We start from the raw sequence: 113,258 nt of genomic DNA on the forward strand, positions 1-113,258 counted from the left end.
CCCCCCCGGCCCCCGCGCCGCCGGGGGGGGCGGCCCCCCCGCCCCCCCCCCCCCCCCCCCCCTCTGGGGCGGCCCCCCCCCCCCCCCCCCCCCCCCGGCGTGGTTATTCGCAATGAACTATCACCAGTACTACCCCGTCGACATCGTCAACGGACCCGGCACCCGCTGCACCCTTTTCGTGTCAGGCTGCGTCCACGAATGCCCCGGCTGCTACAACAAAAGCACCTGGCGCCTGAATTCCGGCATGCCGTTTACCGGGGAAATGGCAGACCGGATCATTAACGATCTCAACGATACGCGCATCAAACGCCAGGGGATTTCGCTCTCCGGCGGCGATCCGCTGCACCCGCAAAACGTGCAGGAGATCCTGAATCTGGTAAAACGCATTCGTCGCGAGTGCTCGGGAAAGGATATCTGGGTCTGGACGGGATACAGGCTGGATGAACTGAATGCTGCTCAGATGGAAGTGGTGGAGTTGATTAACGTGCTGGTCGACGGCAAGTTCGTGCAGGATTTAAAAGACCCGGCGCTCATCTGGCGCGGCAGCAGTAACCAGGTTGTGCATCATTTGCGTTAATGAAAAGCGGATATTATTTATCCGCCTTTTTCTCAAAACCGACTCAAACTCTCCATCGCCACCGCCTTAAACCCGGCAAAATCCTCGCAGCTACAGAGCCGCGCCATGGCACGCTCGCGCAGGAAGGTGACGAAGATATCGTAAATCGCCATCGCCTCTTCGTATTCGCTCTTGCTGATGGCGAGCAGGAAGATGACGTGCGCGGTTTCGTCGCCCCACTGCACGCCGTGCGGGGCCAGCACGGTGTAGACCACCGTTTTCTGCGCCAGCAGGCCGAGGGAGTGCGGCAGCGCGATGCCGTCGCCGAGCATGGTGCTGACGATCGCTTCACGCTCAATGACCGAGTCCAGAAACTCCGCGCCGACAAACCCCTCGCCTTCAAGCTGCGCGCAAAGTTCCCGGAACAGCGTCTGCTGGTCAACGGGCGTGTTGATGATGCGGAAATGGGCCGCGTCGAAGTATTTATCCAGCATCCACGGGCGGGTGCGGTCCACCAGCACCAGCTTGCCGATCTGCTCCAGCTGATAGTCGGTCGGGAACGGGGCGATCGTCACCACCGGTTTCGACTTTTCGCTGACGCGGGCGGTGGCGATGACAAAGTCCTCGCTCAGCGATTCCACCTGCTCGTACTCGCGCAGGGTGAGCGTGCGCGTGACCTCAATCTGCGGGTATTTACGCTGGAGTACCGCCTCAATCATGCGGACCATGGCATTACCGGCGTCGCAGACCAGCAGCACGCGCGGCTGGCGCTGGTAGCCAATGTTGTAGTGACGCTCCAGCCCGACGCCAATATGCAGCACCAGAAAGCCAATCTCGTTTTCGCTGATCGCATACGGCGTGTATTTGCCCCAGCTCGACACCGCCGCGAGGGTCATGTCCCACGCCATCGGGTAGTGCTGCTTGATGTTATCCAGCAGCGGATTGGGGATCATGATTTGATACCGCACGCGGGTGATCATGGTTTTGATGTGCGTGAGCATGTCCGCGTGCAGCTGCGCGTCGCTGAGCAGGTTGTAGTTATAGTGGGTGTTGATATAGCGCAGGATGTAGTTAACCAGCGCTTCGTCGTCATCCGCGTTAATCGCGCTCGGGGCAATCTCCTGAATCTGCCGCGCCGCAATGTGCACGCACAGCCAGCTCTCCTCCGACGGAGAAAGCGCCTTGCCCGCCAGTCGCTGGATGGTCACCGCGATATCCTTCGCCGCCTCGCGCACGTTCTCTTCCACGTCTTCGGCGTGGAATTCCGGCAGCGGGTAACCTTCGCTGATGCGGCGCACCGACACCGCGCAGTAGAGGCGCAGGAACAGCTCGCCTTCGTCGGTCAGGCGAATATGGTGACGCGTCAGGGCGTCGTGCAGCACGGGCACCATCTGCTCCGCCACGCCCGCGTTGAGCGCTACGTCCGTCACCAGCGGGTTCAGGCTGTCCTGCTGCGCCAGCTCCCAGAGCAGATCGGTCAGGCAGGCGCGGGTCGACATCTCGCTGCCAAACAGCTTCATGCCGTGCCGTGGACGGGTTTCCAGCGTCAGGTTGTAGCGATGAAACCACTCGCGCACCTCCGCCATGTCGCTTTGCAGCGTAGCGCGGCTGACGAACCACTCGTCCGCCAGGTCCTCGAGCTTAAGTGAAAACGCCGAGGTCAGAAAACGCACCACCAGATAATGCACGCGCTCCGCGCCCGTACGGGGAATTCGCAGCGCGCGCGGGTGGGAGGCCTGCAGCTGCTGATAGCGCTCGGCGTCGTCAATTTTAAGCTGATAGCCATTACCACGGCTCAGAACAAACTGCGCCCCGTGGCTTGCCAGCAGCGCGTTCAGGGCGGTGATATCGGCACGGACGGTTCGCGTGGAGACCGACAGCCGCTGCGCCAGCTCGTCCTGCGGCAGCGTCTCGTTTTGCAGCAGGTCGAAAAGTTGCGCTAAACGTTGGTTCGGAAATCGCACGTCGGTGTCCTCTTACGGCTTAGGGTGAAATGACCATCTGGGATGGGCTGCCGACCGGGGTATAGTCTGGCTCAAAGCGCAACTTCCCGTCCTGCGCCACGCGGAAGCGGGTAATGTTGTCGCTGCGCTGGTTCATGACGTACAGCCAGCGTCCCTGCTTATCGAGCGTCAGGGTGCGCGGATAGTCGCCGCGCGTCCACACGTCGTCCTGATGCGTCAGCGTGCCCTCTGCCGTTACGGTAAAGTGCCCGATGCTGTTATGCAAACGGTTAGCCACATACAGCTGCTTGCCGTCGGCGCTTATTGCGAGCCCTGCAGCAAAGCTGGTGCCTTTGTATCCTTCCGGCAGGGCGGAGAGCGTTTTACCCTCTTTCAGCGTGCCGTTTGCCTCCATCGCATAGTAGGTGAGCGTAGACGCCTCTTCGTTAATCAGCCACAGGGCATCGCCCTTCGGCGTAAAGACAAAGTGGCGCGGCCCGGCCCCTTTTGAGGAGGCGCTGATAAACGGCGGATCGTTCGGGGTCAGCTTCCCCGTTCGATCGTCAAAACGGTACTGATAGAGGCGATCCAGCCCCAGATCGGTCGAAAACACGTACTTCCCGCTTGGATCGGCGGCGATCATGTGCGCGTGGGGGCCGTTGTGATCGCTGATGGCAAAGCTGCCCTCCGCTGCCGCTTCCGGCTTCGCCGCGCCCGGTTCGCCCCGATCCTGATGGGTGTCCGTGGCCTCCCCCAGGCTGCCGTCTGCGTTGATCGGCAAAACGGCAATCGATCCGCTGACGTAGTTCGCCACCAGCAGGTGCTGGCCGTTCGGCGTCAGCGAAAGATAGACCGGCCCCGCGCCCCCGGACGCCACCTGATTCAGCTCGCTCAGCTCCCCGTTATCGCCGACGCGCAGCGCCTGCACCACGCCCTGCTCCACTTCGCTTGCCAGATAGAGCGTTTTGCCATCTTTCGCGAGGGTAAGCTGCGCGGCGTTCGGCAGCGTGCTCACCAGCGTTTTGTTGCCGAGCGCGCCGGTTTGCGGGTCGACGGTAAAGCGGTACAGCCCTTCGCCGTTGGGGTTGTAGGTGCCGACCCAGGCATACTGGGTTTGCGCGACGGCGGCGGTAGCAAGCAAAGAGAGTGAAGCGACTAGCAGATTACGGGTGTGCATGGTGGCTCCTTTGGGTGTGTGCGGTGTTTGCCCCTCACCCCGGCCCTCTCCCCAAAGGGGCGAGGGCGTAATCGTCCCCTCTCCCCTTTGGGGAGAGGGTTAGGGTGAGGGGTATTGTTTTTGCTACTTCACCAGCTTCTTCGTCATCGCCAGCAGCGTGCGCACATCTTCCGGGCGCGTGTCGCCGCTGGCTTTGTCGATAATCGAGCTGTAGATATGCGGGATGATTTTGCTCACGCCCGCGTCGAGGGCGATCTGCAGGATCTCCTCATAGTTTTCCAGATCGATACCGCCCGTCGGCTCCAGCCAGAAGTCGTGACGCGCGCAGGCTTCCGCCACCGCCTGGTACTCGTCGCGGCACTTCAGGCCGCCCATCGGGAAGTATTTGATCGAGCTGCCGCCAAAATCTTTCAGCAGGGCAATCGCGGTTTCCACCGGGACGATGCCGTCCGGCGCCGCGCTGCTCAGCGGGCCGGTGGAGATTTTGACCATGCCGACGGTGCCGGTCGGCGAGACCAGGCCATTCACCACAGAGTCGTTCTGCCCCAACAGCGCGCGGCTGGTCGCCACGCCGGTAAAGACCTGATTCACGTGCTGCGGCTGCACCTGACGGGAGATCTCGCTCACCATCGCCGACTGGTTCGGATCCCCCGCGCCCAGACCAACCGAGAGCGCATTATCAATCAGCGCCGCGTACTCGCGCATATCCGCCACCGCGCTTGCCACGTCCGGGTAATTTTTGGAGAGCACGCCCACCAGCACGTGACCTTCTGCCGCCTCGTAGATGGCGCTGGCGTTGGCCTTTGAGCCCGCCAGCACGTTCAGGCAGACGCGGTCACGGTAAAAGTTGGGGGTCAGTTTCATGCGTTTTTCTCCTGTCCTAACACTTCGCTAATGCGGCGGTACACGATGTTCAGCTGGTCAGCATTTACGCTGCGCACGTCCGCTTCGATAATCCCTTCGTTGGCCTTGTAGCCGCGGAAGTAAATGGCGTATTCGCCCTGCTTCAGCTTCGCCACCAGATCGCCCGTGCCGACGCCGGTCGTCGCTTCGTCAAACTTAATCTCTGTGCGGGCAATATCGCGCCCGGCGCTGTCCCAGACCACGCGCGCGGTGACGCCGTTCAGGGTGTTAAGCGCGTCGATAAACGGCGTCATCTTCGCCACCATCTCGGCGCCGCTCTCTTTGGTCGCCGTCAGGTAGTGTTCGATGGCGCAGGTCAGGCCGAGGATCCCCTCTTTGCCCACCTTCATCGCGCGGCCAATGCCCGCCGTCTGGCGCTTCACCCACTCAACGTACTGGGTTTTGCCGATCACCAGCCCGCTGGTCGGCCCCTCGATCGCCTTCGCACCGCTGTAGATCACCAGGTCCGCGCCGGAGCGGTAGTACACGTGCAGATCTTCTTCCGCTGCGGCATCAACGATCAGCGGGAGATCGTGCTTGCGCGCCACGACCGCCGCCTGCTCGACGCTGAGCATGCTTTTCTGCACGCAGTGGTGCGATTTGATGTACATGATCGCCGCGGTGCGCGGGGTGATCGCCGCCGCCAGCTGATCGGCGGAGCATTCGTTGGCGTAGCCCGCCTCCACCAGCCTGCCGCCGCCCAGCGCCACCATGGTGCCCACCGGCGCGCCAAAATTCACGTTGTGGCCTTTCGGCAGGACGATTTCGTTGTTCTCAATCGGGGTGACGTGCAGGTTTTCCAGCAGCCAGTCGCTGTCTTTGACCAGCACCGCGGCCACGGACTGGGCAATGCCCGCCGACGCGCAGGAGACGACCGTCGCCCCTTCCACGTCCAGCAGCTTAGCGATGTACTCCCCGGTTTTATTGACCAGATCCTTCATCTCGAAATAGTGATTCATACCGTCCATCGCCGCCTGCACCACTTCCGGACGCGGCGTGGAGACGCCCAGCGCCGTCATGCGGCCCGAGGTGTTGATAACCTGCTTTAAATGGTACTTCTCATAAATCGAAGGCATGTTCCGTGCTCCCTTGTTCGGTCATGTAGCCCTTGCCCGCGCGGATCGCGGCAAGCGGCACCAGAATGTGTTCAGCCTGCAGGCTGTCGTTTTCGGCATCCGTCAGCACCGTCGGCTGGCGTTTAATCGTGAACAGCGTCAGGTCGGCGTCGAGGCCCGGCGCGATGCGCCCCTTGCGCGCCAGGCGCAGGCCGTCCGCGGCGTTGGCGGTGACGCAGTCAATCACCTGCGGCAGGGACATGCCGATGGCGAGAAACTTCGACATCACGCTTGCCAGGCTGCCTACCGGGCCGTTGATGCGGTTGCGGCAGTAGATATCCGAGCTGATGGTGTGCGGCAGAATGCCCATCGCGATGGCGCGTTTCGCCACCTCAAAGCTGAAGCTCGCCGTACCGTGGCCGACGTCCAGGCGCACGCCGCGCTTCAGGGCGGAGGTGATGGAGGCGCGCAGCTCGCCGGAGGGCGTCAGAATGCGGTTGGGTTTGCCGTTGTAGCAGTGGGTAATGATGTCGCCCGAACTCAAGAGTTCAGCGATTTCGTCGAGGTTTGGCGGGTTGTTGCCGATGTGCACCATCAGCGGCAGGTCGCCGTTCTCTTTCTGAATGGCTTTCGCTCGCTCCAGCGGCGTAATGCCGTTTTCACCGACCACGCTGCTGCTCATGCGCGCCTTCAGGCCGACGATAAAATCCGGGTGGCGCGTCAACGCCTGCTTCACCGCGTCGGCGTCAATATTCGCCATATTGGCCAGCTCGTTCTGGGCAATCAGACCCACGCGGGAGATGTTGAGCAGGGCAAACACCTCGGTAAAGGCCTTGCGGGTGATGTCATAGAAATCGTCCACGTCGTCGGCGCCGGTACTGCCCGCGTCCACCACGGTGGTAACGCCGGTGGCAATGCCCACGCTGTCCGGCTCGTCGTGGTAAATCGGCGAGTTCGGGTAGCAGTGAACGTGGGAGTCAATCCAGCCTGCGCTGACGAACACGTCGCCGTTCAGCTCAACCGTTTTACGCGCGGGGGCGATAATGTCGCCCGTCGCGGCGATCTTCCCGTCCTGAATGGCGATATCGGTCAGGGTATCGTCGGCGAGGCGCGCGCGGCGCAGGAGTAAATCAAACATGAGGATCTCCTGGTAAGGCGGGCGCCGCAGCGCCCGCAGGTATTAAAGGGCGACCGGGAACAGCCAGCCCAGCAGCATTGCACCAAGAATGGCGCCACCGGTGATCGGCTTCTGCCAGATGTAGAACACCAGCGCCCCCAGCAGGGAGCCGACGCCAATCGGAATGGAGGCGGTCATGGCGCTGAGGATAATCAACGGCCCGAGGAAGCGGCCTGAGGCGTTACCCGCGCCCATCATCACATCGGCACCGTAGGTGGAGTTGCTCTGGTTGATGGTGAACTTACGCGCCAGGATGATGACGTAGCCAATCGCCAGGCCAATCACCAGGCCGGTAATCAGCGCTGCAATGAAGTTGGTCACCGGGAACATGATCCCCGCGCCCAGCAGCAGCGCCGGCACGCCGAGCCCGACGCCGGTCTGGATCGCCCCGCCGATATCGAGAATACCCACCAGCGACCCTTCAATGATGCGCGCAAACAGGAAGCTTGCGCCGAACGCCGCCACCGCGCCGTAAACGCCGGTATCCATCCCCGCTTTCAGCATCGCCACGAAGGCCACTTCGTTAAACGCGCCGATGCCGTAGAGGTAGTACATGTGCGTCCCGGCGAACACGCCGGAGGAGAGCAGGCCAACGAAGATCGGGAACGACCAGTCGGCATACCAAAAACCTTTATTCTGTTCCATGTCGGGGCTCCTGTTATTTACCGCTGAGCGAGTTGTGGATCATGTCGAGCCAGTTCGGCACGGTCAGGTGGAAGGATTCGATCATCTTCATGTCGAAGCCGCGGAAGAAGCCGCTCAGCACGAAGAGCAGAACGATCGCCGCCATCATCACCCTGGTGACGTGGTTCCAGCCGCTCTCTTCCACGCCTTTACCGATCAGGATCCCCAGCACCAGGCCCGGTACGGCGTTACCCATGATCAGCTGCGCCGCGCCGCCAAACACGGTGGCCCAGAAGCCCGATTTTTTACCCGCGTCGATGGCCGCCAGCCAGAAGATCACCGGCATCACGGTGTTCACCAGCAGGTTCGCCGCCGGTACCAGCACCTTCACGGCGGTGACCTGAAGCGCGGCGGGAACGGAGGAGGCGGTCAGGTTAAGGAAGGTCACGACGATCATGCCGATAACGCCGCAGGCAATCGCCATGCGCTTAGGGTCGTGCAGCGTTTCGCCGACGTTACGGTTTTTGATCATCAGTGCCGCCGCGCCCCAGTTTGGGATGATGCGGTGGTCAACGTCCTGTGTGAAAGCCCCTGCGGCCACGGAAGAGGCCCAGGCGTTAAAGAAGAAACCTAACCCAAAGGAGAAGTGGGACGCCGGATCCCCTTCGCAGGAGTTCAGTTCCCCCAACGTACGAAACGCGCCCATACCCTGAGTGGTAGGCGCATGAAACATGCGTGCAGCCCCGGCCCCGACACCGACGCCTACCAGGCCGCCGATGATGAGCGATTTTATTAATATAATTAAGAACATCAGTCTGCCCTTTTATGAATAATCAGCGTTGCGTGACGAAATCCACCCGATCGAGATTGATGGCGGTCACGTTGACGGTCACATCCAGCTCCACGCTGTAGGTGCGTCTTTCCCGGCGCAGAAAGAAGAACAGAAACGCTTCTTTTCGCACCGCTTCTTGCGCCTGAACGACCTGCACATCCTGTGGCTCAATACGCAGTAAGATATGCGGTGAGGCTTTCATCACCGCGGCCTGAACGTGGTTGAGCGCGTCGGCAAAGGCGCGCGCTTTGGCATCGCCCTTCCCCTTCACCCTCACCGTGGTTGTGAACTGTTCTTTCATGCTTATGCGCCGTATTTCTTCTGCCACGCCTGCACCAGACGCTCGCCCAGCTCTTCTTTATCCATAAAGCCAAAGCCCAGCACGTTGCAGCCTTCGTTGATGGCGGTGACGCCCTCGTCCACGGAACGCATGCCGTATTTGGCCTTGTAGCCGTATTTGGTTTGCGCGGTGATAGCACCCGCGCCGCCGCTGCCGCAGAAGGAGATGCCGAAGGTGGCGTTTTCCGCCTTCATCATGTCGCCAAGCTTCATATCCGCCGCCATGCCCGGCACAACCACCGCGCGTCCACCGGCTTTTTCCACACCGGCCGCCACTTTCTGACCTTTACCCAGGCGATCGCCAATCACGACTGTAATCTGTTCCATGTGTTGCTCCTTAAAGGTTGTCTTTCGCGACTTCGAAGTGAACGGAGAGCAGCCAGGCCTCTTCATCAGGAAGGTTGCCAAACTGCGCGACCACTTCACGGGCGAGCCGCATTGAATCGGGTGAAATTTCGTCGAACAGCTCCGCTTCGACCTCCGGCAGCGGCTCGCCGGTCACGGACCGGTGCGCCATGGCGCGGACGTGGGAGGTGAGCATCTGCTCCTGTACCGCGTTGGGGATGATGTTGTTCCGGGCCAGCAGGGCATAGACCTGCTGCAGCATGGTGTTTGCGAGCTGTTCTGTTTGCTCCGCCTGTTCCCCAACGTCGTTCATTACCGCTCCGTTAATCACTGGTCTTACCCCGTTAATGGCTCTGGAATAAAACTAACGTTGGGGGGGCATTGTTTGTAGCGAGTTGTTTTCCACTTCGAAGTGGAAAGGCGAGCCGCAGCAGTGATCTGTGCCACATAAATACGATGAATCTGGATAAACCACTGTATTTACGTGATGAATATCACGTATTCCGGCGGGAAAATGCGGGGAAAGGAAACGAAAACGTTCGGGGGTGGTGAGGCAAAAATGTGATGGCGATAGGGTTTACTTATTACCGCGCATAAAAAACGGGGGCCGCTGGCCCCCGCTGCTTGTCTGTCCGATGCGCGATCGGTTAGCGGTATTTCTTGTGGTACGTGTTGCGCGTGGTCACAAACTGCTCGGCCGCCGCCTGAGCTTCTTTCACTTTACCTTCGTTTGCCAGCTTCAGCGCGCCGTCGATCTGGCCGACCAGCACGTCAAAGCCGTGACGGTAGTCTTTCATCTCTGCACTGTCTGCCGCTTTGCTTTCCAGCTTCGGTGGCGTCGCTTTTTGGGCGTCCAGCGCTGCTTCACGCATTTTGGTCAGGGCGTCTTTCATTTCCGCCGCATTGTCCGTCTTTTGCACCACCTTCAGGTTTTGCCCGAGGATGCCCATGTCTTCTTCAAGATCGGCAGCAAACGCAGAAGAGCCAAGAACCAGCGTTGAAGCTGCGACGATCGCTAACAGGTGTTTACGCATTGCTCACTTCCTTTTTTATTATTAACACGCCATTACGGGCATTACTGACCGGCGATTTTCATTTCCGGCAGTAACACAGAACCACACTGTATATTGCTACGTGTTTCAATATCGTTACCGACCGTAACGATGTTGCGCCACATGTCCTTCAGGTTGCCGGCAATCGTGATTTCGCTCACCGGATACTGAATTTCGCCGTTTTCCACCCAGAAGCCCGCCGCGCCGCGCGAGTAGTCGCCGGTGATGCCGCTTACGCCCTGGCCCATCAGCTCGGTCACCACCAGACCGGTGCCCATCTCTTTCAGCATTTGCTCAAAGTTGAGGCCCTGTCCGGCAATGCGCCAGTTGTGGATGCCGCCCGCGTGGCCGGTGCTTTTCAGCCCCAGCTTGCGCGCGGAGTAGTTGGTCAGCAGCCACTGGGTCAGCACGCCATCTTTGACGATATCGCGACGTTCGGTACGCACGCCTTCGCTGTCGAACGGCGTGGAGGCCAGCCCTTTCAGCAGGTGCGGATGCTCTTCGATGGTCAGCCATTCCGGCAGGATCTGCTTGCCCAGCGAGTCGAGCAGGAAGGTCGATTTACGGTAAACGGACCCGCCTGCGATAGCGCCCACCAGATGGCCAAACAGGCCGGTTGCCACTTCGTTGGCAAAAATCACCGGGGCCTTCATGGTGGAGAGCTTGCGCGGCGACAGGCGAGACAGCGTGCGTTCGGCGCACTCTTTACCCACCCACTCCGGAGACTGCAAGTCGCCCAGCGCGCGGCCAATGGTGTAGGCGTAGTCGCGCTCCATGTCGCCGTTTTCTTCGGCGATGACGCAGCTGGAAAGCGAATGACGGGTGGAGCAGTAGCCCTGCAGCATGCCGTGGCTGTTGCCGAATACCTTGATGCCGTAATGGCTGTTGAAGCTGCCGCCTTCGGTATTGGTGATGCGCTTATCGGCCTGCAGGGAAGCCTGCTCGGCGCGTGCGGCCAGCTCGATGGCTTCGTCCGGGGTCACCTCCGCCGGGTGGAAAAGATCGAGGTCCGGCGCGTCAAAGGCCAGCAGGTCTTTATCCGCCACGCCGGCGTAAGGATCCGGCGAGGTGTAACGGGCGATATCCAGCGCCGCCTGCACCGTACGGGCAATGGCGTCCGGGCTGAGATCGGTGGATGACGCGCTGCCTTTGCGATTCTGGTGATAGACCGTGATCCCCAGCGCGCCGTCGCTGTTGAATTCCACATTCTCCACTTCACCATAGCGGGTGCTCACGCTGATGCCGGTGGTTTTACTGACCGCCACTTCGGCGCCATCTGATTTTTCTGAAGCAAGCATCAGCGCGGTGGAGACGGCTTCTTCCAGAATCTTACGCTGCGCTTCAACTTGTGAGGTTACTTTCATCGCAAATGCCATACTGTAAGAGAGAGTTAACTGAAGTCTAACAGAGAACCGTTTTTCAGTGCGCGTCTTAACTGGTAACATTAGCCTCTTTTTTTAAGGAGCCTGACATGACTAAGCAGCCCGAAGACTGGCTCGACGACGTTCCCGGTGATGACATCGAAGACGAAGATGATGAGATCATCTGGGTCAGTAAAAGTGAAATTAAACGTGACGCCGAAGAGTTAAAACAGCTTGGCGCAGAAATGGTAGAACTGGGTAAAAACGCGCTGGACAAGATCCCGCTCGACCAGGATCTGCGTGATGCCATTGAACTGGCACAGAAAATCAAAAAAGAAGGCCGTCGTCGCCAGCTTCAGCTTATCGGGAAAATGCTGCGTCAGCGCGACGTCGATCCGATCCGCCAGGCGCTGGACAAGCTGAAAAACCGCCATAACCAGCAGGTTGCCTTTTTCCATAAGCTTGAGCAGATCCGCGATCGCCTGATTGAGCAGGGTGATGATGCCGTACCGGAAGTGCTGAACCTGTGGCCGGATGCCGACCGCCAGCAGCTGCGTTCTTTGATCCGCAACGCGAAGAAAGAGAAAGAAGGGAATAAGCCGCCGAAGTCTGCGCGCCTGATTTTCCAGTATCTGCGCGAGCTGTCTGAGAACGACGAGTAATATTCGAACCGCCTGTTCCCCTCACCCTTACCCTCTCCCCAAAGGGGAGAGGGGAATTGAACACCCTCTCTCCTTTGGGGAGAGGGCTGGGGTGAGGGGTTTACTCTGCTACCGCTTCCGCTTTCTTCGCCAGGCCGTCCAGCAGCTTCTGATGGATCCCACCAAACCCGCCGTTGCTCATCACCAGAATGTGGTCGCCGGGCTGAGCGGCTTTCACCACCATGTCCGCGAGCGCATCCACATCCGCACTCCAGTACGCAGGCTGAATGCAGGCATCGGCCACTTCCGCCACCTGCCACGGGATATGCTGCGGCTGCAGCAGGAAGACCTCATCGGCGCGTCCTAACGACGGCGCCAGATCGTCTTTGCAGATGCCCATCTTCATGGTGTTCGAGCGCGGTTCCAGCACCGCCAGAATGCGGGCCGTGCCGCCGACCTTGCCGCGCAGGGCCGCAAGCGTCGCCAGAATCGCCGTTGGGTGATGTGCGAAATCGTCATACACCGTCACGCCGTGGGCTTCACCGCGCAGTTCCAGACGGCGGCGGGCGTTGATAAACGAGCCCAGCGCATTCGCCGCATCCGCAGGCAGTACGCCGACGTGACGCGCTGCCGCAATCGCCATCAGGCCGTTGTGCATGTTGTGTTCGCCGACCAGGCCCCACTTCACCTCACCCACTTTTTCACCGTCGAGCAGCACTTCCCACTCCGAGGCATCGGCGTTGAGTTTCTTCGCCTGCCAGTGGCCCTGCTCGCCCACCAGCTCCTGCTCGCTCCAGCAGCCCATTGCCAGGGTCTGCTTCAGGTTGATGTCGTTTTCCGGCAGGATGATGCGGCCCTGGCCCGGAACAATGCGCACCAGGTGATGGAACTGTTTCTGGATCGCTTTCAGATCGTCAAAGATATCCGCGTGGTCAAACTCAAGGTTGTTGAGGATCAGCGTGCGCGGGCAGTAGTGCACGAACTTGGAGCGCTTGTCGAAGAACGCGCAGTCATACTCGTCGGCTTCGATCACGAAGAACGGGCTATCGCCCAGACGCGCAGAAACCTCGAAGTTGCCCGGCACGCCGCCGATCACAAAGCCCGGCTTGTAGCCGCAGGCTTCGAGGATCCAGGTCGCCATGCCCGCGGTAGTCGTTTTGCCGTGCGTTCCGGCAACGGCAACCACCCAGCGGTCGCGCAGGACGAAGTCATGCAGCCACTGCGGGCCGGACATGAACGGAATATTGCGTTCCAGTACCGCCTCAACGCACGGATTGCCGCGGGTCATGGCGTTGCCAATGATCACCAGGTCCGGCTCGGGATTCAGCTGGCCGGCATCGTAGCCCTGAATTAAAGAGATGCCCTGCTTCTCCAGAAGCGTGCTCATCGGCGGATACACATTGGCGTCCGAACCTGTCACTTCATGGCCCAGCGAGCGCGCCAGCATTGCCAGTCCGCCCATGAAAGTGCCACAAATCCCCAATATATGAATGCGCATACGTCACTATCCTTCTTCAATGTGGCGCACATTTTACTCACATGTTAGCGGCTGTGAAACGCATTTCAGGTAAATCCGTATCCTGCTGGCGCGATTCACCTCTGCGCTACTATTTGAATATTTGTTAAGATTGTTGGGCTTTAGTCGTTTTAGTGAACATACAATCGCTCTACTCACAAAGATGCAGGGAAAGTGTTATGAAAACGTTAGGTGAATTTATTGTCGAAAAGCAGCACGAGTTCTCTCATGCTACCGGTGAACTCACTGCTTTGCTGTCGGCAATAAAGCTGGGCGCTAAGATCATCCACCGTGATATCAACAAGGCCGGTCTGGTCGATATCCTGGGTGCCAGCGGTGCCGAGAACGTTCAGGGCGAGGTTCAACAGAAGCTCGATCTGTTCGCAAATGAAAAACTGAAAGCTGCACTGCGCGCGCGCGACATCGTTGCGGGTATCGCCTCTGAAGAAGAAGATGAAATTGTTGTTTTCGAAGGGTGTGAACACGCGAAATACGTTGTTCTGATGGATCCGCTCGACGGCTCCTCAAACATCGACGTTAACGTTTCTGTCGGTACCATTTTCTCCATCTACCGCCGCGTCACGCCTGTTGGCACGCCGGTGACCGAAGAAGATTTCCTGCAGCCGGGCATTAACCAGGTGGCTGCCGGTTACGTCGTTTATGGCTCCTCCACCATGCTGGTGTACACCACCGGCTGCGGGGTGCACGCCTTTACGTACGATCCGTCACTGGGCGTTTTCTGTCTGAGCCAGGAACGCATGCGCTTCCCGGAGAAGGGCAACACCTACTCCATCAACGAAGGCAACTACATCCGCTTCCCGAACGGCGTGAAGAAGTACATTAAATTCTGCCAGGAAGAAGATAAAGCGACGCAGCGCCCGTACACGTCCCGCTATATTGGATCGCTGGTCGCGGATTTTCACCGTAACCTGCTGAAAGGCGGCATCTATCTCTACCCAAGCACCGCCAGCCACCCGGACGGAAAGCTGCGCCTGCTGTACGAATGCAACCCGATGGCGTTCCTCGCCGAACAGGCGGGCGGCAAGGCCAGCGACGGTAAAGAGCGTATTCTGGAGATCGTGCCGGAAAGCCTTCACCAGCGCCGCTCATTCTTCGTCGGCAACAACCACATGGTTGAAGACGTTGAACGTTTTATCCGTGAGTTCCCGGACGCGTAACCTCTCTCCCGGGGAGCCTGTCAGGCTCCCCAACACATTTATATATTTTACCGTATAAGTGTTTATAAAAAACACGCTTTAATATTCACCACTGCTCCTGCATTATTTCCATAACAGTTTGAGAGATATTTCGTGGAGCAGAATTGCAATGAAAAATTATTCCCGTGCGACTACCGGTATAGATTTAAATCTTATCCCTGTATTTATTGAGATCGTCCGCTGCGGCAGCATGGCAAAGGCCTCTCTGCGCCTGGAGATGTCCCGCCCGGCGGTGAGCCTGGCCTTAAAGCGTTTTAATCAACTCTTTGATGAACCTTTATTTTTCCGCAAAGGCTTATATCTTGAGCCGACGGAAAAAGCGTTAGATTTAACCCGCTCGCTGGAAATATTAATGGGTGAAATTCACGATAATATAGCCGGCGTTAATTCAGCGAATAGTAAAATCCCGGCACAGAACGTGCCGGGGCGGGAGAATATTATGCCGCGGTCTGAGCCGTCACTTTGAATGATGACATGGCTTCCATTAGCTGGCGCGACTGCTCCTCAAGGGAGCGGGTCGCGGCGGAGGATTGCTGCACCAGCGCCGCATTCTGCTGCGCGGTTTCGTCCATCTGATTCACCGCAATATTCACCTGCTCAATGCCGCGGCTCTGCTCATGAGACGCGGTCGCAATTTCGCGCATCAGTTTGGTCATCCGCAGCACTTCTGTTGCGATCTCATCCATCGTTTCGCCAGCCTGCTGGGCCAATTCGCTGCCCTCGTTAACGTGGGTCTGCGAATCGCTGATAAGGGAGCGGATCTCTTTCGCCGCGTCGGCGCTGCGGCTGGCCAGGTTGCGCACTTCACCCGCGACGACGGCAAACCCGCGCCCCTGCTCGCCCGCCCGCGCCGCTTCCACGGAGGCGTTAAGCGCCAGAATATTGGTCTGGAAGGCAATGCCGTCGATCACGCTCAGGATGTCGGCGATGCGCGCCGAGCTGCCGGAGATATCGCGCATTTTTTCAATCACGTAGCAGACCATTTCGCTGCCGTGATCGGCCGTGTCGGAGACCGACTTGGCCAGCTGGTGCGCCTGCTCGGCGTTATCGGCGTTGAGCTTCACCGTCGCGGTGATCTGCTCCATGCTGGCCGCCGTCTGCTCCAGCGACGTGGCGGTAGATTCCGTACGCTCGGCAAGATCGCGGTTTCCGAGCGTCAGCTCGCGGCTGCCGGTATCAATTTGCGCGCTGGCATCGCGAACCCGCAGAACCGAGTGCATCAGCGACTGGCGCATCTCCTCTATCACCGCGTTGAGGCGGTTAAACTCCTGGCTCGCGGGGACCGTCAGCGTATGGGTTAAATCGCCTGCCGCCACATTTTCCAGCTGAACAATCGAGGCCGAGAGCGGCTTGAGCAGCATATGGCGCAGCGCCAGCCAGGCGAGGACGATGATGCCCGCCGTCAGCAGCGCGGCGACGATAATCAGGATCAGAACGCGGGTTTTGCTTGCCTGCACGGCGGCCACTTCCGCCTGACCTCGCGCTTCGCTCCACTTCTGAAACGCCTGCATGTCGTTATCAAACTGCTTCGCCACCGGAATCAGCGTCTTCTCCAGCAGATCGTAATACCCGTCCGCGCTCTGGTCATTCAGGGTTTTCAGCATCGGGTTGATCCCCTGCTGGTTATACGCCGCCAGGCTGGCCGCCACCTTATCGAGCAGCCGTTGCCCCTGCTCGTCAGCCACGCCGCCGTCGATCACCCCCTTCAGCGTTTTCTGGGCCAGGGCAACTTCCTGATTGATGTTTTTTACCGCGTTGGCCGCATCGTCCAGCAGGCCGATTTCCATCATGCGGACGGCCTGGCCCGCCTCATTGCGCGCGCGCAGGATCAGCGTATAGCCTGAATTTAGCTGCACCATCTGCTCACCCTGAAGGTGATTGATGCGCTGCAGTGAAGAAGAACTCTGCGTGAGGGCATAAATGCCGATGCCGCTGACAATCAGCAGCAGAAGGGTCATAACGGCCAGTAAAGAGAGCAAGCCGGTACGAATCGATAGCGTTTTAAGCATGATATTATTTCCGGTAGCGAGATATTTCTGGGCATAAAAATAGAGTATCGGCCGCTACCGGAAAATGTTTAGACTTTCAGCATGTTATCTCTCTGTTACCGATGTGTTCACGCGGGTAACAGGCGAGCTTTGACGGTTCTCCCAGAGCACCGTCAGGCCGCGCTGAAGGGCAATAAAGATAAACAGCAGAATGCCGATGGCGATCTTCGTCCACCAGGAGCTGAGCGTGCCGTCGAAGTTGATATAGGTCTGGATCAGCCCCTGAATCGCCACGCCGAACAGCGTTCCCAGCACCGTCCCCACCCCGCCGCTGAGCAGCGTGCCGCCAATCACCACGGAGGCAATCGCGTCCAGCTCCACGCCCACGCCTGCCAGGGCGTAGCCCGCCTGGGTATATACCGAGAAGACGATACCCGCCAGCGTCGCCAGGCCGGTCGAGAGCATATAGATGCGGATGGTGGTGCTGCGGGTCGAGATCCCCATCAGGTTGGCCGACGTGGCGTTGCCGCCAATGGCGTAAACCTGATTGCCAAACCGGGTACGGTGGGCGAGGAAAATGCCAATGACCACCACGCCCAGCATCAGCAGCCCCATCGCGCTCAGCCGTCCGCCGCCGGGAATTTTCCACGCCAGGCTGGAGAGCGTGTCGTATACCGGATGGTTAATCGGAATCGACTCCTCCGACACCAGGTAGCTCACGCCGCGCAGGAAGAACATGCCCGCGAGGGTAATGATAAACGCCGGAATTTTTAACGCGTCGATCAGCAGCCCCATAAAGGCGCCAAACGCGCAGCCCATCACCAGCACCAGCGGAAACGCCACCAGCGGGGAGATCCCCCAGAAGCCGATCGCCTTCGCGAGGAACACGCCCGTAAAGGCGATCACCGAGCCGACGGAGAGGTCGATCCCGCCGGAGAGGATCACAAACGTCATGCCGACGGCGATGATGCCTAAAAAGGCGTTATCGGTCAGGATATTGCAGATAACGCGCGTCGAGGCAAAGCCGGGGAACTGCGTCAGACAGTAGAGATAGCCCAGCACAAACACGCCCAGCGTGATCGTTAGCGGTAAATTACGTTTTATCATGGCCACGGATCCTCTTAATGATGCTGACAAAGCGCGGCGACTGGACGACAAGCACACAGAGCACGACCACCGCTTTCACCACCTGGTTGAGCTCCGGCTGAAAACCGGAGAGCAGGATCCCGGTGTTCATGCCCTGAATGATCAGGGCGCCTATCACCGAGAGCAGCAGGTTAAAGCGCCCGCCCATCAGCGACCCGCCGCCGATCACCACCGCGAGGATCGCGTCCAGCTCCAGCCAGAGTCCCGCGTTGTTGGCATCGGCCCCGCGAATATCCGCCGCAACGATGATCCCGGCGATGGCGGCGCAGACGCCGCTCAGCACGTAGGTCAGCATCACCATCAGCCGCGTGTTGACGCCAGCGTTGCGCGCGGCGCGGATGTTGATCCCAACGGCCTCAATGAACATCCCCAGCGCCGTTTTGCGGGTGAAGAGCCAAAAGACAGCGAGCGTGACCAGGGCAATCATCACCGGCGTCGGGAAGAACAGAAAGTTGCCGCTACCGAGCCACGCCAGGCTCGGGGAGTTAAAGGTGACAATCTGTCCGGAGGTGATCAGCTGCGCCACGCCGCGCCCGGCCACCATTAGAATGAGGGTGGCGACAAAGGGCTGGATTTTCAGCACCGCGACCAGAATGCCGTTCCATAGTCCTGCCAGCACGCCGGTGCCTAAGGCCGCCAGTAAAACAACCGGCAGGCTGTGTCCGGCCACGGTCATGGAGGCTGCCGTGGCCCCGGCGATAGCCATCACCGCGCCAACGGAGAGGTCAATCCCGCCGGTGGCGATGACCAGCGTCATCCCGATGGCCAGCAGCGCCACGGGTGCGGCACGGTTTAAAATATCAATCGGGCTGCCAAACAGGCGGCCATCCTGGACGATAATCTGGAAAAAATGCGGCGCGACCAGGCTATCCACCAGCAATACCACCAGCAGCGCCGCGATTTGCGGCGTGCCGGTTGGCCAGCTGAAGCGGCGCTTTGACTCACCGGTTTGCGAAAGCGAACGGGGCATCACGATTCACTCCTTATGCCGCGATGGCATTCATGATCGCCGGAACGGACAGCTTATCCAGCGGGATCTCTGCCACCTGTTTGCGATCGCGCATGATGATGACGCGATCGGCATAGCCCACCAGCTCTTCCAGCTCGGACGAGATAACCAGCAGCGCCAGCCCGTCCGCGCAGAGCGTCTCGATAAGCCGGATAATTTCGGCGTGCGCGCCGACGTCAATGCCGCGGGTCGGTTCGTCGAGGATCAGGAACTGGGGTTTAGTTAGCAGCCAGCGTGAAAGCAGGACTTTTTGCTGGTTACCGCCGGAAAGAAACTCAATAGGCTGTTCCGCGCTCGGGGTGCGGATACCGAGCTGGCGGATAAACCGCTCGGCGATGGCGATTTGCTCTTTACGCGGGATGGGACGCAGCCAGCCGCGCTGGGCCTGCAGCGCCAGAATGATATTTTCCCGCACCGAGGCGGCGGCAATAATCCCGTCCGTTTTTCGGTCCTCCGGGCAGAAGCCGACGCCCAGACAGGAGGCCTGATGCGGCGATCGCAGGGTTTGCGGTTTGCCCTTGATCAGCGCGCTGCCGCTGTCTGCCGGCTTGATCCCGAAGATCACCTCGGCGGTTTCGGTCCGGCCTGACCCTAGCAGGCCCGCCAGCCCGACAATTTCGCCCGGCCGCACCTCAAGGTTAAACGGCGCGATCGTCCCTTTTTTGCCGTAGTTGCTGAAGGCGGCGACCGGCTTCTCGCTCAGCAGCGTGCGGCCCGCGCGCTGAAGGGCGTTGGTCTCCAGCTCGCGGCCCAGCATCATTTTGACCAGCTCGATCTGCGGCAGCTCGCGGGTTTCGCGGCAGCCGACAAAGCTGCCGTTGCGCAGCACCGTGATGCGATCGCTCACCTCGTAGACCTGATCGAGGAAGTGGGTAACGAAGATCAGGCTGACGCCCCGATCGCGCAGCTGGCGCATCAGGGTAAAGAGCATCTCGACTTCCTGGGTATCGAGGCTGGCGGTGGGTTCGTCGAGGATCAGGACTTTCGCAGAGAGATCGATCGCGCGGCAAATGGCGACGATCTGCTGCATCGCGACGGAAAAGCGGTTCAGCGGCTCGCGGACGTCGAGGGAAAAGCCGTAGGATTCCATCAGCGTTGTCGCCCGCGCCTCCATCTCTTTGCGGCGCAGCAGGCCAAAACGCCGTGGCTCACGGCCAATAAACAGGTTATCCGCCACCGACATATTCGGCAGCAGGTTCACCTCCTGGTAGACCGTCCCGATCCCCAGCTGTTGGGCATGGGCGGTATTTTTCGGCGAAATGGCGTTGCCTTCCAGCCAGATGGTGCCGCGATCGGCGTGATAAACGCCGGTCAGGGATTTTATCAGCGTCGATTTTCCCGCACCGTTCTCGCCCAGCAGCGCCATAATCTCGCCGCGCCGCAGGCTGAAATCGACGTTATCCAGCGCCTTTACGCCGGGGAAGAATTTACTCAAGCCCTCTGTGCGGAGGATTTCCTGGTGTTGTTCAGTGGTCATGGTTCCCCCTCACCCTGACCCTCTCCCCGGAGGGGAGAGGGGATTGATCGTGCCAATTGTTAATATCCAGCTCCGCCCTGCCTTTCCCCCTCTCCACTCCGGGGAGAGGGCTGGGGTGAGGGGCGCGGGTCAGGGCTTAGTAGCCCATGTTTTTCTTCTTCTCTAACTCTTCTTTCGCCGTATCCGGCAGGTAGAGCGTGGACTTGGTGACGGTCACCTTCTCAGGCATCGTGCCGTCTTTCTTGAATTTCTCCAGCGCGTCGAAGGCCGGGCCCGCCATGTTTGGCGTCAGCTCCACGCTGGCGTTGGCTTCGCCGTCGATCATCGCTTTGTAGATATCAGGTACGCCGTCGATAGAGCCGGTGAGGATATCTTTGCCCGGCTTCTGGCCCGCTTCTTTGATCGCCTGAATCGCACCGATTACCATGTCATCGTTGTGGGCGTAAACCATGCAGATGTTCTTGCCGTTGTTTTCCGCCTTAATGAAGCTCTCCATAACCTCTTTGCCTTTACTGCGGGTAAAGTCGCCGGACTGAGAGCGGATAATCTTGATGTTTGGCGCTTTCGCGATGGCCTCAGCGAAGCCTTTTTTACGGTCGATAGCCACGCTCGCACCCACGGTGCCCTGCAGTTCAACGACGTTACACGGCTTGCCGTCGACCTGCTTCACCAGCCAGTCGCCAATCAATTGCCCTTCAAGCACGTTGTTGGCGGTGACGGTGGTCATATAGAGAGATTTGTCTTTGACGTCGATGGAACGGTCAAGCAGGAAGACCGGGATCTCAGCGTCTTTCGCCTCCTTCAGGACGGGTTCCCAGCCGGTCGCCACGACGGGGGCAATAAAGATGGCATCCACGCCCTGGGCGATAAAGGAGCGCACGGCTTTGATCTGATTCTCTTGTTTTTGCTGACCATCGGCGATTTTCAGGGTGATGCCGCGTTTCTGAGCTTCGCTTTTCGCCACGTTGGTTTCTGCCGCTCGCCAGCCAGATTCAGAGCCGACCTGCGAAAAACCTACGGTTAAGGGAGCGGCCATCGCCATAGACGACATGGCTGCCGAAACTGCTGTGACCAGGAGTAAGCGCTTCCACATATGAACGTCCTCGTAGGGTGAGTTATTGTTGGTTAAAAGATGTTCTGCGGAATGACTATAGCCCATGAAATAGGTAACGAATTGCGTTACATCACACTTCAGAAAAGTGAATAAAACGTTAATCACAAGTTTGTAATCGCTTTCATTTCACCATTAAAAATGCGGCTACGTTTATGGATTTTCCTGTCATGGAATCGGTCTGAAAAGTGGAGAAAGCGGGGAGAGAAAGCGAAAACAGGCGGAGACATTCAGCGCGAGTTGGCTATAATACCTGCCACGAATTTACCATCCATTTTAAAGGACACCGACATGAGCTTACTCAACGTCCCAGCGGGTAAAGAACTGCCAGAAGACATCTACGTTGTTATCGAAATCCCGGCTAACGCAGATCCGATCAAATACGAAGTGGACAAAGAGAGCGGCGCCCTGTTCGTAGACCGTTTCATGTCTACCGCGATGTTCTATCCGTGCAACTACGGCTACATCAACCACACCCTGTCTCTGGACGGTGACCCGGTTGACGTGCTGGTCCCAACGCCATACCCGCTGGAGCCAGGCTCCGTCATTCGCTGCCGTCCAGTTGGCGTGCTGAAAATGACCGACGAATCCGGTGAAGATGCCAAGCTGGTTGCGGTACCGCACACCAAGCTGAGCAAAGAGTACGATCACATCAAAGATGTGAACGACCTGCCAGAACTGCTGAAAGCGCAGATCACTCACTTCTTCGAGCACTACAAAGACCTCGAAAAAGGCAAGTGGGTTAAAGTTGACGGCTGGGACAACGCGGAAGCGGCGAAAGCAGAAATCATCGCCTCTTTCGAACGCGCTGCTAAGAAATAATTCTTACAGCTGATAATGAAGGCCCCGCGAGTCGGGGCTTTTTTATATCTGCCATATAGCTAAGCCCTGGCTTAACTTTTGCCAGACCCAAATCCATCATTCGGATCTGGTTTACCAGAATGACGCCCTGAATATTCCCTTCTTCACAAGACAGCGACACACTGAAACCCGCATAGCGGGCAAAATTGCCCCCCTGTGTAACAGGCGCAACCAGCGTCATTCCAGGCTGGTTGAACGCGCTAACGGATAGCACTAAAGCGGGCCTGCCTGCGCCCTTTTGTTCATGACCATTTGCAGGATCGAAGCCGACGAGAACGATATCACCTCGTTCAAAACAAGGTCGCTTCACCATACTTCATCACCTACGGGACCTGACGTGCCCCATACGTCCTGTTTGTTAACTTCCGGGGCTGACATATCACACTGCGCCAACAACTCTTCAAGCGAGTACTGCTTACTCACCGGAGTGAGCACTAACTGATTATTTGTCACCTGAGTCTCCATACTCTGACCTGGCATTAGGAATAACGCTCGAAGGAAAAAAGAAAGCAGGAGGAAATTTCACTGCGGACTGCGAGCCGCCACACAAAAAAACAACGCCACCTTCCGGTGGCGTTGTCGTTTTTCAGTACTGGTCTCTGTCTAACCAGTTACCGCTTACAATCCGCGTTAACCCGTCGACCGGACGCTGGTAGACATACATCCACGCGCTACCGTACGGCGTCGGGATCAACTGGCGTGCGTATTCACCGCCCCTGGTGCGCAAGGCATCAAGTTCGGCAAGCGTTGCGTTATCAATACGATACACTTCACCCTGTACTGTTCCTTCGCCCGGAACCGCGCCTGGATAGTGGCCCAGGCTGTACAACTGGTAGTTCTCGATATTGTAATTCCCCAGCAGCAGGGCATTGGTCATCCAGTGACTGTTGCCTTGCTTGGTTCGTAAACTGCCGTAGACAAATATTCGCATTGCTAAAACTCAAACTGATAGAGCAGATCAAGTGCCTGGTCTACGCCGGACACTGCTTCCAGATATAGCTTAGGCATCAGGCGATAGCGTAACGTGAGTGTTGCCAGTGAGTCAAAGATCCCCACACCATATTTTACCTGCAGACCCGGCAGCACATAGCCGCTGACCACCACCTGCGAGGAGTCACCCACGCCCTGGGTGTCCAGCGCCAGATTGCTTACGCCGAACGTCTCGCCGATTTTACCCACAACCTGCCCACTTTGTGCAACCCCCAGCCCCACTAACATCGAGGTCATCGCCGCACTGTCGCTCTGACCGCTGTCGAGACCTTGTCCACGCAGAAGGTAAGAAAGAGCCTCTTGCTGGGACATCGCCGGGTCAGAGAAGATCTCCGCCTTCGGTTCGTCGGCGGAACCGGTGACGCGTACCCCGGCAATGACGTCGTTTTCCGTCGCTTCCGGGTTACGAATCGCTTCGATGTTCAACAGGGGCTGATCCGGTGGACCAGAGAACAGCAGCTCGCCTTTACGGACAATCAAATCCTGACCATAGGCGTGGAAGCGCCCTTCAGGAATATTGATCTGCCCGTTGAGGCCAAGCCCTTGTTTATCCTGCGCCACCTTCAGGTCGCCCGTGAGCCTCGCCTTCAGCCCAAACGCATCCAACCGCACGTTATTCCCCACGTGCACGATAAGGTTACTATTAATCGGTATGCCAGCGCTCTTCTGTTCGACAGGTTTCAGATTTTCATTGAGCATAACTTCATCACTTGAGACGCCGACCGCGCTTTCCGGCACGTCGTGAACCACGATGCGCGCCCACGGCACGTCGACGCGACCGTCAAGCGTGAAGAGGCTTGGCGTGGCCTCAAAGACCACATCAGGCGAGACGTCCAGGCGCACCATCGGCGGCACGGTGATACGCACCTTGCTGCCCTTCGCGGCAATACGGGCCCGCCAGTTGTCGAGCTGGCTCCAGTCCGCGTCGCCGCTCAGGTTGATTTGACCTTGTTGCGTCAGTACCGATCCGCTCAGCGTCGAGCTCATGCCGTTGAAGTTCATCGCAATCTGGCTGGGCTGCATGTCAAACGGCATAAAGTTGCCGTCGATGTCCACGCCGCTGAGGCGCATCTGCCCGAACAGCTGCGGGCTTTGCGCGTTGCCGCCCAGGCGCAGGTTGGCGTTCAGCATGCCCTCGGCCTTTTCCCCGCGGGCGAAAATCGGGTTCACCATCGCCAGGTTGAAGTTGCGGATATTGACGTTGCCGCCCAGATTACGCCGTCCCTGCGGGTCGGTAATCTGGACCTGCCCGTCAAGCTGACCGTTGTTAGTAAGACGGATCAGCCACCCCAGCTCCGCACGGTTGTTATGCAGGTCCGCGCTCAGGTTGAGGGTATCGAACGCCACCGGCAGCGGCGCGTCGTTGATCTCCTGCGTCACCTTCACGTTACGGCCCGAAAGCGTGACGCTGCCCTGCGGCAGCCCCTCTTTAGTGGTGTCCCAGGCCACGTCGGCTTTCCCGCTGAAGACGCCGCTGGCCTGGGTGGTGTCCGGCATAAACGGCTTCAGCATCGCCAGATCGAAGCGGTTAAGGTTGATTTGCGCGCGCCCTTCCGCGCCCGCATCGATGGTCTGCGGTACGCACAGTTCCGCATTCGGGTTGGTCCAGCAGTGCGGCCCAATGCTGATCTTCTGCTCGGCGTTGCGGTAGTCCAGCGCGATGGAGCGCGACAGCGCCAGCGGCCCGACCGGGGTATTGAAGCGCGTATTGTCCAGCGTCCCTTTCCAGCGTTCTTCTTTGCGGTCGAAGCTGCCGGTCAGGTGAAGCTGGCCGGAGACCGGCTCGCCCTGCACCCGCAGCTGGAGGTCGTGCTGCTTCTCGTTCCCTTTCGCATCCAGGGTGACCAGGCTGATGTTCACGTCAGGCTGCGAAATGCGCTCCACGCGCAGGTTCAGGTTACCGCCGATCTGGTCAGTGGATTTCACATCCCCTTCCACCCGGACGCGAGCAACGCTCAGTTCTTGCCAGCGCAGGTTATTGGCGGTGATATCCGCCAGCAGCTGCGGCGCGTCTACCGTGCCGCGCACCTTCACGAGCCCCTTCGCCGTCCCGCCCAGGCCCGGCAGGGCGTTGTCCAGATTCGGCGCGTCGATGGCGGCATCCAGCTCCAGAGCTTTCACCCCCAGCTCGCCTTTGATGTCCGCCGTGTTGCGGCCCAGCGCGACGTGCAGGCCCGGGATCACCCACTGCAGGTAGCTGTTGCCTTTCACCGAGCCTTCAACGTTAACCTTGTTCTGCTTCACGTTCCCGGTGAGCTTGATCTCCGGCACGTCCATCTGCCACGTTCCGCCGTACAGGCTGCCGCGCGTTTTGATCAGGCCATCCAGCTTCGACGGCCAGTCCGGTACCTCTTTGGCGGTGTTAATGCCCGTCAGCTTCAGCTCGCCGCGCCAGCTGATTGCCTGCTGCCAGTCGAGCAGCGCGGTCAGCTCGGTTTTGCCTTCCAGCGCCGCGACGGTCAGCTTGTCGAGGTTGATCTGCCGTTCGTTACCCTTCGCATCCAGCGTGATGTTCGCGGGCGGCACGCCCTGCCCCTTCACCGCGGTGCGGAACGAGAGCGTGTAGTCGGTCATCTTGCCGCTCAGCTTCAGCTTCATGTCGTCGGCCTGGAACTGCTTTTCGCCGGTGAACGGCCAGGAAAGCTGCTTGCTGACGACCTCAAGGTTAAGCGGCAGGCCGGCTTCCGCCAGCTGCGTTTGCGCGCGCAGAACCATGTCCACCGGGCCGGAGAGATTCACCCCGACGTCCAGCTTATCGCGCAGCGCCCCGCCGACTTTAACCTTCACCTTTTCGCCCTTCAGCGGGTCGATGTTGAGCGCGCTGTTCAGCGTAATATCCACCGGCCAGCTGTCGCGCAGCAGGGCATTCCCTGACGCGTTCACCGAGCCCTGGCTGGTGTCGATATCCAGCGCGTCGAGCTTCATGCTGCCGTCAATGCTGCTGACCTTAAGCAGCATGGTGTAGACGGTCAGATCGGTATCGCCGGTCAGGCGCAGCTGCTCGCCTTTGAACTCCTCAATATTGAGGTTCAGCGGCAGATGCACGTCGGTCATTTCCGGCAGGACAGGCTTCGAGAAGAGATCCTTCAGCGTTTCGCCCAGCGGCTTTTCTTCCGGCTGCGGGTTCTGGATCTTCGGCTCGACGATCTCTTCCTGCGCCACGTCGGCCACTTTCGGCAGCGCGATCAGCAGGCCCTGCAGCGAGGTTGGCGTGAGGGTGAGGTTTTTCTCCTGCCAGCGCAGGCCGGAGGTGAAATCCATCACGGACACGGTGGTGTCGTCGATTTTGATATTAACGTTATCGAGCGCCACCCGATAAAGCGCGATCGGGTACGGCGTGGAGAGATTGAGCGGGCCGCTGTCCTCTTCCTCGACCGGCGCGGACTTCGGCATTTTCTTCGAATCGATCGCCACGTTAACGTCTTTAAGCGACAGATCGTTGACGCAGAGCCTGCTGTCCCGCAGGCAGCCCAGCTTCACCGCCAGGTGAAACTCCCCGGCGTTTACCGCCACGCCCGGCTGCGTATAGCGGATGTTCTTCAGTCGCAGGTCGCGCCAGCCGCCCGTCACCTGACCAATTTCCAGCCCCGGCACCCAGCGGTTCGCGGCGTTAAACAGCAGATGCAGCCCGGTCGTCGTTCCCACCAGAAACGCCACCGTACCGAGCAGCAGCACGATAAAAATCAGCACCCCGAGGCTTATCTTCTTCCATAAACTCATAATTCTGGCCCCAGACCGATGTAAAACTGTAATCCGTGTTCTTCTTTATCGCCGACCGGCACGGCGAAATCGAGCTTGATCGGCCCGACGGGCGACTGCCAGCGTACGCCTACGCCCGCGCCGGTTTTAAAGTCGCTGCGGCGGATATCGCTCACCGCTTCGCCGCCGTCGACGAACATGGCGCCCCACCATTTTCCGCTGACGTTGTACTGGTACTCCAGCGAGCCGGTCGCCAACTTGGAGGCCCCGATCAGCTTGCCGTCATCGTCTTTAGGCGCGATAGATTTGTATTTGTAGCCGCGGATGCTGCGGTCGCCCCCGGCGAAGAAGCGCAGGTCCGGCGGCACTTTGTCGAAGTCGCCGGTTTCAATCCAGCCGAGATTGCCGCGCATCACAAAGCGGTGTTTGTCATACAGCGTGCGGATCCAGACGTTTTGCGCCTGAATGACCGAGAAGTCTACGTCAGAACCCCACATGGTGTTGGAGTAATCGATGGAGTAACGCTGGGAATCCCCCCAGGTCGGCATCAGGCCACCGCGCGAGCGGGTGCGGCTGATCATCACCCCAGGATAGAGCAGCATGGTGGTATTGGTGACGTTGGCCTGGGTAAAGTGGTCCAGGCTCCAGCGCAGGTTAATGGCGCGCTGCCAGCCGCTGGAGAGATCCCAGAAACGCGACAAGGCGAGCGTGGTGGAGTCGGACTCGGTATCGTTCAGGTCGGTGCGCTTAAAGCCCCCCTGGACCAGGTAATACTGCTCAAGCGGATTTTTCAGCAGCGGCATTTTGTAGCTGAAATCAAGCTGCTGTTCCGGAGCGGAAATACTGGCGCTGGTGGTCAGGCTGTGGCCGTAGGAGTTCATCCACGGCTTTTTCCAGGTGGCCTTCACGCGCGGGCCGACGTCCGTCGAATAGCCAACCCCGGTCTCAATGGTGTTCTCGGTGCGCGGCGAAACAACGCCATGCAGCGGCAACACCTTGGTTTTGCGAGACTTCTCAAATTCCGGTGCGACAACCACGGAGTTAAACCAGCCGGTCGCGGAAAGACGACGGTTCAGTTCCGCCAGGTCTCTCGACTGGTAGTAATCGCCTTTTTTGAACGGCACGAGGTTTTGCAGGTACTCTTCACGGATTTGCGAACCTTCAAAGGTCACATCCCCAAAGCGGTAGCGTTCCCCGCTGTCGTAGTCGATATCCCAGAAGGCCTGATGCCGATCCAGCGCAATGCCCAGCTGGCTTTTATCGAACTGGCTGTCAAAGTAGCCCTTGCGCAGGGAAACGCTCGTCAGCTCTTTTTTGAAATGGTCGTAGTCGCCGTGGTTAAGCACGGTACCGATTTTCGGCCGCGTGCTGAGCAGGTCCAGGTAATCCCGGTCGGTACGCGCCCCGCCGCGCAGGATGACGTTCGTGCCGCCAATCCGTACCGGCTCACCCGGCGAAACGCGGGCAATAAGCACCTGACGCCCCTTCTTTGGCGGCGGGCGGAGATCGAAATCAATGGTGGGTTCGTAATAACCCAGCGCTTTTAGCCCTTCCCGGATCGCATCGTCGACGCGCGCGCGAAAACGCCGGTCCGGCGTCACCTCATCACTCTGGATGGTCGATAGCTGCGCACGCACGTTTTTTTCCAGCGCCCCGGATAACCCCTCAACCTGCAAACGGACATTCGCCGCGCTGGCAATCCCGCTTGTCAGCAATACACTGACTAGACATAACTGGCGGATTTTTGTCACGTTTTCTCCTGAATATCCCTGTTTCCACCCTGGAAGCAAATGAACTGCCGCTCCGCGGCAAAATACGGCCCGTTGGCCAAAAACCCGAATCGCGGGTTGAAAATGGGTGTAACACCCAAATATTTCTTATGATTAAATCTAGACTCATTCAGCGCATTTATTGTGTTCAATTAAACGCGTCGTGACAACCTTAACTGAAACATCGCACCCCGGGAGGCCCCATCGTGAGTTTATTCGACAAAAAGCATCTGGTTTCACAAGCAGATGCATTACCGGGGCGCAACACCCCTATGCCTGTGGCGACCTTACACGCCGTTAATGGCCACTCTATGACCAACGTGCCGGATGGCATGGAAATCGCCCTGTTCGCCATGGGCTGCTTCTGGGGCGTTGAGCGCCTCTTCTGGCAGCTGCCCGGCGTTTACAGCACGGCCGCGGGATACACGGGCGGCTACACGCCGAACCCAACCTACCGCGAAGTCTGCTCTGGCGAAACCGGGCATGCGGAAGCGGTACGCGTGGTGTATGACCCAACCGTAATCCGCTACGAGCAGCTTCTGCAGGTCTTCTGGGAAAACCACGACCCGGCGCAGGGCATGCGTCAGGGCAACGACCACGGCACGCAGTACCGCTCGGCCATTTATCCGCTCACGCCCGAGCAGGATGCCGCCGCGCGCGCCAGCCTTGAGCGCTTCCAGCAGGCCATGCGTGAAGCGGGCGATACGCGCGAGGTGACCACGGAAATCACCACCGCAAAACCGTTCTACTACGCCGAGGACGATCACCAGCAGTACCTGCATAAAAACCCGTACGGCTACTGCGGTATCGGGGGCATCGGCGTCTGCCTGCCGCCACAGCTGGCCTGATCACCGTTCCAGCGCCACGCGGGCCGCGTGGCGCGTCGCATTACAGACCGAACCGTAATCCATCACTTTTCCCTGCAACAGCAGGTTAAAGACCGGCGCCTGCGGTCGGTTGAGCCGCGTTTGCAGCAGATGAACGGCTTCAATCCCCAGCTCCCGACAGGGCACCGTCACGCCCGTGACCGGTTTTTCCAGACGGTGCGCCAGGTTCCATGCAAAATCGGTCGTTATCAGCGAAATATCTTCCGGAATGCGCAGCCCGTGTCGGGTCAACGCCCTGACCACGCCTTCCACCATGCTGGTGCTGTTCGGGAAAATCACCTCCGGCCACTGCGATTTATCGTGGCTCTTCAGCCACGCGTCCAGGGCCCGCTCGGCCTCTTCGGCGGTAAACCACTCCGTCACGAGCAAATCGCGCTGGGGATCAAAGCCCACGTGAAAATGGCGGTACGCCTCTTTAATGCCGTCCAGACGCGCGTAAAGCGTTTCTCGCCGCAGGCAGGTGAGCGTGAGCACACGCCGATGCCCCTGCTCAAAAAGATAGTGCATGGCGGTAAACCCAATCGCCCGGTGATCGGGCGACACGGCATCCAGCTCGCGATCCCGGTCAATGGAATTAATTAACACGCAGGGTTTATTTAGCGTACTCGCCAGTTTAAATATGGTGGAATCATCAGTCCCAATAATAATTATCGCGTTAATATTCTTCTGACCGGCCTTTTCCATAAATAATTTCACATCGGCGTGCTGTTCTTCTAATCCACAGCAGCTCACCCATACATTGTGCCGCGCGCAGGCTTCAGCGATCCCTTTAGTCACTTCCAGATAAAAAATATCCCCGCGTCCCTGAAAGGTTCTTTCTGGTGCAAACACAGCGATACCGTTAATTAACAGCCTGCCGCTGGCCACGGACTCCAGCACGCCTAATTCCCTGGCGGTACGAACGATCGCCTCCCGGGCTTTATCGCTGGTATACGATTTGCCGCTTAATACCCGAGACACCGTACTGACGGAATAGCCCGTCAGGGCCGCTATCTCCTCCATTTTTAACCTGCCCGGCATAGTGTGACCTCGCTCTCATTCAGTTTTTGCAAATATTTGCAGAAACAGCCTTTTGATTTTAAAACCAAATTTCAAAAGGCCTGGAGATTACTTAATCACCTTGCGAGTATTCTCACAAAAACACATTGTCGCTGCTGTCCGCTTTTCCTATTTTCCGGTCATCACTTCTTTTCAACAGAAATTAAGGTGTGACATGGAGAAGGTACGTTTTGGCATTATTGGAATAGGTAATATCGGCACGGTCCACGCGCGCTATTTACTGGCGGGTACGGTCAGCGATGCCTGCCTGACGGCGGTTTGCGATAATGCACCGGAAAAGCATCCGGCCATTCGCCAGCTGGTCGGCAATCTCCCCCTGTTCAGCGACGCGCAGGAGATGCTCCAGAGCGGACTGATCGACGCGGTGATTGTCGCGACGCCGCACTATGAGCATCCGCGCCTGTCGATGCTGGCGATGCGCAGCGGCATCCACACCCTGTGCGAAAAACCGGCAGGGGTGTACACGGCTCAGGTGCAGGAGATGAACGCCTGCGCCCGGGAGTGCGGCGTGGTGTTTGGCATCATGTACAACCAGCGCCCTAACCCGCTCTACCAGAAGGTCAAAGACCTTATCGACAGCGGCGAACTGGGCGAGATCCGCCGCTCCAACTGGATCATCACCAACTGGTATCGCTCGCAGAGCTACTACAACTCCGGCGGCTGGCGCGCCACCTGGAAAGGGGAAGGCGGCGGCGTCTTGCTCAACCAGGACCCGCATCAGCTCGATCTCTGGCAGTGGCTGGTCGGGATGCCGGTTCGTCTGCGCGCGTTTTGCCAGTTCGGCAAGCATCGCGATATCGAAGTGGAAGACGAGGTCACCGCCTATGCGGAGTATGCCAGTGGCGCGACGGGCGTGTTTATCACTACCGTCGCGGAAACACCGGGGACCAACCGCCTGGAAATCGTTGGCGACCGCGGCAAGGTGGTCGTCGAAGAGGGGAAACTGCGCTACTGGCGGCTGCGTGAATCCGAAACCGCCTTCAACGCCCGCTGGCAAAACGGTTTTGGTGAACCCGAATGCTGGGAGGTCTCCATCCCCGTTACCCCGGAATGCAGCGAACACCACGTTATTACCGCCAATTTCTCCGCCGCCATTCTGCGCGGCGAGCCGCTGATTGCGCCGGGTCTGGAAGGGATCCGCGGGTTGACGCTTTCCAACGCCATGCACCTCTCCACCTGGACAGACGACTGGGTCGACCTGCCGCTCAACGAGAAACAGTATCTGCGCCTGCTTCAGCAGCGTATCAGTACCTCAGTGGCTAAAGAGGCCGCCAGCATCACGCTGGACGCCTCTGGCACCTGGTAACAGCGGAGAAACACGATGTTAAATGTCGCTATCGTGGGAACAGGAAATATCTCGCATAACCACATCCAGGGCTATCTGCAGTTTGGTCAGCGTTGCCGGATCGTCGCGCTGGTCGATATCTACCCGGAAAAAGCCTACGAGAAAAAAGCACGCTACGGCCTGACGGATGCCCGCGTGTACGCAAGCCACCAGCAGATGCTGGCATCGGAGCCCGATGCGGACATCGTCGACGTCTGCACGCCGCCCTACGTTCATGCGGAGATTAGCATTGATGCCCTGCGCGCGGGGTGCCATGTGCTGTGCGAAAAACCGATGGCCGCCTCGCTGGAGGAGTGCGACGCGATGATCGCCGCACAGCAGGCCAGCGGTAAAACGCTCTCCATCATCGCTCAGAACCGCTTTACCGATGCTTTCTGGCGCTTAAAAGCGGCGCTGGATTCCGGCCTCGCGGGGAAAATCTGCCATGCGCAGGTGGATTCGTTCTGGTGGCGCGGACGCTGCTATTACGACCTGTGGTGGCGTGGCACCTGGGAAAAAGAGGGCGGTGGCTGCACGCTTAATCACGCGGTTCACCACATCGACGCCATCCAGTGGATGCTCGGCTACCCGTCGGAGGTCGTGGCAATGATGACCAACGTGGCGCACGACAATGCCGAGGTGGAAGACCTCAGCGCCGCGATCTTCAAATACCCGAACGGGGCGCTCACGCAGCTTACCGCCTCGGTGGTGCACCACGGGGAAGATCAGAAAATCATCATTCAGGGCGAGAAAGCGCGTATCTCCGCGCCGTGGCAGGCCTTTGCCAGCGTGAGTGCCGATAACGGCTTCCCACAGGAAAGCCACGATCTGGCGCGAGAAGCGCAACTCAACGCTATTTTTCACGACACCCGGAAACTCGAATGGACGCTACACAACGGGCAGATTAACGACCTGCTTTATGCCATCGAGCACGGCACGGCACCGTTAGTGGATGGCCTGCAGGGTAAGCGTTCCCTCGAACTGATTACCGCAATTTATAAATCAGCCATTACCCGCACCGTCGTCCCGCTGCCGATTCAGCGCGATGACCCGTTTTACCGTACCGGCGGGACGAACGCCCTCGCCCCCCGTTTTTATGAGAAGTCCGCAAGCGTGGCCAACTTCAGCGAAGTCGGTGCCATCCCCCTGGGAAAAGATCTGGATCGAGGAATGTCATCATGAACAAGAAGGACGGAATGAACTATGCCCCGGTAGGCAAACCGCAGCCGGTTGTCCGGGAAGGTGAATTTGTTTTTGCCGCTGCCGCACTCGACCACGGGCATATTTACGGCATGAGCAACGGCCTGATTGAAGCCGGCGCCACGCTGAAATGGGTGTACGACCCTGACCCGGCGAAAGTGGATAAATTCATCCAGCAATACCCGCAGGCCAACGTGGCGTCGTCGCTGGACGTGATACTCAACGACGACGAGGTGCGTCTGGTGGCGGGTGCCGCCATCCCGTCCGAGCGCTGTGCGCTGGGGCTGAAAGCGATGGCCGCAGGGAAGGACTATTTCACGGATAAAGCACCGCTCACCACCCTTGAACAGCTGGCCGATGCCAAAGCAATGGTAGAGCAAACCGGGAAGAAATACGCGGTGTATTACAGCGAGCGTCTGCACGTAGAGAGCGCGGTCTTTGCCGGACAGCTGGTACAGCAGGGCGCGATTGGCCGCGTCGTGCAAACTCTGGGAACCGGACCGCACCGGGAAGGAACCGGTCGTCCGGCGTGGTTCTACGATCGTCGCGACTTCGGCGGCATTCTCTGCGATATCGGCAGCCACCAGATTGAGCAGTTTCTTTTTTACACCGGCAACAGCGACGCCTCGGTGGTGGCAAGCCGGGTGCGCAACGTTAAACACCCGCAGTATCCCGCCTTCGAAGACTTCGGCGACGCGATGCTGAAAGGCGAAAACGGTGCCAGCGGCTATTTCCGCTGCGACTGGTTTACGCCGGACGGGCTTTCAACGTGGGGCGACGGTCGCCTGACGCTGCTCGGCACCGAAGGCTATATCGAAATCCGCAAATATGTCGATTTAACCCGCGGCGAGCAGGATGTGGTTTACCTGGTGAACAAAGAGGGCGAATTCCGGTATCCCGTTGCCGGACAGGTCGGGTTCCCGTTCTTTGGTGAACTGATCCTCGACTGCCTGCACCGGACCGAAAACGCCATGACGCAGGCGCACGCCTTCAAGGCGGCGGAACTTTGCGTGAAGGCTCAGATGCTGGCCAACGCGACGGCATAACGGGAGGCAACGATGAGGATCCTGAATACAGCGGTTATCGGTGCCGGCGCGATTCACAGCTGCCATGTGAATGCATTACGCCAGATCCCCAACGTCGCACTGCGCGCGCTGGTAGACATCGACAGCGTTAAAGGACTGACGCTGGCGATGGCCTATCAGTGCCGTTTTTATCAGGATTACCGGGAAATGCTGCTGGATGATGCCATCGACGTGGTCCATATCTGTACGCCGCATTTCGAGCATAAACGTATGATCCTGGCGGCGCTCGCCGCCGGGAAGCATGTGTTCTGCGAAAAGCCGGTGGGGATGAACAGCAGTGAATTCGGCGATATCGTCCAGGCCGTCGAGCAGGCACCGGGTCTGCTCGGCGTTTGCTATCAGAACCGGCTCAACCCCACCAGCCTGCACATCCGCCAGGAGTTAAGCGAGGGCGGGCTGGGGAAGATGCTCGGCATGAAAGCGGTGCTGACGTGGTCACGGTCGGGCGCCTATTACGCCGAAAGTCCGTGGCGTGGCCGGCTGGCAACGGAAGGCGGCAGTCTGCTGATCAACCAGGCGATCCATACCCTCGACCTGATGCAGTGGTTCGCCGGCGGGGTCACGCGCCTGAAAGGCGTAGTGGATAGCGGCGAACTGGCGGATATCACCGAAGGGGAGGACAGCGCAATGGCGACGCTGCACTTTGCTAACGGCGCGCGCGGCCTGTTTTATGCCAGCAACTGCAATACCGCGGATTCCCCCCTCTGGCTTGAGATCCATTGCGAACGGGGTTCGCTGCTGCTCAATGACAACGAGCTCTGGCGCATCGCCCCGGGCGAGCGCCGCAAGCTGGCAACCGATGATTCCCCTGACGGCTCGGTCAAAAGCTACTGGGGGCTGGGACACCAGCAGGCGATCCGCCGTTTTTATCATGCCATTCATCACCCGGAAACGGACTACATCGATATCCATGCTGCCGGGAAATCACTCACCCTTGTGGAGGCCATTTATCGCTCATCTCAATTAAGACAATGGATAGATATCAATAATTAGAAACGTAAGTGTCGTCCAGCAGTAAATAACAAAACGACCTGAAACACAGGTTAATCACTACCCTACACTGGATATTATTATGGTCAAACCAACTGAACGTAGAGTTGGTTACGGCGTAGCGCTTGGCTACGGCGTAACCGATCTGTTTGGCGGGGGCGCTTTTGCCATTATCGGCACCTGGCTGCTCTTTTTTTACACCACCTATTGCGGACTCTCAGTGATTGAAGCGGGTTCAATATTCGCCATTGCCCGCGTTATTGACGCACTCTTAAGCCCGATTATGGGATACGTCACCGATAATTTCGGTGATACCTGGCTCGGACGTAAATTTGGCCGCCGCCGCTTCTTTTTATTACTCAGCTCACCGCTCATGTTTTTGTATGCCCTGCTGTGGCTGACGGACATGGGCTACTGGTATTATCTGGGCACCTATCTCTCGATAGAACTGCTGTCGGCGATGGTGCTGGTCCCGTGGGAGACGCTGGCGGCGGAAATGACAAACCGCTATGAAGAGCGTAGCCGCCTCTCCGGCGTGCGCATGATTTGCTCTCAGCTCGGGGGCTTTCTTGCGGTTTCCGTTCCCGGCGTCATTATGCAGTTCACGGGTAAAGATAATCCGTTTACCTATACCCTCACCGGGCTAATATTTTCCTGCGTATTTTGCCTTGCGGTATTTATTACCTGGTACACCACCTGGGAAGCCAAAGATGTACCGCAGGAGTCCGACTTTAAAGTGGATAACCAGCGCAGCAGCGGGATACTCAATCACCTGAAATATCTGGTTCTGGATCTCTTTTCTTCATTCCGCATTCGCGCGTTCCGGCTGCATATCATTATTTATATCTTTTCGTTTACGGCAATGGACGTATTCGGTTCGGTCTTTACCTATTATGTCGTCTATTGCCTGAGCCAGGATGCGGCGGCGGTATCCGGCTGGCTGAGCATTGCGGCCTTCGCCTCGGTGCCGGGCACGTATGGGTTTATGCTGTTGCTGAACCGGCTGAATGTTACCCCTTCCGCCGCGCTGCGCCTCTCCTACGGCTGTATCTTCTGCGTGCTGGCATTCCTGTTTACGGTCTACCTCACCGAAACGCAGGTGCCGACGCTGCTGTTCTCGGCGGTCTTTATCCTGCTGGGTGCCGCACGCTCCGGCCTTTACTACATTCCGTGGAATATCTACAGCTTCATTCCGGATATCGACGAGATGGTGACGCAGCAGCGCCGCGAAGGGATTTTTGCCGGTGTGATGGTCCTGACCCGCAAAAGTACCGTGGCGATGGCCATCATGATTATTGGCCTGGTGCTGCAGGAGGCCGGTTTTGTGAAAGGCAGCGGCGTGCAGCCTGAAAGCGCGCTGGGGGCGATAATGGGTCTGATGATTTTCGCGACGTCAGCCCTGCTGGCGGTCAGCTTCTTCACTACCTACATGTTTAAGCTCACCCGCGAGACGCATAAGCTGCTCCTCAAAGAGATTGCGCGCCGTAAGCTCGGCGGAGATTACCGCGACTGCGACGCCAGGACGCGCGTGGTGATCAAACAGCTCACCGGCTATGAGTACGATCAGGTCTGGGGCGGTGATGCGACCCGTCGGGCGGTGGGCAATGTCCGCCTGTCTACCGTGAAATAACGCGATGTACCGGACAGCGCCCGCTGTCCGGTCTGTTTTATGCCAAAAATGTGACCTCTGGCAGATTTACATCTCTTTACGCTCTACCCAAAAGAGATTTTCAATCGTTCAGATTTTAGGCGATACCGAGTTAATGAAAAGTTCGGCACTGAGATCTGAGCACACGGCATTTTGTCGACGAGGTTGAACCTGATTAGGCGAACGAGATTTTAAATCAGGCGGAAAAAACTGACTGTACTTATACCTCAGTAAACGATCCCTTTAGATTTTCTGTCAAAAATCGGGATGCCAGGGATTTGATTATTTTGTGTTCTTAAGGCCAGTACCTAAGCGGATTTCGTATTCACATACAAGAAAAGCCGCTTTCGCGGCTGTTCTCAGAAAACTAAAAAACTTATGTTTTTACATGATAAATCAGCCAGTTATCAGTTATGCTACTCAGGGCTAGGCTCTATCTGACAGTACATTAATCTGGTTTTAGTTTAAGCACAATCAACAGACAGATGAAACTTAACAATCCGATAACCAATGCAATATACTTGATATAAAACCAAGATATTTCACTGGTTTTTAGATTTTTAAAGAATAAAATTTCTTCTTCTGTCAGTGTCTTTTTTGTCGCTGGAAATTTAGGAAATATAAGAGCACTCATAAGATAAGATTCTTTATATCCCCAGAAGAAAAAGCCACCACCTTTACCAACAGTCATGGAGAATGGTGTATATCCAAATTGCTGTTTAAACTTAGCTGCAATAAGATCGAATTTGAGTTCTGTAAACTTCCCATAGATAAGATAAAATATCAGTGAAGCTACAAATATTGCAGCCAAACATATTATGATCAGATCCAATGAATTCATTTTGTACCTTCTATAACATTATAAAGGGTGTTTCCTACCTGTTCTCCCCCCCAGCCGCCAGCTTCCCCACCAACATAACCTAAAGTCCCTCCAGCGATAACAGCACAAACTAACCCACCTGTACCAGCAGTACCAACGCCAATGGCTATACAAAGTGGAACAGCCATACCGCCTGCAAGAATACCGCCACCAGTGCTACCGGCAAAACTCCCTATTTCAGTATATTTCTTTTTAGTACATTCGTCTTCACGACCAACAGAACAAGCCTCATTTATTTCATTGATTGAATGCAGGGCACTAAAGCCGATCCCTACATAGCCAACATATCGCATAGCTGCTACATATTTTGCTGCTCGTTCTATATGCGTAGCATAACCTTCAATATCACTTATTCCTGTCTCATTCCATTTATGAGTAATTGAACTTGTTGACAAGCCAAGAGCATTTTTTATTTTGGTGTACTCGCCAAATTTCATAGCCTTGTTTAGGAAGCCTACTTTTAATTCTCTTTCAAGTTCTTTAAACAATTGTGCACGTCTTACATAGAACTGTTCACCAATCAAAGCCCCTCTTGTCATGTATGTATTCTTATATGTCTCCTGAATTTCTTTCAGGATCTTTTCTATATTCTCGAAGTACTTTCCGACAGGATCGGCAGCAAGGCCTATGCCTTTATCAGCTATATTACTAAAGTTAGCAATTGTGCCATAGTGATTGTGTAAGAAGTTAGCTTCTTGATGTGTAAGCGGTTCTAATGCTGTATCAATACGCTGTTTAGCAGACTGCATATGTGCTATCTGTTCATCATCCTGCTTTTCAGGATCAACAAGAAGCATAATAGAACCTGCTTTATATTCCTTACCTTCCCCATTTAGTGAACGGTAAAGCTCCTTTGTTCCTGCTGGTGAACTACCTTCGAATAAGTATCGCTCATAAGCACCAGTTTCAGCACCGTAAGGAAGTACACAGAAGCCAGCATCTACTGGTTCACGTTTAGTTTCTTCCTTATGTGGTTTTTTAGCTGTCTGGGCGTGCTGTACGGGTTCTTCCGCTTTTGTTGGTACAGGAGCAGCTAAAGGGGCGGCAGTAACTACAGGGACAGCCTTAACAGCTTTCTTCTCCTCGACCCAATAGGAAGCATTTGGGAATGACGAAATGAAACTTGCGTTACAGGGGCATGTACTGCGGCTATGCAAAGTACCTGCTGCGGCAACTCCATGAATCGAGTAAGTGGGGATACCACCTGCGATATGGTATACCTTGCCATCTTTACCACAAGAGACAGAATCGCCATTTCTCGCGGTCGCAATCCCTCCAAAGCTGTGATTTGGGGAACCTGAAAGAATACTACCGCCGCACGTTGTTTTGTCGCCAATCCTCAGAAAATGACCAGTAGCCATAGAATCATCCTTAATGAAGTTTGTTAGCAGGTTTAGAACCATTCACTGCCAGAGAAGATACGATCCACATTTGCTTTTCGATGGAATAGGTGGATACACAGTATTGCGTTGCCGGGCTGATCATCGGTGTTGCGGTGACAAGTGCCGTTGATACAGCATTCTGGGCATGTTCTTTTATGAAGTTGAGAGGTTGAGAGTTCAGGATCTCCATTGATTCACAGTAGCTGGGAAACTCTTCATGCCAGTAACCATTCATCCCCTCGAACAGAGATTCATCGAATTTCAGGATTACCTTGTTTGTGATGGGATCTAAGCCGTCACCGATTGGGAATGATTCAGGGAATTGCAGAGTTCGGTATAGATCAGATTGCAGTATAAGGTTTCTGAAATCGTCGATTGAGAACCCAAACACAAGCATCATGTCGTAATGTGATTTATGGGCTTTCGTGTTAATCATCATTTCTGTAATGTTCAGATCAGAGAATGGGTAAACCTTCCATTCCGACAGGGTTTCTGCCTGATTCAGTACTTCAGCAGCAATTGCCGCATCAAGAATCGAAGTGTAAAGAGCCATCCCCTGAAAATTGCCACCGCCAACCCACTGAGTCTCTACCACTGAATCCCGTCATCATTTACCGTCATCCGGGCAACTGAGAAAAGTAAAGTTGGGCTGATGTAATCGTTTGTACCAGGTGCATAAAAATGAATCTTTTTGGTCATAACGTCCTATTCTCGTGTTGTTTTTTTAGACTCTAATTCTCACATGAACATTACGGTTTTGTACAGAGATTGAACTATTAACCTCATGCTTTTGCCACAAATACATAAAACAGAAAGTATTTACATATCATGCAATTGCCATTACACATGATTGCTTTCGCTACCTTGTGCCAGTACAAACAGTTATTGAGATTGATCGAGCAACCTATACGCTGGCTGGCATATACAGCCCCGATACCACACGGTTGGTCTTAGTGATCGACATTAACGATCTATTGCTTACTTATCTCTGGACTTTAGAAACATTTTTCGTATTCGCCGCTAGCGGGAAGAGACTTATAAAGACCTAATTGAGCTTTCTGTCGCGATACTGAACAACAGTTTTGTCATGAGTCCGTACACTGATCCGAGAAGTTTCCCAGTTAATCTACGCTGCCACATAAAAGAGCGTTCAGAGGAAGCTATTCTGTCTAAAAAACGCACATTTTGCTGTATAAAGATTGGATAATGATCTGGTAAAGATTGCATGAAAACCCTCTTAAAATGAGAATGGTTCCCATCAATTCCCAAACACAACACTTATCGGTACTTAAGCGTCAAAATGTGACCTCTGGCAGATTTACATCTCTTTACGCTATACTACCCGCTGAAATAATCGGCTCAACGCTACGAGCTGATGTTCAATGTGTTTCCACACAAATGGTATCAACTCCCCTTCTGAGGATCTGGCGAGAAGCCGGATAAACTATGTTAAACAGTATTTTAGTAATACTTTGTCTTATTGCCGTCAGTGCATTTTTCTCGATATCGGAGATCTCGCTGGCCGCGTCCCGTAAAATCAAACTGAAGCTGCTTGCTGACGAAGGCAATATAAACGCCTCCCGCATTCTCAAAATGCAGGAGAACCCCGGTACGTTCTTCACCGTGGTGCAAATTGGCCTGAACGCGGTCGCCATCCTGGGCGGTATCGTGGGCGATGCGGCGTTTTCCCCGGCATTTTATAGCCTCTTTGCGCAGTACATGTCCGCCGAACTGGCCGAACAGCTGAGCTTTATCCTCTCCTTCTCACTGGTGACTGGCCTGTTCATTCTCTTTGCAGACCTGACCCCGAAACGCATCGGTATGATTGCGCCAGAAGCTGTGGCTTTGCGTATCATCAACCCGATGCGCTTCTGCCTGTACGTATTCCGTCCGCTGGTGTGGTTCTTCAACGGTCTGGCAAACGTCATTTTCCGCATCTTTAAATTGCCCATGGTGCGTAAAGACGATATCACCTCTGACGACATCTATGCGGTGGTAGAAGCCGGCGCGCTGGCCGGGGTGCTGCGCAAGCAGGAACACGAGCTGATTGAGAACGTATTCGAACTGGAATCCCGTACCGTGCCGTCTTCCATGACGGGCCGTGAAAGCATTATCTGGTTCGATTTACATGAAGATGAGCAGAGCCTGAAGAACAAAGTGGCGCAGCATCCGCACTCTAAGTTCCTGGTCTGTAATGAAGATATCGACCACATCATCGGTTATGTCGACTCCAAAGACCTGCTGAACCGCGTGCTGGCAAACCAGAGCCTGGCGCTGAACAGCGGCGTGCAGATCCGCAATACCCTGATTGTGCCGGACACGCTGACGCTCTCCGAAGCGCTGGAAAGTTTCAAAACCGCCGGGGAAGACTTCGCGGTGATCATGAACGAATACGCGCTGGTGGTCGGTATTATCACCCTCAACGACGTGATGACCACGCTGATGGGCGACCTGGTGGGCCAGGGGCTGGAAGAACAGATTGTTCAGCGTGACGATAATTCATGGCTGATTGATGGCGGCACGCCGATTGAAGACGTGATGCGCGTGCTGGATATCGACGAGTTCCCGCAGTCCGGAAACTACGAGACCATCGGCGGCTTTATGATGTTTATGCTGCGTAAAATCCCGAAACGTACCGACTCGGTGAAGTTCTCCGGCTACAAGTTTGAGGTGGTGGATATTGATAACTACCGCATCGACCAGCTGCTGGTGACGCGTATCGACAACAAACCGACCGTGCTGGTACCGAAGCTGCCGGATGCGGAAGAAAAAGTGTCGGCGTAAGGTTCCTGCCCCCACAAACATCAACGGCTCCCATCGGGAGCCGTCTTTTTATCTACTACTACTGCATAGCACGTTGGTTAAGCCATCTCAGTTTGCAGACGCATAACCTGACGGTTGACTTCGGACATCACAGACAGGTGCTGTTTGTCCTTCACTTTTGGGACAAGGATTTTGCCCTTATCAAACTCAAAAGCGCCAACATCCTTGATGTACAACCGTCCACGGAACAGGATCTTCACGTACTTCGCCACCTGAAGCGGGTTGTAGCGTTGGAAAATTTTCATTCTTGTATCTCCTGCGAATCATACGCTCTTGCGGTGCCACAATCGGCCCGACTGTCCTGAGCGCAAATTTTAATGCCCAATGACTATAGACCAGAACTACGGTGTTACCCAGTGTGCATAAGTTTATTTACCGTTTGATTACAATTATTCAGAATAATCTTTGCAAAGCGTGACTGAGGGCAGTATAAGCCGTCGTTTTTTCATGGATATGTGCGTTAACCCGCAAACTGGCATCGGGATTGCGGGAAAACCACATTGATCGCACTTATGATTAAAAGCGCAAGACCAAGTGGTCGGATCACCTGCAAACAATAAGGAAACGCCATGACCCTACGTAATATCCTTGCAGCAGCCTGCCTGCTGCTGCCCCTGTGGGCTTCCGCTCACAACATTGAAAAAGGACAACGTGTACCGCCAGTCGGCATTGCGGACCGGGGAGAATTGATTCTCGACAATGATAAGTTTAGCTACAAACCCTGGAATAGCGCGCAGCTTGCGGGCAAAGTGAGAGTTGTACAACATATTGCCGGTCGTACATCTGCAAAAGAGAAAAATGCCGGCCTGGTGGAAGCGATCAAGGCCGCAAAACTCCCCCACGACCGCTACCAGACCACCACAATCGTCAATACCGATGACGCCATTCCGGGCTCCGGAATGTTCGTGCGCTCAAGCCTTGAGAGCAATAAAAAGCTCTATCCGTGGTCGCAGTTTATCGTCGACAGCAACGGCGTGACCCGTAAGGCCTGGCAGCTGGAAGAAGAGAGCTCCGCGATTATCGTGCTGGATAAGGACGGTCGCGTACAGTGGGCGAAAGACGGCGCGTTAACCCAGGAAGAGGTGCAGCAGGTTGTCGACCTGCTGCATAAGCTTCTGGCTCAGTAAATAGAGACGCGGAAGCCGGGGTTGAGGAAGGATTCGCGCGGAGTATAGTCCAGCGGCTTGCCCTGCCAGTCATGAACATGCGCCCCGGCGGCCGCGGCAACGGCATGACCTGCCGCGGTATCCCAGACGTTGGTTGGCCCAAAGCGAGGGTAAAGCTGCGCATGACCTTCCGCCACCAGGCAGAATTTCAGCGAGGAGCCAATCGAGGTGGTCTGGTGTTCGCCCAGCTGCTGCAGGTACTCCTGCAGCTCGCTGTCGCTGTGGGAGCGGCTAATCACCACCAGCGGTGGACGGGCATCGCGCACCTGAATCTGCTTGCGCACGCCGCACTCTTCCTTCCACGCCTTCCCTTCTGCGGCGCTGTACATCACCTTCATGACCGGCGCGTAAACCACGCCCAGCACCGCTTTGCCCTTCTCAATCAGAGCGATATTAACGGTGAATTCACCGTTGCGCTTGATGAACTCTTTGGTACCGTCCAGCGGATCGACCAGCCAGTAGCGCTGCCAGTGCTGGCGCTCGTCCCAGCTTTGCGGCGCTTCTTCTGACAGAACAGGGATATCCGGCGTGAAGTCCTGAAGCCCTTTCAGAATCACCTTATGCGCCGCAATATCCGCCGCTGTGACCGGAGAGTCGTCCGCTTTGCTGACAACCTCCATAGGTTTTATACCGTCATACACCTGCATGATGGCATCTCCCGCATCCCGTGCGAGCTGACAAATTTTATCTAGCATTTTCCACCTCTTTGTTAACGCAGTGAGGTTAACTCTTTGTTTTAGTTATATCGTAATGTGAACAATTCCGCTATCTGTGAAGCAATTCCGGTTTCAGGTTACATTTTTCTGTCAGGATTCACATTTCTGTAAGCAACACGCTATAGATACATACTCTTTTGTGGTCTGCATCGAAAAAAGGACTCCTCTGATGATTAAGTTTAGTGCAACGCTTCTGGCGACGCTGATTGCAGCGAGCGTGCAGGCGGCGACGGTAGATCTGCGTATTCTGGAAACGACCGATCTGCACAGCAACATGATGGACTTCGATTACTACAAAGATACCCCAACGGAAAAATTCGGACTGGTACGTACGGCAAGTTTGATTAACTCGGCGCGTAGCGAAGTAAAAAACAGCGTGCTGGTCGACAATGGCGATCTCATTCAGGGCAGCCCGCTCGGGGATTACATGGCGACCCGGGGCCTGAAAAAAGGCGAGATCCATCCGGTGTATAAAGCGATGAACACCCTGGACTATACCGTCGGCAACCTCGGCAACCACGAATTCAATTACGGCCTAAAATACCTGCACGACGCCCTCGCCGGTGCGAAATTTCCGTACGTTAACGCCAATATCATCGACGTTAAGACCAAAAAGCCGCTCTTTACCCCTTATATGATTAAAGAGACGGACGTCGTCGATCGGGACGGTAAAAAGCAGACGCTGAAAATCGGCTATATCGGTTTTGTCCCGCCGCAGATCATGACGTGGGATAAGGCCAACCTCGACGGTAAGGTGACCGTGAACGACATCACCGAAACCGCGCGCAAATACGTGCCGGAAATGCGTGAGAAAGGCGCCGATCTGGTCGTGGTGGTCGCCCATTCGGGTCTCTCCGCCGATCCGTACCAGGCCATGGCGGAAAACTCGGTTTACTACCTGAGTGATGTTCCCGGCGTTGACGCGATCCTGTTCGGCCACGCCCACGCGGTCTTCCCGGGAAAGGATTTCGCCAGCATAAAAGGCGCGGATATTGAGAAAGGGACGCTCAACGGCGTGCCGTCGGTGATGCCGGGCATGTGGGGCGACCACCTGGGGGTGGTGGATCTGGTACTCAATAACGACGGCGGCAGCTGGAAGGTCACCCAGTCAAAAGCCGAAGCGCGTCCGATTTACGACGCGGCGGCGAAAAAATCACTGGCCGCGGAAGATAAAAAGCTGGTCGACGTGCTGAAGCACGATCACGACGCCACCCGCGAATTCGTCAGCAAGCCGATCGGCAAATCCGCCGATAATATGTATAGCTTCCTGGCGCTGGTGCAGGACGACCCGACCGTTCAGGTGGTCAACATGGCGCAGAAGGCCTATGCCGAACACTTTGTGCAGGGCGATCCGGATCTGGCAACGCTGCCGGTGCTCTCCGCCGCTGCGCCATTCAAGGTGGGCGGGCGTAAGAACGACCCGGCTAGCTATGTGGAAGTCGAAAAGGGCCAGCTTACCTTCCGTAACGCCGCCGATCTCTACCTCTACCCGAACACGCTGGTGGTGGTAAAAGCGACGGGTAAAGAAGTCAAAGAGTGGCTGGAGTGCTCTGCCGGGCAGTTTAACCAGATTGATCCGCACAGCAGCAAGCCGCAGTCGCTGATTAACTGGGACGGCTTCCGCACCTATAACTTCGACGTGATCGACGGCGTGAACTACCAGATTGACGTCACCCAGCCGGCGAAATATGACGGCGAGTGTCAGGCGATCAACCCGCAGGCGGAGCGCATCAAGAACCTGACCTTCAACGGCAAGGCGATCGATCCAAATGCGACCTTCCTGGTGGCGACCAACAACTACCGCGCCTACGGCGGTAAGTTTGCCGGTACGGGGGATAGCCACATTGCCTTTGCCTCGCCGGACGAGAACCGCTCGGTGCTGGCGGCGTGGATCAGCGCGGAGTCGAAGAAGGCGGGCGAAATACGCCCGGCGGTGGACAACAACTGGCGTCTGGCGCCGATCCACAGCGATACGCCGCTGGATATCCGTTTCGAAACGTCACCGTCCGACAAGGCCGCGGCGTTTATCAAGGAGAAGGCGCAGTATCCGATGAAGCAGGTCGCGACGGATGATATTGGCTTCGCGATTTATCAGGTAGACCTGAGCAGGTAAAAGCAAAACGGCAACGCACGTTGTCGTTTTTGGTGTTTGTTCCCTCTCCCTGTGGGCTGAGGAATCCCCAGTAATTTTTTTACCTGAAGCGACATATTTAGCATCAGGATTATGAATGCCTTACAGCAATGACCTGGTCCGGCTGTAAATCGCCGAAGCGTTTCCTGCAGGCCGGGGCGAGGCGCATGGATGCGCCGAGAGGGCGGGCTTTACAGGGACGTTACCTCCGCCCGTCCCCGATAAGCCGGAAGGAATAAGCTGAGGGCACCGCGAAGCGGCGATTTACCGCCGGGAGCCCGGGTCGCCAGGGTGGTGGCGAGTGAGCCACCCTGGCACGTTCACCGGTCATGTCGTCACAGAGTAGCAAGGAACATAAAGTGAACGGAATGACCTCCACAGCCGTATGTTCCCCCTCACCCCGACCCTCTCCCTCAATGGAGAGGGGGCGTCCGTGCGAGTATTATTTTGTGGGGATCCCTCTCCCTGTGGGAGAGGGTGAGGGCATCAGGCCGCACATACCCGGCTTTTACGCCGCGCGCTCGTCCCGATTCGCCATCACCTTCGGCGTATTCACCTCAATCCAGTCCGCCAGCGCGGCGACCTTCTCGCTGACCTCCATGCCCATCGGCGTCAGGCTATACTCAACGTGCGGCGGCACCACCGGATACGACACGCGATCGACAAACCCGTCCTGCTCCAGCGCCTGAAGCGACTGGGACAGCATCTTTTCGCTCACCCCGCCCATTTTACGGCGCAGATCGCTAAAGCGATGCGTTCCCTGGCGCAGGGCCAGCAGAATCAGGACGCCCCAGCGGCTGGTAACGTGCTTGAGCACCTCGCGTGAAGGGCACTGCTCCGCGAAAAGATTGCCATCGCGCATTTGCTCGCTGAGCGTCGGTATCGTTGTTTTCATACTTACCTTTTTGTACGTACTTACTAAAAGTTAGCTATGGTGCTAGTGTGCCACAACACCAGACAAACACGAAGGAGATTCATCATGATCGCGATTACCGGCGCTACCGGCCAGCTTGGCCATCTCGTTATCGAACAGCTGTTGAAAACCGTTCCGGCCAGCCAGATTGTGGCCATCGTCCGTAACCCGGCGAAGGCGCAGGCCCTGAGCCAGCAGGGGCTTGTGGTTCGTCAGGCGGACTACACGGACCAAGCCGCCTTCACCGCCGCGCTGAGCGGCGTGGATAAGCTGCTGCTGATCTCCTCCAGCGAAGTCGGGCAGCGCGCAACCCAGCACCAGAACGTGATTAACGCCGCCAAAGCGGCAGGCGTGAAATTTATCGCCTACACCAGCCTGCTGCATGCGGATAAATCACCGCTTGGTCTGCACGTTGAACACGTTGACACTGAAAAAGCGCTGGCGGCATCCGGCATTCCGTATGCCCTGCTGCGCAACGGCTGGTATACCGAAAACTACCTGGCGAGCGCGCCACCGGCGATTGAGCACGGCGTGTTTATTGGTGCGGCAGGCGAAGGCAAAATTGCCTCTGCAACCCGTGCAGACTATGCCGCAGCGGCAGCTAAGGTGATTGCGGAAGAGGGCCATGCGGGCAAGGTGTATGAACTGGCGGGCGATCGCGGCTGGACGCTGAGCGAGCTGGCGGCTGAACTCAGCAAACAGAGCGGGAAGCCGGTGACCTACCAGAATCTCAGCGAAGCGGATTTTGCCGCCGCCCTGAAAAGCGTCGGCTTGCCTGCAGGGCTGGCAGATATGCTGGCGGACTCCGACGTCGGTGCGTCCAAAGGGGGTCTCTTTGACGACAGCCGTACCCTGAGCGGGCTGATTGGCCGTCCGACCACCCCGCTGGCGGAGAGCGTCAACGCCATCCTGTAATTGTTACGGATTGGTTATTTTTTGTGGCGTCCCTGCGGGTCATCTCTGATAATGAAGCGATGACCCGTAAGGAGGCTCACCGTGCAAGGCGTACCGGAACAGTTTATTGATGAGAGAGACAGCGCGCGCTTTCGCCATCTGGCGCAGCTGCCGGGCCTGGAGCTGTATCACGCGCATATCTCTGACTACGCCTTTGAGCCCCATACCCATGAAGCCTTCGGGATCGGCACGATTGAAACCGGTGCCGAACGCTTTCGCTACCGCGGTACCCAGCATCTCGCGGCGGAAAAATCCGTCGTCACCATGAACCCGGACGAGATCCATACCGGCGAATCCGCCACCGAAGGCGGTTGGCGCTATCGGATGGTCTATATCGAACCCGATCTGCTGGAAGAGGTGACCGGCCTCCGGGACTGGTGGTTCAGCGAGGTAACCCGTCATGACCCGCTGCGCTCGCAGCAGATCGGCAGGCTCATTTACGGCCTGTGGCACACGGACGATCCGCTTGCGCAAAAGGGATTACTGCTGGATTTGATCGAGACCTTCCGGCCGTTTGCCCATCACGCGCCGGTGGTTCTGGAAGGCGCGCACCGCTTCGAACGGGTACGTGAGTATCTGCACGACAACTACATGCACGCCCTGACGCTGGACGAGCTGGCCCGCGTCGTGTCGCTCAGCCCGTACCATTTCCAGCGCCAGTTCAAAGCCCACTTTCACGTGACGCCGCACCAGATGCTGATGGCCATTCGCCTGTGGCGCGCCAAAGCGTTCCTCACCCACGGCATGCCCGCTGCCGAAGTGGCTGCCGCGACCGGGCTGACCGACCAGTCGCACCTGACCCGTGCGTTTACCCGCCGCTACGGCATTACCCCCGTGCGCTACCAGAAGCAGGTCATCCGGCGCTGATGCGCAACCTCATACAATACGCGCGCATTTCCCCCTCCTACACTCCATACAGCATAAATATCTGTAGGTGGAAAAATGATTAGTGGTGTGTTGTATGCCCTGCTGGCCGGGATGATGTGGGGGCTGATTTTTGTCGGCCCGCTGATTGTGCCGGAGTACCCGGCAATACTGCAGTCGACCGGGCGCTATCTGGCGCTGGGGCTGATTGCCCTGCCTCTTGCGTGGCTGGGACGCGCGCGCCTGCGTCAGCTCAGCCGTCAGGACTGGGTGACCGCGCTGGCGCTGACCATGATGGGCAATCTTATCTATTACGTTTGCCTCGCGAGTGCTATTCAGCGTACCGGCGCGCCGGTATCGACCATGATCATCGGCACGCTGCCGGTCGTCATCCCCGTCTTTGCTAACCTGCTCTATAGCCACCGCGATGGCAAACTGCCGTGGGCAAAAATGGCCCCAGCGCTGATCTGCACCGCCGTGGGGCTGGTATGCGTCAATATTGCCGAGCTGCGTCACGGGCAGGCGGACGTTGACCCGTGGCGTTACGGTTCCGGCATTGTGCTGGCGTTCATTTCCGTGGCGTGCTGGGCATGGTATGCCCTGCGCAACGCGCGCTGGCTGCGGGAGAACCCGGACAAGCACCCGATGATGTGGGCAACGGCGCAGGCGCTGGTCACGCTGCCCGTATCCGTCGTGGGGTATCTCGGCGCATGCCTCTGGCTGGGCCATCAGCAGCCGGACTTCGCCCAGCCCTTCGGGCCGAGACCGTGGGTGTTTATTGGCCTGATGGTGGCGATTGCGGTGCTGTGTTCCTGGGTGGGCGCGCTGTGCTGGAACGTGGCCAGCCAGAAGCTGCCGACGGTGATTTTAGGGCCGCTGATTGTCTTCGAAACCCTGGCCGGGCTGCTTTATACCTTCCTGATGCGCCAGAGCGTGCCGCCGCTCTTCACGGCCTGCGGGATCGCGCTGCTGGTGGTGGGGGTGGTGATGGCGGTAAGAGCGAAGCCGGAAAAACCGAGGGTTGTTCCGGCATCGGAGGTGTGAGCGTTGCCCAGCGGCGCTGCGCTTGCAGGGCCTACAAAACCGTAGGCCCGGTAAGGCGTAGCCGCCACCGGGCAAGCCCTTAAAACGTCTCCCAGTTCCCTTCAGACGCCGCCGCTGCGGGCTGCGCTTTTGGCACATAGGTTTTCACCGGCGCGGCTTTAACCGCCTGATTGCGGGTAATTTTGAACACCGCCACCGCGTCGTTCAGGCGTGCAGCCTGATCTTCCAGCGCCGCCGCCGCCGCCGCAGACTCTTCAACCAGCGAGGCGTTTTGCTGGGTCACGCGATCCATCTCGGCTACCGCCTGGCCCACCTGGTCGATACCGCGGCTCTGCTCGTCGGAGGCCGAGGCAATTTCGCCCATGATGTCGGTGACGCGCGTGACCGCATTGACGATCTCTGCCATCGTCGCCCCGGCTTCGTTAACCAGCTGCGAGCCCGCGTTCACGCGTTCGCCGGAATCGTCGATCAGCGCCTTGATCTCTTTCGCCGCCTGGGCGCTGCGCTGGGCGAGGGTACGCACTTCCCCTGCCACCACCGCAAAGCCACGCCCCTGCTCGCCCGCGCGCGCCGCTTCTACCGCCGCGTTGAGCGCCAGAATGTTAGTCTGGAAGGCAATGCCGTCGATCACGTTAGTAATTTGCGCGATTTTACTGGAGCTGGTGGCGATTTCGTCCATTGTACGCACCACGCCTTCCACCACGTTACCGCCCTTCTTCGCCGTTGAGGAGGCGTCCAGCGCCAGACGCGAAGCCTGACGCGCGTTATCGGCGTTTTGCTTCACGGTGGCCGTCAGCTGCTCCATGCTGGCTGCCGTCTCTTCCAGAGAGGCGGCCTGCTGCTCGGTACGGGAAGAGAGATCGTTGCTGCCCGCGGAGATTTCTCCTGCGCCGGTGTAAATGGTATCTGCCCCTTCACGCACCACGCCCACGGTGTTCGCCAGCGAGGTTTGCATCTCCTGCACGTTGCGCGCCAGGAGGGCCATTTCATTTTTACCTTCTGCCTGAATCGGCTGGGTTAAATCCCCTGCCGCAATGGCGCGAATATGGTTAATCACCTCTTCCAGCGGCAGCAGCAGCACGCGGCGCATGGCGACCCAGCTGGAGATAATCACCGCAATCACCAGCAGCATCACCGCAGAGAGGATCCACAGGATGTGCTTGTAATCACTTTCGTTATCCCGAATGCCTTTATCGGTGAGCGCGGCCTGCGCTTCACGCCATTCACGATAAACCTTCTGCATCGCGTTTTGCTTTTGTTCGGCATTCTGCTTGAACATATCTTCCAGATTGCCCTGGCTCAGCAGAACGTTCATTTGCGTCAGCGTTGCAGAGTATATGCGGTACTGCTCTTCAAGCTGATTCGTCAGGTTCTCATCCATGCCCGGCGTGTCCGGTAAGGCATAGTATTTATCGTAATGGACCTGGGCTTCAGCCAGCAGGTTTTTCGCCGTGGTCACCAGCTCGTTCAGCTGACCGCCGTTAATTTGAGAGGCCATGCTGCTCTGCAGACGCAGCATCCCACGGTTCAGGGTAACGCGCGCCTGGTTCAGGCTGATCCACGCATCGGTAAACTCCGCCACGTTCTGGCTGGAGAGCTGCGATACGGTGAAGTTGTTTTTATCGTTATTCAGCGCGTTGATAAAGATACCGGCGGAAATCACTTGCATGATGCCGAGCGCAAGCAGCACCGAAATCAGAAGGGTAATGACTTTTATACGTTTAAACATGCGTTGCCTTTGTTATATGCAGGTTTGTCTGACGTGGATATATCGGCAGGCGCAGCGGGTTGTTTACTGTTTCTCCACCTTTAAAAAGTTTCTAAACCACTTTCCTGAGTCCATTCAGAGCGTTAAACCGAATATTTTTTACGTGATCTATCTCACATTTTTCCCTTCCCTCTAAAGGGTTATAGCGCCGCTTTAAAGATGCATTTAATATGCATCTTATATTCTTGATGACGAGGTAACTGCTATGGCCTTTCGCGACCAACCCCTTGGCGAGCTGGCGCTCTCCATTCCTCGCGCTTCTGCGCTGTTCCTTAAGTACGATATGGATTACTGCTGCGGCGGTAAGCAAACCCTGGCGCGTGCGGCCTCACGCAAGGAACTGGACGTTGAGGTGATTGAAGCCGAGCTGGCGCAGCTTGTCGGGCAGCCCGTCGACAAAGACTGGCGAACCGCTGCGCTCGCGGAAATCATCGACCATATCATCGTGCGGTACCATGACCGCCACCGGGAGCAACTGCCGGAGCTGATCCTGCAGGCGACCAAGGTCGAGCGCGTTCACGCCGACAAACCTTCCGTTCCGCGCGGTCTGGCGAAGTACCTGACCCTGCTGCACGAAGAGCTTTCCAGCCACATGATGAAGGAAGAGCAGATCCTCTTCCCGATGATTAAACAGGGAATGGGCAGCCAGGCGATGGGGCCGATTAGCGTGATGGAACGCGAGCACGATGACGCGGGCGAACTGCTGGAAGTGATCAAACACATCACCAACAACGTCACGCCGCCGCCAGAGGCGTGCACGACGTGGAAAGCAATGTACAACGGCATTAACGAGACGATCGACGACCTGATGGAACACATCAGCCTTGAGAACAACGTTCTGTTTCCGCGGGCATTAGCGGGGGAATAAAAAAGCCCGGTGGCGCTCACGCTTACCGGGCCTGCAACGTCCTCGAACGTAGGCCGGGTAAGCGTAAGCGCCACCCGGCAACATGCTTAACGCATGCCTGCCATCCGTTTCTTACCGATAAACACCCAGCCCAGCCCCAGCGCGATAAACCACAGCGGCGTAACGATCAGCGCCTGACGGGTATCATCTTCCAGCGTCAGCAGCACCAGCACGAAGACGAAGAACGCCATGCACACCCAGCACATGAGCTTGCCCAGCGGCATCTTGTAGATCGACTTCTCATGCAGGTGTGGGCGCTGCTTGCGGTACACCAGGTATGAACAGAGGATGATGGTCCAGACGAACATAAACAGGATCGCAGAGACCGTGGTAATCATGGTGAAGGCGCCAATCACGCTTGGGTTCACGTAAAGCATCACCACGCCGCCCAGCAGGCACATGCAGGAGAAGGTTAACCCTTTTGCCGGTACCGCACGCTTAGAGAGCTTGGCGAACGCGCTCGGCGCCACGCCTTCCTGCGCCAGACCAAACAGCATACGGCTGGTCGAGAATACGCCGCTGTTGGCAGACGAGGCAGCAGAGGTCAGCACCACGAAGTTAATCAGACTCGCGGCGGCAGGCAGGCCTACCAGCACGAACAGCTCAACGAACGGGCTCTTGCTTGGCACCACCGAACTCCACGGCGTCACGGACATGATGATGATCAGCGCGAAGACGTAGAACATGATGATACGCACCGGAATAGAGTTGATGGCGCGCGGGAGGGACTTCTCCGGATCTTTGGTTTCCGCAGCGGTCGTTCCGACAAGCTCAATCCCCACAAACGCGAACACCGCAATCTGGAAGCCGGCAAAGAAGCCGCTGATGCCTTTCGGGAACCAGCCGCCGTCATTCCACAGATGGGTAAACGACGCCTGAACGCCGGTTGGTGACTGGAAGTGGGTAAGCACCATTACCAGGCCCACCACGATGAGCCCAACAATGGCCACGATTTTGATCATCGCAAACCAGAACTCCATCTCACCGAACATTTTGACGGTGGCGAGGTTCAGGCTCAGCAGCAGCACAATAACCGCCAGCGAGGCCACCCAGTCCGAGAGCCCCGGGAACCAGAACTGCGCGTAGGCGGTAATCGCCACGACGTCCGCCATACCGGTGACGACCCAGCAGAACCAGTAGGTCCAGCCGGTGAAATAGCCCGCCCACGGCCCGAGCAGGTCAGACGCGAAGTCGCTGAAGGATTTGTATTCGAGGTTCGAGAGCAGCAGTTCACCCATCGCACGCATCACGAAGAACAGCATAAAACCGATAATCATATAAACGAATATGATTGACGGCCCGGCGAGACTGATGGTTTTGCCTGACCCCATAAACAGCCCGGTACCGATGGCACCCCCAATCGCAATAAGCTGAATATGACGGTTTGTGAGATTGCGCCGTAGCGACTGTTCAGACGACGCCTCTTCGCCGGCGACGACTTTGACCTGATCTACCATGTGATATTTTCCTGTTTATGCCTGTCTGTGTTGTTAAGGCTCTTCTGGCCTTTAAATACGTCAAAAGATGACGTTCCCTGTAAGGGCTAATCGATATTAGGTAAGAATCGGCGGGATGAATACTATGATTTAGATATTATGTTAATAATATGTTGAAAGTGAGTGTCATATCACTCATACAGCGCGAAACAGCTCACAAAAATACACGCAACAGTTTCGTTTGCAAGATAAAATGTTGATTGCGCCGTAACTATAGGTTTTAACGCTACTTTCCTCTCCCCACGCGGGGAGAGGAAATAAGAAAAATCGATTACAGGATTTCCAGCAGCTCGACTTCAAACACCAGGGTGCTGAATGGCGGGATGGACGCGCCAGCGCCGCGCTCGCCGTAGGCCAGGTTGTGCGGGATGGTCAGCTCCCATTTGGAACCCACCGGCATCAGGGTCAGCGCTTCGATCCAGCCTGCGATCACGCCGTTGACCGGGAACTCTGCCGGCTCGCCGCGCGCTACGGAGCTGTCGAACACGGTGCCGTCGATCAGCTTGCCGGTATAGTGTACGCGAACGTGGTCGGTACGCGCCGGGATAGCGCCGTCGCCCTGGTTGATCACGCGGAACTGCAGGCCGGATTCGGTGCTGTTCACGCCTTCACGCTCGCGGTTCTCTTCCAGATATTTCACACCTTCGGCGGCCATCTCTTCAAAGCGCGCACGACGCACGGCGTCAGCACGTTCGTGGATTTCACGCAGCGCGCGGTGCACGACGTCAACCGGCACGGCAGGCTGTTTGCCTTCCAGCGCGTCAGCGATACCCGCCACCAGCGCTTCGGGTAACAGACCTTCCAGGCCGGATTCGCTCAGCTGCTGTCCTACCTGCAAGCCGATACCGTAACTTGCCTGCGCTTCGATAGTGTCAAAAGTCGGGGTGGTCATGGGTTTTCCTTCCATCACATTTAAAGTAGCGGGCAGCATATCAGCCATGCCCTTATGGGTAAAACTTTGTCTGAAGTTAAGGTGACAAACCGCGACGAAACAGAAACAATAGAGATAACCAGGATTAATCCCGAACTGATGTCACGGATGTCGGGTTTACTACGCCGTTCAGGCAGTTAGCAAACTATACTTCGGGGCACAGGATAAAAAATACGCGGAGCAGGAGGAGTGCCATGCCCGGGCGATTTGAACTGAAACCTACCCTGGCGAAAATCTGGCAGGCGCCGGACAATTTTCGCATCATGGACCCGCTGCCTCCTCTGCATCGCAGAGGGATCATCATTGGCGCGCTGATGGTGATTGTGGGCTTCCTGCTTCCTTCCGGCGGTGATGATGTTGATACCGCCCCCGTCACCCGCAATGCCCAACTGGACATTCAGTCGCAGACGCGGCCGCAGCCCGACGCCCAGCCGATGCAGACGCAGCTCGTCACCCCGTCTAACGATCCGGGTCAGGTGGCGCCGGTTGAGCCAGAACCCATTCAGGATGAACAGCCGCAGGATCAGGGCGCTGCCCCCTCTCAGCCTCAGGCGCAACAGCCCACCGGCATCGAGCAACAGTGGCGTTCCTATCGCGTAGAGCCGGGCAAAACCCTGGCGCAGCTGTTCCGCGATCACAACCTGCCGCCCACCGACGTGTATGCCATGGCGAAAGTGGAAGGTGCGGGTAAGCCGCTCAGTAACCTGCAAAATGGGCAGATGGTGCAGATTCGCCAGAATGCCAGCGGTGTGGTGACGGGGTTAACGATTGATACCGGAAATGGACAACAGGTGCTGTTTACCCGTCAGCCGGACGGCAGTTTCATCCGGGCGCGTTAAGCTTCCGGATCGGTAAAAAGCAAAACGCCGGCACAAGGCCGGCGTTTCAACGTGAGCAGAGTAAAAAATTACTCAGCTACAACGTTAACAACCAGTTTAGCGAACACTTCGCTGTGAACCTGGAAGTCAACTTCGTGCTCACCAGTGGTACGCAGAACGCCGTTCGGCAGACGAACTTCGCTCTTAGCCACTTTAACGCCTGCAGCAGTTACTGCATCAGCGATATCGCGGGTACCGATGGAACCGAACAGTTTACCTTCGTCGCCAGATTTGGACGCGATGGTAACAGTGCCCAGTGCGTTGATTGCTTCAGCGCGAGCGTTAGCAGCCGCCAGAACGTCAGCCAGTTTGGCTTCCAGTTCAGCGCGACGTGCTTCGAAAAACTCTACGTTTTTCTTGGTAGCTGGAACAGCTTTACCCTGTGGAACCAGGAAGTTACGAGCGTAGCCCGCTTTAACGTTAACCTGATCACCCAGGCTGCCCAGGTTTGCTACTTTATCAAGCAGAATAACTTGCATTACCTTATCCTCTTAAAGTCGTATTAATGGACCGTGCCCGATTACTGATGACGATCAGTGTACGGCAGCAGGGACAGGTAGCGAGCGCGTTTGATAGCGCGAGCCAGCTGACGCTGGTATTTTGCACGAGTACCGGTGATACGGCTTGGGACAATCTTACCGCTTTCGGTGATGTAGTTTTTCAGCGTTGCGATATCTTTATAGTCGATCTCTTGAACGCCTTCCGCGGTGAAACGGCAGAACTTGCGACGACGGAAATAACGTGCCATATGGCTAGTCTCCAGAATCTATCAAATCAATCTGCTCGGCATGCAGAACCATTTTGCTCAGGCCGTTCTTTGCCTTGTGGCAAGAGATGAACCCCTGAACGATTACTGCGCTACCGACCGTTAAACTGTGAGTAATGGCCTGGTTTTCGTGACCGCTAATGATAACGGGCATTTGGCACCACGCCTGCCGGTGAAACCCGGCTTCCTCTTGCACAGAACGATGCTCAAGCACGAACTGGCAATGCGGAATTCCTGATGGACTGACCTTTCGAAGGGGAGCCCTGCATACGATGCCGGACAACGCCAGACGGTTGGTCATCAGAAATTACTCTTCAGAATCCCCAGCATCAGAATCATCTGCGGTTTCGTTTGCGAAATCATCGCGACGCTCACGGCGCTCGTCTTTCGCTTTAACCATCGGAGATGCTTCGGTAACTGCGTTTTTGGTACGCATAACCATGCTGCGGATAACGGCATCGTTGAAGCGGAAGGTAGTTTCCAGCTCATCGATCACTTCCTGCGGCGCTTCAACGTTCATCAGAACGTAGTGTGCTTTGTGCAGTTTGTTGATCGGGTAAGCCAGCTGACGGCGGCCCCAGTCTTCCAGACGGTGGATCGTACCTTCTGCACCAGTGATGGCAGCAGAGTAACGCTCGATCATACCCGGAACCTGTTCGCTCTGGTCAGGATGGACCATAAAAACGATTTCGTAATGACGCATCGAATTGCTCCTTACGGATTATTCAGCCTCCTGTCTGGGTCAGCCGAGGCCCGGGGAGGCAAGGAACGTGTTAAAGGTCGGCTGAAAAATTGACGCGTCATAATACTTGCGCGCCCCTGGAAACTCAAGCTGATTGCACAAATAATTCGCACAAAGCGCGAAGCGGGTCTAAGTGGGTGATTTAAAATTGGTCACATCCGGAAGCGTTGTTTTTTTGAACAACTGCATCAGAAATGGTCACGCATCCCCGCCGGATGAATGATTACACTTTAATCAGAGATTGCCTGAATCAAAGAAGGAGTATCCCCCCTCACACAGCACGCAGTCGTGGAGCGCATATCATGAAAAAAATCGCATTAGCCCTAATGGCGGCGCTTTTGCTCAGTGCAAACGCGATGGCAGCCATCAAGATAGACGGCCGACAGGCCAGAAACATGGATGATGTGCAAAGCTTGGGCGTCATTTACATCAATCATAATTTCGCCACAGAAAGTGAAGCAGATCAGGCACTAAACAAAGAAACCGATGCACAGGGCGCAGCCTATTACCACGTGATGTTAATCCGTGAGCCCGGCAGCAACGGCAATATGCACGCCAGTGCAGATATTTACCGATAACGCTTTAACGCTAGCACCAGGAAAGCCAACAACGAGAACATAGCCATAGTTGACGTTGCCCCCTGCCCGGGGGCTTTTTTTTGTGAAAGGCTCCGGAATACCACCGGTTACAACTGTTTTCGGTATTCCAGAGCGCTTATTCACTTCTGCCCGTAGTAGGCATTCGGGCCGTGCTTGCGCATGAAATGCTTGTTCATCAGGTAATCATCAATGCCCTGAAGTTGCGGGTTGATGCCGCGGGCAATCCACGCCATGCGGGCCACTTCCTCCATGACGACCGCATTATGGACGGCGTCGTGGGCATCTTTTCCCCAGGAGAACGGACCGTGCTGATACACCACAATCCCCGGCGTATGCAGCGGTTCTGCCTCACCCAGCGTTTCGATAATCACCTTGCCGGTGTTGAGCTCGTACTCGCCTTCGACTTCACCCTGCGTTAACGCGCGCGTGCAGGGAATGTCGCCAAAGAAGTAGTCCGCGTGCGTCGTGCCCAGCGCCGGGATGGCAAGCCCTGCCTGTGCCCAGGCGGTGGCATGGGTGGAGTGCGTATGCACTACCCCACCGAGGGAGGGATAACGTCGATAAAGCGCCAGATGGGTAGCGGTATCCGAAGAAGGACGCCACTGCCCCTCGACGACGTTTCCTTCGAGGTCCACGACAACCATATCGTCGACCTTCATGGTCTCATACGCCACGCCGCTGGGCTTGATGACGATGACGCCGCGTTCACGATCAATCGCGCTGACGTTACCCCAGGTGAACGTCACCAGCCCGTAGCGCGGCAGATCCATGTTGGCCTCAAAGACCTGCTGTTTAAGCTTAAGCATGTTCAGCCTCCAGCAGCCCCGCCCGGGCCATACGCTCGCGCACCCAGTCCCGCGCCCTGGCCACTTCCGCAGCCGGGTCGTCTGACGTTTCGCTCCACATCTCAATCAGGTACGGCCCGCAATAGCCTGTCTGCTTGAGCGTCTCGAAGCACCGTTCGAAATCCACCACCCCGGTGCCGAACGGTACGTTTTTAAACACGCCAGGACGGGTATCTTTAACATGCACCGCCACGATATGCCCGATGCCCGCCTGCAGCTCCATCTGCACGTCGTTATCCCATGCCGACAGGTTGCCGATATCGGGATAAAGCTGGAACCAAGGGTTGTTCAGATAATGCGCGTAGCCCAGCGCCTTGCTGATGGAGTTCATCAGCGGGTAGTCCATGATCTCCATCGCCAGCGTCACCTGCGCGCGGCTTGCCATCTCTACGCTCTCTTTCAGGCCGTCACGGAAACGACGGCGCGTTTCATCGTTGGCGTCCTGATAGTAAACGTCATACCCCGCCAGCTGAATCACGCGGATACCGACATCCTGCGCAAAGCGGATGGCTTTACGCATGATCTCCAGCCCCTGCGCGCGCACGGCATCGTCTTCGCTGCCGAGCGGAAAACGGCGATGGGCGCTCAGGCACATGGACGGCACGCGCACGCCCGTTTCAGCAACGGCGCCCACCAGCGCCAGACGCTGCTCGCGGCTCCAGTCGAGACGAGAGAGGCGCTCGTCCGTCTCATCCACGGACATTTCGACAAAATCGAAACCCAGCTGTTTTGCCAGCCGTAACCGCTCCAGCCAGCACTCCCCCGCAGGGAGTGCCTTTTCATAGATGCCAAGCGGGACCTGTTTTGACAACATACCCGCTCCTTAGCCCCAAAGCTGAGCGATTGAACGTTTGAACTGACGCGCCGCTTCCACCGGAGACGCCGCGTCACGGATGCTGCGACCGGCGATAAAGACGTGAATCGGGATACCCTGGAACAGCGGCAGATCTTCCAGCGCCAGGCCGCCGGTCACGGTGACTTTGAAGCCCATATCGGCCAGACGCTTGATCGCGCTGATATCCGCCTCGCCCCACGCCACGCCTGCGGCCTGCGCGTCGCGGCTGCGGTGATACACCACCTGCTGAATGCCCGCATCGCGCCACTCCTGAGCCTGCTCCCAGGTCCAGAAACCGGTCAGCTCAATCTGCACGTCGCCGTTAAACTCTTTTGCCACGTCCAGCGCGCCCTTGGCGGTGTTGATATCCGCACAGCAGATCACGGTGACCCAGTCGGCGTTGGCTTCGAAGCACATGCGGGAGAGGATTTTGCCCGCGTCGGCGATTTTGGCATCTGCCAGCACGATTTTGTGCGGATAGAGCGCCTTCAGGTCGCGAACGGCACGCACGCCCTCGCCGACGCACAGAATGGTGCCCACTTCGATGATATCGACTTCTTCCGCGATCAGGCGGGTGGTTTCGTAAGCGTGGGACAACGTTTGGTTATCCAGTGCAACCTGCAACATTGGTAATGACATGTTCAATTCCTCTTAAACTGCCGCCGCGGTGGCGTGATCGATTAAATCCAGCACGTCCTGCTCGGTACGGCAGGCGCGTAAACGGTCAAAATTGGCTTCATCATCAAACAAATTGACGATCTGCATGATGCCCACCTCCTGGTGGGTGTTCGCATCCACGGCGGCCATGGTGATCAGAATATCGACCGGGTCGTTATCTTCGTGGTTAAACACCAGCGGCGTTTTCAGCGTCACCAGCGCGAAGCCGGTTTTCTTCACGCCCTCTTCGGGACGCCCGTGCGGCATGGCCAGCCCTGGCGCTATCACAAAGTAAGGGCCGTGCTGCGCCACGCCATCCAGAATGGCCTGGTAGTAACGCGGCTCGACAACGTCAGCCTTAACCAACAGGTCCACGCTCAGCTTCACCGCTTCCTGCCAGGTGCTGGCCTCAGCCTGTAAAAGGATGGAGTTATTTTCTGCCAGCGAATCACGTAGTTTCATGTGGCGTCCTTACTTCACGTCTTGTGGGAAGTGCTCTTTAATCACTTCCAGCAGTTTTGGCCCGAAATCCGCAGGCGACAGCATGTTGCGCACGCCTACCACATATTTATTGCCCGACACGCTGATTTCACCGGCGATATGGGTAGAGGCGATGATGATATCCGCGCCGTTCAGTTCACTTTTGTATTCACCCACTGCGCAGCTGTTTACCGTGTGGTCGATGTTGGACTGGGTTAAAAACTGGTCCACTTTCATCTTCATGATCATGGAGCTGCCTTGCCCATTGCCACACACAGCCAGGATACGTACGGTCATAATCGAAACTCCTTAATGAGCAGACACTTCTGCTGTTTGTTTTTCCGCATCTTCTTCAGCTCGCAGCGAACGGCCAGCGAAGAACATATAAGCCAGAGCAATCAGGATGATGACGGCCATAAAGACCAGCCCGACAGAGGCAAAGCCCTGCATCATCGGCGGTGCAAGAATTGACCAGTCCGCCATGCCCATCCAGGCGCTCATACCGGTGAGCTTGACCGCCCACACGCAGCCGAAGATTTCCACCATGCCCATCACCAGGCAGATCTTGAGCGCTGCGCGCCAGCCGCCGAAGTGGTTAGCAAAGACGCCGATGGTGGCGTTGGAGAAGAACATCGGGATAAAGCCGGGAATAATCAGGATGGAGGAGCCACAGCCGACGAGGATGCCCACCGCAATCAGCTGACCGATGGTGCCCCACATAAAGCCCCAGACGACGGCGTTTGGCGCAAAGCTGTAGATAGCGGCGCAGTCAATCGCCAGCACCGCACCGGGGATCAGGCGTTGGGAGATACCGTTGAAGGCTTCAGAGAGTTCAGCGACGAACATGCGCACGCCCTGAGTAATGATAAAAATGGCCACCGCAAAGGAGAAACCGGTCTGCAGGATGTAAACCGTCCAGTGCGTTTTACCCGCCATCGCCTGAACAACGTCAATGCCGAAGGAGAGCAGAATGGCGCCGAAGAAGATAGTCATGACAATGGCGGTTGAGACGATGTTGTCATGGAAGATATTCAGCCAGCCGGGCATCTTAAGGTCTTCAACGCTCTCCTCTTTTTTGCCCAGGTATGGCGCAACTTTATAGGCAATCCATGCCGCGAACTGCTGCTGGTGGCCGATGGAGAAGCCACAGCCGTCGGTCACTTCCTGGGTTGGCTTGTACATCATGTTGGAGGTGATGCCCCAGTAGAGCGAGACCAGCACCGCGGTGCAGATAATCGTGGTCCACATGGGGTAGCCGAAGATATAGAGAGAAACCGCGATCAGCCCCGCCTGCTGGAACATGATGTGCCCGGTGAGCATGATGGTGCGAATGCCGGTAATGCGGCGCAGCAGCACGTAGATAATGTTCAGCGCCAGCGCGAGCAGAACCGCGTAACCCACCCAGCTGTAGGCGTCACCCATGCGGTCAATCGTTGCCATCATGGAGGCGTAAGTATCAGAAATTGCTCCATTTATGCCGTAAACTTCCGCCATTTTGGCGACAACCGGCTTAAACGTGCTGGTCAGGATGCCTGAACCCGCCTGCAGCAGCATAAAACCGATAATGGTTTTAATGGTCCCCTTGATAATCACGCTGACGCTTTTGCGCAGCAGAATGTAACCCAGGCACGTCACGATACCCAGCAGCAGCGGGGCGTTGGTCATTACCTGATTGAAGAACACGGTAAAGACGTTGTAGAGGATCTCCATAACTCTCTCCAGAAATGAGAACACGAGGGGCAATCCCTGTGTGGTTGGTGCCATCACTCTAGTAATCACAAATAATCACCACAAGATTGCATTTGATTATTTGTGACGCATCACACAAATTATTTCCATGGTGTTAGTAATGATTTTCACTACCACGCATCTTATATGTATTTTCCTTTATAATTCATGAAATTAATGATTATTAAAGGATAGTCTAACAAGAATAAAACTCAGGTTCTGTGATGTCAGGCAGTTAAAATTACGCGCTTTTGTCATTGCAAAGCCCGTCAAATGGTGCCAGAGTTAATCATAACAAATCACCTTGTGATTATTTTTGATTAAACCAGGAGTCAAAACGATGAGTAAAGTGAACACCATCACCCGTGAATCATGGATTCTGAGCACCTTCCCGGAGTGGGGCAGCTGGCTGAATGAAGAGATCGAGCAGGAACAGGTTGCTCCTGGCACGTTTGCAATGTGGTGGCTCGGCTGTACCGGTATCTGGCTGAAATCTGAGGGCGGTGCCAATATCTGCGTCGATTTCTGGTGCGGCACCGGCAAGCAGAGCCACGGCAACCCGCTGATGAAAAAAGGCCACCAGATGCAGCGCATGGCGGGCGTGGAAAAACTGCAGCCGAACCTGCGTACCACGCCGTTTGTGCTCGATCCGTTTGCCATTCGCCAGATCGACGCCGTGCTCTCTACCCACGATCACAACGATCACATCGACGTGAACGTGGCGGCAGCGGTGATGCAAAACTGCGCGGACGACGTGCCGTTTATCGGGCCGCAGACCTGCGTGGATCTCTGGATTGGCTGGGGTGTGCCAAAAGAGCGCTGCATCGTCATGAAACCGGGCGACGTAGTGAAAATCAAAGACATTGAAATCCACGCGCTGGATGCCTTTGACCGTACCGCGCTGATTACGCTTCCGGCCGATCGGAAGGCCGCAGGCGTGCTGCCGGACGGCATGGACGAGCGCGCGGTGAACTACCTGTTTAAAACCCCTGGCGGTTCCCTGTACCACAGCGGTGACTCCCACTACTCGAACTACTATGCGAAGCACGGTAACGAACACCAGATCGACGTAGCGCTCGGCTCGTATGGCGAGAACCCGCGCGGCATTACCGACAAGATGACCAGCGCCGATATGCTGCGTATGGCAGAAGCGCTGAACACCAAGGTCGTGATTCCGTTCCACCACGACATCTGGTCAAACTTCCAGGCCGATCCGCAGGAGATCCGCGTGCTGTGGGAGATGAAAAAAGACCGCCTGAAGTACGGCTTCAAGCCGTTTATCTGGCAGGTCGGCGGCAAGTTCACCTGGCCACTGGACAAAGATAATATGGAATATCACTATCCACGCGGTTTCGACGATTGCTTCACCATTGAGCCAGACCTGCCGTTCAAGTCCTTCCTCTGATTGAGCAGCCACATCGCCAGACGTGATGTCTGGCGATGCCATATTTCTTTTAGTAATTTCACGCTATTTCAAATATCATCTTTTTAAATCAATTCTTATCGGAATAGCTCATGACGGAAGCGCAACGGCATCAAATTCTCCTCGAACTCCTGGCGCAAACCGGGTTTATCACCGTCGAGAAAGCGATCGAACGTTTAGGGATCTCCCCCGCCACCGCGCGGCGGGACATCAACAAGCTGGATGAAAGCGGCAAGCTGAAAAAGGTCCGCAACGGCGCGGAAGCGATTAGCCAGCAGCGCCCCCGCTGGACGCCGATGAATATTCATCAGGCGCAGAATCATGATGAAAAAGTGCGGATCGCCAGAGCCGCGTCGCAGCTGGTGAATCCCGGCGAGAGCGTGGTCATTAACTGCGGCTCTACCGCCTTTCTGCTGGGCCGTGAAATGTGCGGCAAGCCGGTGCAGATCATCACCAACTACCTGCCGCTGGCCAACTATCTGATCGATCAGGAGCATGAAAGCGTCGTGATCATGGGCGGTCAGTACAACAAAAGCCAGTCCATCACTCTTAGCCCGCAGGACAGCGAAAACAGCCTCTACGCCGGGCACTGGATGTTTACCAGCGGCAAAGGCCTGACGGCGGACGGCCTGTATAAAACCGATATGCTGACGGCGATGGCGGAGCAAAACATGCTCAACGTCGTGGGCAAGCTCGTTGTGCTGGTCGACAGCAGCAAAGTGGGCGAGCGCGCAGGGATGTTATTCAGCCGTGCCGAACAGATCGACATGGTGATCACCGGCAAAGGGGCCAACCCTGAGATCCTCCAGAAGCTGGAAGATCAGGGCGTGAAGGTCCTGCGCGTTTAAAGGTGCTGGCGGAAAAACGCTACCGTGGCGTCCAGCGCCGTTGGCGTGATGCGGTGGCGAACGCCCGGCTCCCACAGACAGGTCAGATTACCGTCCAGGCCTTCATTCATTAGCGCCTGCTGCAGGCGAAAGGTTCCCTCCGGCGGAACCACATCATCCGCGTCACCGTGCCACAGCAGCAGCGGGCGGTCGGCCACGCGCGGCAATGCCCGGGACACGTCCCACTCTGCCAGCATCGCGGTGATTTCCGTTAAATCCTGCGGCGGGAAAAGCGTCTGCGCCAGCGACGTAAAGTAGCCCGAGCCCATCAGACAGGCGACCGACGTCACTTCAGGGTGATGCGTCATGATCCCCAGCGCCGTCATACCGCCCATCGATGCCCCGGCAATCGCCAGACGATTGTCGGCCACCAGCCCCGCCTCATAAAGCGCATCGCGCAGCCCGGCAAACTCGGTCATGCTCCCGTGCAGAATCTGCCAGAACTGCCCAAGGCGCGCCTGTTCATTACCCATAAAGCGCCCGCCGTGGTCCGGCGCATCGGGCATCACCACGCGAAAACCCGCCTGCGCCAGCGCGACCGCAAAATAACTGTAAACCAGCTTCGATGAGGTAAACCCATGATAAAAAACCACAACCGGCAGCGGTTTATCGCGTTTACCCGCGGGTATGGCGTGTAAAATTTCATGGTCGCCGAGGTGGCGTATTTCAATTTCAATCATTGTCGACCCTGTACGAATGTATGATTCATAATGTTGAGAACTGGGTTACGCTTTCACGTCATTTTCATTCGAAATATACGTCCCAGATAACACTTCGGGAACATTCCCCCAAAACTAAATTCACAGCCAACTACACTATGGCTATCAGGAAACGAGATATGGTTATGCGCAGGTTTGCTGCTTTATTGCTGGTGTTTCTGCTCAGTGGCTGTAGCGCGCTGCAGGGAACGCCGCAACCCGCTCCACCGGTCGCCGATCATCCACAGGAGATTCGTCGTAATCAGACGGAAGGATTACAACGAATGGGCACCGTCTCCGCGCTGGTTCGCGGTTCCCCGGATGACGCAGAAGAGGCAATAAAAGCACAGGCCGTCGCCGCCAAAGCAGATTACTACGTCATCATTATGATCGACGAAACCATCATCACGGGACAGTGGTATTCGCAGGCCATTTTGTACCGTAAATAATGGTTTTCCTTTGAACGAGATTTACACTGCTTTGCGTCCATAGACATTTTCCTGTCCACAATAAACTCCATGCCCGCGTCAATGGAAGGGAGTTTATTCGCGAAGGATTGCCCGGCGGATACCGGAGATATGTGAAATGGAGCTGACGATGAAACGAACTCTTGCTTTGACCTCTCTGCTGCTCTCAGCAGGCCTGGTGACCACCACCGCGCAGTCGGCAGAATTCGCCAGCGCTGACTGCGTGACTGGCCTGAATGAAATTGGCCAGATCTCCGTGAATAATATCTCGGGGAGCCCGCAAGACGTTGAACGCCTCGTGGCATTAAAAGCCGACGAGCAGGGTGCTTCATGGTATCGCATCATCCAGATGCAGGAAGATAACCATATCGACCACTGGCGGGTACAGGCCATTCTCTACGTGTAATAATCCTCCTGATAAAAGCCACTTATTTTTAGTGGCTTTTCGCTTTTGCAAATTTTTTATCTTATTAAAAACTAATTAATAACAATAAGATAACTTTTTGTTACATTAATTCAGTAAACGTAATCCCCGCCCTGCCGTTGAAGAACCATACCTTTTCAATGATGAGCAATTTATGATCAATTTTTTCCGCCGTGCGGGCCTCGGGACAAAGCTGTCGCTGCTGACGGGCGTCAGCGTCGCCACGCTGTTTCTGCTGTTCACTTTCCTGCTCAGCCAAAAAGCCAGCCAGCAGCTTGAAGCCCTTGCGGTCGAAGACCTGCACAATCAGTCCACCGGCATGGTTGATATGGTGCAGATGTTTAATACCAGCCTGAGCGAGGAAGTCGAGAGCTATACCCGGCTGTTTACGACATTTCTGCCCCAGCCGTTTAGCGTCGATACGCAGCAAACCCGGACCATAAACGGGCTCACCGTTCCGCTGCTGAAAGGCGGAGACACTGAACTGCATGAAAACACGACTTTTTCTGATGACTTCCTGAATCGTACGGGAGCAATCTCCACGCTGTTTGTTCGCAGCGGTAACGACTTTATTCGCGTTGCCACCTCCCTGCGCAAAGAGAACGGCGACCGCGCCATGGGTACCGTTCTGGATACCGCCAGCCCGGCCTTTGCGGCCGTCAGCAAAGGTGAAGTCTACCGTGGCCTGGCGCTGCTGTTTGGCAAGCGCTACATCACCCAGTACCAGCCCGTGAAAAACGCCGAAGGACAGGTCATTGCGATCGTATTTGTCGGGGTGGACATCACCCACTCCTGGAACGTCATGCGCGAGAAAATCCTCAACCGCCGCCTGGGCGAGAGCGGCCACTTCTTCGTACTGGATCGCAGCAGCGGCAAAACGCGCGGGCAATACCTGTTCCATGCCAGCGAAGAGGGCAAACTGCCGAAGTGGGACGGCGCGACGCAGCAACAGCTACTGGGCGACAAACCCGGCACCCTGGAACGCGTAAGCGACGACGGGCGCACGCTGAAAATGGCCTATACGCCGCTGCCGGGCTGGAACTGGACTATCGTCGGCGAAGTGGACAAGTCAGTGCTGCTCTCAAGCGTTACCGCCATGCGCGATCGTTTCCTGCTGGCCGGCGTGGTCTTATCTATCCTGTTTGCTGGCCTGTTCGTGGTCCTGATACGCCGCGTGCTGACCCGGCCGCTGCGCAGCGTGATCCACCTTGCCCGGCAATATGCCGCAGGGGATCTTCGTTCCAGCCTGCCGGTAACGCGCCAGGACGAAGTCGGCCAGCTGATCGACGCCATTAACGGCATCGGCGGCGGCCTTCAGCAAATTGTCCTGCAGGTCCGCGAGGCCGCGGGCGAGATCCATTTGGGCACCAACGCGCTGGCCGCCGACACCGGCGAGATTTCAGAACAGATCAACAAGCAGGCCAGCAGCGTGGAAGAGACGTCCGCCAGCATGGAGCAGCTGGCTGCCACCGTGCAGCAAAATGCCGCCAATATGGAGCAAACCCAGCAGCTGGTGGGTGAAACCTCGCTCGCGGTTCATCAGGGCGGTGAGACGGTCACCCACGCGGTGTCGACCATGGACGACATTCGCGAAGCGTCAAAACGCATCGAAGACATCACGCGCGTGATCGAGTCCATCGCGTTCCAGACCAATATTCTGGCGCTGAATGCGGCAGTGGAAGCGGCCCGCGCGGGCGAGCACGGAAAAGGTTTTGCGGTCGTGGCGCAGGAAGTTCGCGCCCTGGCGGGACGCAGCGCGAATGCGGTGAAGGAGATTGAACAGCTGATTGGCGATACGCTCAGAAAAGTGAGTGAAGGTCATGCGCTGTCTGAACAGACGCGCCTGGCGATGGATGACATCATCATTCATATCGATAACATCAGCCAGCTGGTCACCGAGATTAACCATGCCTCACGCGAGCAGTCGGCCGGGATCGGCCAGGTGAATCTCGCCATGACCCATATTGGCGAAGCGTCGCATATCAATGCCGATCGCATCTCGCGCAGCGAACAAACCGCTCAAACGCTGCGCGAGAAGGGCTCACACCTGACTCAGCTGGTAAGCCTGTTCCAGTTAAAAGGCTAGCCGACTCTGCCCGTGGCGCGCAGCAGCAGGTCGTTTTGCACCTGCGCGCTCATCAGCGTCCCGCCACGGGTGTCCAGCATCATGCGGCACCACGCCTGCGCCACCGGAGGCGATGCGTGCCGCAGCATCTGGCTTCCGGTACCGAGCAAGAAAAGCTGCTGCGCGATCTCCCGCCCCTGCGCCTCCTGCGGCTTACGCAATTTTTGCTGAAGCTGTCGCCAGCTGCGGTCGAAGTGTCTGTCCTGCCCTTTCACCTGCGCAAACTCATCGGCAAGCAGGTCGTGAATGCCTTGCTGCTTCGCCAGCACGCGCAGCACGTCCAGGCACATGATGTTGCCGGATCCCTCCCAGATACTGTTCACCGGCATCTCGCGATACAGGCGAGGAAGTTCACTCTCCTCGCAATACCCTGCGCCCCCGAGCACCTCCATCGCTTCTGCCACAAACGGAATGCCCGCTTTGCACACGCTAAATTTCGCAGTCGGGGTAAACAGCCGCGCCCAGGCGGCCTCATGCGGATCCGCACGCTTATCCCACGCCCGGGCCAGGCGGAACAGCAGCGCCGTTTGCCCTTCCAGCACCAGCGCCATCCGGCTTAGCACTTCGCGCATGAGCGGCTGATCGATGAGATTTTTACCGAAGGTCTGGCGCTGATGGGCATGGTACAGCGCCACGGACAGCGCCCGACGCATCAGCCCGTGGCTGCCCAGCGCGCAGTCAAAGCGCGTCAGTCCGCCCATTTTGAGGATCTGCCGTACCCCTTCGCCTTCTTCCCCCAGCAGCCAGCCGGCGGCATCAAGAAACTCCACCTCGCTGCTGGCGTTGGAGCGGTTCCCGAGCTTGTCCTTCAGGCGCTCCAGCCGGACGGCGTTACGCTGCCCGTCAGGCAAAAAGCGCGGCACAAAAAAGCAGGACAGTCCGCCCTTAGCCTGGGCCAGCACCAGGTGCGCATCGCTTTGCGGGACGGAGAAAAACCATTTATGCCCAACCAGCCGGTAGCTGCCGTCGCTACATTTTTCCGCTCTGGTAGTGTTGCTCAGCACGTCCGAGCCGCCCTGCTTTTCCGTCATCCCCATGCCGATCAGCAGGCCTCGCTTTTGCGCACCGGGGGACAGATGGGGATCGTAGCGATCGCTGAGCAGCGGCGTCAGCCAGTTGTGAAAGGGTTTGGGGAGCGCCTGCAGCAGCAGCGGCGTTGCGGCAAACGTCATGGTGACCGGGCAAAGCGTTCCCGCCTCTACCTGAGCATGAAGCGCAAAGCGTGCAGCCCGCGCGACAAACGACCCTTTACGCGCCTCCTCTTCCCACGCCAGGTTATGCACGCGGTTAGCACACAGCCCCTGCATCAGCAGGTGCCATGCCGGGTGAAAGCGGACGTCATCCAGCCGCTCCCCGGTGGCGTCATAGCGCAGCAGCTCCGGCGGATTGACGTTCGCCAGCCTGCCCAGCTCCAGCGACTCCGCGGTACCTAACTGCTGCCCGATGCTGGCGAGCAGATCAACATCCCACTCGGCACCCTCGCGGGAAACCGCGTCACGCAGGGCGCAGTCAGAGAGGTAAAGGTTGCTGTTGGAAAGCGGCGCGGGTTGATTGAAAACGGTATGGGTCTGCCAGTGCATGCTGTCTCCCTCCTTCAGTGGCAATGACGATAAGTATGGACAGACCGCGCGCGCGCTGCATGGGAGGGGAGTCACACGTTCACGATCCCGCTGATATCATTCGTGAAATAGCTCACAGAACATAAGAATAAACTATTTCATGACTTCGCTTTTGTTGAATAATTTATTCTTACCCCTGTCAGTGAGGATCGTTATGCAACCGGAAGCGCACAAGCGAGCATTAATTGCAGGCTCCATTGGTAACTTTATCGAGTGGTATGAGTTTGCGGTCTACGGTTTTCTGGCGACCGTGATTGCGAAGAACTTCTTCCAGCTTGAAGGGGAAGCGGGGCTCACCAGCCTGATCCTCACCTACGCCTCGTTTGCCATCGCCTTCTTCTTCCGTCCCCTGGGTGCGGTGGTATTTGGCCGCATCGGCGACCGGATAGGCCGTAAGCCGACGCTGATCGTTGTGCTGGTGCTGATGACGCTCGCGACCGCCGCCATCGGCATGGTGCCGGTCTACGCCAGCATCGGGATTGCCGCGCCGCTCATTATCACGCTGCTGCGCATCCTGCAGGGGCTGTTCGCGGGCGGCGAATACGGCGGCGCGGTCTCGCTGATGACGGAGTTCGCCCCGCGCGGCAAACGCGGGCTTTATGGTGCGTGGCAGTCCTTCACCGTGGCGCTGGGGCTGCTAGCGGGGGCGGGCATCGTGGCGCTGCTCTCTGTCCTCCTCACGCCTGAGGCCCTGCACGACTGGGGCTGGCGCATTCCTTTCTTCCTGGCGCTGCCCATGGGCGTCGTTGCGCTGTGGCTGCGCGTGAGTATGGAAGAGACGCCCAGCTTTGTGCAGCAGCAGGATAAACCGGCTGTCGCACAGGCGGATACGGCCGCCACGCTCCGGGCCATCGTGATGGGGATTGGGCGCGTGATGGTCTGGTCTGCGGCGGGGTACACCTACCTGGTGATTATGCCGACCTATCTGCAGTCGGCGCTGCACACCGGGTTTAACCAGGCCCTGCTGATTGCGGTGATTTCGAATATTGGTTTTGCACTCACCATCATTCCTTCGGGGCTCCTGAGCGACCGGATCGGGCGCCGCATGGTGATGATTATCGCCACCGCGCTGCTGCTGATCCTCGCCCTGCCGCTGCTCAAAATTTTGCAGGCGGAGTCAAGCACGCTGGCGGTCAAGGCAATAGTGGTGCTCATTGCGGGTGGCCTGGTGGGCATGCTGGCGGGGCCGGGCCCGGCGATGCTCTCTGAGATGTTCCCGACGCGCGTGCGCTATACCGGGCTGGGGTTGGCCTACTCGTTGTCGAACGCGATTTTTTCGGGCTGTGCGGGGTTAATCATTACCGGGCTGATTAAGCAGACGGGTAACCTGGATATTCCGGCGTATTACGTGATGGCGACGGCAGTGGTGAGTATTTTCGCGCTGATGACGCTGAGGAAGGATGACCATTTGCGGTCGCTGGAGGAGTGAGGTTATCACCGTCTGGTGCCCTCACCCCGGCCCTCTCCCACGGGGAGAGGGAGAAAACACTAAAGGCCGTCCTGTGGACGGCCTTGCTGTTTATTCTCCCCGCTGACGCACCGCTTCAAACAGGCAGATGCCCGTTGCAACAGACACGTTCAGGGACGACACGCTGCCCGCCATCGGGATGCTAATCAGCTCGTCGCAGTGCTCGCGCGTCAGACGGCGCATGCCTTCGCCTTCCGCACCCATCACCAGCGCCAGACGGCCGGTCATTTTGCTCTGGTACAGGGTATGATCCGCTTCACCGGCGGTACCGACGATCCAGATGTTCTCTTCCTGCAGCAGACGCATGGTGCGCGCCAGGTTGGTCACGCGGATCAGCGGTACGTTTTCCGCCGCGCCGCAGGCCACTTTTTTCGCCGTGGCGTTGAGCTGCGCAGAGCGATCTTTCGGCACGATCACCGCGTGCACGCCCGCCGCATCGGCGCTGCGCAGGCACGCGCCGAGGTTGTGCGGATCGGTAACGCCGTCGAGGATCAGGAAGAACGGATTCTCCAGTTCAGCGATCAGATCCGGCAGATCGTTTTCCTGATACTGACGCCCCGGCTTCACGCGGGCAATAATGCCCTGGTGCACCGCTCCGTCGCTTTTCTCATCCAGGAACTGGCGGTTTGCCAGCTGGATCACCACGCCCTGCGCTTCCAGCGCGTGGATCAGCGGCATCAGACGCTTATCTTCACGCCCTTTCAGAATAAAGACTTCCTGAAAACGCTCCGGTGCGCGCTCGAGAAGGGCCTGCACCGCGTGGATGCCGTAAATCATTTCACTCATTGATGGTTCTCGTAATAAATATTACCCCTCTCCCCACTGGGGAGAGGGTCAAGGTGAGGGGAAAATTACTCCGCCTGCTTTTTCTTCGCCGCGCGCTTCGCTTTGGTGGCGGCCGCTATTTTCTGCGTCTTCGCGGAAGGTTTCTTCGCTGAACGGGCTTCTTTCTTCGCCGCCTTCGGCTTCTGTTTCTTCTCGCCGCGGAACGCGCTGTCCGGCTCGAAGTTCACCTTCTTGCCAGCCTGACGACGTTTACCGCCGCCCGGCTTACCGTTTCCGCCTTTTTTCGCCCGTTCACGCTCGGTTTTACCGACGTTGCGCGGCGCACGCTCGCTGGAGATCAGGCTGAAGTCGATTTTACGGTCGTCCATATTCACGGCTTCGACCTTCACTTCGACACGGTCGCCCAGACGATAGGTCTGGCCGCCCGATTCGCCAATCAGGCGCTGGCCAACCTGATCGAAGCGGTAATAATCGTTATCCAGGCTGGAGACGTGCACCAGACCGTCGATGAACAGTTCGTCCAGACGCACGAAGAAGCCAAAGCCGGTCACGCTGGCAATCACGCCTTTGAAGACGTTACCCACCTGGTCCAGCATAAAGTCACACTTCAGCCAGTCCGCCACGTCGCGCGTGGCTTCATCGGCACGGCGTTCGGTCATGGAGCAGTGCTGACCCAGCTGCAGCATCTCTTCCATCGAATAGTGGTAGCCACCGGTTTCGGTCGTGTTCCCTTTATGGCCCTGCTCCTGCGCCAGCAGATACTTGATCGCACGGTGCAGCGAGAGGTCAGGATAACGACGAATCGGCGACGTAAAGTGGGCGTAAGACTGCAGCGCGAGGCCGAAGTGTCCCCGGTTTTCCGGATCGTAAATCGCCTGCTTCATAGAGCGCAGCAGCATCGTCTGCAGCATTTCTGCGTCAGGACGATCGCTAATGGACTCCAGCAGCTCGGCGTAATCGCGCGGCTCCGGCTTGTTGCCGCCAGGCAGCTCCAGACCCAGTTCAGCCAGCACGGAGCGGAACGCGGTGATGGCTTCCGTCGACGGTTTATCGTGAATACGGAACAGCGCAGGCTCTTTGGCTTTCTCAACGAAACGTGCCGCCGAGATGTTCGCCAGGATCATACACTCTTCGATCAGCTTGTGCGCATCGTTACGCTGGGTCTGCTCGATACGCTCGATGCGGCGTTCTGCGTTGAAAATGAATTTCGCTTCTTCGCTCTCAAACGAGATCCCGCCGCGCTCTTCACGCGCCTGATCCAGCGTTTTGTAGAGGTTATGCAGTTCTTCGATGTGTTTGACCAGCGGCGCGTACTGTTCGCGCAGATCCTGGTCGCCCTGCAGCATATGCCAGACCTTGGTGTAGGTCAGACGCGCGTGCGAGCTCATCACCGCTTCGTAGAATTTGTATCCGGTTAAGCGCCCTTTGTTGGAGATGGTCATCTCGCAAACCATACAGAGGCGGTCAACCTGCGGGTTCAGGGAGCACAGGCCGTTAGACAGCACTTCCGGCAGCATCGGCACAACCTGCGACGGGAAGTAGACCGAGGTACCGCGGCTGCGGGCTTCGTTATCCAGCGGAGTGTGCGGACGAACATAGTAGCTGACGTCTGCAATCGCTACCCACAGACGCCAGCCGCCACCGCGTTTTTTCTCGCAGTAAACGGCGTCATCGAAGTCGCGAGCATCTTCACCGTCGATCGTGACCAGCGGCAGGGAGCGCAGATCCACGCGGCCCGCTTTAGACTCTTCCGGCACTTCTTCGCGCAGGCTTTCGATCTGCTCTTCAACCGCTTTCGGCCAGATGTACGGAATCTCGTGGGTGCGCAGCGCCATATCAACGGCCATGCCGGTGCCCATGTTATCGCCTAAGACTTCCACGATTTTACCGACCGCTTTGGTGCGGCGGGTTGGGCGCTGGGTGAGTTCCACCACCACCACAAAACCCATGCGCGCGCCCATTACCTCTTCAGGCGGAATCAGGATGTCGAAGCTCAAACGGCTGTCGTCCGGCACCACAAAGCCCACGCCCGCGTCGGTAAAATAGCGGCCAACAATCTGGCTGGTTTTTGGCACCAGCACGCGGACCACGCGCGCTTCGCGGCGGCCTTTACGGTCAGCGCCCAGCGGCTGCGCCAGGATCTGGTCGCCGTGGATGCACATTTTCATCTGTTCAGATGAGAGGTAGAGATCGTCTTTACGGCCTTCCACGCGCAGGAAGCCGAAGCCATCGCGGTGACCAATAACGGTCCCTTTCAGCAGATCGAGGCGTTCTGGCAGCGCGTAGCACTGGCGGCGGGTAAAGACCAGCTGCCCGTCACGCTCCATCGCGCGCAGGCGGCGGCGAAGGGCTTCAATTTGCTCTTCACCCTGAATGTTTAATTCAACGGCAAGTTCTTCACGATTGGCGGGTTTTTCGCGTTTTGTTAAGTGTTCAATGATGAACTCGCGGCTGGGAATAGGATTCGCGTATTTTTCGGCTTCGCGTTCCTGGAAAGGATCATGTGACATGTCGGTTCCTCCGTTGTCAGCTCCGGTGGAAATTTTCTTCATTCCACCAGCAATAATTTATAAAGCGGTTGATTCTCTTCAACCAAATCGGCCAGCGTGTAGTTATCCAGCTCCATGAGAAAACTTTGCACGGCCTTTGAAAGCGCCTTTTTCAGGCGGCAAGCGGGCGTAATGTGGCAGAACTCGCTGCTGCAGTTCACCAGAGACAGCGGCTCCAGTTCACGTACCACATCGCCAACACGAATACTCTGCGCCGGTTTACCGAGACGGATCCCACCATTCTTCCCGCGGACGGCAGCAACGTATCCGGCACGACTAAGTTGATTGATTATTTTGACCATATGATTACGGGATACGCCGTAGACCTCTGTGACTTCAGAGATGCTGGTCATCTTCCCATCAGGTAACGACGCCATGTAAATCAGCGCACGTAAGCCGTAATCGGTGAAACTTGTTAACTGCACATCAACCTCAGGAAAAAGGGAAAACGCGGTCAAACCGCAGAGATATTCATTAATGATGATAAACCAGCCAGATAGATAGCGGCTAATTTATTTGAACTGAAAGGGGAACGGAGGATAAAAAAGCCGGATGCGCGTTGCTTATCCGGCCTACGATGGGTTTTGTAGGCCCGGCAAGCGCAGCGCCGCCGGGCGAAACCATCATTATGCGTCGAACGGGTCGCGCAGGATCATCGTTTCGGTACGATCCGGGCCGGTAGAAATAATATCGATCGGCACTTCGGTCAGTTCTTCAATACGTTTGATGTAATCCAGCGCCGCCTGCGGCAGGCCGCTACGCTCTTTCACACCGAAAGTGGTCTCAGACCAGCCCGGCATGGTTTCGTAGATTGGCTCGATGCCTTCCCAGTCGTCAGCAGCCAGCGGCGTGGTGGTCACTTCGCGGCCATCTGGCATACGGTAGCCGACGCAGATTTTCACTTCTTTCAGGCCGTCCAGTACGTCCAGCTTGGTCAGGCAGAAGCCAGACAGGGAGTTGATCTGCACAGCACGACGCACGGCAACCGCATCCAGCCAGCCGGTACGACGACGGCGACCGGTGGTCGCGCCAAACTCGTTACCCTGCTTGCACAGGAACTCGCCGGTTTCATCAAACAGCTCGGTCGGGAATGGACCCGCACCCACGCGAGTGGAGTACGCTTTGATGATGCCCAGAACATAATCCACGTAGCGTGGACCCAGGCCAGAGCCGGTCGCCACGCCACCAGCGGTGGTGTTCGAGGAGGTTACGTACGGATAGGTACCGTGGTCGATGTCCAGCAGCGTACCCTGCGCACCTTCAAACATGACGAAATCGCCACGCTTGCGCGCCTGGTCCAGCAGATCGGACACATCAACAACCATACCGGTCAGAATGTCTGCAATCGCCATGACGTCATCCAGCACTTTCTGGTAGTCAACAGCGTCAGCTTTGTAGAAGTTCACCAGCTGGAAGTTGTGATATTCCATCACTTCTTTCAGTTTTTCAGCGAAGGTGGCTTTGTCGAAGAGGTCGCCCACGCGCAGACCGCGACGTGCAACTTTATCTTCGTAAGCCGGGCCGATACCACGACCGGTGGTGCCGATCGCTTTCGCGCCGCGCGCTTTTTCACGCGCCACGTCCAGCGCCACGTGATAATCCAGGATCAGCGGGCAGGCTTCGGAGAGCAGCAGACGCTCACGAACAGGGATACCACGGTCTTCCAGACCTTTCATCTCTTTCATCAGCGCAGCAGGAGACAGCACAACGCCGTTACCGATGATGCTGGTGACGTTATCACGAAGAATGCCTGATGGAATAAGATGGAGGACGGTTTTTTCACCGTTGATTACGAGAGTATGGCCTGCGTTGTGACCGCCCTGGTAGCGTACAACATATTTAGCCCGTTCAGTCAGAAGATCAACAATCTTCCCTTTACCTTCGTCACCCCATTGGGTGCCCAGTACGACGACGTTGTTACCCATTTTTTTCAAAATCACCGTTTGCTTAAAAATGGATTCTACCATCGCTTTTTCAGATATACAGCACTTTTTGACCTCAGAATATCCCAAATCCGACCACTTTTTGATCAGCCAATCGTTTTCCTCAACATGTAGTAGATCACGATGCCCGCAACCACAAGACCGCCGCCAAAACGACGCAAAATATTATCGGGAAGTTGGCTCATCGTGGCGATCATTCGACGCCAGGCGCGCGGATAGAGCATCGGTCCAAGACCTTCCAGCACCAGGACCAGGGCCAGTGCGAGCCAGATCGTTGAATTCATTTTTATTCCTCATAAAAGAAAACCACCGCTCCGTTGAGAGCGGTGGTTTGAATACTCAAACGAGCCTGAGTTTATCGCGTAGCGTTGGTCGGCGTCTTCATATAACGGAAGAAATCGCTGTCCGGGCTGAGCACCATCACATCCTGGTTGCTCTGGAAGCTATTCTCGTAAGCGCGCAGGCTACGGATAAAGGCGTAGAAGTCAGGATCCTGGCTGAAGGCGTCCGCGAACAGCTTCGCCGCTTCGGCATCACCTTCACCGCGCAGGATACGGCCCTGACGCTCAGATTCCGCCAGCGTCTTGGTGACTTCATAGTCCGCTGCTGCACGCAGCTTCTCAGCCTCTTCCTGGCCCTGTGAACGGTGACGACGGGCTACCGCTTCACGCTCGGCGCGCATACGGTTGTAAATCGCCTCGGACACTTCTGCCGGGAGGTTGATCTGCTTGATACGCACGTCCACCACTTCGATACCCAGCGCAGCCATACTGTTCGGGTTGATCACCGGCACTTTGCCGTTGGTTTCCGCCTGAACGCGTTCAGCCGCTTTGGCAATCGCATCATCCGCTGCTGGCGTTTCCACTTCGTCTTCCGTGCCCGCGGTTCCGGAGTTCAGCGCATCGCGCACTTCCAGAGTCAGACGACCGCGGGAATCGGTCACGATGTCTTTCACATCCAGACGACCAATTTCAGAACGCAGACGGTCAGAGAATTTACGCTTCAGCAGCACTTCGGCCTGAGAAACGTCGCCGCCGCCCGTTGCCAGGAAGTAACGGCTGAAATCGCTGATGCGCCATTTGATATAGGAATCAACGATCAGGTCTTTCTTCTCTTTGGTCACGAAACGGTCGGCCTGGTTATCCATGGTCTGGATACGCGCATCAAGGGTTTTCACCGACTGAATGAACGGCACCTTGAAGTGCAGACCCGGCTCGTAAATCACCGGGCGCTTGTCGCCATCACGCACGACGCTGCTGAACTGGAATTTGATCCCACGCTCGCCCTCTTTCACCACAAAGATCGAGGTATAAAGTACGACCAGTACGATGACGATGATCGCAATAACTGACTTACGCATCCTTATTCCCCCTGACGCTGGTAGTCGTTACGCTGCGCGTTAGCACGGCGTTGGTCCATAATGTCACCATCGTTCGAAGAAGGCGTTGTGTTCGTGCTGGCGCTGCCCGTTGAGGCAGGCGGCAGACGCAGCAGGTTGTTCGCGCCGCTGGTGTCGCCTTTCGCGGCTGGCGCAGCATTGCCTTTCAGCATCTGATCCAGCGGCAGAACCATCAGGTTTCCACCTTTATTGTCGTTAACCAACACTTTGCGGGTGTGGCTCAGCACTTTTTCCATGGTCTCGATATAGAGACGCTCACGGGTAATTTCCGGTGCCGCTTTATATTCCGGCAGGATCTTCGCGAAGCGAGCCACTTCACCCTGCGCTTCCAGAATGGTCTGCGTCTTGTACGCGCGCGCTTCTTCCAGAATACGCTGCGCCTGGCCGTTAGCGCGTGGCTGAACTTCGTTGGTGTACGCTTCTGCTTCACGGATGTACTGCTGTTCGTTTTCACGCGCAGCAATCGCATCGTCAAAGGCGGCTTTCACCTCTTCCGGCGGACGCGCAGCCTGGAAGTTGACGTCCAGCAGGGTAATACCCATGTTGTACGGACGAATGGTCTCTTCCAGCTCGCGCTGGGTATCGCTACGAATAACGGTACGACCCTCGGTCAGGATGCGGTCCATGGTGTATTTACCGATCACACCACGCAGGGCGCTGTCGGTCGCCTGACGCAGGCTGTCATCGGCGCTGGTCACGCTAAACAGATAACGCTCAGGGTCGGTCACGCGGTACTGCACGTTCATCTCGACGCGCACCACGTTTTCATCAGAGGTCAGCATCACGCCGGAGGCCGCCAGTTCACGGACGGACTCCACGTTGACCGCGGTCACGTCGTCAATGAAGGTCGGTTTCCAGTTCAGGCCCGGCTCAACCAGATGGCTGAACTTACCGAAACGGGTGACCACGCCGCGTTCTGCTTCTTTAATGGTGTAGAACCCGCTGGCTGCCCAGATGATGACCACCGCAGCGGCCACGATACCTACAACGCGGCCACCCATCGGTGGGCGCGGACTCTGAGTGGAGTTGCCACCCGAGCCAGAACCTTTTCCTCCGCCAAGGCCACCAAGCTTCTTGCTCAGCTTGCGGAAGATATCATCCAGATCCGGCGGCCCCTGCTCGCGACCACCTTTGTTGCCATTTCCCTCAGAGTTGCCGCCAGGTTTGCTGCTTCCCCACGGGTCGCGGTCTTGTCCGTTATTACCGGGCTGATTCCACGCCATGTATATGCTCCATATTTGTTATGCAAGGGCGAATTATTCAGGCATCCCCTTTCCGATCAGACGATATAGTCCGCCAGGGCAGGTTCTTGTTTACAGAGGCGACGCCAGTCAACGATCGGCATACGCACCTGCATCCCCACGCTGCCGTCATCCTCCATCCACTCTTTTTCTATCGCCTGAAGCTGATAAAACCGGCTGCGCAGCCTGCCTTCCTGTGGCGGCAGTCGCAGCGTGTGCTGAGCCACCTCACCGGAAAGACGTTCTGTCAAAGCCTGGAAAAGCAGTGGCACGCCAATACCGGTCTGGGCAGAAAGCCAGACCCGAATCGGTTTGTTTTCTTCATCTCGGTCGATACGCGGTTCGAAATCGTCCAGCATATCGATCTTGTTCATGACCAACAGCGTTGGGATCTCGTGGGCGTCAATTTCTTCGAGCACCACGTTCACCGCGTCGATGTTTTCCTGCACCCGCACGTCTGCCGCATCTATCACGTGCAGCAGCAGCGTCGCCTGACGCGTCTCCTGCAGGGTGGCCTTAAACGCCGCCACCAGCTCGTGCGGCAGGTGGCGGATAAACCCTACGGTATCCGCCAGCACCGTTTCACCCACGTCTGCAACGTCAATACGGCGCAGCGTAGGGTCCAGGGTCGCAAACAGCTGGTCTGCGGCATACACCTGAGCCTCGGTAATCTGGTTAAACAGGGTCGATTTACCGGCGTTGGTATAACCCACCAGCGACACCGTCGGGATGTCCGCTTTGGTTCGCGCCCGACGCCCCTGTTCACGCTGTTTCTCTACGCGTTCCAGACGCGAGAGGATCTGGGTAATTCGGCCACGAAGCAAACGACGGTCGGTTTCGAGCTGGGTTTCACCCGGGCCGCGCAAACCAATCCCGCCTTTTTGTCTTTCAAGGTGTGTCCAGCCACGCACCAGACGCGTTGCCAGATGGCGCAGCTGCGCCAGCTCAACCTGCAGTTTCCCCTCGTGGGTACGAGCACGCTGAGCAAAAATATCTAAAATCAAACCCGTGCGATCGATAACACGGCATTCGCAAAGGGCTTCCAGGTTGCGCTCTTGGGCTGGAGACAGCGCATGATCAAACAACACGACTGACGCGCCGGTTGCTTTTACGGCATCCGCAATTTCGACTGCTTTACCTTCACCAACAAAATACTTTGGGTGCGGCGCTTTACGGCTACCGGTAATCACCTGCATTGCTTCGACACCGGCGGAAGAGACCAGAGATTCAAACTCCTGGAGGTCTTCCATATCTTTGTCTTGCGAAAAATAGATGTGTACCAGCACCGCCTGCTCACCGGCATCATAACGGTCAAACAAGCGTAAACCTCTCTAAAAAGATCAGCGGGGAACGCAGGATCCCTGGCTCCCCGTGTGGATAACAGTGCGAAACCTTATTCGGTCTCGTCGCTGTCCTGCGCTGGCGTTGAAGAACCCTGCGCGTTGCTGCCATGATGGTAGTTACTACCCGTGCCGCCGCCAGCGTTATTACTGTGATGAGATACCGGACGAGACGGAACAACGGTAGAAATAGCGTGCTTGTAGACCATCTGGCTGACCGTGTTTTTCAACAGAATCACGAACTGATCGAAAGACTCAATCTGACCTTGCAGCTTAATACCATTCACCAAATAAATAGAAACTGGAACACGTTCCCGACGCAATGCGTTCAGGAACGGATCTTGTAAAGATTGCCCCTTAGCCATTCTATCTTTTCCTTATATGCTTGTTTTGTACTTAGAACCTTGCGATTCTGAAAAATTGCGCACGATACGTCTCAATTGTACACATTCAGTGAGCGATATCACCAACAACCTCAATCACTTCGTTTAACGCCTGTTGCGGTTTTTCACTGTCTAACCAGTGAACCCCCTCCCAACCGCGCAACCAGGTGATCTGGCGCTTCGCTAACTGTCTCGTGGCGCAAACACCTCTATAAACCATTTCATCGTATGAAATCTCACCTTCAAGATACGACCACATCTGGCGGTATCCCACACAACGAACGGAAGGCATGTCCGTATGCAAATCTCCACGGGCAAAGAGCGCCCGCACTTCTGCTTCAAAATCTGAAGCTAACATCTGATGAAAACGCTGCTCAATTCGCTGATGGAGCAGTTCACGGCTCGCCGGGGCGATGGCGAACTGATGCACCTGATACGGCAGAGCGTCTCCTGACGTTTGCGTCAGTTCCGTTAAAGTTTTACCCGAAATGAAAAAAACTTCCAGTGCCCGGGAAAGCCTTTGCGGATCATTTGGATGGATCCGCGCTGCAGCAACCGGGTCAATCTCCGCCAGTTGCTGATGCAAAACGTCCCAACCCTGCTCTGCCGCCTGCTGCTCAATTTTTGCTCTTATTTCCGGGTCCGCAGATGGCAGAGGTGACAACCCCTCCAGCAGCGCCTTGAAATAAAGCATGGTTCCACCAACCAACAGCGGTATACGTCCCGCCGCCGTTATCTCGGCCATCTCGGCCAGGGCATCCCGGCGGAAATCCGCTGCGGAGTACGCCTGAGCCGGGTCGAGAATATCCAGCAAACGGTGCGGTGCCGCACGCAGCTCGTCTGCGTCAGGCTTCGCCGTGCCGATGTCCATCCCCCGATAGATGAGGGCGGAGTCGACGCTAATCAACTCTACAGGCAAAACTTTACGCAGCTCAATGGCGAGCGCCGTTTTGCCCGAGGCCGTTGGGCCCATTAAAAAAATTGCCTTAGGCAGGCTCGCCTTACTTACGTCAATCATGTTTCAGGGCGTTCATCGCCGTTTGTAAATCAACAGGTTGTAATAAACCACCCGGCGGCGTTTTTACCAGATGCGGGCAGAGACGTTCCACCTCCGCCAGCACGCTGATGGCCTGCGCCATACTCCACGGCGCGTGTTCGCTTGCCAGATGGCGGGCGATCCACTGCGCGGTGTTGGCGGCATCAAACGATGTTTGCTGCGCCAGGTAGCCTATCAGTTCAGGAATCAAGTTTTGTAAATTTTGTTGGCGTAAGGGTAAAGGCACTGCACGAATTGTCACATGTTGTGGTTCGAGCACAGTTTCAATACCCATCTGCGCAAGCTGCGACCCGACGCGCTGCAATACCCTCGTTTCGTCAGGGGATATTTTCAGTCGTACCGGAATCAACAGCGGCTGCGCGCAGGCTGCGTTTTCCCCCGGCGTGAGCTGCACCTGTTTAAGCCAGCGTTCGGCGACCGGCAGGGCCAGAAGCATCACTTTGCCGTTACGTTCAAGCAGCGCCATATCCGGCGCAACGATCGTCAGCACCCGGCCAAAACTCTGGCTATGGCCGTCCAGTGAAGGCTGAGGGGCCGGAAGAGGCTCTTTACGCTCCACGGCTGGCGTTTCCAGCAGCTTGCGGTACAACGCCCCCTGCTGCTTTTGATAGCCAGGCTGGGCATTCGGGTAGTTCGCGCCGGTTGGACGCGGCGCGCTCCCTGCGGATGAGAAGCGCGGGGCTTCAGGCTCACGCGCGACGGCAGGCTCCGCAAAATGGTTGCGGCCCGCTGCCACGCGGTTTTCGGGCAGCGGACGCGGTGCAGGCGCGTCGTTCTCCAGCGGCAGCGCGGGCTCTGCCTGCTGCTGCAACACGGCGGCCACGCCCTGATATATGAAGTCGTGAACGAGACGCGACTGGTGGAACCGTACCTCATGCTTGGCAGGATGAACGTTCACATCCACCTGATGGGGGTCGATATCCAGATAAAGGACGAAAGCAGGCTGCTGATCGGCCCCGAGCTTGTCTTCGCAGGCCTGGCGAATCGCGTGATTGATGAGGCGGTCACGCATCATGCGGCCATTGACGTAGCAATACTGAATTTCAGAGAACGCAGCGCTGCTCGCGTTTGGATCGGCAACCCAGCCGCGTAAAGCCAGATCGCCGTGCTGCCACTCGATGGCCAGCGCCTGTTCCAGAAACGGCGTGCCGCAGATCGCACCCAGACGACGCTCTTTCTGCCCGCCTTCCGCCACCGCGCGATACTGGCGCATCACCTTGCCGTTGTGGCTGAGGTTAATGGTGACGTCAAAACGCGCCAGCGCGATACGCCGAACGATCTCGTCGATATGGCTGAACTCGGTCTTCTCGGTACGCATAAACTTGCGTCGGGCGGGGGTGTTGTAGAAGAGATCTAACACTTCAAGCGTTGTGCCGACAGGATGCGCCGCGGGCTTGACCGTCACGTCCATATCGCGCCCTTCGGCGTAGGCCTGCCAGGCCTCCTGCTGTTCAGCGGTACGGGAGGTCAGCGTCAGGCGCGAAACCGAGCTGATGCTGGCCAGCGCCTCACCGCGAAAGCCGAGGCTAATAATCGCTTCCAGGTCATCCAGAGAAGCAATTTTACTGGTGGCGTGACGCGCCAGCGCCAGCGCCAGCTCCTCTTTTTTAATGCCACAGCCGTTGTCGCGAATGCGGATAAGCTTCGCGCCACCGCGTTCGATATCAATATCAACGCGGGTTGCGCCCGCATCGAGGCTGTTTTCCACCAGCTCCTTCACCACCGACGCAGGGCGCTCCACCACCTCACCGGCGGCGATTTGGTTCGCGAGCTGCGGCGGTAGAACCTGAATCGGCATGAATTCTCCTTAGTTGGTCGCGGTCATCTCACCCGGCAGCGCTGCGCTGGCCGTCTGGGCAGCGCCGCTCTGCGGTGCGGACTGCAGCGGATGCGCCTCAAAGTATTTACGCAGACCGTTATAAATCGCTTCGGCAATTTGCTGCTGGTAGCTGTCGCTTCCCAGCAGACGCTCTTCGCCGTTGTTACTGATAAAGCCCGTCTCTACAAGGATGGACGGGATATCTGGCGAGCGCAGAACGCCGAGGCTGGCATGCTCAGGGCGACGTTTGTGCAGCACGCCAATGCTTTGCAGCTGGCTCAGTACGTTAGTGGCGACATCATACCCGACGCGCTGAGAATGACCGAACTGTAAATCCAGCACCGCCTGGCTGAGGTACGGATCGGACTGGCTGTTCGCCAGCACGTCGCCCGCGCCGCCTAACAGCTCGGACTGCTTCTCATGCTCTTCCAGCCAGTTGGCCATTTCGCTGTTGGCGCGACGGTTCGACAGCACCCAAACCGAGGCGCCGGTCGCGCTACGATTCGGCGCAGCGTCCGCATGAATGGAGACCAGGAAGTTGGCGTTTTGCTTGCGCGCCACGTCCGAGCGCCCCATGACGGAGATAAAGTAGTCCCCGTCTCGGGTCAACACGCCTTTAAACATAGGGTCGTCGTTGAGCAGCGAACGCAGTTTACGCGCGATAGCGATAGTCACGTTTTTCTCGCGCGTGCCGCCAGGGCCAATCGCCCCCGGATCTTCCCCGCCGTGGCCCGCGTCAATGGCGATGATCACTTTGTCACCGCTGACCGTCGCGCGTCGCGCGCTGGCCGCCGGACGCGTCACCGTATTGCTGCTGGTTGCCGCAGTAATGCGATCGTTCTGCGATTTAAACGGATTACGCGCGGGTTCCGCAGGACGCTGCGTATACACCGGCTCTTCCACGCGCTTCGCGACGACCGGCGGCGGTGGAGGCGGCGGCGGAACGTCGGCATTGATGGTAAAAACGACCGTATAGTTCGCGCCGTTTTGCTGTTTCACCGCCTTCGTTTTACCCTTTTCGGTCAGATCGACCACCAGGCGTAACGACTGACTATCCTGGGGCGTTCCCGAACGGATGCTTTTCACCAGGTTGTTACCGCTGAACTGCAGCGGTAGCCCCTGGATTACGCCCGTCTGTTTGATATCCAGCGCCACGCTGTGGCTGTCTGGCTGTGAAAATGCATACTCAGGATCGCCCATAAAGCTGAACGTGATCCGGGCCTGGCTTTCGCCGTTTGATACCTGAATATCCGAGAGGTTTGCCGCCCCGGCCTGCGCGCACAGCAGCACGGTGGCAGCCAACAACCAGCCTTTAACGCGATTTATCATCCCGTCATCCCTACGCTTAACCGGCCAGACGCGCCAGTAAGGAACTGCCTGATGAGGAAACCGCACTGATGCGCGCCTCACGCCCTTGTGCCTGGTAATCTAAGTGAATTTCGACATCCGGGTCAGGCAGCACACCCGCACCTTGTTGCGGCCACTCCACCAGGCAGATGGCATCATTGGCAAAATAATCACGGATCCCCATAAATTCCAGCTCCTCAGGATCCGCAAGGCGGTATAAATCGAAGTGGTACACCATGAGATTCTCAAGGGTATACGGTTCTACCAGCGTGTAGGTTGGGCTTTTGACATTCCCGTTATGCCCTAACGCCTGCAAAAAACCCCGGCTGAAGGTGGTTTTACCCGCACCTAAATCACCATACAGATAAATGACGGTTGCCCCCTGACAGGCCTGCGCCACGCGCCTGCCGAGTTCTAAAGTGGCTTGTTCATCAGGTAAAGGAATCGCTCGATTAGTCATTTTCTACGTCAATCACATCCGGGTTAACAACACGCCGCAGCGTGCAAAAAAGATCGGTGGCCAGCATACCGCGCGTGCCGTAACGCGCAGCCAGTTTATCCGCCGCGACGCCGTGGGCCACGCAGCCCGCACAGGCTGCATCATAAAGGGGAAGTTTCTGTCCAAGCAATGCGCCAATGATGCCGGAAAGCACATCGCCCATGCCGCCGCTTGCCATGCCCGCATTGCCGGCATCAATAATGCCCTGCGTCTCGTCGCTGGCGACAACGGTGCCTGCCCCTTTTAAAACAGCAACACCTCCGTAACGTTTTACCAGACGCTGAGCAGAAAGTAAGCGATCGCTTTCAATTTCTGCCACGCTGCAGTTAAGCAGTCGCGCGGCTTCGCCGGGGTGTGGCGTGAGAATGCGATTGTGACGCTTATCGGGGTTTATTGCCAGAAGGTTAAGCGCGTCGGCATCCCACAGCATCGGTTTACGAAAATTCTCGACCTTTTGCAGGGCCTGTTTACCCCATGCCTGCTGTCCAAGCCCGGGCCCAATCACCACCACGTCTGCCCATTCAAGGCTTTCTTCAAGCGCCTGGGCCGTGAGTTCGTGGACCATCAGCTCCGGTCGGGCGGTAACGATCGGCGCAATATTCTCAATGCGGGTGAGCACTCGCACCAGGCCAGCACCGCTGCGTAATGCCGCTTCGCCGGTCATGCGAATCGCACCTGCCGTGCCACGATCGCCGCCAATTATCACCAGCCTGCCGCTATCGCCCTTATGGGACGTCGGTCTGCGCGGCGGGAGCCACGCTGCAAGCTGCGACGCATCAAACCGCGCGATGCGCATTTCCTGCCCGGCCAGCCAGCTCTCCAGCCCCAGCGCACTGTGGTGCAACACGCCAACAACGTCTCGCGCTTTGCCGGTCAGCAACCCCGGCTTAAGTGCGATGAAGGTCACCGTGTGCGCAGCCTGAATCACCGCTCCCGGCGTCGCGCCGGTTTGTGCAATCAGGCCAGAGGGAATATCCAGGGCGACAACCGGCGCGGAATGTCTGTTCGCGTGTTCAATCAGCGCGGCAACGTTTTCGCGAGGCGCGCTGCGAAGCCCGGTGCCCAGCAGACCGTCAACAATCAGGTCCACCGCCTCTGGCCAGAGGATATTCGGTGCATGAATCACACCGCCTGCGTTAAGCCACGCCGTGCGTGCCGCGTCCGCCTCTTCCGGCAGCGGTTTCTCACTCTCCAGGGCCAGCAGCGTCACGCGGATACCTGCCGCAGCCGCAAGACGGGCGACAACGTAGCCGTCGCCGCCGTTATTGCCGTGCCCACACAGAATCAGCCAGTGAGCGGCCTGCGGATACGCGCTGCGGGCAACGTTAAACGCCGCCTCACCCGCGCGCAGCATCAGTTCATACAGGGTAATCCCGAGGCTGTCCGCGGCCTCTTTTTCGGCGCGCCGGAGGTCATCCGCATGCCAGATGGAATGTGGTATACTTGCGGGGTTTTTCTTCACCGTATGGTCCGTCATGTCACAGCCCCTCGATCTCAATGAATTAGCGCAAAAAATAAAACAGTGGGGTGCTGAACTTGGCTTCCAGAAGGTGGGCATTACCGATACCGACCTCTCGGCCAGCGAGCCAAAACTGCAGGCCTGGCTGGATAAACAATACCACGGCGAAATGGAGTGGATGGCGCGTCATGGCATGATGCGCGCCCGTCCACACGAGCTCCTGCCGGGCACGTTACGCGTCATCAGCGTGCGCATGAACTACCTGCCCGCCAACGCGGCCTTTGCGCGCACGCTAAAAGACCCCTCTTTGGGTTACGTCAGCCGCTACGCCCTGGGACGTGATTACCATAAGCTTCTGCGCAACCGTTTAAAAAAGCTCGGGGAAACCATTCAGCAGCACTGTGTTTCGCTGAATTTTAGACCCTTTGTCGATTCCGCGCCTATTCTTGAGCGCCCGATCGCCGAAAAAGCCGGGCTTGGCTGGACAGGTAAGCACTCACTTATTCTTAGCCGCGACGCCGGATCGTTCTTCTTCCTTGGCGAATTGCTGATTGATTTGCCGCTGCCGATAGACGGTCCGGTAGAAGAAGGCTGTGGCCGCTGCGTGGCCTGCATGACCATCTGCCCGACGGGGGCTATCGTTGAGCCCTACACCGTTGATGCGCGCCGCTGCATCTCCTACCTCACTATCGAACTGGAAGGGGCCATTCCAGAAGAATTTCGACCGCTTATCGGCAACCGCATCTACGGCTGCGACGACTGCCAGCTGATCTGCCCGTGGAACCGCTATTCCCAGCTGACGGACGAAGAGGATTTCAGCCCGCGTAAGGCGCTGCACGCGCCGCAGCTCGTTGAGCTGTTCGCCTGGACCGAAGCCTGGTTCCTGAAAGTGACGGAAGGTTCCGCCATTCGCCGTATCGGCCATCTGCGCTGGCTGCGTAATGTTGCCGTCGCCCTGGGTAATGCTCCCTGGGATGAAGCGAATCTGCGGGCACTTGAAAGCCGTAGAGGTGAGCACCCACTTCTTGACGAACACATAGAATGGGCGATTGCGCAGCAAATTGAGAAGCGCAATGCCTGTGTAGTCGAGGTCCAGCTACCGAAGAAACAGCGTCTGGTTAGGGTAATCGAAAAAGGGCTTACGCGGGATGCCTGAACTATTCACAGCCTGTGAATAAAATTACAAACTCAAGCGCCATCTGGGCTGGGGATGAGGTCAAGTGATCTCAATAACATTTTGAAATCAAATTTTATTCATTAAATACAGAAACTTATAAAGATATTATTCACCCTGCTAAGTTTTAACCCTGTTCCGGTTAAGCGCAGTTTCTGTGGATAACTCTGTTTACAAGAGTATTTCAGAGACAATAGAAAACGGCCCCAACGAAACACTTCGCTGCGGATATTTAAGAGATGATGAAGAATTTGGAGCGGGAAACGAGACTCGAACTCGCGACCCCGACCTTGGCAAGGTCGTGCTCTACCAACTGAGCTATTCCCGCTTGGGTGGTCCGTGCTGTGAAAGCACTTTCAAATTTTGGAGCGGGAAACGAGACTCGAACTCGCGACCCCGACCTTGGCAAGGTCGTGCTCTACCAACTGAGCTATTCCCGCTTGGGCAGTCTGTGCTGTGAAAGCACTTTCAAATTTTGGAGCGGGAAACGAGACTCGAACTCGCGACCCCGACCTTGGCAAGGTCGTGCTCTACCAACTGAGCTATTCCCGCAAATCTGTACTGCTTTTGTTGCTGTCGTAACGCGTAATTCTCTGTCGTTACGGGAGGCGCATTATACGAGAAATCCTTTTAGCTGCAACCCCCCTTAAAGCGATTTTTTCGAAATTCAGTTCAAATGCTTATTAAATCGGCAAGCTGAACAATTTAACGGCAAAAACCCGGCCACGCAAGGCGCCGGATCTCAAAATCACAGCTTAATAAAGTTTTCGCGGTAGTACGCAAGCTCCGCCACGGACTCCCGGATATCGTCCATCGCCTGATGGGTGCCCTGCTTTTTAAAGCCGTCGAGGATTTCAGGCTTCCAGCGACGCGCCAGCTCTTTCAGGGTGCTGACATCCAGATAACGGTAGTGGAAATAAGACTCCAGCTCCGGCATGTACTTAAACAGGAAGCGGCGATCCTGGCCGATGCTATTCCCACAGATAGGCGATTTACCTGCCGGAACCCACTGCTTCAGGAACTCAAGCGTCGCCAGCTCCGCCTCGCGGTCGCCGAACGTACTCGCCTTCACGCGCTCCACCAGGCCACTGCCGGTGTGGGTGCGCACGTTCCACTCATCCATCAACGCCAGCTGCTCATCGGACTGATGCACCGCAATCGTTGGCCCTTCAGCCAGGATATTCAGGTTGGCGTCCGTCACCAGCGTTGCAATTTCAATGATGCGATCGCGCTCGGGATCCAGCCCGGTCATTTCGAGATCGATCCAAATCAGGTTGTTTTCATCCGCGCTCATGTTATTTTCCACCCTTCTCGCATAACCGGCAGTAGCAGGTTAACTAGTATTAATTAGAGTGTATCATAGAGGTTTTGCCCCTTACGGGCGACCAGGAGCCAGCGCGATTGAGTAAAAATAAACTCTCCAAAGGGCAGCAGCGCCGCGTAAACGCCAACCACCAGCGCCGTCTTAAAACCACTTCGGAGAAGCCGGATTATGACGACAACCTGTTTGGTGAAGCGACAGAAGGCGTCGTCATTAGCCGTTTCGGTATGCATGCCGATGTCGAATCCGCCGACGGGAATATTCACCGTTGCAATATCCGTCGCACCATCCGTTCACTGGTGACCGGCGATCGCGTGGTCTGGCGACCAGGCAAAGAGGCCGCTGAAGGGGTCACGGTTAAGGGCATCGTTGAGGCCGTGCATGAACGCACGTCGGTGCTCACCCGCCCGGATTTCTACGATGGCGTGAAGCCGATTGCCGCCAACATTAACCAGATCGTCATCGTTTCGGCGATTTTACCTGAGCTTTCGCTCAACATTATCGATCGTTACCTTGTCGCCTGCGAAACGCTGCAGGTTGAACCGATCATCGTATTGAACAAAATCGATCTGCTGGATGACGACGGCATGGCCTTCGTGAACGAGCAAATGGATATCTACCGAAAGATTGGGTATCGCGTGCTGATGGTCTCCAGCCACACCAGGGATGGCCTGAAACCGCTTGAAGAGGCGCTTACCGACCGCATCAGCATTTTTGCGGGCCAGTCCGGCGTGGGCAAATCGAGCCTGCTCAACAACCTGCTGGGCCTCCAGCAGGAGATCCTGACTAACGATGTGTCCAACGTCTCGGGTCTTGGCCAGCACACCACCACCGCCTCGCGTCTGTATCACTTCCCGCACGGTGGCGACGTGATCGACTCCCCGGGCGTGCGTGAGTTCGGTTTGTGGCACCTTGAGCCGGAACAAATCTTTAACGGATTTGTCGAATTCCATGAATATTTAGGCGCTTGCAAATACCGCGACTGTAAACACGATAACGACCCTGGCTGCGCTATCCGCGAAGCGGTTGAGAACGGTGAAATTGCGGAGACTCGCTTTGAAAACTATCACCGCATTCTCGAGAGCATGGAAGACGTAAAAACGCGTAAAAACTTTTCTGATTCTGATAACTGACAACTAAGCTAAGCATCGCTAAAATCGTCCCCTTTTTTCAGGTTCCGGCGGCTTAACGCCGGATCAGGAACGACAAAACAATGGCCTGGAGGCTACCTTGTTAAACGCATTTAAACTTTCGCTTCAATACATTCTGCCAAAACTGTGGCTCACTCGCCTGGCGGGCTGGGGCGCAAGCAAACGCGCGGGCTGGCTGACCAAACTGGTCATCGACCTTTTCGTAAAATATTACAAGGTCGACATGAAAGAGGCGCAGAAGCCGGATACCGCCAGCTACCGCACCTTCAACGAGTTCTTCGTGCGCCCGCTGCGTGACGACGTGCGTCCGCTGAACACCGACCCTGGCGTCCTGGTGATGCCGGCAGACGGCGTGATCAGCCAGTTGGGTAACATCGAAGACGACAAAATCCTGCAGGCCAAGGGCCATAACTACAGCCTGGAAGCGCTGCTGGCGGGCAATTACCTGATGGCGGACCTGTTCCGCAACGGTACGTTTGCCACCACCTATCTGTCACCGCGCGACTATCACCGCGTGCACATGCCGTGTAACGGCATTCTGCGCGAAATGATCTACGTTCCGGGCGACCTGTTCTCCGTGAACCACCTCACCGCGCAGAACGTGCCGAACCTGTTTGCCCGTAACGAGCGCGTCATCTGCCTGTTTGATACTGAATTTGGCCCAATGGCGCAGATTCTGGTCGGTGCAACCATCGTAGGCAGCATCGAAACCGTCTGGGCAGGCACCATTACCCCACCGCGCGAAGGCGTGATCAAGCGCTGGACCTGGCCTGCCGGTGAAGCGGAAGGCTCTGTCGCCCTGCTGAAAGGTCAGGAGATGGGCCGCTTCAAGCTGGGCTCCACCGTGATCAACCTGTTTGCGCCGGGCAAGGTGAAGCTGGCTGAACAGCTCGAAAGCCTGTCGGTCACTAAACTGGGCCAGCCGCTGGCGGTCTCGACCGAAACCTTCGTGACGCCGGATGCAGAACCCGCGCCGCTTTCACAGGAAGAGATCCACGCCGAGCACGACGCCAGCCCGCTGGTTGACGACAAAAAAGACGAAGGCTAACTACAGAAGGATCGCTGACGTGCGCCCGATTATCGTTCTACTGATGGCCTGGTGCCTCAGCATGGGGGCGTACGCAGCGACAGCCCCCGACGCCAAACAGATAACCCAGGAACTGGAGCAGGCCAAAGCGGCAAAACCCGCTCAGCCAGAGACCGTCGAGTCGCTCCAGGCAGCCCTGAACGCGCTTGAGGAGCGAAAAGGCTCGCTTGAGCGCGCTCAGCAGTATCAGCAGGTTATCGACAACTTCCCCAAACTCTCGCAGACGCTGCGCTCACAGCTCAATAATTTGCGTGACGAGCCGCGTGACGTGCCCGCAGGCATGACCTCCGACGCCCTGAACCAGGAGATCCTGCAGGTCAGCAGCCAGCTTCTGGAAAAAAGCCGCCTGGCCCAGCAGGAGCAGGAGCGAGCGCGTGAAATTGCCGACTCCCTTAGCCAGCTTCCGCAGCAGCAAACGGACGCCCGCCGCCAGCTTAATGAAGTGGAGCGTCGCGTAGGTACGCAAAGCGGCAATACGCCTCAGGCTCAGGCGCAAAATCTGGGCCTGCAGGCAGAATCGGCTCGCCTGAAGGCCCTTGTCGATGAGCTGGAGCTGGCGCAGCTTTCCGCCAATAACCGCCAGGAACTGTCGCGGATGCGCTCTGAACTCGCCCAGAAGCAGAGCGAGCAGCTTGACGCCTATCTTCAGGCCCTGCGCAATCAGCTCAACAGCCAGCGTCAGCGTGAAGCGGAGCGCGCGCTGGAAAGCACCGAACTGCTGGCGGAAAACAGCGAAAACCTGCCTGCCGGTATCAACGAACAATTCAGGGTCAACCGCGAGCTTTCTGCCGCGCTGAACCAGCAGGCGCAGCGCATGGATCTGGTTGCCTCGCAGCAGCGTCAGGCGACCAATCAAACACTGCAGGTTCGCCAGGCGCTCAACACCCTGCGCGAGCAGTCCCAGTGGCTCGGGTCATCAAACCTGCTGGGCGAAGCGCTACGCGCCCAGGTCTCGCGCCTGCCGGAAATGCCTAAGCCGCAGCAGCTGGATACCGAGATGGCCCAGCTGCGCGTTCAGCGACTGCACTTTGAAGACCTCCTCAATAAACACCCGCAAATCCGCCAGATCCGTCAGGCTGACGGACAGCCCCTGACCAGCGATCAGAACCGGATTCTGGAAGCCCAGCTGCGCACCCAGCGTGAGCTGCTGAACTCTCTGCTCCAGGGCGGGGATACGCTGATTCTGGAGCTGACCAAGCTAAAAGTGTCCAACAGCCAGCTGGAAGACGCGCTGAAAGAGGTGAACGAGGCCACGCACCGATATCTCTTCTGGACGTCCGACGTGCGTCCGATGACCTTCTCGTGGCCGATTGAGATTGTTCAGGACCTGCGCCGTCTGATTTCGCTGGACACCGTCAGCCAGCTGGGACAGGCCAGCGTGATGATGTTCACCAGCAAAGAGACTATTTTCCCGCTGCTGGTGGCATTGATTCTGGTGGGCTTTAGCATTTACTCGCGCAGACATTTCACCCGTTTCCTGGAGCGGTCCAGCTCAAGGGTCGGGAAAGTCACCCAGGATCACTTCTGGCTGACGCTGCGCACGGTATTCTGGTCGATTCTCGTCGCCTCCCCGCTGCCGGTGCTGTGGATGACGCTGGGGTATGGCCTGCGGGAAGCCTGGCCCTACCCGCTTGCGGTAGCGATTGGCGATGGCGTCACCGCCACCGTGCCGCTGCTGTGGGTGGTCATGATTTGCGCCACCTTCGCGCGCCCCAATGGCCTGTTTATTGCCCACTTCGGCTGGCCGCGTAACCGCGTCGCGCGCGCCATGCGTTACTACCTGATGAGCATCGGGCTGATTGTGCCGCTGATTATGGCGCTGATCATGTTCGATAATCTCAACGACCGGGAGTTCTCAGGCTCGCTGGGGCGCCTCTGCTTTATGCTGATATGCGGCGCGCTGGCCATCGTCACGCTCAGCCTGAAACGCGCGGGGATACCGCTGTATCTGGATAAATCCGGCAGCGGCGACAACATGTTCAACCGGCTCCTCTGGAACCTGCTGCTGAGCGCGCCTCTGATTGCGATGCTGGCAGCCGCGGTGGGCTATCTGGCAACCTCGCTGGCCCTGCTGGCGCGACTGGAAACCTCGGTGGCCATCTGGTTCCTGCTTCTGGTGGTGTACCACGTGATCCGCCGCTGGATGCTGATCCAGCGCCGCCGTCTGGCCTTCGACCGTGCCAAGCATCGCCGGGCAGAGATCCTCGCCCAGCGTGCGCGGGGTGAGGAAGAGCCAAACCACGTCAACAGCACGGAAGGCACGGCGGAAGCGGATGAGGTCGAGCTGGATCTGGATGCCATCAGCACCCAGTCCCTGCGCCTGGTTCGCTCCATCCTGATGCTGATTGCTCTCCTCTCGGTGATCTTCCTGTGGTCGGAGATCCACTCCGCATTTGGCTTCCTGGAAAACATCTCTCTCTGGGACGTGACGTCCACGGTGCAGGGTGTCGAGAGCCTGGAGCCGATTACCTTAGGCGCGGTGCTGATTGCCATTCTGGTGTTGATTATCACTACGCAGCTGGTGCGCAACTTCCCCGCGCTGCTCGAGCTGGCGCTGCTGCAGCACCTGGATTTAACCCCGGGTACGGGCTATGCAATTACCACCATTACCAAATATCTGATCATGCTGTTTGGCGGGCTGGTTGGCTTCTCGATGATCGGGATTGAGTGGTCGAAGCTGCAGTGGCTGGTGGCCGCCCTGGGTGTAGGGTTAGGTTTTGGTTTACAGGAGATCTTCGCCAACTTCATCTCTGGCCTGATCATTCTGTTCGAAAAACCGATCCGCATTGGCGATACCGTGACGATCCGCGATTTGACCGGCAGCATCACGAAGATCAACACCCGTGCGACGACGATCAGCGACTGGGATCGGAAAGAGATCATCGTGCCAAACAAGGCGTTCATCACCGAGCAGTTCATCAACTGGTCGCTGTCGGACTCCGTGACGCGCGTGGTGCTGACGGTACCGGCCCCGTCGGACGCCAACAGCGAAGAGGTCACCCAGATCCTCTACACTGCCGCGGAGCGCTGCTCGCTGGTCATCGACAACCCGGCGCCGGAAGTCTTCCTCGTGGATTTACAGCAGGGGATCCAGATTTTCGAGCTGCGTATCTACGCCGCCGAAATGGGACACCGTATGCCGCTGCGCCATGAGATCCACCAGCTGATTCTGGCCGGCTTCCGCGAGCACGGTATTGATATGCCGTTCCCACCGTTCCAGATGCGTCTGGAAAGCCTGGACGGGCGTAAAACGGGAAGAACGCTGACGTCAGCGGCGCGTACGCGCCCGGCGGGCAGTTTGTAACGCATCTCCCCTCCCTTTTGGGAGGGGAATACTACCGCTACGCCACGTCTGCGACGAACGCCGTCGCGCGTCGACGGTAATTCTCATAAATCCCCATCGCCAGCAGCGAGAAGAAGACTGGACCGCCGACCATCCACAGCGCGCTGTTCCAGTCGTTCGCCTCAATCACCGGCTGAATAATGGTGAAGATGTTGGCAAACGCCACCACCAGCAGCACCACCGAGGTGGCCAGCAGCGTTGCCGCGCGGGTTTTAAAAATCACAAACGGACGTTCGAGATCCTGCTTCGCCTTAAAGAACGGGAATGCCAGGGTCAGGAACAGGTACGGCAGCGTCATCGACACGTTCGCCATCAGGGTCAGCTTGTTGTAAAACGCAGACGCCGTATCGCCGCCAAATGACACCAGCAGAATGAACACGCACACCAGCAGACACTGCATCCACATCGCGTTGGCAGGCATACCCGTCGCGTTGAGCTGGGTCATACGCGCAGGCCACAGCGCCTTCGGCGTACCCTGAATAATCGCTTTCAGCGGGGAGTAGATCAGCGTGAAGAACGCGCCGGTATACGCCAGGAACATCGACAGGCCGGTAATCCGCGCGAACCAGACGCCCATTACCGATGCCGCCTCTGGACTCAGGTTCATCGCCTGTCCCAGCGTCATCCCCAGGCTTTTCATCAGCACATAGGTGATGTTGCCAAGGTTAGTCGTGTTGTTGCTCAACACCTGCTGCCAGTTCGTGCTAACGCCCCAGAGGAAAATGGCCAGCGAATAGCCGATGGAAATGACGATGGCGGCAAAAATAATGCCTTTCGCAAAGTTCTTTTCCGGGTTTTCCGTTTTATCGACCAGGCCGCCTACGGCTTCAATACCGCCGTAAGCAAAGATGGCAAATACCACGAAGGAGAGCATAGCCAGCCCGGACTGATAGCCCGGATTAGGGGATGAAACAAAATTGACCTCCTGCGCAAAGTGCCCGCCGTTAAGGCACAGAATCGCGATGCTTACCAGCAGCAGCACCAGGTTCAGGCACATCACTGAAATACCGCCAACCGCGGTAATCCGGGCAATTTTGTTGATGCCTTTTGACGCCACCAGCGTCACCACCACCATCCAGCAGACCGCCAGAATCCCGACGACCTGCGTGGAGCTGAGCCCGGCTAAAGACCAGACCTGCGTTTGATCGGCACCGAAAAGAAACGTTGAGAACGGCACCCAGACTTTGGCCGCCGTGCTGACCATCCAGACCACGTAGGACGAAAACCACATAAACGTGCCGATAAACGCGTAGCGCGGACCGACGCTGTTATTCATCCATGAGTAGATCCCGCCCTCTTCTTTCCGGTAAGCCGAGCCCATCTCCGCCATCATCAGCGCAAACGGGATAAAGAAGAACAGTGCAGAAACGATATAAAACGGCGTCGCGCTGTAGCCCATCAGATAGAACGCTGACGGGCTGTTGGCAAAGCCAAAGACTGAGGTAAAGATCATCAGGATGAGCCCGGTGAGGGTCATCTTTTTAAGTGACTGGGACATAGCACCATCCGAAGAGGAATTAAATTGCGCGGATGGTAGCAGAAGACCAGATAAACATTGTGGCTATAAGGGGCAAATTAAGAAAAAGACCCGTGTACACAGAAAATGGCAGTTTTTAATGTTGCCATGAAGAAATGGAAAGGATAATTGCCACCAGAAGCGTAGGCCGGGTAAGCGATAGCACCACCCGGCAATTCTTTACGCGCGATCGACCGTAAAGGCAATCACATCGCCCAGCTGCTCTGCGCCCAGGGCCAGCATCACCAGGCGGTCAACGCCCAGCGCGACGCCGGAGCAATCCGGCAAGCCTGCTTTTAATGCTTCAAGCAGATTCACATCAATAGGCTGCTGCGGCAGTCCGCGCGCACCGCGCTTGCGGTTATCCTGCTCGAAGCGCTGCTGCTGCTCGCGGGCATCGGTCAGCTCGTGGAAGCCGTTCGCCAGTTCGATGCCTTTGAAATAGACCTCAAAACGCTCTGCGACACGATGATCTTCGGTACTGATCTGCGCCAGTGACGCCTGGCTTGCCGGGAAGTGATAGACAAACGTCGGACGATCTTTGCCAATCTGCGGTTCAACGCCAAACGTAAACAGCAGCTGCAGCAGCGTATCGCGATCCTCTTCGGTATCCGCCACGTTGCTCAGATCCAGTTTTGCCGCCACTTCGCGCAGCTGGGCTTTGTCCGCCGACAGCGGATCGATTTCCAGATGGCGCTGGAATGCCTGCTGATAGGAGAGCGTTTCGGCTTCTGAGCACTCCAGCACCTGCTGCAGCAGATCGTCCACCTCATTCATCAGGCGGTACATATCATAATGCGGGCGGTACCACTCCAGCATGGTGAATTCCGGGTTGTGGTGTCGCCCCATCTCTTCATTACGGAAGCTGCGGCACAGCTGATACACCGGACCACATCCTGCCGCCAAAAGGCGTTTCATGTGGTACTCCGGGCTGGTCATCAGATACAAATTCATGCCCTGAGAGTGGCCGGGGCCAACAAAACGGGTTTCAAACGGGACGAGATGAATATCCGTCACCGTTGCCTGACTCATGCACGGGGTTTCCACCTCCAGGACGCCGCGATCGGCAAAGAAACGGCGGATCTCCGCCATAATTGCTGCGCGTTTTAACAGATTAGGGATGGATGCGCTCGGCTGCCAGGTGGCCGTTTCGCTCATGAGTTGTTCTCCGATTTCAGACAAGGGCACGAAGTCTACTCGTTAGCAGGGGCGGAGACAAATTTTGCGCAGTAAAAAAGCGCATTTCATTTAGGCGAACAATTACGTGACGCAATTCATCAATCACTATGATAAATCACCGCACAGAACAGCAAAAAAATCGAACACGTCAAATTTCCCTGTCATCTACACGGTTATACTGTTTTACCCATAAAGGAGCAGTGGAAACGCTTTCGCAATCGTCCGTTTGGGCGGGTGAACTACCTTTAGTTTGTCGCGTTGCGAAATAACAAAAACCTGGAGGAATGTCGTGCAAACTTTTCAAGCCGATCTTGCCGTAATAGGCGCTGGCGGGGCTGGATTACGCGCTGCGATTGCTGCAGCACAAGCTAATCCCAACGCTAAAATCGCATTGATTTCAAAAGTCTATCCAATGCGTAGTCACACAGTGGCAGCAGAAGGAGGGTCCGCCGCCGTTGCGCAGGATCATGACAGCTTTGAATACCATTTCCACGACACGGTTGCCGGGGGCGACTGGCTTTGCGAACAGGATGTCGTTGACTACTTTGTGCACCATTGTCCTACGGAAATGACCCAGCTTGAGCAGTGGGGATGTCCGTGGAGCCGCCGCCCGGACGGCAGCGTCAACGTCCGCCGCTTTGGCGGAATGAAGATCGAACGCACCTGGTTCGCCGCCGATAAAACCGGCTTCCACATGCTGCATACCCTGTTCCAGACCTCCCTTCAGTTCCCACAAATTCAGCGCTTCGATGAACACTTCGTCCTCGACATTCTGGTTGATGACGGCCAGGCGCGTGGACTGGTGGCGATGAACATGATGGAAGGCACGCTTGTCCAGATCCGCGCTAACGCGGTGGTGATGGCAACGGGCGGCGCGGGACGCGTGTACCGCTACAATACTAACGGCGGCATCGTTACCGGCGACGGCATGGGCATGGCGCTCAGCCACGGCGTGCCGCTACGCGATATGGAGTTTGTGCAGTATCACCCAACCGGCCTGCCGGGCTCCGGCATTCTGATGACGGAAGGCTGCCGCGGTGAAGGCGGTATTCTGGTCAACAAAAATGGCTACCGCTATCTGCAGGATTACGGCATGGGCCCGGAAACGCCGCTCGGCGAGCCGAAGAACAAATATATGGAACTCGGTCCGCGCGACAAAGTTTCTCAGGCCTTCTGGCACGAGTGGCGCAAAGGCAACACCATCTCCACCCCGCGCGGCGATGTGGTCTATCTTGACCTACGCCACCTCGGCGAGAAGAAGCTGCTGGAACGTCTGCCGTTCATCTGCGAGCTGGCGAAAGCCTATGTGGGCGTCGACCCGGTGAAAGAGCCGATTCCGGTTCGCCCAACGGCGCACTACACCATGGGCGGGATCGAAACCGACCAGCAGTGTGAAACCCGAATTAAGGGTCTGTTCGCCGTCGGCGAGTGTTCCTCCGTGGGCCTGCACGGCGCTAACCGCCTTGGTTCTAACTCGCTGGCGGAGCTGGTCGTCTTTGGCCGCATGGCGGGCGAGCGCGCGATGGCGCGAGCGGCAACCGCAGGCGAAGCCAACGGTGCCGCGCTGGATGCGCAGGTCGCAGACGTTGAAAAACGCCTGAAAGATCTGGTGAACCAGGAAGGTAACGAGAACTGGTCGAAGATCCGCGATGAAATGGGTCTGTCGATGGAAGAAGGCTGCGGTATCTACCGTACCCCTGAGCTGATGCAAAAAACCGTCGACAAGCTGGCGGAACTGCAGGAGCGCTTCAAGCGCGTGCGCATTACCGACACTACCAGCGTCTTCAACACCGACCTGCTCTATACCATCGAGCTGGGCCACGGCCTGAACGTCGCAGAGTGTATGGCGCACTCTGCGCTGGCGCGTAAAGAGTCGCGCGGGGCCCACCAGCGCCTGGACGAAGGCTGTACCGAGCGTGACGACGTCAATTTCCTGAAACACACTCTCGCCTGGCGCGATGCGGATGGCACCACGCGTCTGGACTACAGCGACGTGAAAATCACCACGCTGCCGCCGGCGAAACGCGTGTACGGTGCAGAAGCAGAGGACGCCGAGAAGAAGGAGAAGGCGAATGGCTGAGATGCAAAAACTGAAAGTTGAAGTGGTGCGCTACAATCCGGAAGTGGACGCCGCACCGCACAGCGTTTTCTATGAAGTGCCTTATGACGAGCAAACCTCCCTGCTGGATGCGCTCGGCTATATCAAAGACAACCTGGCGCCAGACCTGAGCTACCGCTGGTCCTGCCGCATGGCGATCTGCGGCTCCTGCGGCATGATGGTCAACAAGGTGCCGAAGCTGGCCTGTAAGACCTTCCTGCGCGAGTACACCAAAGGCATTAAGGTCGAAGCGCTGGGCAACTTCCCGATTGAACGCGATCTGGTGGTCGATATGACCCACTTTATCGAAAGCCTGGAAGCGATTAAGCCGTACATCATTGGCAACCCGCGCACGCCGGATCAGGGGCCAAACACCCAGACGCCGGCGCAGATGGCGAAATACCATCAGTTCTCCGGCTGCATCAACTGCGGCCTGTGCTACGCCGCCTGTCCGCAGTTTGGTCTGAACAAGGAGTTCATCGGCCCGGCCGCCATTACCCTGGCGCACCGCTACAACGAAGACAGCCGCGACCACGGTAAAAAAGAACGTATGGCGCAGCTCAACAGCCAGAACGGCGTCTGGAGCTGTACCTTTGTGGGTTATTGCTCCGAAGTTTGTCCGAAGCACGTCGACCCGGCCGCCGCCATTCAGCAGGGTAAAGTGGAAAGCTCGAAAGACTTTCTTATCGCAACCCTGAAACCACGCTAAGGAGTGCATGATGACGACTAAACGCAAAGCCTACGTGCGGCCAGTGCCGTCCACCTGGTGGAAAAACCTGCCGTTTTATCGCTTTTACATGCTGCGTGAAGGCACGGCGGTACCGGCTGTCTGGTTCAGCCTTGAGCTGATGTACGGCGTTTTTGCCCTCAAGCACGGGCCGGAAACCTGGGCGAACTTTGTCGGTTTCCTGCAAAACCCCATCATCGTTGTTCTGAACCTGATCGTGCTCGCGGCCGCGCTGCTTCATACGAAAACCTGGTTTGAACTGGCACCAAAAGCCGCGAACATCGTCATAAAAGACGAGAAAATGGGACCAGAGCCGGTGATTAAGGGACTCTGGGGGGTGACGATCCTGGTCACTGTGGTCATTCTGTTTGTCGCACTGTTCTGGTAAGGAGACACCCGTGATCAATCCAAATCCAAAACGTTCGGACGAGCCGGTCTTCTGGGGCCTGTTTGGCGCAGGCGGCATGTGGAGTGCCATCATCGCGCCCGTCATCATCCTGCTGGTCGGCATTATGCTGCCGCTGGGGCTGTTCCCGGGCGATGCGCTGAGCTACGAGCGCGTGCTGGCGTTCGCGAGCAGCTTTATTGGCCGCGTGTTCATCTTCCTGATGATCGTCCTGCCGCTGTGGTGTGGTCTGCACCGTATTCACCACGCGATGCATGACCTGAAAATCCATGTCCCAAGCGGGAAATGGGTGTTCTACGGTCTGGCGACGATCCTGACCGTGGTGACGCTGATTGCCGTAGTCACCCTTTGACGCCTCTGGCCCGCCATCCGGCGGGCCTTTTATTTCTGCATCTTCTCTACCAGCCACTGGGCAAACTCACGCATGGCGGGGGTTTCTGCGCGAGACTGCAGCCTCGTGAGCCAGTAGCTTCCAAGGTCAATCTGCGTTGCAAACGGCTGCACGATGCGCTCGCTGCTGAGCAAATGGGTAAACATATCGACAGGCGCAATGGCAATTCCTACGCCCGCCTGCGCGGCTTCCAGCATGGTCACGGACGAATCAAACACCATAACCCGATGCGTCGGCGAGGGAGGATGTTCACCCGCAGCCTGCATCCACGCCGCCCACTCGTTGCGCCGGTAGGAGCGCAGCAGGGTAAACTTCAGGATATCTGCCGGGCTTTTCAGACAGGAGGCGATGTCGGGGGTGCAGAGCGGCGCCAGCGGCGCAGAGCAAAGAAATTCCGCATCGGTTCCATGCCACGCGCCGCCGCCGTAGCGAATGGTGTAATCAAGGCCTTCAGCGGCCGGATCGACGCGATTGTTATGGGTGGAAAGCTGAAGATCGATATGCGGATAGCAGCGGCGAAAGTCCGCGAGCTGAGAAATTAGAAACCCCGTGGCAAACGTCCCCACCACGCCTATTTTGAGCTTCTCCTGAGCGCGCTGGCTGGCAAAGCGATCCAGCATTCCAGCGATGCGATCGAACGAGTCATTCAGCACCGGGAGCAAATTCTCGCCTTCGGTGGTCAACATCAGCCCACGCGAAACGCGAACAAACAGCTGGCAATTCAGGTGCTGCTCCAGCGCCTTTACGTGCTGGCTGATCGCCGAGTGGGTGACGTTGAGCTCGATTGCCGCATGCGTAAAGCTGAGGTGCCGGGCGGCTGCTTCGAACGCCCGCAGGGAATTGAGTGGAAGATAGCTGCGCGTCATGGCCTCATCCGTTAGAAAAATTAACAGCTAATGCTAAATTTAACCGTTTGTCAGCCATAGTCAAATCCACCAGACTACAGCGGTCTGACGGGCCCGGACACTCCCTTGAACTGCTATTACGGAAGATAAACGATGATGACAAAAACCCTTTGCTGCGCCCTGCTGCTCAGCACCTCCTGCTCAGCGCTGGCTGGACCGCTGTCAGAAAAACAGCTGGCTGAAGTGGTGGAACAAACCGTTACGCCGTTAATGAAAGCGCAGGCCATTCCGGGTATGGCGGTGGCGGTGATTTATCAGGGCCAGCCGCACTACTTTACCTTTGGCAAAGCCGATGTCGCAAAGAACAAACCCGTTACCCCACAAACCCTGTTCGAGCTGGGCTCTATAAGTAAAACCTTCACCGGCGTATTGGGTGGCGATGCCGTTGCTCGCGGTGAAATATCGCTGGGCGACCCTGTGACAAAGTACTGGCCCGCGCTGACAGGCAAGCAGTGGCAGGGGATCCGCATGCTGGATCTGGCCACCTATACCGCAGGAGGTCTGCCGCTACAGGTACCGGATGATGTCGCGGATAATGCCTCTCTGCTGCGCTTTTATCAAAACTGGCAGCCGCAGTGGAAGCCGGGTACCACGCGTCTTTACGCCAACGCCAGCATCGGTCTTTTTGGCGCGCTGGCGGTGCAGCCTTCCGGCATGAGCTATGAGCAGGCCATAACGACGCGGGTCCTTAAGCCGCTCAAGCTGGACCATACCTGGATTAACGTTCCGAAAGCGGAAGAGGCGCATTACGCCTGGGGATACCGTGACGGTAAAGCGGTGCACGTTTCGCCGGGCATGCTCGATGCAGAAGCTTATGGCGTGAAAACCAACGTGCAGGATATGGCAAGCTGGGTGATGGTCAACATGAAGCCGGACGCCCTTCAGGATACGTCGCTCGGGCAAGGCATCACCCTGGCGCAGTCTCGCTACTGGCGCGTGGGGGCGATGTACCAGGGTTTAGGCTGGGAAATGCTTAACTGGCCGGTCGATGCCAAAACCGTGGTTGACGGTAGCGACAATAAGGTGGCGCTGGCGCCGTTGCCTGCAAGAGAAGTGAATCCACCGGCACCACCGGTTAAGGCCTCCTGGGTCCACAAAACGGGCTCTACCGGCGGATTTGGCAGCTACGTGGCATTTATTCCGGAGAAAAATCTCGGTATCGTGATGCTGGCGAATAAAAGCTATCCAAACCCTGTGCGAGTGGAGGCGGCGTACCGCATTCTCGACGCATTGCAGTAAAACATTGCGGCCTGATGCCCTCTCCCACAGGGAGAGGGAGATTGATTTTGTAGGCCGGGTAAGCGCAGCGCCACCCGGCGAAACAAACCGCACGCTCCCCCACATTTTCCTTGCCGTCATCTACACTTAACAAAAAACGGTAAGGAAACTCCTATGCGCATTCTGCCTGTTATCGCCGCGGTGACAGCCGCGTTTTTAGTGGTTGCCTGCAGTTCCCCAACCCCACCTCCTGGCGTTACCGTCGTTACGCCTTTCGATGCACAACGCTTCCTTGGAACATGGTATGAAATCGCGCGCCTCGACCATCGGTTTGAGCAGGGCCTGGAGAAGGTCACTGCGAATTACAGTCCGATGGAGGATGGCGGTATTCAGGTGATCAACCGGGGCTATAATCCCGATCGGGAGATGTGGCAACAGTCAGTTGGGAAAGCGTACTTCACGGGCGACCCGCGAAGGGCCGCGCTTAAAGTCTCTTTCTTTGGCCCGTTTTATGGCGGCTATAACGTGATCGCCCTCGACAGAGAGTACCGTCACGCGCTGGTCTGCGGGCCGGATCGTGACTATCTGTGGATACTCTCCCGCACGCCAACTATTTCGCCAGAAATGAAACAGCAGATGCTGGACGTCGCGACCCGGCAAGGGTTTGATGTATCAAAACTTATCTGGGTTAAACAGCCCCATTAATGGGTGCTGAGCTTAAGCCCAATAATTCCCGCCACAATCAGCGCGAGGCTGGCGATACGCGCCAGACTCGCCGACTCTCCCAACAGAAGAATGCCGGTGATGGCGGCACCCACGGCACCAATGCCCGTCCAGACGGCATACGCCGTTCCCACAGGCAGGGAGCGCATCGCCCAGGAGAGCAGAACAATACTGACGATCATCGCGGTGACGGTAATGACGCTGGGCGTCAGGCGGGTAAATCCGTGGGTGTATTTGAGACCAATCGCCCATACCACTTCGAGCAGGCCAGCGATAAAAAGAATGATCCAGGACATTTCAGGCTCCTTAACTTAATACAAGCTGGGGCCGTCCCCGGTGAAAGAAACGCTTACGGGTCGTCCCGTAAGGCAGAGATTACGCCCCATATTGTGGTTAGCGTGCTATTTTTTTTCAATCATTTTTTGCTGAACACGTTAAGGCAAGAAATAGCCGCAGTATGGCCCGTAGTTCCGGCATTTAGCACTCATCCGACTTCTCTATGATGATGTGCTTTCTGATGGCAGGAAGCCAAACCACTAGCCGACTGCGAATAAAATATGTTCAAGATTCTTGTGATTGACCGTTGTCACTTCACCCGCACGGGGTTTGAAGCATGGCTCAATCATTCCGGTTTGTTCCCGGGACACTTCGTTGTAACCGGGCTGAATAACCTGTTCCTTGCCAGGGAGCACATTCTGCAATGGAAACCCACGCTGGTTATCGCTGACCTGTACGGCTTCAGGCAGGATATTCACCATTTTCAGCAGCTCTCGTCCTTGCTTAACGCCAGTGAACGCTTGCCGTTTATTTTGCTGCAATCGGGAGAAGACCGCGGCATGACCGACTGGCTCGGGCAGTTCCCGGTGTGGTCGTCATTGCTGAAAAATGCCGGTCTTGAAGAAGTGGCAACGGTCATCAACGACGCACTGATCTCGCGCGCATGCGCGGAACGGCCAACGGCGGCGGCCCCGCTGCTGACCCGGCAGGAAGCGAAAGTGCTGACGTTGTGGATGGACGGTGCGAGCAATCAGAAAATTGCCGCTCATCTGAGTATCAACGGAAAAACGGTCTATACCTATAAGCGCAATATCCGCATGAAACTGCATATGGATACGCGTTTTTCTCCGTTCTTATCCCTGCAGGAATCAGAAAGCTGACGGTACGAAACCCGACGGATCTCGTACCGTATATATATTACTGCTGAGCTTTTGTTGCCGCACCAGAAATTGCGCTACCACCTTCAGAAATATCCTGACCGACGCCGCGCGTGGTATTACAGGCCGTTAACACTGAAGAAAGCACCAAGACTGAAAAGATCGCTGCAATTGTCTTCTTAACCATAATATCTTCCTTTTATAGCCAAAGTTGTTTTGTGTATAGCAACTTAAGAATAGACAAGATCCCGCCGAATGGCGGTAAAGGAAGCATTTTTAGGAAAATTAGACGAACTTAGCTGGCGGCGTGAGAAATGATATGACCGAGATCCTGGATATCTTGCCCCATTCCTCGCGTGGTGTTGCAGCCGGATAGTAATGCACTGGAAAGCGCCAACAGAAGCAGAATTTTAACGGTACGTTTCATCATCCCTGCCTGCAAAAATCAGGCGCAGCGGGCGCTGCGCCGTCAATCATGACGTAAATTACTTCACGCGGGACACGTATTCGCCGGAGCGGGTATCCACTTTGATCACTTCGCCAGTCTGTACGAACAGTGGCACTTTAACCACTGCACCGGTAGACAGTTTGGCTGGTTTACCGCCGGTACCTGCGGTATCACCTTTCAGACCTGGATCGGTTTCAACAATTTCCAGTTCTACGAAGTTTGGTGGGGTCACAGCGATAGGCTGGCCGTTCCACAGGGTCACGATGCACTCAGCCTGATCCAGCAGCCATTTAGCGCTATCGCCAACCGCTTTCTCATCAGCAGACAGCTGTTCGAAAGTGGAGTTGTTCATGAAATGCCAGAACTCACCGTCGTTGTACAGATAGGTCAGGTTCATATCTACAACATCAGCGCCTTCAGCAGAGTCAGTAGACTTGAAGGTTTTCTCAACGCGGGTACCGGTCAGCAGACGGCGCAGCTTAACGCGTGCGAATGCCTGGCCTTTACCTGGTTTAACGAATTCGCTGGCTTCAACCGCGTACGGTTCGCCGTCCATCATGATTTTAAGACCAGCACGAAAATCGTTGCTATAGTACGTTGCCATAAGGCCCTCTAAATTTGTTAACTGGTAGCTAAGCCACAAAATGGCGCATATTGTAACCCTAAACACCCCGTCCAGAGAAGATTGGTTATCGCAACTTGCCGATGTAATCACCAGTCCTGATGAATTGCTGCGTCTTTTAGACCTCGATCAGCACCCAGCGTTGCTTGCAGGCCGCGAGGCAAAGCGCCTTTTCGCCCTGCGCGTTCCCCGTGCCTTTGTGGCGCGAATGGAGAAAGGCAACCCCGACGATCCGCTCTTAAAACAGACGCTTACGTCGCAGGATGAGTTCATTACTGCGCCGGGATACAGCACCGATCCGCTGGAAGAACAGAACAGCGTGGTGCCGGGTTTACTGCACAAGTATCACAACCGCGCCCTGCTGCTGGTAAAAGGCGGCTGCGCGGTAAATTGTCGTTATTGCTTCCGTCGGCACTTCCCCTATGCCGAAAATCAGGGCAATAAACGCAACTGGCAGGTCGCGCTGGACTATATCGCCGCCCATCCGGAGCTGGATGAGATTATTTTTTCCGGCGGCGACCCGCTGATGGCGAAAGATCATGAGCTGGACTGGCTGCTGACCCAGCTTGAAGCCATCCCGCACGTTAAGCGCCTGCGCATTCACAGCCGTTTACCGATTGTTATCCCTGCACGCATCACCGACGGCCTGGTGGCGCGCCTGGAGCAGTCTCGTCTGCAGGTGCTGCTGGTAAATCATATCAATCACGCCAACGAAATTGACGATGCGTTTCGCGCGGCGATGGCGCGACTGCGTAAAGCGGGCGTGACGCTGCTGAACCAGAGCGTGCTGCTGCGCGGCGTAAATGACAACGCCCGCGTGCTGGCTGACCTGAGCAATGCCCTGTTTGATGCGGGCGTGATGCCCTATTACCTGCACGTGCTGGATCGCGTTCAGGGCGCGGCGCATTTTATGGTGACGGATGAAGAAGCCCGGCAGATTATGCGCGAACTGTTAACGCTGGTTTCAGGCTATATGGTGCCGAAGCTGGCACGCGAGATTGGCGGAGAGCCGAGCAAGACGCCGCTGGATTTGCAGCTGCGGCAGTGCTAGTTTCCCCTCACCCTAACCCTCTCCCACAGGGAGAGGGAAAAAGGCCATCAGTTCGGGCACTTGTAGACCTGGCCCGTCATCTGGCTGGCGGTAGGCACGAAGCTGGACAACATGCTCTGCGTTGGGCTGCTCACGCCGTAAATCACGTTGCCGCCCATGGCCGCAGCCTGGTTACGCAGGGCGTTTGCCGCACCGCGCATAGAGCCGCCTTCTTCGCCATGCTGACCCGACATCCAGTTACTTTGCTCACCGGTTGCCGTGCCTAACAGCTGGCATTCACTGCCAGGCTTATCTTCCACAAAGCGAACGCCCTGGCCCGCTGCCGACAGCTCATTGCTGGAGCTACAACCCGCCAGCAGCAATGCTGCCCCTACAATCCCTGCACAGACTTTTACGCGCATGTTATTCCTCGTTTTCAATAAGCTGGACAGTAGTTGTCCGTGTGTAGATCTTATACCTAAAAGATGACCAAAAGAAAAACCCCCGAGCATCTCTGCCCGGGGGTTTTTCACATTCTACGACGTAGAGCGCACGATTACATCATGCCGCCCATACCGCCCATGCCACCCATGCCGGCAGCACCTAAGTCTGGCGCGTCGCCTTTAGGCATATCGGTCACCATGCATTCGGTGGTGATCATCAGACCCGCAACAGAGGCCGCGTACTGCAGAGCAGAACGGGTCACTTTTGTTGGATCCAGGATACCGAAGTCGATCATGTTGCCGTATTCTTCCGTTGCCGCGTTGTAACCGTAGTTACCTTCACCCGCTTTCACGTTGTTGGCAACCACAGATGGCTCTTCACCGGCGTTAGAAACGATCTGACGCAGAGGCGCTTCCATTGCGCGCAGCGCAACTTTGATACCCACGTTCTGGTCTTCGTTCTGAGCGGTCAGGCCAGCCAGCTTAGCGGCAACGCGCACCAGCGCAACGCCACCACCAGCAACCACGCCTTCTTCTACCGCAGCACGGGTCGCGTGCAGGGCATCGTCAACGCGCGCTTTTTTCTCTTTCATTTCAACTTCGGTCGCCGCACCAACTTTGATTACCGCAACGCCGCCTGCCAGTTTCGCTACGCGCTCCTGCAGTTTTTCACGGTCGTAATCAGAGGTTGCTTCTTCGATCTGCTTACGGATCTGACCAACACGGCCCTGAATAGCGGCTTCTTCACCCACGCCATCGATGATGGTGGTGGTGTCTTTGTTGATCACAACGCGTTTCGCCTGGCCCAGGTCTTCCAGGGTCGCTTTTTCCAGCTCCATACCGATCTCTTCGGAGATCACGGTACCGCCGGTCAGGGTAGCGATATCCTGCAGCATTGCTTTACGGCGATCGCCGAAGCCAGGTGCTTTAACCGCAGCCACTTTCACGATGCCGCGCATGGTGTTAACCACCAGCGTTGCCAGCGCTTCGCCTTCAACGTCTTCAGCGATGATAACCAGCGGTTTGCCTGCTTTCGCAACGGCTTCCAGCACTGGCAGCATTTCGCGGATGTTGGAGATTTTCTTGTCAGCCAGCAGGATGAACGGGCTTTCCAGCTCAACAGCGCCAGTTTCTGGCTTGTTGATGAAGTATGGGGACAGGTAGCCGCGGTCGAACTGCATACCTTCAACCACGTCCAGTTCGTCTTCCAGGCCGGTACCGTCTTCAACGGTGATCACGCCTTCTTTACCGACTTTGTCCATCGCTTCCGCGATCAGTTTACCCACGGTTTCGTCGGAGTTAGCGGAGATGGTACCTACCTGAGCAATGGCTTTGGAGTCAGAGCACGGTACGGACAGCGCTTTCAGCTCTTCAACAGCGGAAGCGACAGCTTTGTCGATACCGCGTTTCAGATCCATTGGGTTCATGCCCGCCGCAACGGCTTTCAGACCTTCGGTGATGATGGCCTGCGCCAGAACGGTCGCGGTGGTGGTACCGTCGCCTGCAGCGTCGTTCGCTTTAGAGGCAACTTCTTTCACCATCTGCGCGCCCATGTTTTCGAACTTGTCTTCCAGCTCGATTTCACGTGCTACGGAAACACCATCTTTGGTGATGGTTGGCGCGCCGAAGGATTTATCCAGCACTACGTTACGGCCTTTCGGGCCCAGGGTCACTTTAACTGCATCGGCCAGTACGTTTACGCCGCGGAGCATTTTTACACGAGCGTCGTTACCGAATTTTACGTCTTTAGCTGCCATGTTCTTATTTCCTCAAATTCTCGTGCGTAAATTACGCTTCAACAATTGCCAGAATGTCGCTCTCGGACATGATCAACACTTCTTCATTGTCGATCTTCTCGGATTTCACGCCGTAGCCATCGTTGAAAATTACGATGTCACCAACTTTAACGTCCAGCGGCTGCACAGTTCCGTTTTCCAGGATGCGGCCCTTACCGACAGCGATGATTTCGCCACGCGTTGATTTGGCTGCTGCAGAACCGGTCAGAACGATGCCGCCAGCAGACTTGGTTTCAACTTCTTTACGTTTGACGATCACACGATCATGTAACGGACGAATACTCATTGATAGCTCTCCTTTGAGAAAGTCATTATCAGTTATGGATGACGCCGGCCCGCATGCGGTTTTCCGACTAGTGCCCTGAGAGATGGGGATAGCTTTTTAGCCCTTCAAGGGGGAGTCGAAAAAAAAATTTGCGAAAGTGTTACCATCGCCTCTCTTTGGGTACGGGCAGGGCGATGTTAATGAGTGGACTCAAGCAGGAGTTGGGGCTGGCGCAGGGTGTTGGTCTGCTCTCGACCTCCTTGTTAGGGACGGGCGTGTTTGCCGTACCCGCACTGGCGGCGATGGTGGCTGGAAATAATAGCCTGTGGGCATGGCCCGCGCTGATTGTATTGGTTTTCCCGATCGCCATTGTGTTCGCCATCCTGGGGCGACATTTCCCCAGCGCGGGCGGCGTGGCGCACTTTGTCGGGCTGGCCTTTGGCCCGCGATTACAGCGAGTGACCGGCTGGCTGTTTCTCTCCGTCATTCCGGTTGGTCTTCCCGCGGCGTTGCATATTGCCACCGGCTTTGGTCAGGCGCTGTTTGGCTGGCATAACGAGCAGCTACTGCTGGCCGAACTGGGTACGCTGGCTATCGTCTGGTGGGTGGGCTCTCGCGGGGCCAGCTCCAGCGCCAACCTGCAGACGCTGGTTGCGGTGCTGATCGTCGCGCTCGTTGCCGCTATCTGGTGGGCGGGCGATATTACCATCAAGGACATTCCCTTCCCGGCGGTGAAAGACGTCGATCGCTCGCAGCTTTTCGCCGCGCTCTCCGTTATGTTCTGGTGTTTTGTGGGTCTGGAGGCCTTTGCCCATTTGGCCTCTGAATTTAAGCAGCCTGAACGTGATTTCCCCCGCGCGCTGATGATAGGCCTGCTGCTGGCAGGCACGGTTTACTGGGCGTGCACCGTGCTGGTATTACACTTCAACGCGTTCGGCGCGGATCTCGCTGCTGCGGCATCGCTGCCGGGTATCGTAGTGGAACTGTTCGGCGTGAAGGCGCTGTGGATCGCCTGCGTCATCGGCTATCTGGCCTGTTTTGCCAGCCTAAATATTTATATCCAGAGCTTTGCCCGGCTGGTGTGGTCGCAGGCGCTCTACAAACCTGAGAATCGCCTCGCGCGTCTGTCCAAACGCCAGCTTCCGTTAAATGCCCTGAATGCCGTACTGGGCTGCTGCGTGCTGAGCACGCTGTGTATTTACGCGCTGAAGATCAATCTCGACGCGCTGATCGTCTACGCCAACGGTATTTTCATCATGATCTACCTGCTGTGCATGCTGGCGGGATGTCGTTTGCTGAAAGGTCGTTATAAAGCGCTGGCGGTCGTTGGGGGCGTGCTTTGCCTGCTGTTGCTGGCGATGGTGGGATGGAAGAGCCTGTACGCGATCGTGATGCTGGCGGGGCTGTGGATGTTTTTACCGAAGCGGCAAAACGCGGAGGCCCGGTAAGCTAACCTCACCGGGCAACAACATTACCGATCGTCTTTATGGTCTAAACGGTCGTGCTGTTCATCCTTACGCTGATACTCCCCTTCGAAGGTATCGCCTGGCCCGGTGCTAAACCCGCCGCCGGGCATACGGCTAAAGCGCAGATGCGGCAGCAGCTTCATGGTCAGGTGCTTTTGCACCGGCGGCAGAAGCAGCAGAAGTCCAAGGAAGTCGGTGAAGAACCCCGGCAGAATCAGCAGCAGCCCCGCGATAATCAGCGACACGCTTTTGATCATCTCTTCCGCCGGGCTTTCGCCTGCGGCCATCTTCTGCTGCATTATCAGGAAATTTTTGAAACCCTGATTACGCACCAGCGACATGCCGATAACGGAGGTGAAAATGACCAGAATCAGCGTCAGCAGGACGCCCAGCACATGGGCCACCTGGATGAAAATGGAAATCTCAATGTAAACATAGAGAAAGAAAGCAATAAACGGTATCCAGCGCACTGGCATCTCCTGTGTGGCAGGTGCCATCGGCCCCTGTCTGAATGTGTTCGCGACGCGCGTTTGTATGAGATGGTGTCGATTAGCGAAAATTCAATCGGTTTGCACGGATATTTTTTCTGGAAATATTAAAGCGGTGACCCATTTCACAGATTAATAATTATCATGGAATCGGCTCGATAATAAGTGATCCAGCTTACGGCAATTCGCTATCATCAGCATATGATCTCGAGCATCTGGCTGATTGAGGGAATAATCGTCGGTCAGAAAATATTCAAAACCACATATATACTGTGTGTTTAGTACAATCCATCGGCAGCTTGAAAAGAAGGTTCACATGTTAAACAACATTCGTATCGAAGAAGACTTGTTGGGTACCAGGGAAGTTCCAGCGGATGCCTACTACGGTGTTCACACTCTGAGAGCGATTGAAAACTTCTACATCAGCAACAGCAAAATCAGCGATATCCCTGAGTTTGTCCGTGGCATGGTGATGGTGAAGAAAGCCGCAGCCCTGGCTAACAAAGAGCTGCAAACCATTCCTAAAAGCGCGGCAAATGCGATTATCGCAGCCTGCGATGAAGTGCTGAACAACGGCAAATGCATGGATCAGTTCCCGGTTGACGTCTATCAGGGCGGCGCGGGTACCTCCGTCAACATGAATACCAACGAAGTGCTGGCAAACATCGGCCTGGAGCTGATGGGTCACCAGAAAGGTGAATACCAGTACCTGAACCCGAACGACCACGTTAACAAATGCCAGTCTACCAACGACGCCTACCCTACCGGCTTCCGTATCGCGGTATATGCCTCTGTCGTGAAGCTGGTGGATGCGATCAACCAGCTGGGCGATGGCTTCCAGCGTAAAGCGGTTGAGTTCCAGGACATCCTGAAAATGGGGCGTACCCA

110 protein-coding genes, 3 tRNA genes and 1 pseudogene (1 of these 114 running past the window's edge) are annotated in these 113,258 nt (G+C 56.8%); 40 read left to right on the forward strand and 74 right to left on the reverse strand.

The annotated features are described in order from the left end of the window. Window positions 1-112 precede the first annotated feature (112 nt). Window positions 113-577: an anaerobic ribonucleoside-triphosphate reductase-activating protein gene (nrdG, locus tag L6R44_RS12440; protein ID WP_237424407.1), complete on the forward strand. Its 465-nt coding sequence runs from the start codon at window positions 113-115 to the stop codon at window positions 575-577. Between the two features lie 32 nt (window positions 578-609). Here the strand turns inward: nrdG and L6R44_RS12445 are convergent, their stop codons facing one another. The 12 genes from L6R44_RS12445 to pmbA form a co-directional block, all read right to left on the reverse strand. Further along, window positions 610-2,520, reverse strand: coding sequence for a BglG family transcription antiterminator (locus L6R44_RS12445; RefSeq protein WP_237424408.1), 1,911 nt, complete (start codon window positions 2,518-2,520; stop codon window positions 610-612). Window positions 2,521-2,539: 19 nt separating this feature from the next. Further along, entirely contained in the window at window positions 2,540-3,676 is a 1,137-nt protein-coding gene (locus L6R44_RS12450; RefSeq protein ID WP_237424409.1) for a lactonase family protein, read from the reverse strand. A gap of 123 nt (window positions 3,677-3,799) precedes the next feature. Then, window positions 3,800-4,540, reverse strand: a complete 741-nt coding sequence (gene dagF / locus L6R44_RS12455) for a 2-dehydro-3-deoxy-phosphogluconate aldolase (protein WP_112780441.1) — start codon at window positions 4,538-4,540, stop codon at window positions 3,800-3,802. After that, window positions 4,537-5,655 (reverse strand): DgaE family pyridoxal phosphate-dependent ammonia lyase, encoded by a 1,119-nt coding sequence (locus L6R44_RS12460; protein WP_237424410.1) that lies wholly within the window; start codon window positions 5,653-5,655, stop codon window positions 4,537-4,539. Before L6R44_RS12460 ends, dagF begins: the two co-directional genes overlap by 4 nt. Then, on the reverse strand, window positions 5,639-6,772 hold the full coding sequence (locus tag L6R44_RS12465; protein WP_237424411.1) for an amidohydrolase/deacetylase family metallohydrolase: 1,134 nt from the start codon (window positions 6,770-6,772) through the stop codon (window positions 5,639-5,641). Before L6R44_RS12465 ends, L6R44_RS12460 begins: the two co-directional genes overlap by 17 nt. 42 nt (window positions 6,773-6,814) lie before the next feature. Continuing rightward, window positions 6,815-7,456 carry a DUF4310 family protein gene (locus L6R44_RS12470; RefSeq protein WP_010427370.1) on the reverse strand — a complete coding sequence of 214 codons (642 nt, stop codon included), beginning with the start codon at window positions 7,454-7,456 and terminating at the stop codon, window positions 6,815-6,817. Window positions 7,457-7,469: 13 nt separating this feature from the next. Beyond that, on the reverse strand, window positions 7,470-8,246 hold the full coding sequence (locus L6R44_RS12475; RefSeq protein WP_032643855.1) for a DUF4311 domain-containing protein: 777 nt from the start codon (window positions 8,244-8,246) through the stop codon (window positions 7,470-7,472). A gap of 22 nt (window positions 8,247-8,268) precedes the next feature. Further along, a complete protein-coding gene (locus tag L6R44_RS12480) occupies window positions 8,269-8,568 on the reverse strand; it encodes a DUF4312 family protein (protein ID WP_008501409.1) in 300 nt (99 codons plus the stop codon). Window positions 8,569-8,570: 2 nt separating this feature from the next. Beyond that, a complete protein-coding gene (locus L6R44_RS12485; RefSeq protein ID WP_237424412.1) occupies window positions 8,571-8,933 on the reverse strand; it encodes an SFCGS family glycine-rich protein in 363 nt (120 codons plus the stop codon). Window positions 8,934-8,943: 10 nt separating this feature from the next. Continuing rightward, the gene (locus tag L6R44_RS12490) at window positions 8,944-9,282 is read right to left on the reverse strand and encodes a glycine dehydrogenase (RefSeq protein WP_025911967.1); all 339 of its coding nucleotides are present in this window, start codon (window positions 9,280-9,282) and stop codon (window positions 8,944-8,946) included. Between the two features lie 316 nt (window positions 9,283-9,598). Next, window positions 9,599-9,985: a cytochrome b562 gene (cybC, locus tag L6R44_RS12495; RefSeq protein WP_014882281.1), complete on the reverse strand. Its 387-nt coding sequence runs from the start codon at window positions 9,983-9,985 to the stop codon at window positions 9,599-9,601. Window positions 9,986-10,026: 41 nt separating this feature from the next. Beyond that, on the reverse strand, window positions 10,027-11,379 hold the full coding sequence (gene pmbA / locus L6R44_RS12500; RefSeq protein WP_032643854.1) for a metalloprotease PmbA: 1,353 nt from the start codon (window positions 11,377-11,379) through the stop codon (window positions 10,027-10,029). 95 nt (window positions 11,380-11,474) lie between these two features. Here pmbA and yjgA point away from each other — a divergent pair, with 95 nt between their 5' ends. Continuing rightward, window positions 11,475-12,026 (forward strand): ribosome biogenesis factor YjgA, encoded by a 552-nt coding sequence (yjgA, locus tag L6R44_RS12505; protein ID WP_042713463.1) that lies wholly within the window; start codon window positions 11,475-11,477, stop codon window positions 12,024-12,026. A 100-nt stretch (window positions 12,027-12,126) separates the two neighbouring features. On the opposite strand, the gene mpl is transcribed toward yjgA, so the two are convergent. Continuing rightward, complete coding sequence (gene mpl, locus L6R44_RS12510) at window positions 12,127-13,503, reverse strand: UDP-N-acetylmuramate:L-alanyl-gamma-D-glutamyl-meso-diaminopimelate ligase (protein ID WP_237424413.1); 1,377 nt, start codon at window positions 13,501-13,503, stop codon at window positions 12,127-12,129. A gap of 197 nt (window positions 13,504-13,700) precedes the next feature. Between mpl and fbp the strand changes: the two genes are divergently transcribed. Together fbp and L6R44_RS12520 are read left to right on the forward strand one after the other, a co-directional pair. After that, window positions 13,701-14,699, forward strand: a complete 999-nt coding sequence (gene fbp / locus L6R44_RS12515) for a class 1 fructose-bisphosphatase (RefSeq protein WP_032643851.1) — start codon at window positions 13,701-13,703, stop codon at window positions 14,697-14,699. Window positions 14,700-14,847: 148 nt separating this feature from the next. Beyond that, entirely contained in the window at window positions 14,848-15,204 is a 357-nt protein-coding gene (locus L6R44_RS12520) for a helix-turn-helix domain-containing protein (RefSeq protein ID WP_032643850.1), read from the forward strand. Here L6R44_RS12520 and L6R44_RS12525 read toward each other — a convergent pair. The 5 genes from L6R44_RS12525 to ytfQ form a co-directional block, all read right to left on the reverse strand. After that, complete coding sequence (locus L6R44_RS12525; protein ID WP_237424414.1) at window positions 15,176-16,747, reverse strand: methyl-accepting chemotaxis protein; 1,572 nt, start codon at window positions 16,745-16,747, stop codon at window positions 15,176-15,178. The two genes, L6R44_RS12520 and L6R44_RS12525, sit on opposite strands and share 29 nt — an antisense overlap. An 84-nt stretch (window positions 16,748-16,831) precedes the next feature. Continuing rightward, on the reverse strand, window positions 16,832-17,833 hold the full coding sequence (yjfF, locus tag L6R44_RS12530) for a galactofuranose ABC transporter, permease protein YjfF (RefSeq protein ID WP_023616965.1): 1,002 nt from the start codon (window positions 17,831-17,833) through the stop codon (window positions 16,832-16,834). Continuing rightward, window positions 17,820-18,845 (reverse strand): galactofuranose ABC transporter, ATP-binding protein YtfT, encoded by a 1,026-nt coding sequence (ytfT, locus tag L6R44_RS12535; RefSeq protein ID WP_167513843.1) that lies wholly within the window; start codon window positions 18,843-18,845, stop codon window positions 17,820-17,822. The genes yjfF and ytfT overlap by 14 nt, the downstream gene beginning before the upstream one ends. A 10-nt stretch (window positions 18,846-18,855) precedes the next feature. Then, the gene (ytfR, locus tag L6R44_RS12540; RefSeq protein ID WP_237424415.1) at window positions 18,856-20,358 is read right to left on the reverse strand and encodes a galactofuranose ABC transporter, ATP-binding protein YtfR; all 1,503 of its coding nucleotides are present in this window, start codon (window positions 20,356-20,358) and stop codon (window positions 18,856-18,858) included. Window positions 20,359-20,494: 136 nt separating this feature from the next. Then, on the reverse strand, window positions 20,495-21,451 hold the full coding sequence (gene ytfQ / locus L6R44_RS12545) for a galactofuranose ABC transporter substrate-binding protein YtfQ (RefSeq protein ID WP_237424416.1): 957 nt from the start codon (window positions 21,449-21,451) through the stop codon (window positions 20,495-20,497). Window positions 21,452-21,760: 309 nt separating this feature from the next. Here ytfQ and ppa point away from each other — a divergent pair, with 309 nt between their 5' ends. Beyond that, the gene (ppa, locus tag L6R44_RS12550; protein ID WP_010427397.1) at window positions 21,761-22,291 is read left to right on the forward strand and encodes an inorganic diphosphatase; all 531 of its coding nucleotides are present in this window, start codon (window positions 21,761-21,763) and stop codon (window positions 22,289-22,291) included. A gap of 88 nt (window positions 22,292-22,379) precedes the next feature. Here ppa and L6R44_RS12555 read toward each other — a convergent pair. From L6R44_RS12555 to tamA, 5 genes and pseudogenes are all read right to left on the reverse strand, one after another. After that, window positions 22,380-22,643, reverse strand: a pseudogene (locus tag L6R44_RS12555) (type II toxin-antitoxin system ChpB family toxin); the annotation flags it as partial. Further along, a complete protein-coding gene (locus L6R44_RS12560; RefSeq protein ID WP_237424417.1) occupies window positions 22,637-22,810 on the reverse strand; it encodes an antitoxin ChpS in 174 nt (57 codons plus the stop codon). The pseudogene L6R44_RS12555 and the gene L6R44_RS12560, both read right to left, overlap by 7 nt. Before the next feature lie 106 nt (window positions 22,811-22,916). After that, complete coding sequence (locus tag L6R44_RS12565; protein WP_237424418.1) at window positions 22,917-23,261, reverse strand: gamma-glutamylcyclotransferase family protein; 345 nt, start codon at window positions 23,259-23,261, stop codon at window positions 22,917-22,919. Window positions 23,262-23,263: 2 nt separating this feature from the next. After that, on the reverse strand, window positions 23,264-27,040 hold the full coding sequence (gene tamB / locus L6R44_RS12570; RefSeq protein ID WP_237424419.1) for an autotransporter assembly complex protein TamB: 3,777 nt from the start codon (window positions 27,038-27,040) through the stop codon (window positions 23,264-23,266). Continuing rightward, window positions 27,037-28,770, reverse strand: a complete 1,734-nt coding sequence (gene tamA, locus L6R44_RS12575; protein ID WP_125371857.1) for an autotransporter assembly complex protein TamA — start codon at window positions 28,768-28,770, stop codon at window positions 27,037-27,039. The genes tamB and tamA overlap by 4 nt, the downstream gene beginning before the upstream one ends. Window positions 28,771-28,994: 224 nt before the next feature. Here tamA and msrA point away from each other — a divergent pair, with 224 nt between their 5' ends. Beyond that, window positions 28,995-29,636, forward strand: a complete 642-nt coding sequence (msrA, locus tag L6R44_RS12580) for a peptide-methionine (S)-S-oxide reductase MsrA (RefSeq protein ID WP_032643844.1) — start codon at window positions 28,995-28,997, stop codon at window positions 29,634-29,636. On the opposite strand, the gene L6R44_RS12585 is transcribed toward msrA, so the two are convergent. Next, window positions 29,637-30,695 (reverse strand): LacI family DNA-binding transcriptional regulator, encoded by a 1,059-nt coding sequence (locus tag L6R44_RS12585; protein WP_032643843.1) that lies wholly within the window; start codon window positions 30,693-30,695, stop codon window positions 29,637-29,639. Between the two features lie 193 nt (window positions 30,696-30,888). Here L6R44_RS12585 and L6R44_RS12590 point away from each other — a divergent pair, with 193 nt between their 5' ends. From L6R44_RS12590 to L6R44_RS12610, 5 genes are all read left to right on the forward strand, one after another. Beyond that, entirely contained in the window at window positions 30,889-32,040 is a 1,152-nt protein-coding gene (locus tag L6R44_RS12590) for a Gfo/Idh/MocA family protein (RefSeq protein WP_237424420.1), read from the forward strand. A 15-nt stretch (window positions 32,041-32,055) separates the two neighbouring features. Beyond that, on the forward strand, window positions 32,056-33,240 hold the full coding sequence (locus L6R44_RS12595; protein ID WP_032643841.1) for a Gfo/Idh/MocA family protein: 1,185 nt from the start codon (window positions 32,056-32,058) through the stop codon (window positions 33,238-33,240). Continuing rightward, a complete protein-coding gene (locus L6R44_RS12600; protein ID WP_032643840.1) occupies window positions 33,237-34,304 on the forward strand; it encodes a Gfo/Idh/MocA family protein in 1,068 nt (355 codons plus the stop codon). The genes L6R44_RS12595 and L6R44_RS12600 overlap by 4 nt, the downstream gene beginning before the upstream one ends. A 12-nt stretch (window positions 34,305-34,316) precedes the next feature. After that, the gene (locus tag L6R44_RS12605; protein ID WP_237424421.1) at window positions 34,317-35,336 is read left to right on the forward strand and encodes a Gfo/Idh/MocA family protein; all 1,020 of its coding nucleotides are present in this window, start codon (window positions 34,317-34,319) and stop codon (window positions 35,334-35,336) included. A 79-nt stretch (window positions 35,337-35,415) separates the two neighbouring features. Further along, window positions 35,416-36,963, forward strand: coding sequence for an MFS transporter (locus tag L6R44_RS12610; RefSeq protein ID WP_237424422.1), 1,548 nt, complete (start codon window positions 35,416-35,418; stop codon window positions 36,961-36,963). 466 nt (window positions 36,964-37,429) lie between these two features. On the opposite strand, the gene L6R44_RS12615 is transcribed toward L6R44_RS12610, so the two are convergent. From L6R44_RS12615 to L6R44_RS12625, 3 genes are read right to left on the reverse strand one after another with little or no spacing between them, the layout of a single operon-like run. After that, a complete protein-coding gene (locus tag L6R44_RS12615) occupies window positions 37,430-37,822 on the reverse strand; it encodes a hypothetical protein (RefSeq protein WP_237424423.1) in 393 nt (130 codons plus the stop codon). Next, window positions 37,819-39,222 carry a PAAR domain-containing protein gene (locus tag L6R44_RS12620; RefSeq protein ID WP_237424424.1) on the reverse strand — a complete coding sequence of 468 codons (1,404 nt, stop codon included), beginning with the start codon at window positions 39,220-39,222 and terminating at the stop codon, window positions 37,819-37,821. The genes L6R44_RS12615 and L6R44_RS12620 overlap by 4 nt, the downstream gene beginning before the upstream one ends. Window positions 39,223-39,232: 10 nt before the next feature. Then, window positions 39,233-39,838, reverse strand: a complete 606-nt coding sequence (locus L6R44_RS12625; protein ID WP_237424425.1) for a hypothetical protein — start codon at window positions 39,836-39,838, stop codon at window positions 39,233-39,235. Window positions 39,839-40,689: 851 nt separating this feature from the next. Here L6R44_RS12625 and L6R44_RS12630 point away from each other — a divergent pair. Next, window positions 40,690-42,027 carry a hemolysin family protein gene (locus tag L6R44_RS12630; protein ID WP_237424426.1) on the forward strand — a complete coding sequence of 446 codons (1,338 nt, stop codon included), beginning with the start codon at window positions 40,690-40,692 and terminating at the stop codon, window positions 42,025-42,027. A gap of 77 nt (window positions 42,028-42,104) precedes the next feature. On the opposite strand, the gene L6R44_RS12635 is transcribed toward L6R44_RS12630, so the two are convergent. Continuing rightward, window positions 42,105-42,311: a DUF1107 domain-containing protein gene (locus L6R44_RS12635; RefSeq protein WP_008501430.1), complete on the reverse strand. Its 207-nt coding sequence runs from the start codon at window positions 42,309-42,311 to the stop codon at window positions 42,105-42,107. A gap of 324 nt (window positions 42,312-42,635) precedes the next feature. On the opposite strand from L6R44_RS12635, the gene L6R44_RS12640 reads away from it, so the two are divergent. Next, window positions 42,636-43,193: a YtfJ family protein gene (locus tag L6R44_RS12640; protein ID WP_032643836.1), complete on the forward strand. Its 558-nt coding sequence runs from the start codon at window positions 42,636-42,638 to the stop codon at window positions 43,191-43,193. Here L6R44_RS12640 and cysQ read toward each other — a convergent pair. Further along, entirely contained in the window at window positions 43,187-43,927 is a 741-nt protein-coding gene (cysQ, locus tag L6R44_RS12645; protein WP_032643835.1) for a 3'(2'),5'-bisphosphate nucleotidase CysQ, read from the reverse strand. The two genes, L6R44_RS12640 and cysQ, sit on opposite strands and share 7 nt — an antisense overlap. A gap of 190 nt (window positions 43,928-44,117) precedes the next feature. Between cysQ and L6R44_RS12650 the strand changes: the two genes are divergently transcribed. After that, the gene (locus L6R44_RS12650) at window positions 44,118-46,061 is read left to right on the forward strand and encodes a bifunctional 2',3'-cyclic-nucleotide 2'-phosphodiesterase/3'-nucleotidase (protein WP_237424427.1); all 1,944 of its coding nucleotides are present in this window, start codon (window positions 44,118-44,120) and stop codon (window positions 46,059-46,061) included. A 526-nt stretch (window positions 46,062-46,587) separates the two neighbouring features. Here L6R44_RS12650 and L6R44_RS12655 read toward each other — a convergent pair. Then, a complete protein-coding gene (locus tag L6R44_RS12655; protein ID WP_032643833.1) occupies window positions 46,588-46,974 on the reverse strand; it encodes a winged helix-turn-helix transcriptional regulator in 387 nt (128 codons plus the stop codon). A gap of 84 nt (window positions 46,975-47,058) precedes the next feature. Here L6R44_RS12655 and L6R44_RS12660 point away from each other — a divergent pair, with 84 nt between their 5' ends. The 3 genes from L6R44_RS12660 to L6R44_RS12670 all read left to right on the forward strand — a co-directional run bounded on the left by L6R44_RS12660 (window position 47,059) and on the right by L6R44_RS12670 (window position 49,854). After that, window positions 47,059-47,907, forward strand: a complete 849-nt coding sequence (locus tag L6R44_RS12660) for an SDR family oxidoreductase (protein WP_237424428.1) — start codon at window positions 47,059-47,061, stop codon at window positions 47,905-47,907. An 81-nt stretch (window positions 47,908-47,988) separates the two neighbouring features. Beyond that, window positions 47,989-48,813, forward strand: a complete 825-nt coding sequence (locus L6R44_RS12665) for an AraC family transcriptional regulator (protein WP_112780425.1) — start codon at window positions 47,989-47,991, stop codon at window positions 48,811-48,813. A 75-nt stretch (window positions 48,814-48,888) separates the two neighbouring features. After that, window positions 48,889-49,854, forward strand: a complete 966-nt coding sequence (locus tag L6R44_RS12670; RefSeq protein ID WP_237424429.1) for a DMT family transporter — start codon at window positions 48,889-48,891, stop codon at window positions 49,852-49,854. A 79-nt stretch (window positions 49,855-49,933) separates the two neighbouring features. On the opposite strand, the gene L6R44_RS12675 is transcribed toward L6R44_RS12670, so the two are convergent. Beyond that, window positions 49,934-51,583, reverse strand: coding sequence for a methyl-accepting chemotaxis protein (locus tag L6R44_RS12675; RefSeq protein WP_237424430.1), 1,650 nt, complete (start codon window positions 51,581-51,583; stop codon window positions 49,934-49,936). A gap of 244 nt (window positions 51,584-51,827) precedes the next feature. Between L6R44_RS12675 and ytfE the strand changes: the two genes are divergently transcribed. Then, window positions 51,828-52,490 carry an iron-sulfur cluster repair protein YtfE gene (ytfE, locus tag L6R44_RS12680; RefSeq protein WP_237424431.1) on the forward strand — a complete coding sequence of 221 codons (663 nt, stop codon included), beginning with the start codon at window positions 51,828-51,830 and terminating at the stop codon, window positions 52,488-52,490. 86 nt (window positions 52,491-52,576) lie between these two features. Here ytfE and cycA read toward each other — a convergent pair whose 3' ends face one another. Then, complete coding sequence (gene cycA / locus L6R44_RS12685; RefSeq protein WP_032643827.1) at window positions 52,577-53,986, reverse strand: D-serine/D-alanine/glycine transporter; 1,410 nt, start codon at window positions 53,984-53,986, stop codon at window positions 52,577-52,579. Between the two features lie 310 nt (window positions 53,987-54,296). Continuing rightward, on the reverse strand, window positions 54,297-54,917 hold the full coding sequence (gene fklB, locus L6R44_RS12690) for an FKBP-type peptidyl-prolyl cis-trans isomerase (RefSeq protein WP_008502892.1): 621 nt from the start codon (window positions 54,915-54,917) through the stop codon (window positions 54,297-54,299). A gap of 233 nt (window positions 54,918-55,150) precedes the next feature. Between fklB and L6R44_RS12695 the strand changes: the two genes are divergently transcribed. After that, window positions 55,151-55,795 carry an OapA family protein gene (locus L6R44_RS12695; RefSeq protein WP_237424432.1) on the forward strand — a complete coding sequence of 215 codons (645 nt, stop codon included), beginning with the start codon at window positions 55,151-55,153 and terminating at the stop codon, window positions 55,793-55,795. A 68-nt stretch (window positions 55,796-55,863) separates the two neighbouring features. Here L6R44_RS12695 and rplI read toward each other — a convergent pair whose 3' ends face one another. The 4 genes from rplI to rpsF are packed head-to-tail and all read right to left on the reverse strand — an operon-like array spanning window position 55,864 to window position 57,303. Beyond that, window positions 55,864-56,313, reverse strand: a complete 450-nt coding sequence (gene rplI / locus L6R44_RS12700; protein ID WP_024907318.1) for a 50S ribosomal protein L9 — start codon at window positions 56,311-56,313, stop codon at window positions 55,864-55,866. Between the two features lie 41 nt (window positions 56,314-56,354). Continuing rightward, window positions 56,355-56,582 (reverse strand): 30S ribosomal protein S18, encoded by a 228-nt coding sequence (gene rpsR / locus L6R44_RS12705; RefSeq protein WP_000135199.1) that lies wholly within the window; start codon window positions 56,580-56,582, stop codon window positions 56,355-56,357. Between the two features lie 4 nt (window positions 56,583-56,586). Continuing rightward, window positions 56,587-56,901 (reverse strand): primosomal replication protein N, encoded by a 315-nt coding sequence (gene priB, locus L6R44_RS12710; RefSeq protein ID WP_008502895.1) that lies wholly within the window; start codon window positions 56,899-56,901, stop codon window positions 56,587-56,589. 6 nt (window positions 56,902-56,907) lie between these two features. Next, window positions 56,908-57,303 (reverse strand): 30S ribosomal protein S6, encoded by a 396-nt coding sequence (rpsF, locus tag L6R44_RS12715; RefSeq protein WP_014068637.1) that lies wholly within the window; start codon window positions 57,301-57,303, stop codon window positions 56,908-56,910. A gap of 341 nt (window positions 57,304-57,644) precedes the next feature. Here rpsF and yjfY point away from each other — a divergent pair, with 341 nt between their 5' ends. Beyond that, the gene (gene yjfY, locus L6R44_RS12720; protein WP_237424433.1) at window positions 57,645-57,920 is read left to right on the forward strand and encodes a DUF1471 family protein YjfY; all 276 of its coding nucleotides are present in this window, start codon (window positions 57,645-57,647) and stop codon (window positions 57,918-57,920) included. A 140-nt stretch (window positions 57,921-58,060) separates the two neighbouring features. Here yjfY and L6R44_RS12725 read toward each other — a convergent pair whose 3' ends face one another. Genes L6R44_RS12725 through ulaA form a run of 6 tightly spaced genes read right to left on the reverse strand, consistent with a single transcriptional unit; the run spans window position 58,061 to window position 62,468 of the window. Continuing rightward, window positions 58,061-58,747 carry an L-ribulose-5-phosphate 4-epimerase gene (locus tag L6R44_RS12725; RefSeq protein WP_237424434.1) on the reverse strand — a complete coding sequence of 229 codons (687 nt, stop codon included), beginning with the start codon at window positions 58,745-58,747 and terminating at the stop codon, window positions 58,061-58,063. Then, a complete protein-coding gene (locus tag L6R44_RS12730) occupies window positions 58,740-59,600 on the reverse strand; it encodes an L-ribulose-5-phosphate 3-epimerase (RefSeq protein ID WP_237424435.1) in 861 nt (286 codons plus the stop codon). The genes L6R44_RS12725 and L6R44_RS12730 overlap by 8 nt, the downstream gene beginning before the upstream one ends. A gap of 9 nt (window positions 59,601-59,609) precedes the next feature. Next, window positions 59,610-60,260 carry a 3-keto-L-gulonate-6-phosphate decarboxylase UlaD gene (gene ulaD, locus L6R44_RS12735; RefSeq protein ID WP_023334265.1) on the reverse strand — a complete coding sequence of 217 codons (651 nt, stop codon included), beginning with the start codon at window positions 60,258-60,260 and terminating at the stop codon, window positions 59,610-59,612. Window positions 60,261-60,272: 12 nt separating this feature from the next. After that, window positions 60,273-60,740, reverse strand: a complete 468-nt coding sequence (gene ulaC / locus L6R44_RS12740; protein ID WP_032643822.1) for a PTS ascorbate transporter subunit IIA — start codon at window positions 60,738-60,740, stop codon at window positions 60,273-60,275. Between the two features lie 9 nt (window positions 60,741-60,749). Beyond that, window positions 60,750-61,055 (reverse strand): PTS ascorbate transporter subunit IIB, encoded by a 306-nt coding sequence (ulaB, locus tag L6R44_RS12745; RefSeq protein ID WP_003856022.1) that lies wholly within the window; start codon window positions 61,053-61,055, stop codon window positions 60,750-60,752. A gap of 12 nt (window positions 61,056-61,067) precedes the next feature. Then, on the reverse strand, window positions 61,068-62,468 hold the full coding sequence (gene ulaA, locus L6R44_RS12750; protein WP_045890410.1) for a PTS ascorbate transporter subunit IIC: 1,401 nt from the start codon (window positions 62,466-62,468) through the stop codon (window positions 61,068-61,070). 358 nt (window positions 62,469-62,826) lie between these two features. Here ulaA and ulaG point away from each other — a divergent pair, with 358 nt between their 5' ends. Both ulaG and ulaR read left to right on the forward strand, forming a co-directional pair. Continuing rightward, complete coding sequence (ulaG, locus tag L6R44_RS12755; RefSeq protein ID WP_237424436.1) at window positions 62,827-63,891, forward strand: L-ascorbate 6-phosphate lactonase; 1,065 nt, start codon at window positions 62,827-62,829, stop codon at window positions 63,889-63,891. 110 nt (window positions 63,892-64,001) lie between these two features. Next, entirely contained in the window at window positions 64,002-64,757 is a 756-nt protein-coding gene (ulaR, locus tag L6R44_RS12760; RefSeq protein WP_032643819.1) for an HTH-type transcriptional regulator UlaR, read from the forward strand. Here the strand turns inward: ulaR and yjfP are convergent. Then, window positions 64,754-65,476 carry an esterase gene (gene yjfP, locus L6R44_RS12765; protein WP_237424437.1) on the reverse strand — a complete coding sequence of 241 codons (723 nt, stop codon included), beginning with the start codon at window positions 65,474-65,476 and terminating at the stop codon, window positions 64,754-64,756. The genes ulaR and yjfP overlap by 4 nt on opposite strands. A 137-nt stretch (window positions 65,477-65,613) precedes the next feature. Between yjfP and bsmA the strand changes: the two genes are divergently transcribed. The 3 genes from bsmA (at window position 65,614) to L6R44_RS12780 (ending at window position 68,471) form a co-directional block, all read left to right on the forward strand. After that, complete coding sequence (gene bsmA, locus L6R44_RS12770) at window positions 65,614-65,943, forward strand: biofilm peroxide resistance protein BsmA (protein WP_025758271.1); 330 nt, start codon at window positions 65,614-65,616, stop codon at window positions 65,941-65,943. A gap of 136 nt (window positions 65,944-66,079) precedes the next feature. Next, window positions 66,080-66,367 (forward strand): DUF1471 family protease activator YjfN, encoded by a 288-nt coding sequence (yjfN, locus tag L6R44_RS12775; RefSeq protein WP_032643815.1) that lies wholly within the window; start codon window positions 66,080-66,082, stop codon window positions 66,365-66,367. Window positions 66,368-66,539: 172 nt separating this feature from the next. Continuing rightward, a complete protein-coding gene (locus tag L6R44_RS12780; RefSeq protein WP_237424438.1) occupies window positions 66,540-68,471 on the forward strand; it encodes a methyl-accepting chemotaxis protein in 1,932 nt (643 codons plus the stop codon). Here the strand turns inward: L6R44_RS12780 and L6R44_RS12785 are convergent. Further along, window positions 68,468-70,090, reverse strand: a complete 1,623-nt coding sequence (locus L6R44_RS12785) for an isovaleryl-CoA dehydrogenase (RefSeq protein WP_237424439.1) — start codon at window positions 70,088-70,090, stop codon at window positions 68,468-68,470. The genes L6R44_RS12780 and L6R44_RS12785 overlap by 4 nt on opposite strands. Window positions 70,091-70,283: 193 nt before the next feature. On the opposite strand from L6R44_RS12785, the gene L6R44_RS12790 reads away from it, so the two are divergent. Beyond that, window positions 70,284-71,558: an MFS transporter gene (locus tag L6R44_RS12790; protein WP_237424440.1), complete on the forward strand. Its 1,275-nt coding sequence runs from the start codon at window positions 70,284-70,286 to the stop codon at window positions 71,556-71,558. Between the two features lie 90 nt (window positions 71,559-71,648). Here the strand turns inward: L6R44_RS12790 and rlmB are convergent, their stop codons facing one another. The 14 genes from rlmB to nnr all read right to left on the reverse strand — a co-directional run bounded on the left by rlmB (window position 71,649) and on the right by nnr (window position 87,437). Continuing rightward, window positions 71,649-72,383 (reverse strand): 23S rRNA (guanosine(2251)-2'-O)-methyltransferase RlmB, encoded by a 735-nt coding sequence (gene rlmB, locus L6R44_RS12795; protein ID WP_032643810.1) that lies wholly within the window; start codon window positions 72,381-72,383, stop codon window positions 71,649-71,651. 65 nt (window positions 72,384-72,448) lie between these two features. Then, window positions 72,449-74,893, reverse strand: a complete 2,445-nt coding sequence (rnr, locus tag L6R44_RS12800; RefSeq protein WP_237424441.1) for a ribonuclease R — start codon at window positions 74,891-74,893, stop codon at window positions 72,449-72,451. A 38-nt stretch (window positions 74,894-74,931) separates the two neighbouring features. Further along, window positions 74,932-75,357: a nitric oxide-sensing transcriptional repressor NsrR gene (nsrR, locus tag L6R44_RS12805; RefSeq protein WP_023310139.1), complete on the reverse strand. Its 426-nt coding sequence runs from the start codon at window positions 75,355-75,357 to the stop codon at window positions 74,932-74,934. A 201-nt stretch (window positions 75,358-75,558) separates the two neighbouring features. Further along, entirely contained in the window at window positions 75,559-76,857 is a 1,299-nt protein-coding gene (locus L6R44_RS12810) for an adenylosuccinate synthase (RefSeq protein WP_024907332.1), read from the reverse strand. Window positions 76,858-76,961: 104 nt separating this feature from the next. Next, window positions 76,962-77,159 (reverse strand): DUF2065 domain-containing protein, encoded by a 198-nt coding sequence (locus L6R44_RS12815; RefSeq protein WP_003855996.1) that lies wholly within the window; start codon window positions 77,157-77,159, stop codon window positions 76,962-76,964. A 71-nt stretch (window positions 77,160-77,230) separates the two neighbouring features. Continuing rightward, the gene (gene hflC, locus L6R44_RS12820) at window positions 77,231-78,235 is read right to left on the reverse strand and encodes a protease modulator HflC (protein WP_010427498.1); all 1,005 of its coding nucleotides are present in this window, start codon (window positions 78,233-78,235) and stop codon (window positions 77,231-77,233) included. 2 nt (window positions 78,236-78,237) lie between these two features. Next, window positions 78,238-79,497, reverse strand: a complete 1,260-nt coding sequence (gene hflK, locus L6R44_RS12825; protein WP_032643807.1) for an FtsH protease activity modulator HflK — start codon at window positions 79,495-79,497, stop codon at window positions 78,238-78,240. 56 nt (window positions 79,498-79,553) lie between these two features. Next, window positions 79,554-80,834, reverse strand: a complete 1,281-nt coding sequence (hflX, locus tag L6R44_RS12830) for a ribosome rescue GTPase HflX (RefSeq protein WP_237424442.1) — start codon at window positions 80,832-80,834, stop codon at window positions 79,554-79,556. A gap of 74 nt (window positions 80,835-80,908) precedes the next feature. Continuing rightward, window positions 80,909-81,220, reverse strand: coding sequence for an RNA chaperone Hfq (gene hfq / locus L6R44_RS12835; RefSeq protein WP_008502919.1), 312 nt, complete (start codon window positions 81,218-81,220; stop codon window positions 80,909-80,911). Between the two features lie 85 nt (window positions 81,221-81,305). Beyond that, window positions 81,306-82,256, reverse strand: coding sequence for a tRNA (adenosine(37)-N6)-dimethylallyltransferase MiaA (miaA, locus tag L6R44_RS12840; protein WP_045329892.1), 951 nt, complete (start codon window positions 82,254-82,256; stop codon window positions 81,306-81,308). Further along, window positions 82,249-84,093 carry a DNA mismatch repair endonuclease MutL gene (gene mutL / locus L6R44_RS12845; protein WP_237424443.1) on the reverse strand — a complete coding sequence of 615 codons (1,845 nt, stop codon included), beginning with the start codon at window positions 84,091-84,093 and terminating at the stop codon, window positions 82,249-82,251. The genes miaA and mutL overlap by 8 nt, the downstream gene beginning before the upstream one ends. Before the next feature lie 9 nt (window positions 84,094-84,102). Beyond that, a complete protein-coding gene (amiB, locus tag L6R44_RS12850; RefSeq protein ID WP_237424444.1) occupies window positions 84,103-85,443 on the reverse strand; it encodes an N-acetylmuramoyl-L-alanine amidase AmiB in 1,341 nt (446 codons plus the stop codon). Between the two features lie 16 nt (window positions 85,444-85,459). Further along, on the reverse strand, window positions 85,460-85,921 hold the full coding sequence (gene tsaE, locus L6R44_RS12855; RefSeq protein WP_237424445.1) for a tRNA (adenosine(37)-N6)-threonylcarbamoyltransferase complex ATPase subunit type 1 TsaE: 462 nt from the start codon (window positions 85,919-85,921) through the stop codon (window positions 85,460-85,462). Continuing rightward, window positions 85,914-87,437, reverse strand: a complete 1,524-nt coding sequence (gene nnr / locus L6R44_RS12860; RefSeq protein ID WP_237424446.1) for a bifunctional ADP-dependent NAD(P)H-hydrate dehydratase/NAD(P)H-hydrate epimerase — start codon at window positions 87,435-87,437, stop codon at window positions 85,914-85,916. The genes tsaE and nnr overlap by 8 nt, the downstream gene beginning before the upstream one ends. Between nnr and queG the strand changes: the two genes are divergently transcribed. Continuing rightward, window positions 87,436-88,575: a tRNA epoxyqueuosine(34) reductase QueG gene (gene queG, locus L6R44_RS12865; RefSeq protein WP_032643793.1), complete on the forward strand. Its 1,140-nt coding sequence runs from the start codon at window positions 87,436-87,438 to the stop codon at window positions 88,573-88,575. The genes nnr and queG overlap by 2 nt on opposite strands. 270 nt (window positions 88,576-88,845) lie before the next feature. Here the strand turns inward: queG and L6R44_RS12870 are convergent. The 4 genes from L6R44_RS12870 to orn form a co-directional block, all read right to left on the reverse strand. Then, window positions 88,846-88,921, reverse strand: a tRNA-Gly gene (locus tag L6R44_RS12870). A 36-nt stretch (window positions 88,922-88,957) separates the two neighbouring features. After that, a tRNA-Gly gene (locus L6R44_RS12875) sits at window positions 88,958-89,033 on the reverse strand. A 36-nt stretch (window positions 89,034-89,069) separates the two neighbouring features. Further along, window positions 89,070-89,145, reverse strand: a tRNA-Gly gene (locus L6R44_RS12880). Window positions 89,146-89,341: 196 nt separating this feature from the next. Continuing rightward, window positions 89,342-89,887 carry an oligoribonuclease gene (gene orn / locus L6R44_RS12885; protein WP_045331420.1) on the reverse strand — a complete coding sequence of 182 codons (546 nt, stop codon included), beginning with the start codon at window positions 89,885-89,887 and terminating at the stop codon, window positions 89,342-89,344. Between the two features lie 107 nt (window positions 89,888-89,994). Between orn and rsgA the strand changes: the two genes are divergently transcribed. From rsgA to mscM, 3 genes are all read left to right on the forward strand, one after another. Further along, complete coding sequence (rsgA, locus tag L6R44_RS12890; protein ID WP_032643786.1) at window positions 89,995-91,047, forward strand: small ribosomal subunit biogenesis GTPase RsgA; 1,053 nt, start codon at window positions 89,995-89,997, stop codon at window positions 91,045-91,047. 97 nt (window positions 91,048-91,144) lie between these two features. Beyond that, window positions 91,145-92,113 carry an archaetidylserine decarboxylase gene (gene asd, locus L6R44_RS12895; protein ID WP_032643784.1) on the forward strand — a complete coding sequence of 323 codons (969 nt, stop codon included), beginning with the start codon at window positions 91,145-91,147 and terminating at the stop codon, window positions 92,111-92,113. Between the two features lie 19 nt (window positions 92,114-92,132). After that, a complete protein-coding gene (mscM, locus tag L6R44_RS12900; RefSeq protein ID WP_237424447.1) occupies window positions 92,133-95,456 on the forward strand; it encodes a miniconductance mechanosensitive channel MscM in 3,324 nt (1,107 codons plus the stop codon). 37 nt (window positions 95,457-95,493) lie between these two features. Here the strand turns inward: mscM and yjeM are convergent, their stop codons facing one another. Both yjeM and epmA read right to left on the reverse strand, forming a co-directional pair. Then, window positions 95,494-96,993 (reverse strand): glutamate/gamma-aminobutyrate family transporter YjeM, encoded by a 1,500-nt coding sequence (yjeM, locus tag L6R44_RS12905; protein ID WP_237424448.1) that lies wholly within the window; start codon window positions 96,991-96,993, stop codon window positions 95,494-95,496. Between the two features lie 198 nt (window positions 96,994-97,191). Then, window positions 97,192-98,169 carry an elongation factor P--(R)-beta-lysine ligase gene (gene epmA, locus L6R44_RS12910; protein WP_237424449.1) on the reverse strand — a complete coding sequence of 326 codons (978 nt, stop codon included), beginning with the start codon at window positions 98,167-98,169 and terminating at the stop codon, window positions 97,192-97,194. Window positions 98,170-98,479: 310 nt separating this feature from the next. On the opposite strand from epmA, the gene frdA reads away from it, so the two are divergent. From frdA to frdD, 4 genes are read left to right on the forward strand one after another with little or no spacing between them, the layout of a single operon-like run. Continuing rightward, on the forward strand, window positions 98,480-100,270 hold the full coding sequence (frdA, locus tag L6R44_RS12915; protein ID WP_237424450.1) for a fumarate reductase (quinol) flavoprotein subunit: 1,791 nt from the start codon (window positions 98,480-98,482) through the stop codon (window positions 100,268-100,270). Continuing rightward, window positions 100,263-100,997, forward strand: coding sequence for a succinate dehydrogenase/fumarate reductase iron-sulfur subunit (locus tag L6R44_RS12920; protein WP_045331438.1), 735 nt, complete (start codon window positions 100,263-100,265; stop codon window positions 100,995-100,997). Before frdA ends, L6R44_RS12920 begins: the two co-directional genes overlap by 8 nt. Window positions 100,998-101,007: 10 nt before the next feature. Beyond that, window positions 101,008-101,403, forward strand: coding sequence for a fumarate reductase subunit FrdC (gene frdC / locus L6R44_RS12925; RefSeq protein ID WP_032643771.1), 396 nt, complete (start codon window positions 101,008-101,010; stop codon window positions 101,401-101,403). A 10-nt stretch (window positions 101,404-101,413) separates the two neighbouring features. Continuing rightward, window positions 101,414-101,773 (forward strand): fumarate reductase subunit FrdD, encoded by a 360-nt coding sequence (gene frdD, locus L6R44_RS12930; RefSeq protein ID WP_032662398.1) that lies wholly within the window; start codon window positions 101,414-101,416, stop codon window positions 101,771-101,773. Window positions 101,774-101,802: 29 nt separating this feature from the next. Here the strand turns inward: frdD and ampR are convergent, their stop codons facing one another. Next, window positions 101,803-102,678 carry a LysR family transcriptional regulator AmpR gene (gene ampR / locus L6R44_RS12935; RefSeq protein WP_237424451.1) on the reverse strand — a complete coding sequence of 292 codons (876 nt, stop codon included), beginning with the start codon at window positions 102,676-102,678 and terminating at the stop codon, window positions 101,803-101,805. A gap of 132 nt (window positions 102,679-102,810) precedes the next feature. Here ampR and blaACT point away from each other — a divergent pair, with 132 nt between their 5' ends. Next, window positions 102,811-103,956: an ACT family cephalosporin-hydrolyzing class C beta-lactamase gene (gene blaACT, locus L6R44_RS12940; RefSeq protein WP_237424452.1), complete on the forward strand. Its 1,146-nt coding sequence runs from the start codon at window positions 102,811-102,813 to the stop codon at window positions 103,954-103,956. A 153-nt stretch (window positions 103,957-104,109) separates the two neighbouring features. Then, window positions 104,110-104,640, forward strand: coding sequence for a lipocalin family protein (locus L6R44_RS12945; protein ID WP_237424453.1), 531 nt, complete (start codon window positions 104,110-104,112; stop codon window positions 104,638-104,640). Here the strand turns inward: L6R44_RS12945 and sugE are convergent. Then, window positions 104,637-104,954: a quaternary ammonium compound efflux SMR transporter SugE gene (gene sugE / locus L6R44_RS12950; protein ID WP_006178944.1), complete on the reverse strand. Its 318-nt coding sequence runs from the start codon at window positions 104,952-104,954 to the stop codon at window positions 104,637-104,639. The genes L6R44_RS12945 and sugE overlap by 4 nt on opposite strands. 261 nt (window positions 104,955-105,215) lie before the next feature. Between sugE and L6R44_RS12955 the strand changes: the two genes are divergently transcribed. Continuing rightward, window positions 105,216-105,815 (forward strand): helix-turn-helix transcriptional regulator, encoded by a 600-nt coding sequence (locus tag L6R44_RS12955; RefSeq protein WP_237424454.1) that lies wholly within the window; start codon window positions 105,216-105,218, stop codon window positions 105,813-105,815. A gap of 37 nt (window positions 105,816-105,852) precedes the next feature. On the opposite strand, the gene ecnB is transcribed toward L6R44_RS12955, so the two are convergent. From ecnB to efp, 3 genes are all read right to left on the reverse strand, one after another. Further along, entirely contained in the window at window positions 105,853-105,999 is a 147-nt protein-coding gene (gene ecnB / locus L6R44_RS12960; RefSeq protein WP_003025482.1) for a lipoprotein toxin entericidin B, read from the reverse strand. A 108-nt stretch (window positions 106,000-106,107) separates the two neighbouring features. Continuing rightward, window positions 106,108-106,239, reverse strand: coding sequence for an entericidin A/B family lipoprotein (locus tag L6R44_RS12965; protein ID WP_024907352.1), 132 nt, complete (start codon window positions 106,237-106,239; stop codon window positions 106,108-106,110). Window positions 106,240-106,297: 58 nt separating this feature from the next. Continuing rightward, window positions 106,298-106,864 (reverse strand): elongation factor P, encoded by a 567-nt coding sequence (gene efp / locus L6R44_RS12970; RefSeq protein ID WP_008502940.1) that lies wholly within the window; start codon window positions 106,862-106,864, stop codon window positions 106,298-106,300. Window positions 106,865-106,904: 40 nt separating this feature from the next. Between efp and epmB the strand changes: the two genes are divergently transcribed. Further along, complete coding sequence (gene epmB, locus L6R44_RS12975; RefSeq protein ID WP_237424455.1) at window positions 106,905-107,933, forward strand: EF-P beta-lysylation protein EpmB; 1,029 nt, start codon at window positions 106,905-106,907, stop codon at window positions 107,931-107,933. Between the two features lie 47 nt (window positions 107,934-107,980). Here epmB and L6R44_RS12980 read toward each other — a convergent pair whose 3' ends face one another. The 3 genes from L6R44_RS12980 to L6R44_RS12990 form a co-directional block, all read right to left on the reverse strand. Then, entirely contained in the window at window positions 107,981-108,334 is a 354-nt protein-coding gene (locus L6R44_RS12980; RefSeq protein WP_008502942.1) for a DUF4156 domain-containing protein, read from the reverse strand. Window positions 108,335-108,468: 134 nt separating this feature from the next. After that, window positions 108,469-110,112, reverse strand: a complete 1,644-nt coding sequence (gene groL / locus L6R44_RS12985) for a chaperonin GroEL (protein WP_014882201.1) — start codon at window positions 110,110-110,112, stop codon at window positions 108,469-108,471. A 31-nt stretch (window positions 110,113-110,143) separates the two neighbouring features. Continuing rightward, entirely contained in the window at window positions 110,144-110,437 is a 294-nt protein-coding gene (locus L6R44_RS12990) for a co-chaperone GroES (protein ID WP_003855929.1), read from the reverse strand. 179 nt (window positions 110,438-110,616) lie between these two features. On the opposite strand from L6R44_RS12990, the gene yjeH reads away from it, so the two are divergent. Then, the gene (gene yjeH / locus L6R44_RS12995) at window positions 110,617-111,864 is read left to right on the forward strand and encodes an L-methionine/branched-chain amino acid transporter (RefSeq protein ID WP_237424456.1); all 1,248 of its coding nucleotides are present in this window, start codon (window positions 110,617-110,619) and stop codon (window positions 111,862-111,864) included. A 23-nt stretch (window positions 111,865-111,887) separates the two neighbouring features. On the opposite strand, the gene L6R44_RS13000 is transcribed toward yjeH, so the two are convergent. Next, entirely contained in the window at window positions 111,888-112,352 is a 465-nt protein-coding gene (locus L6R44_RS13000) for an FxsA family protein (RefSeq protein WP_023616652.1), read from the reverse strand. 334 nt (window positions 112,353-112,686) lie between these two features. Here L6R44_RS13000 and aspA point away from each other — a divergent pair, with 334 nt between their 5' ends. Then, a protein-coding gene (gene aspA, locus L6R44_RS13005) for an aspartate ammonia-lyase (protein ID WP_003855923.1) crosses the window boundary here: on the forward strand, window positions 112,687-113,258 show its start. It continues 865 nt past the right edge of the window; the window shows 572 of its 1,437 coding nt (coding positions 1-572); its start codon is at window positions 112,687-112,689; the stop codon falls past the right edge of the window.

Source organism: Enterobacter cloacae complex sp. ECC445, assembly GCF_021892025.1.
Classification (GTDB): Bacteria; Pseudomonadota; Gammaproteobacteria; order Enterobacterales; family Enterobacteriaceae; genus Enterobacter; species Enterobacter chengduensis.

What these genes read in the sequence shown, in the direction of transcription:
- nrdG (WP_237424407.1), top strand. Translation starts at nt 113, where the DNA reads ATGAACTATCACCAGTACTACCCCGTCGACATCGTCAACGGACCCGGC.
- L6R44_RS12450 (WP_237424409.1), bottom strand. Translation starts at nt 3,676, where the DNA reads ATGCACACCCGTAATCTGCTAGTCGCTTCACTCTCTTTGCTTGCTACC.
- dagF (WP_112780441.1), bottom strand. Translation starts at nt 4,540, where the DNA reads ATGAAACTGACCCCCAACTTTTACCGTGACCGCGTCTGCCTGAACGTG.
- L6R44_RS12460 (WP_237424410.1), bottom strand. Translation starts at nt 5,655, where the DNA reads ATGCCTTCGATTTATGAGAAGTACCATTTAAAGCAGGTTATCAACACC.
- L6R44_RS12465 (WP_237424411.1), bottom strand. Translation starts at nt 6,772, where the DNA reads ATGTTTGATTTACTCCTGCGCCGCGCGCGCCTCGCCGACGATACCCTG.
- L6R44_RS12470 (WP_010427370.1), bottom strand. Translation starts at nt 7,456, where the DNA reads ATGGAACAGAATAAAGGTTTTTGGTATGCCGACTGGTCGTTCCCGATC.
- L6R44_RS12475 (WP_032643855.1), bottom strand. Translation starts at nt 8,246, where the DNA reads ATGTTCTTAATTATATTAATAAAATCGCTCATCATCGGCGGCCTGGTA.
- L6R44_RS12480 (WP_008501409.1), bottom strand. Translation starts at nt 8,568, where the DNA reads ATGAAAGAACAGTTCACAACCACGGTGAGGGTGAAGGGGAAGGGCGAT.
- L6R44_RS12485 (WP_237424412.1), bottom strand. Translation starts at nt 8,933, where the DNA reads ATGGAACAGATTACAGTCGTGATTGGCGATCGCCTGGGTAAAGGTCAG.
- cybC (WP_014882281.1), bottom strand. Translation starts at nt 9,985, where the DNA reads ATGCGTAAACACCTGTTAGCGATCGTCGCAGCTTCAACGCTGGTTCTT.
- pmbA (WP_032643854.1), bottom strand. Translation starts at nt 11,379, where the DNA reads ATGGCATTTGCGATGAAAGTAACCTCACAAGTTGAAGCGCAGCGTAAG.
- yjgA (WP_042713463.1), top strand. Translation starts at nt 11,475, where the DNA reads ATGACTAAGCAGCCCGAAGACTGGCTCGACGACGTTCCCGGTGATGAC.
- mpl (WP_237424413.1), bottom strand. Translation starts at nt 13,503, where the DNA reads ATGCGCATTCATATATTGGGGATTTGTGGCACTTTCATGGGCGGACTG.
- fbp (WP_032643851.1), top strand. Translation starts at nt 13,701, where the DNA reads ATGAAAACGTTAGGTGAATTTATTGTCGAAAAGCAGCACGAGTTCTCT.
- L6R44_RS12520 (WP_032643850.1), top strand. Translation starts at nt 14,848, where the DNA reads ATGAAAAATTATTCCCGTGCGACTACCGGTATAGATTTAAATCTTATC.
- L6R44_RS12525 (WP_237424414.1), bottom strand. Translation starts at nt 16,747, where the DNA reads ATGCTTAAAACGCTATCGATTCGTACCGGCTTGCTCTCTTTACTGGCC.
- yjfF (WP_023616965.1), bottom strand. Translation starts at nt 17,833, where the DNA reads ATGATAAAACGTAATTTACCGCTAACGATCACGCTGGGCGTGTTTGTG.
- ytfR (WP_237424415.1), bottom strand. Translation starts at nt 20,358, where the DNA reads ATGACCACTGAACAACACCAGGAAATCCTCCGCACAGAGGGCTTGAGT.
- ytfQ (WP_237424416.1), bottom strand. Translation starts at nt 21,451, where the DNA reads ATGTGGAAGCGCTTACTCCTGGTCACAGCAGTTTCGGCAGCCATGTCG.
- ppa (WP_010427397.1), top strand. Translation starts at nt 21,761, where the DNA reads ATGAGCTTACTCAACGTCCCAGCGGGTAAAGAACTGCCAGAAGACATC.
- L6R44_RS12560 (WP_237424417.1), bottom strand. Translation starts at nt 22,810, where the DNA reads ATGCCAGGTCAGAGTATGGAGACTCAGGTGACAAATAATCAGTTAGTG.
- L6R44_RS12565 (WP_237424418.1), bottom strand. Translation starts at nt 23,261, where the DNA reads ATGCGAATATTTGTCTACGGCAGTTTACGAACCAAGCAAGGCAACAGT.
- tamB (WP_237424419.1), bottom strand. Translation starts at nt 27,040, where the DNA reads ATGAGTTTATGGAAGAAGATAAGCCTCGGGGTGCTGATTTTTATCGTG.
- L6R44_RS12585 (WP_032643843.1), bottom strand. Translation starts at nt 30,695, where the DNA reads ATGCCGGGCAGGTTAAAAATGGAGGAGATAGCGGCCCTGACGGGCTAT.
- L6R44_RS12590 (WP_237424420.1), top strand. Translation starts at nt 30,889, where the DNA reads ATGGAGAAGGTACGTTTTGGCATTATTGGAATAGGTAATATCGGCACG.
- L6R44_RS12595 (WP_032643841.1), top strand. Translation starts at nt 32,056, where the DNA reads ATGTTAAATGTCGCTATCGTGGGAACAGGAAATATCTCGCATAACCAC.
- L6R44_RS12600 (WP_032643840.1), top strand. Translation starts at nt 33,237, where the DNA reads ATGAACAAGAAGGACGGAATGAACTATGCCCCGGTAGGCAAACCGCAG.
- L6R44_RS12605 (WP_237424421.1), top strand. Translation starts at nt 34,317, where the DNA reads ATGAGGATCCTGAATACAGCGGTTATCGGTGCCGGCGCGATTCACAGC.
- L6R44_RS12610 (WP_237424422.1), top strand. Translation starts at nt 35,416, where the DNA reads ATGGTCAAACCAACTGAACGTAGAGTTGGTTACGGCGTAGCGCTTGGC.
- L6R44_RS12615 (WP_237424423.1), bottom strand. Translation starts at nt 37,822, where the DNA reads ATGAATTCATTGGATCTGATCATAATATGTTTGGCTGCAATATTTGTA.
- L6R44_RS12620 (WP_237424424.1), bottom strand. Translation starts at nt 39,222, where the DNA reads ATGGCTACTGGTCATTTTCTGAGGATTGGCGACAAAACAACGTGCGGC.
- L6R44_RS12630 (WP_237424426.1), top strand. Translation starts at nt 40,690, where the DNA reads ATGTTAAACAGTATTTTAGTAATACTTTGTCTTATTGCCGTCAGTGCA.
- L6R44_RS12635 (WP_008501430.1), bottom strand. Translation starts at nt 42,311, where the DNA reads ATGAAAATTTTCCAACGCTACAACCCGCTTCAGGTGGCGAAGTACGTG.
- L6R44_RS12640 (WP_032643836.1), top strand. Translation starts at nt 42,636, where the DNA reads ATGACCCTACGTAATATCCTTGCAGCAGCCTGCCTGCTGCTGCCCCTG.
- cysQ (WP_032643835.1), bottom strand. Translation starts at nt 43,927, where the DNA reads ATGCTAGATAAAATTTGTCAGCTCGCACGGGATGCGGGAGATGCCATC.
- L6R44_RS12650 (WP_237424427.1), top strand. Translation starts at nt 44,118, where the DNA reads ATGATTAAGTTTAGTGCAACGCTTCTGGCGACGCTGATTGCAGCGAGC.
- L6R44_RS12655 (WP_032643833.1), bottom strand. Translation starts at nt 46,974, where the DNA reads ATGAAAACAACGATACCGACGCTCAGCGAGCAAATGCGCGATGGCAAT.
- L6R44_RS12660 (WP_237424428.1), top strand. Translation starts at nt 47,059, where the DNA reads ATGATCGCGATTACCGGCGCTACCGGCCAGCTTGGCCATCTCGTTATC.
- L6R44_RS12670 (WP_237424429.1), top strand. Translation starts at nt 48,889, where the DNA reads ATGATTAGTGGTGTGTTGTATGCCCTGCTGGCCGGGATGATGTGGGGG.
- L6R44_RS12675 (WP_237424430.1), bottom strand. Translation starts at nt 51,583, where the DNA reads ATGTTTAAACGTATAAAAGTCATTACCCTTCTGATTTCGGTGCTGCTT.
- ytfE (WP_237424431.1), top strand. Translation starts at nt 51,828, where the DNA reads ATGGCCTTTCGCGACCAACCCCTTGGCGAGCTGGCGCTCTCCATTCCT.
- cycA (WP_032643827.1), bottom strand. Translation starts at nt 53,986, where the DNA reads ATGGTAGATCAGGTCAAAGTCGTCGCCGGCGAAGAGGCGTCGTCTGAA.
- fklB (WP_008502892.1), bottom strand. Translation starts at nt 54,917, where the DNA reads ATGACCACCCCGACTTTTGACACTATCGAAGCGCAGGCAAGTTACGGT.
- L6R44_RS12695 (WP_237424432.1), top strand. Translation starts at nt 55,151, where the DNA reads ATGCCCGGGCGATTTGAACTGAAACCTACCCTGGCGAAAATCTGGCAG.
- rplI (WP_024907318.1), bottom strand. Translation starts at nt 56,313, where the DNA reads ATGCAAGTTATTCTGCTTGATAAAGTAGCAAACCTGGGCAGCCTGGGT.
- rpsR (WP_000135199.1), bottom strand. Translation starts at nt 56,582, where the DNA reads ATGGCACGTTATTTCCGTCGTCGCAAGTTCTGCCGTTTCACCGCGGAA.
- priB (WP_008502895.1), bottom strand. Translation starts at nt 56,901, where the DNA reads ATGACCAACCGTCTGGCGTTGTCCGGCATCGTATGCAGGGCTCCCCTT.
- rpsF (WP_014068637.1), bottom strand. Translation starts at nt 57,303, where the DNA reads ATGCGTCATTACGAAATCGTTTTTATGGTCCATCCTGACCAGAGCGAA.
- yjfY (WP_237424433.1), top strand. Translation starts at nt 57,645, where the DNA reads ATGAAAAAAATCGCATTAGCCCTAATGGCGGCGCTTTTGCTCAGTGCA.
- L6R44_RS12725 (WP_237424434.1), bottom strand. Translation starts at nt 58,747, where the DNA reads ATGCTTAAGCTTAAACAGCAGGTCTTTGAGGCCAACATGGATCTGCCG.
- L6R44_RS12730 (WP_237424435.1), bottom strand. Translation starts at nt 59,600, where the DNA reads ATGTTGTCAAAACAGGTCCCGCTTGGCATCTATGAAAAGGCACTCCCT.
- ulaD (WP_023334265.1), bottom strand. Translation starts at nt 60,260, where the DNA reads ATGTCATTACCAATGTTGCAGGTTGCACTGGATAACCAAACGTTGTCC.
- ulaC (WP_032643822.1), bottom strand. Translation starts at nt 60,740, where the DNA reads ATGAAACTACGTGATTCGCTGGCAGAAAATAACTCCATCCTTTTACAG.
- ulaB (WP_003856022.1), bottom strand. Translation starts at nt 61,055, where the DNA reads ATGACCGTACGTATCCTGGCTGTGTGTGGCAATGGGCAAGGCAGCTCC.
- ulaA (WP_045890410.1), bottom strand. Translation starts at nt 62,468, where the DNA reads ATGGAGATCCTCTACAACGTCTTTACCGTGTTCTTCAATCAGGTAATG.
- ulaG (WP_237424436.1), top strand. Translation starts at nt 62,827, where the DNA reads ATGAGTAAAGTGAACACCATCACCCGTGAATCATGGATTCTGAGCACC.
- ulaR (WP_032643819.1), top strand. Translation starts at nt 64,002, where the DNA reads ATGACGGAAGCGCAACGGCATCAAATTCTCCTCGAACTCCTGGCGCAA.
- yjfP (WP_237424437.1), bottom strand. Translation starts at nt 65,476, where the DNA reads ATGATTGAAATTGAAATACGCCACCTCGGCGACCATGAAATTTTACAC.
- bsmA (WP_025758271.1), top strand. Translation starts at nt 65,614, where the DNA reads ATGGCTATCAGGAAACGAGATATGGTTATGCGCAGGTTTGCTGCTTTA.
- yjfN (WP_032643815.1), top strand. Translation starts at nt 66,080, where the DNA reads ATGGAGCTGACGATGAAACGAACTCTTGCTTTGACCTCTCTGCTGCTC.
- L6R44_RS12780 (WP_237424438.1), top strand. Translation starts at nt 66,540, where the DNA reads ATGATCAATTTTTTCCGCCGTGCGGGCCTCGGGACAAAGCTGTCGCTG.
- L6R44_RS12785 (WP_237424439.1), bottom strand. Translation starts at nt 70,090, where the DNA reads ATGCACTGGCAGACCCATACCGTTTTCAATCAACCCGCGCCGCTTTCC.
- L6R44_RS12790 (WP_237424440.1), top strand. Translation starts at nt 70,284, where the DNA reads ATGCAACCGGAAGCGCACAAGCGAGCATTAATTGCAGGCTCCATTGGT.
- rlmB (WP_032643810.1), bottom strand. Translation starts at nt 72,383, where the DNA reads ATGAGTGAAATGATTTACGGCATCCACGCGGTGCAGGCCCTTCTCGAG.
- rnr (WP_237424441.1), bottom strand. Translation starts at nt 74,893, where the DNA reads ATGTCACATGATCCTTTCCAGGAACGCGAAGCCGAAAAATACGCGAAT.
- L6R44_RS12810 (WP_024907332.1), bottom strand. Translation starts at nt 76,857, where the DNA reads ATGGGTAACAACGTCGTCGTACTGGGCACCCAATGGGGTGACGAAGGT.
- L6R44_RS12815 (WP_003855996.1), bottom strand. Translation starts at nt 77,159, where the DNA reads ATGAATTCAACGATCTGGCTCGCACTGGCCCTGGTCCTGGTGCTGGAA.
- hflC (WP_010427498.1), bottom strand. Translation starts at nt 78,235, where the DNA reads ATGCGTAAGTCAGTTATTGCGATCATCGTCATCGTACTGGTCGTACTT.
- hflK (WP_032643807.1), bottom strand. Translation starts at nt 79,497, where the DNA reads ATGGCGTGGAATCAGCCCGGTAATAACGGACAAGACCGCGACCCGTGG.
- hfq (WP_008502919.1), bottom strand. Translation starts at nt 81,220, where the DNA reads ATGGCTAAGGGGCAATCTTTACAAGATCCGTTCCTGAACGCATTGCGT.
- miaA (WP_045329892.1), bottom strand. Translation starts at nt 82,256, where the DNA reads ATGATTGACGTAAGTAAGGCGAGCCTGCCTAAGGCAATTTTTTTAATG.
- mutL (WP_237424443.1), bottom strand. Translation starts at nt 84,093, where the DNA reads ATGCCGATTCAGGTTCTACCGCCGCAGCTCGCGAACCAAATCGCCGCC.
- amiB (WP_237424444.1), bottom strand. Translation starts at nt 85,443, where the DNA reads ATGATAAATCGCGTTAAAGGCTGGTTGTTGGCTGCCACCGTGCTGCTG.
- tsaE (WP_237424445.1), bottom strand. Translation starts at nt 85,921, where the DNA reads ATGACTAATCGAGCGATTCCTTTACCTGATGAACAAGCCACTTTAGAA.
- queG (WP_032643793.1), top strand. Translation starts at nt 87,436, where the DNA reads ATGTCACAGCCCCTCGATCTCAATGAATTAGCGCAAAAAATAAAACAG.
- nnr (WP_237424446.1), bottom strand. Translation starts at nt 87,437, where the DNA reads ATGACGGACCATACGGTGAAGAAAAACCCCGCAAGTATACCACATTCC.
- orn (WP_045331420.1), bottom strand. Translation starts at nt 89,887, where the DNA reads ATGAGCGCGGATGAAAACAACCTGATTTGGATCGATCTCGAAATGACC.
- yjeM (WP_237424448.1), bottom strand. Translation starts at nt 96,993, where the DNA reads ATGTCCCAGTCACTTAAAAAGATGACCCTCACCGGGCTCATCCTGATG.
- epmA (WP_237424449.1), bottom strand. Translation starts at nt 98,169, where the DNA reads ATGAGCGAAACGGCCACCTGGCAGCCGAGCGCATCCATCCCTAATCTG.
- L6R44_RS12920 (WP_045331438.1), top strand. Translation starts at nt 100,263, where the DNA reads ATGGCTGAGATGCAAAAACTGAAAGTTGAAGTGGTGCGCTACAATCCG.
- frdC (WP_032643771.1), top strand. Translation starts at nt 101,008, where the DNA reads ATGACGACTAAACGCAAAGCCTACGTGCGGCCAGTGCCGTCCACCTGG.
- ampR (WP_237424451.1), bottom strand. Translation starts at nt 102,678, where the DNA reads ATGACGCGCAGCTATCTTCCACTCAATTCCCTGCGGGCGTTCGAAGCA.
- blaACT (WP_237424452.1), top strand. Translation starts at nt 102,811, where the DNA reads ATGATGACAAAAACCCTTTGCTGCGCCCTGCTGCTCAGCACCTCCTGC.
- L6R44_RS12945 (WP_237424453.1), top strand. Translation starts at nt 104,110, where the DNA reads ATGCGCATTCTGCCTGTTATCGCCGCGGTGACAGCCGCGTTTTTAGTG.
- sugE (WP_006178944.1), bottom strand. Translation starts at nt 104,954, where the DNA reads ATGTCCTGGATCATTCTTTTTATCGCTGGCCTGCTCGAAGTGGTATGG.
- L6R44_RS12955 (WP_237424454.1), top strand. Translation starts at nt 105,216, where the DNA reads ATGTTCAAGATTCTTGTGATTGACCGTTGTCACTTCACCCGCACGGGG.
- ecnB (WP_003025482.1), bottom strand. Translation starts at nt 105,999, where the DNA reads ATGGTTAAGAAGACAATTGCAGCGATCTTTTCAGTCTTGGTGCTTTCT.
- L6R44_RS12965 (WP_024907352.1), bottom strand. Translation starts at nt 106,239, where the DNA reads ATGAAACGTACCGTTAAAATTCTGCTTCTGTTGGCGCTTTCCAGTGCA.
- efp (WP_008502940.1), bottom strand. Translation starts at nt 106,864, where the DNA reads ATGGCAACGTACTATAGCAACGATTTTCGTGCTGGTCTTAAAATCATG.
- epmB (WP_237424455.1), top strand. Translation starts at nt 106,905, where the DNA reads ATGGCGCATATTGTAACCCTAAACACCCCGTCCAGAGAAGATTGGTTA.
- L6R44_RS12980 (WP_008502942.1), bottom strand. Translation starts at nt 108,334, where the DNA reads ATGCGCGTAAAAGTCTGTGCAGGGATTGTAGGGGCAGCATTGCTGCTG.
- groL (WP_014882201.1), bottom strand. Translation starts at nt 110,112, where the DNA reads ATGGCAGCTAAAGACGTAAAATTCGGTAACGACGCTCGTGTAAAAATG.
- L6R44_RS12990 (WP_003855929.1), bottom strand. Translation starts at nt 110,437, where the DNA reads ATGAGTATTCGTCCGTTACATGATCGTGTGATCGTCAAACGTAAAGAA.
- yjeH (WP_237424456.1), top strand. Translation starts at nt 110,617, where the DNA reads ATGAGTGGACTCAAGCAGGAGTTGGGGCTGGCGCAGGGTGTTGGTCTG.